111 protein-coding genes and 1 riboswitch (1 of these 112 running past the window's edge) are annotated in these 115,343 nt (G+C 47.1%); of the genes, 104 read left to right on the top strand and 7 right to left on the bottom strand.

The features are described from left to right. The 6 genes in view from dxs to recN are tightly spaced (at most 24 nt apart) and all read left to right on the top strand, a layout consistent with a single transcriptional unit that may run on beyond the window. On the top strand, positions 1-777 hold the 3' end of the coding sequence (gene dxs / locus L7E55_RS03680) for a 1-deoxy-D-xylulose-5-phosphate synthase (protein WP_277442702.1). It extends 1,131 nt beyond the left edge of the window; 777 of the gene's 1,908 nt are visible here — the last part of the coding sequence; its start codon lies beyond the left edge, outside the window; it ends in the stop codon at positions 775-777. Positions 778-798: 21 nt separating this feature from the next. Then, positions 799-1,605 (top strand): TlyA family RNA methyltransferase, encoded by an 807-nt coding sequence (locus L7E55_RS03675; protein ID WP_277442701.1) that lies wholly within the window; start codon positions 799-801, stop codon positions 1,603-1,605. 24 nt (positions 1,606-1,629) lie between these two features. Further along, positions 1,630-2,499, top strand: a complete 870-nt coding sequence (locus L7E55_RS03670; protein WP_277442700.1) for an NAD(+)/NADH kinase — start codon at positions 1,630-1,632, stop codon at positions 2,497-2,499. Further along, on the top strand, positions 2,492-3,100 hold the full coding sequence (gene mnmM, locus L7E55_RS03665; RefSeq protein WP_277442699.1) for a tRNA 5-(aminomethyl)-2-thiouridylate-methyltransferase MnmM: 609 nt from the start codon (positions 2,492-2,494) through the stop codon (positions 3,098-3,100). The genes L7E55_RS03670 and mnmM overlap by 8 nt, the downstream gene beginning before the upstream one ends. Then, a complete protein-coding gene (argR, locus tag L7E55_RS03660) occupies positions 3,069-3,524 on the top strand; it encodes an arginine repressor (protein ID WP_277442698.1) in 456 nt (151 codons plus the stop codon). The genes mnmM and argR overlap by 32 nt, the downstream gene beginning before the upstream one ends. Positions 3,525-3,528: 4 nt before the next feature. After that, positions 3,529-5,241, top strand: coding sequence for a DNA repair protein RecN (recN, locus tag L7E55_RS03655; protein ID WP_277442697.1), 1,713 nt, complete (start codon positions 3,529-3,531; stop codon positions 5,239-5,241). On the opposite strand, the gene L7E55_RS03650 is transcribed toward recN, so the two are convergent. Beyond that, positions 5,222-5,701 (bottom strand): bifunctional nuclease family protein, encoded by a 480-nt coding sequence (locus L7E55_RS03650; protein ID WP_277442696.1) that lies wholly within the window; start codon positions 5,699-5,701, stop codon positions 5,222-5,224. The two genes, recN and L7E55_RS03650, sit on opposite strands and share 20 nt — an antisense overlap. 282 nt (positions 5,702-5,983) lie before the next feature. Between L7E55_RS03650 and L7E55_RS03645 the strand changes: the two genes are divergently transcribed. The 6 genes from L7E55_RS03645 to fabG all read left to right on the top strand — a co-directional run bounded on the left by L7E55_RS03645 (position 5,984) and on the right by fabG (position 14,174). Continuing rightward, positions 5,984-6,946 carry a cation diffusion facilitator family transporter gene (locus tag L7E55_RS03645; RefSeq protein WP_277442695.1) on the top strand — a complete coding sequence of 321 codons (963 nt, stop codon included), beginning with the start codon at positions 5,984-5,986 and terminating at the stop codon, positions 6,944-6,946. A 155-nt stretch (positions 6,947-7,101) separates the two neighbouring features. Then, positions 7,102-9,702 (top strand): single-stranded-DNA-specific exonuclease RecJ, encoded by a 2,601-nt coding sequence (recJ, locus tag L7E55_RS03640; protein WP_277442694.1) that lies wholly within the window; start codon positions 7,102-7,104, stop codon positions 9,700-9,702. 66 nt (positions 9,703-9,768) lie between these two features. Then, positions 9,769-12,078, top strand: coding sequence for a RelA/SpoT family protein (locus L7E55_RS03635; RefSeq protein WP_277442693.1), 2,310 nt, complete (start codon positions 9,769-9,771; stop codon positions 12,076-12,078). A 29-nt stretch (positions 12,079-12,107) separates the two neighbouring features. Continuing rightward, positions 12,108-12,557, top strand: coding sequence for a D-aminoacyl-tRNA deacylase (gene dtd / locus L7E55_RS03630; protein WP_277442692.1), 450 nt, complete (start codon positions 12,108-12,110; stop codon positions 12,555-12,557). A gap of 17 nt (positions 12,558-12,574) precedes the next feature. Then, complete coding sequence (locus L7E55_RS03625; protein WP_277442691.1) at positions 12,575-13,201, top strand: MBL fold metallo-hydrolase; 627 nt, start codon at positions 12,575-12,577, stop codon at positions 13,199-13,201. A 232-nt stretch (positions 13,202-13,433) separates the two neighbouring features. After that, entirely contained in the window at positions 13,434-14,174 is a 741-nt protein-coding gene (fabG, locus tag L7E55_RS03620) for a 3-oxoacyl-ACP reductase FabG (RefSeq protein WP_277442690.1), read from the top strand. Between the two features lie 92 nt (positions 14,175-14,266). Here the strand turns inward: fabG and L7E55_RS03615 are convergent, their stop codons facing one another. Next, positions 14,267-15,673 carry an aspartate aminotransferase family protein gene (locus tag L7E55_RS03615; RefSeq protein WP_277442689.1) on the bottom strand — a complete coding sequence of 469 codons (1,407 nt, stop codon included), beginning with the start codon at positions 15,671-15,673 and terminating at the stop codon, positions 14,267-14,269. A gap of 180 nt (positions 15,674-15,853) precedes the next feature. Here L7E55_RS03615 and ylxM point away from each other — a divergent pair, with 180 nt between their 5' ends. The 12 genes from ylxM (at position 15,854) to L7E55_RS03555 (ending at position 23,255) form a co-directional block, all read left to right on the top strand. Next, the gene (gene ylxM, locus L7E55_RS03610; RefSeq protein ID WP_338091155.1) at positions 15,854-16,213 is read left to right on the top strand and encodes a YlxM family DNA-binding protein; all 360 of its coding nucleotides are present in this window, start codon (positions 15,854-15,856) and stop codon (positions 16,211-16,213) included. Positions 16,214-16,279: 66 nt separating this feature from the next. Continuing rightward, positions 16,280-17,626, top strand: coding sequence for a signal recognition particle protein (gene ffh / locus L7E55_RS03605; RefSeq protein WP_277442688.1), 1,347 nt, complete (start codon positions 16,280-16,282; stop codon positions 17,624-17,626). 30 nt (positions 17,627-17,656) lie between these two features. Then, positions 17,657-17,920 carry a 30S ribosomal protein S16 gene (rpsP, locus tag L7E55_RS03600; protein ID WP_277442687.1) on the top strand — a complete coding sequence of 88 codons (264 nt, stop codon included), beginning with the start codon at positions 17,657-17,659 and terminating at the stop codon, positions 17,918-17,920. Between the two features lie 18 nt (positions 17,921-17,938). Then, complete coding sequence (locus tag L7E55_RS03595; protein ID WP_277442686.1) at positions 17,939-18,166, top strand: KH domain-containing protein; 228 nt, start codon at positions 17,939-17,941, stop codon at positions 18,164-18,166. 28 nt (positions 18,167-18,194) lie between these two features. After that, complete coding sequence (locus tag L7E55_RS03590) at positions 18,195-18,599, top strand: YlqD family protein (protein ID WP_277442685.1); 405 nt, start codon at positions 18,195-18,197, stop codon at positions 18,597-18,599. Between the two features lie 28 nt (positions 18,600-18,627). Then, the gene (rimM, locus tag L7E55_RS03585) at positions 18,628-19,137 is read left to right on the top strand and encodes a ribosome maturation factor RimM (RefSeq protein ID WP_277442684.1); all 510 of its coding nucleotides are present in this window, start codon (positions 18,628-18,630) and stop codon (positions 19,135-19,137) included. 61 nt (positions 19,138-19,198) lie between these two features. Continuing rightward, a complete protein-coding gene (trmD, locus tag L7E55_RS03580) occupies positions 19,199-19,954 on the top strand; it encodes a tRNA (guanosine(37)-N1)-methyltransferase TrmD (RefSeq protein WP_277442683.1) in 756 nt (251 codons plus the stop codon). A gap of 94 nt (positions 19,955-20,048) precedes the next feature. Next, positions 20,049-20,399, top strand: coding sequence for a 50S ribosomal protein L19 (gene rplS / locus L7E55_RS03575; RefSeq protein WP_277442682.1), 351 nt, complete (start codon positions 20,049-20,051; stop codon positions 20,397-20,399). Positions 20,400-20,472: 73 nt separating this feature from the next. Next, positions 20,473-21,027: a signal peptidase I gene (lepB, locus tag L7E55_RS03570; protein WP_277442681.1), complete on the top strand. Its 555-nt coding sequence runs from the start codon at positions 20,473-20,475 to the stop codon at positions 21,025-21,027. A gap of 1 nt (position 21,028) precedes the next feature. Next, positions 21,029-21,898: a ribosome biogenesis GTPase YlqF gene (gene ylqF / locus L7E55_RS03565; protein WP_277442680.1), complete on the top strand. Its 870-nt coding sequence runs from the start codon at positions 21,029-21,031 to the stop codon at positions 21,896-21,898. A gap of 181 nt (positions 21,899-22,079) precedes the next feature. Beyond that, the gene (locus tag L7E55_RS03560; protein ID WP_277442679.1) at positions 22,080-22,868 is read left to right on the top strand and encodes a ribonuclease HII; all 789 of its coding nucleotides are present in this window, start codon (positions 22,080-22,082) and stop codon (positions 22,866-22,868) included. A 24-nt stretch (positions 22,869-22,892) separates the two neighbouring features. Beyond that, positions 22,893-23,255 (top strand): YraN family protein, encoded by a 363-nt coding sequence (locus tag L7E55_RS03555; protein WP_277442678.1) that lies wholly within the window; start codon positions 22,893-22,895, stop codon positions 23,253-23,255. A 15-nt stretch (positions 23,256-23,270) separates the two neighbouring features. On the opposite strand, the gene L7E55_RS03550 is transcribed toward L7E55_RS03555, so the two are convergent. Both L7E55_RS03550 and L7E55_RS03545 read right to left on the bottom strand, forming a co-directional pair. Next, positions 23,271-24,329 carry a DUF3231 family protein gene (locus L7E55_RS03550; RefSeq protein WP_277442677.1) on the bottom strand — a complete coding sequence of 353 codons (1,059 nt, stop codon included), beginning with the start codon at positions 24,327-24,329 and terminating at the stop codon, positions 23,271-23,273. Positions 24,330-24,439: 110 nt separating this feature from the next. Then, positions 24,440-25,999 carry a YifB family Mg chelatase-like AAA ATPase gene (locus L7E55_RS03545; RefSeq protein WP_277442676.1) on the bottom strand — a complete coding sequence of 520 codons (1,560 nt, stop codon included), beginning with the start codon at positions 25,997-25,999 and terminating at the stop codon, positions 24,440-24,442. A gap of 244 nt (positions 26,000-26,243) precedes the next feature. On the opposite strand from L7E55_RS03545, the gene L7E55_RS03540 reads away from it, so the two are divergent. The 34 genes from L7E55_RS03540 (at position 26,244) to L7E55_RS03375 (ending at position 59,366) form a co-directional block, all read left to right on the top strand. After that, the gene (locus L7E55_RS03540) at positions 26,244-26,867 is read left to right on the top strand and encodes an accessory gene regulator ArgB-like protein (protein ID WP_277442675.1); all 624 of its coding nucleotides are present in this window, start codon (positions 26,244-26,246) and stop codon (positions 26,865-26,867) included. Between the two features lie 203 nt (positions 26,868-27,070). Further along, positions 27,071-28,402 carry a 30S ribosomal protein S12 methylthiotransferase RimO gene (gene rimO, locus L7E55_RS03535; RefSeq protein WP_277442674.1) on the top strand — a complete coding sequence of 444 codons (1,332 nt, stop codon included), beginning with the start codon at positions 27,071-27,073 and terminating at the stop codon, positions 28,400-28,402. After that, positions 28,402-28,947, top strand: coding sequence for a CDP-diacylglycerol--glycerol-3-phosphate 3-phosphatidyltransferase (gene pgsA, locus L7E55_RS03530; RefSeq protein WP_277442673.1), 546 nt, complete (start codon positions 28,402-28,404; stop codon positions 28,945-28,947). The genes rimO and pgsA overlap by 1 nt, the downstream gene beginning before the upstream one ends. A gap of 100 nt (positions 28,948-29,047) precedes the next feature. After that, on the top strand, positions 29,048-29,623 hold the full coding sequence (locus tag L7E55_RS03525; RefSeq protein ID WP_277442672.1) for a hypothetical protein: 576 nt from the start codon (positions 29,048-29,050) through the stop codon (positions 29,621-29,623). Continuing rightward, a complete protein-coding gene (locus L7E55_RS03520; protein ID WP_277442671.1) occupies positions 29,607-31,094 on the top strand; it encodes an AAA family ATPase in 1,488 nt (495 codons plus the stop codon). The genes L7E55_RS03525 and L7E55_RS03520 overlap by 17 nt, the downstream gene beginning before the upstream one ends. Positions 31,095-31,254: 160 nt before the next feature. After that, positions 31,255-32,493: a competence/damage-inducible protein A gene (locus tag L7E55_RS03515; RefSeq protein ID WP_277442670.1), complete on the top strand. Its 1,239-nt coding sequence runs from the start codon at positions 31,255-31,257 to the stop codon at positions 32,491-32,493. Between the two features lie 150 nt (positions 32,494-32,643). Further along, positions 32,644-33,660 carry a recombinase RecA gene (gene recA, locus L7E55_RS03510; protein ID WP_420852003.1) on the top strand — a complete coding sequence of 339 codons (1,017 nt, stop codon included), beginning with the start codon at positions 32,644-32,646 and terminating at the stop codon, positions 33,658-33,660. Further along, positions 33,650-34,108 carry a regulatory protein RecX gene (locus L7E55_RS03505; RefSeq protein WP_277442668.1) on the top strand — a complete coding sequence of 153 codons (459 nt, stop codon included), beginning with the start codon at positions 33,650-33,652 and terminating at the stop codon, positions 34,106-34,108. The genes recA and L7E55_RS03505 overlap by 11 nt, the downstream gene beginning before the upstream one ends. Before the next feature lie 326 nt (positions 34,109-34,434). After that, on the top strand, positions 34,435-35,973 hold the full coding sequence (rny, locus tag L7E55_RS03500) for a ribonuclease Y (protein WP_277442667.1): 1,539 nt from the start codon (positions 34,435-34,437) through the stop codon (positions 35,971-35,973). Between the two features lie 166 nt (positions 35,974-36,139). Further along, entirely contained in the window at positions 36,140-36,670 is a 531-nt protein-coding gene (locus L7E55_RS03495; RefSeq protein WP_420852001.1) for a hypothetical protein, read from the top strand. 15 nt (positions 36,671-36,685) lie between these two features. Then, positions 36,686-37,465: a TIGR00282 family metallophosphoesterase gene (locus L7E55_RS03490; protein ID WP_277442665.1), complete on the top strand. Its 780-nt coding sequence runs from the start codon at positions 36,686-36,688 to the stop codon at positions 37,463-37,465. Positions 37,466-37,612: 147 nt separating this feature from the next. Continuing rightward, positions 37,613-37,873, top strand: coding sequence for a stage V sporulation protein S (locus L7E55_RS03485; RefSeq protein WP_134217659.1), 261 nt, complete (start codon positions 37,613-37,615; stop codon positions 37,871-37,873). 97 nt (positions 37,874-37,970) lie between these two features. Beyond that, entirely contained in the window at positions 37,971-38,954 is a 984-nt protein-coding gene (locus L7E55_RS03480) for a dipeptidase (RefSeq protein ID WP_277442664.1), read from the top strand. A 110-nt stretch (positions 38,955-39,064) separates the two neighbouring features. Further along, positions 39,065-39,883 carry a PHP domain-containing protein gene (locus L7E55_RS03475; RefSeq protein ID WP_277442663.1) on the top strand — a complete coding sequence of 273 codons (819 nt, stop codon included), beginning with the start codon at positions 39,065-39,067 and terminating at the stop codon, positions 39,881-39,883. 132 nt (positions 39,884-40,015) lie between these two features. Beyond that, the gene (locus L7E55_RS03470; protein ID WP_420852002.1) at positions 40,016-40,261 is read left to right on the top strand and encodes a translation initiation factor 2; all 246 of its coding nucleotides are present in this window, start codon (positions 40,016-40,018) and stop codon (positions 40,259-40,261) included. A gap of 158 nt (positions 40,262-40,419) precedes the next feature. After that, positions 40,420-40,833 carry a DUF3842 family protein gene (locus L7E55_RS03465; RefSeq protein WP_277442661.1) on the top strand — a complete coding sequence of 138 codons (414 nt, stop codon included), beginning with the start codon at positions 40,420-40,422 and terminating at the stop codon, positions 40,831-40,833. Between the two features lie 80 nt (positions 40,834-40,913). Continuing rightward, a complete protein-coding gene (gene cobU / locus L7E55_RS03460) occupies positions 40,914-41,495 on the top strand; it encodes a bifunctional adenosylcobinamide kinase/adenosylcobinamide-phosphate guanylyltransferase (RefSeq protein ID WP_277442660.1) in 582 nt (193 codons plus the stop codon). Between the two features lie 21 nt (positions 41,496-41,516). After that, on the top strand, positions 41,517-42,263 hold the full coding sequence (gene cobS, locus L7E55_RS03455) for an adenosylcobinamide-GDP ribazoletransferase (RefSeq protein ID WP_277442659.1): 747 nt from the start codon (positions 41,517-41,519) through the stop codon (positions 42,261-42,263). 141 nt (positions 42,264-42,404) lie between these two features. Next, complete coding sequence (gene cobC, locus L7E55_RS03450; protein WP_277442658.1) at positions 42,405-43,037, top strand: alpha-ribazole phosphatase; 633 nt, start codon at positions 42,405-42,407, stop codon at positions 43,035-43,037. A 49-nt stretch (positions 43,038-43,086) separates the two neighbouring features. After that, complete coding sequence (locus tag L7E55_RS03445) at positions 43,087-43,320, top strand: helix-turn-helix domain-containing protein (protein WP_420852000.1); 234 nt, start codon at positions 43,087-43,089, stop codon at positions 43,318-43,320. A 235-nt stretch (positions 43,321-43,555) separates the two neighbouring features. Further along, a complete protein-coding gene (gene infC / locus L7E55_RS03440; RefSeq protein ID WP_277442730.1) occupies positions 43,556-44,071 on the top strand; it encodes a translation initiation factor IF-3 in 516 nt (171 codons plus the stop codon). Positions 44,072-44,087: 16 nt separating this feature from the next. After that, positions 44,088-44,279: a 50S ribosomal protein L35 gene (gene rpmI / locus L7E55_RS03435; RefSeq protein WP_277442657.1), complete on the top strand. Its 192-nt coding sequence runs from the start codon at positions 44,088-44,090 to the stop codon at positions 44,277-44,279. A gap of 42 nt (positions 44,280-44,321) precedes the next feature. Then, positions 44,322-44,675 (top strand): 50S ribosomal protein L20, encoded by a 354-nt coding sequence (gene rplT / locus L7E55_RS03430; RefSeq protein WP_277442656.1) that lies wholly within the window; start codon positions 44,322-44,324, stop codon positions 44,673-44,675. Positions 44,676-44,824: 149 nt separating this feature from the next. After that, the gene (locus L7E55_RS03425) at positions 44,825-45,472 is read left to right on the top strand and encodes a potassium channel family protein (protein WP_277442655.1); all 648 of its coding nucleotides are present in this window, start codon (positions 44,825-44,827) and stop codon (positions 45,470-45,472) included. An 11-nt stretch (positions 45,473-45,483) separates the two neighbouring features. Beyond that, positions 45,484-46,287, top strand: coding sequence for a TrmH family RNA methyltransferase (locus L7E55_RS03420; protein ID WP_277442654.1), 804 nt, complete (start codon positions 45,484-45,486; stop codon positions 46,285-46,287). A gap of 108 nt (positions 46,288-46,395) precedes the next feature. Continuing rightward, entirely contained in the window at positions 46,396-46,488 is a 93-nt protein-coding gene (locus L7E55_RS03415; RefSeq protein ID WP_277442653.1) for a YqzL family protein, read from the top strand. A 339-nt stretch (positions 46,489-46,827) separates the two neighbouring features. Further along, the gene (gene pheS, locus L7E55_RS03410; RefSeq protein WP_277442652.1) at positions 46,828-47,850 is read left to right on the top strand and encodes a phenylalanine--tRNA ligase subunit alpha; all 1,023 of its coding nucleotides are present in this window, start codon (positions 46,828-46,830) and stop codon (positions 47,848-47,850) included. 59 nt (positions 47,851-47,909) lie between these two features. Next, positions 47,910-50,330, top strand: coding sequence for a phenylalanine--tRNA ligase subunit beta (pheT, locus tag L7E55_RS03405; RefSeq protein WP_277442651.1), 2,421 nt, complete (start codon positions 47,910-47,912; stop codon positions 50,328-50,330). A 109-nt stretch (positions 50,331-50,439) separates the two neighbouring features. Then, the gene (locus tag L7E55_RS03400; protein WP_277442650.1) at positions 50,440-50,700 is read left to right on the top strand and encodes a cell division protein ZapA; all 261 of its coding nucleotides are present in this window, start codon (positions 50,440-50,442) and stop codon (positions 50,698-50,700) included. Positions 50,701-50,729: 29 nt separating this feature from the next. Beyond that, positions 50,730-52,487 (top strand): DNA polymerase/3'-5' exonuclease PolX, encoded by a 1,758-nt coding sequence (gene polX, locus L7E55_RS03395; protein WP_277442649.1) that lies wholly within the window; start codon positions 50,730-50,732, stop codon positions 52,485-52,487. A 98-nt stretch (positions 52,488-52,585) separates the two neighbouring features. Beyond that, complete coding sequence (locus L7E55_RS03390; protein ID WP_277442648.1) at positions 52,586-53,188, top strand: DNA-3-methyladenine glycosylase; 603 nt, start codon at positions 52,586-52,588, stop codon at positions 53,186-53,188. A gap of 227 nt (positions 53,189-53,415) precedes the next feature. Further along, positions 53,416-54,372 carry a Nif3-like dinuclear metal center hexameric protein gene (locus tag L7E55_RS03385; protein WP_277442729.1) on the top strand — a complete coding sequence of 319 codons (957 nt, stop codon included), beginning with the start codon at positions 53,416-53,418 and terminating at the stop codon, positions 54,370-54,372. Between the two features lie 6 nt (positions 54,373-54,378). After that, positions 54,379-56,910 carry a U32 family peptidase gene (locus L7E55_RS03380; protein ID WP_277442647.1) on the top strand — a complete coding sequence of 844 codons (2,532 nt, stop codon included), beginning with the start codon at positions 54,379-54,381 and terminating at the stop codon, positions 56,908-56,910. Positions 56,911-57,011: 101 nt separating this feature from the next. Then, the gene (locus L7E55_RS03375; RefSeq protein ID WP_277442646.1) at positions 57,012-59,366 is read left to right on the top strand and encodes an endonuclease MutS2; all 2,355 of its coding nucleotides are present in this window, start codon (positions 57,012-57,014) and stop codon (positions 59,364-59,366) included. Between the two features lie 90 nt (positions 59,367-59,456). Here the strand turns inward: L7E55_RS03375 and L7E55_RS03370 are convergent, their stop codons facing one another. After that, positions 59,457-59,768 (bottom strand): carbohydrate-binding protein, encoded by a 312-nt coding sequence (locus L7E55_RS03370; protein ID WP_277442645.1) that lies wholly within the window; start codon positions 59,766-59,768, stop codon positions 59,457-59,459. Positions 59,769-60,273: 505 nt separating this feature from the next. On the opposite strand from L7E55_RS03370, the gene L7E55_RS03365 reads away from it, so the two are divergent. Together L7E55_RS03365 and L7E55_RS03360 are read left to right on the top strand one after the other, a co-directional pair. Continuing rightward, positions 60,274-61,536, top strand: a complete 1,263-nt coding sequence (locus L7E55_RS03365; protein WP_277442644.1) for a copper amine oxidase N-terminal domain-containing protein — start codon at positions 60,274-60,276, stop codon at positions 61,534-61,536. A gap of 4 nt (positions 61,537-61,540) precedes the next feature. After that, complete coding sequence (locus tag L7E55_RS03360) at positions 61,541-62,809, top strand: hypothetical protein (protein WP_277442643.1); 1,269 nt, start codon at positions 61,541-61,543, stop codon at positions 62,807-62,809. A gap of 46 nt (positions 62,810-62,855) precedes the next feature. Here the strand turns inward: L7E55_RS03360 and L7E55_RS03355 are convergent, their stop codons facing one another. After that, a complete protein-coding gene (locus L7E55_RS03355; protein ID WP_277442642.1) occupies positions 62,856-63,275 on the bottom strand; it encodes a type II toxin-antitoxin system HicB family antitoxin in 420 nt (139 codons plus the stop codon). Positions 63,276-63,302: 27 nt separating this feature from the next. Then, positions 63,303-65,573 (bottom strand): transglycosylase domain-containing protein, encoded by a 2,271-nt coding sequence (locus tag L7E55_RS03350; RefSeq protein ID WP_277442641.1) that lies wholly within the window; start codon positions 65,571-65,573, stop codon positions 63,303-63,305. A 687-nt stretch (positions 65,574-66,260) separates the two neighbouring features. Between L7E55_RS03350 and L7E55_RS03345 the strand changes: the two genes are divergently transcribed. From L7E55_RS03345 to L7E55_RS03130, 44 genes are all read left to right on the top strand, one after another. Further along, positions 66,261-67,853 carry a class I adenylate-forming enzyme family protein gene (locus L7E55_RS03345; protein ID WP_277442640.1) on the top strand — a complete coding sequence of 531 codons (1,593 nt, stop codon included), beginning with the start codon at positions 66,261-66,263 and terminating at the stop codon, positions 67,851-67,853. Positions 67,854-68,089: 236 nt separating this feature from the next. Next, positions 68,090-76,438 carry a glycoside hydrolase family 94 protein gene (locus tag L7E55_RS03340; protein ID WP_277442639.1) on the top strand — a complete coding sequence of 2,783 codons (8,349 nt, stop codon included), beginning with the start codon at positions 68,090-68,092 and terminating at the stop codon, positions 76,436-76,438. A gap of 147 nt (positions 76,439-76,585) precedes the next feature. Then, on the top strand, positions 76,586-77,935 hold the full coding sequence (locus tag L7E55_RS03335; protein ID WP_277442638.1) for an amino acid permease: 1,350 nt from the start codon (positions 76,586-76,588) through the stop codon (positions 77,933-77,935). 110 nt (positions 77,936-78,045) lie between these two features. Then, the gene (locus L7E55_RS03330) at positions 78,046-78,459 is read left to right on the top strand and encodes a hypothetical protein (RefSeq protein ID WP_277442637.1); all 414 of its coding nucleotides are present in this window, start codon (positions 78,046-78,048) and stop codon (positions 78,457-78,459) included. Between the two features lie 9 nt (positions 78,460-78,468). Then, positions 78,469-79,470 carry a thiamine-phosphate kinase gene (gene thiL / locus L7E55_RS03325; RefSeq protein WP_277442636.1) on the top strand — a complete coding sequence of 334 codons (1,002 nt, stop codon included), beginning with the start codon at positions 78,469-78,471 and terminating at the stop codon, positions 79,468-79,470. A gap of 67 nt (positions 79,471-79,537) precedes the next feature. Beyond that, positions 79,538-79,636, top strand: a riboswitch (TPP riboswitch). Between the two features lie 74 nt (positions 79,637-79,710). Beyond that, positions 79,711-79,911: a sulfur carrier protein ThiS gene (gene thiS / locus L7E55_RS03320; protein ID WP_277442635.1), complete on the top strand. Its 201-nt coding sequence runs from the start codon at positions 79,711-79,713 to the stop codon at positions 79,909-79,911. A 4-nt stretch (positions 79,912-79,915) separates the two neighbouring features. Continuing rightward, positions 79,916-80,686 (top strand): thiazole synthase, encoded by a 771-nt coding sequence (locus L7E55_RS03315; RefSeq protein ID WP_277442634.1) that lies wholly within the window; start codon positions 79,916-79,918, stop codon positions 80,684-80,686. Between the two features lie 16 nt (positions 80,687-80,702). Further along, positions 80,703-81,803, top strand: coding sequence for a 2-iminoacetate synthase ThiH (gene thiH, locus L7E55_RS03310; RefSeq protein WP_277442633.1), 1,101 nt, complete (start codon positions 80,703-80,705; stop codon positions 81,801-81,803). A 37-nt stretch (positions 81,804-81,840) separates the two neighbouring features. Beyond that, complete coding sequence (gene thiE / locus L7E55_RS03305; RefSeq protein WP_277442728.1) at positions 81,841-82,497, top strand: thiamine phosphate synthase; 657 nt, start codon at positions 81,841-81,843, stop codon at positions 82,495-82,497. Positions 82,498-82,501: 4 nt separating this feature from the next. After that, positions 82,502-83,794, top strand: coding sequence for a phosphomethylpyrimidine synthase ThiC (gene thiC, locus L7E55_RS03300; RefSeq protein ID WP_277442632.1), 1,293 nt, complete (start codon positions 82,502-82,504; stop codon positions 83,792-83,794). Between the two features lie 104 nt (positions 83,795-83,898). Further along, positions 83,899-84,492, top strand: a complete 594-nt coding sequence (locus tag L7E55_RS03295) for a nucleoside recognition domain-containing protein (RefSeq protein ID WP_277442631.1) — start codon at positions 83,899-83,901, stop codon at positions 84,490-84,492. 4 nt (positions 84,493-84,496) lie between these two features. Then, complete coding sequence (locus L7E55_RS03290) at positions 84,497-85,027, top strand: spore maturation protein (protein ID WP_277442630.1); 531 nt, start codon at positions 84,497-84,499, stop codon at positions 85,025-85,027. Between the two features lie 190 nt (positions 85,028-85,217). Beyond that, positions 85,218-86,645: a VanW family protein gene (locus tag L7E55_RS03285; RefSeq protein WP_277442628.1), complete on the top strand. Its 1,428-nt coding sequence runs from the start codon at positions 85,218-85,220 to the stop codon at positions 86,643-86,645. A gap of 115 nt (positions 86,646-86,760) precedes the next feature. Continuing rightward, positions 86,761-87,507, top strand: coding sequence for a pseudouridine synthase (locus L7E55_RS03280; protein ID WP_277442626.1), 747 nt, complete (start codon positions 86,761-86,763; stop codon positions 87,505-87,507). 119 nt (positions 87,508-87,626) lie between these two features. Continuing rightward, positions 87,627-88,094, top strand: coding sequence for a hypothetical protein (locus L7E55_RS03275; RefSeq protein ID WP_277442625.1), 468 nt, complete (start codon positions 87,627-87,629; stop codon positions 88,092-88,094). A gap of 35 nt (positions 88,095-88,129) precedes the next feature. After that, positions 88,130-88,555, top strand: coding sequence for a HutP family protein (locus L7E55_RS03270; protein WP_277442624.1), 426 nt, complete (start codon positions 88,130-88,132; stop codon positions 88,553-88,555). Positions 88,556-88,612: 57 nt separating this feature from the next. Beyond that, positions 88,613-89,092, top strand: a complete 480-nt coding sequence (locus tag L7E55_RS03265; RefSeq protein ID WP_277442623.1) for a YqaA family protein — start codon at positions 88,613-88,615, stop codon at positions 89,090-89,092. Between the two features lie 237 nt (positions 89,093-89,329). After that, positions 89,330-90,787 (top strand): anthranilate synthase component I, encoded by a 1,458-nt coding sequence (gene trpE, locus L7E55_RS03260; protein WP_277442622.1) that lies wholly within the window; start codon positions 89,330-89,332, stop codon positions 90,785-90,787. Then, positions 90,788-91,357, top strand: a complete 570-nt coding sequence (gene pabA, locus L7E55_RS03255) for an aminodeoxychorismate/anthranilate synthase component II (protein WP_277442621.1) — start codon at positions 90,788-90,790, stop codon at positions 91,355-91,357. 488 nt (positions 91,358-91,845) lie between these two features. Beyond that, on the top strand, positions 91,846-92,643 hold the full coding sequence (trpC, locus tag L7E55_RS03250; RefSeq protein WP_277442619.1) for an indole-3-glycerol phosphate synthase TrpC: 798 nt from the start codon (positions 91,846-91,848) through the stop codon (positions 92,641-92,643). Positions 92,644-92,659: 16 nt separating this feature from the next. Further along, entirely contained in the window at positions 92,660-93,886 is a 1,227-nt protein-coding gene (gene trpB, locus L7E55_RS03245; RefSeq protein WP_277442618.1) for a tryptophan synthase subunit beta, read from the top strand. Next, the gene (trpA, locus tag L7E55_RS03240; protein WP_277442617.1) at positions 93,883-94,698 is read left to right on the top strand and encodes a tryptophan synthase subunit alpha; all 816 of its coding nucleotides are present in this window, start codon (positions 93,883-93,885) and stop codon (positions 94,696-94,698) included. Before trpB ends, trpA begins: the two co-directional genes overlap by 4 nt. A gap of 243 nt (positions 94,699-94,941) precedes the next feature. Further along, a complete protein-coding gene (aroF, locus tag L7E55_RS03235; RefSeq protein WP_277442615.1) occupies positions 94,942-95,958 on the top strand; it encodes a 3-deoxy-7-phosphoheptulonate synthase in 1,017 nt (338 codons plus the stop codon). Next, complete coding sequence (locus tag L7E55_RS03230; RefSeq protein WP_277442614.1) at positions 95,955-97,058, top strand: prephenate dehydrogenase; 1,104 nt, start codon at positions 95,955-95,957, stop codon at positions 97,056-97,058. The genes aroF and L7E55_RS03230 overlap by 4 nt, the downstream gene beginning before the upstream one ends. Before the next feature lie 55 nt (positions 97,059-97,113). Next, on the top strand, positions 97,114-98,403 hold the full coding sequence (gene aroA, locus L7E55_RS03225) for a 3-phosphoshikimate 1-carboxyvinyltransferase (protein ID WP_277442613.1): 1,290 nt from the start codon (positions 97,114-97,116) through the stop codon (positions 98,401-98,403). Between the two features lie 228 nt (positions 98,404-98,631). Further along, positions 98,632-98,952 (top strand): cupin domain-containing protein, encoded by a 321-nt coding sequence (locus tag L7E55_RS03220; RefSeq protein WP_277442612.1) that lies wholly within the window; start codon positions 98,632-98,634, stop codon positions 98,950-98,952. Positions 98,953-99,005: 53 nt separating this feature from the next. Then, positions 99,006-99,284: a TM1266 family iron-only hydrogenase system putative regulator gene (locus L7E55_RS03215; RefSeq protein ID WP_277442611.1), complete on the top strand. Its 279-nt coding sequence runs from the start codon at positions 99,006-99,008 to the stop codon at positions 99,282-99,284. A gap of 191 nt (positions 99,285-99,475) precedes the next feature. Beyond that, positions 99,476-99,658, top strand: a complete 183-nt coding sequence (locus L7E55_RS03210) for an indolepyruvate ferredoxin oxidoreductase subunit alpha (protein ID WP_277442610.1) — start codon at positions 99,476-99,478, stop codon at positions 99,656-99,658. An 84-nt stretch (positions 99,659-99,742) separates the two neighbouring features. Continuing rightward, on the top strand, positions 99,743-100,309 hold the full coding sequence (locus L7E55_RS03205; RefSeq protein WP_277442609.1) for a hemerythrin domain-containing protein: 567 nt from the start codon (positions 99,743-99,745) through the stop codon (positions 100,307-100,309). A 218-nt stretch (positions 100,310-100,527) separates the two neighbouring features. Beyond that, positions 100,528-101,202, top strand: a complete 675-nt coding sequence (gene cmk / locus L7E55_RS03200) for a (d)CMP kinase (RefSeq protein WP_277442607.1) — start codon at positions 100,528-100,530, stop codon at positions 101,200-101,202. A gap of 7 nt (positions 101,203-101,209) precedes the next feature. After that, entirely contained in the window at positions 101,210-101,788 is a 579-nt protein-coding gene (locus tag L7E55_RS03195) for a lysophospholipid acyltransferase family protein (RefSeq protein WP_277442605.1), read from the top strand. Between the two features lie 86 nt (positions 101,789-101,874). Beyond that, complete coding sequence (locus L7E55_RS03190; RefSeq protein ID WP_277442604.1) at positions 101,875-103,878, top strand: bifunctional 4-hydroxy-3-methylbut-2-enyl diphosphate reductase/30S ribosomal protein S1; 2,004 nt, start codon at positions 101,875-101,877, stop codon at positions 103,876-103,878. Positions 103,879-104,133: 255 nt separating this feature from the next. Continuing rightward, complete coding sequence (locus L7E55_RS03185; protein ID WP_277442603.1) at positions 104,134-104,937, top strand: DUF1614 domain-containing protein; 804 nt, start codon at positions 104,134-104,136, stop codon at positions 104,935-104,937. Then, positions 104,921-106,207, top strand: a complete 1,287-nt coding sequence (gene spoIIP, locus L7E55_RS03180) for a stage II sporulation protein P (RefSeq protein ID WP_277442601.1) — start codon at positions 104,921-104,923, stop codon at positions 106,205-106,207. Before L7E55_RS03185 ends, spoIIP begins: the two co-directional genes overlap by 17 nt. 190 nt (positions 106,208-106,397) lie before the next feature. After that, positions 106,398-107,324 carry a YIEGIA family protein gene (locus L7E55_RS03175; RefSeq protein WP_277442599.1) on the top strand — a complete coding sequence of 309 codons (927 nt, stop codon included), beginning with the start codon at positions 106,398-106,400 and terminating at the stop codon, positions 107,322-107,324. A 6-nt stretch (positions 107,325-107,330) separates the two neighbouring features. Next, positions 107,331-107,522 carry a capping complex subunit for YIEGIA gene (locus tag L7E55_RS03170; RefSeq protein WP_277442597.1) on the top strand — a complete coding sequence of 64 codons (192 nt, stop codon included), beginning with the start codon at positions 107,331-107,333 and terminating at the stop codon, positions 107,520-107,522. Positions 107,523-107,536: 14 nt separating this feature from the next. Continuing rightward, complete coding sequence (locus tag L7E55_RS03165; protein WP_277442596.1) at positions 107,537-108,028, top strand: DUF3189 family protein; 492 nt, start codon at positions 107,537-107,539, stop codon at positions 108,026-108,028. Further along, positions 107,997-108,461, top strand: a complete 465-nt coding sequence (locus L7E55_RS03160) for a DUF3189 family protein (protein ID WP_277442594.1) — start codon at positions 107,997-107,999, stop codon at positions 108,459-108,461. Before L7E55_RS03165 ends, L7E55_RS03160 begins: the two co-directional genes overlap by 32 nt. Positions 108,462-108,519: 58 nt before the next feature. After that, a complete protein-coding gene (locus tag L7E55_RS03155; protein ID WP_277442592.1) occupies positions 108,520-109,836 on the top strand; it encodes a DUF512 domain-containing protein in 1,317 nt (438 codons plus the stop codon). 30 nt (positions 109,837-109,866) lie between these two features. Continuing rightward, complete coding sequence (gene der / locus L7E55_RS03150; protein WP_277442591.1) at positions 109,867-111,192, top strand: ribosome biogenesis GTPase Der; 1,326 nt, start codon at positions 109,867-109,869, stop codon at positions 111,190-111,192. Positions 111,193-111,234: 42 nt separating this feature from the next. Next, positions 111,235-111,822 carry a glycerol-3-phosphate 1-O-acyltransferase PlsY gene (gene plsY, locus L7E55_RS03145; RefSeq protein ID WP_277442589.1) on the top strand — a complete coding sequence of 196 codons (588 nt, stop codon included), beginning with the start codon at positions 111,235-111,237 and terminating at the stop codon, positions 111,820-111,822. Positions 111,823-111,866: 44 nt separating this feature from the next. Then, the gene (locus L7E55_RS03140) at positions 111,867-112,913 is read left to right on the top strand and encodes an NAD(P)H-dependent glycerol-3-phosphate dehydrogenase (protein ID WP_277442587.1); all 1,047 of its coding nucleotides are present in this window, start codon (positions 111,867-111,869) and stop codon (positions 112,911-112,913) included. 306 nt (positions 112,914-113,219) lie between these two features. Further along, complete coding sequence (gene spoIVA, locus L7E55_RS03135) at positions 113,220-114,698, top strand: stage IV sporulation protein A (RefSeq protein WP_277442586.1); 1,479 nt, start codon at positions 113,220-113,222, stop codon at positions 114,696-114,698. 97 nt (positions 114,699-114,795) lie between these two features. Further along, the coding region (locus L7E55_RS03130) for an IS91 family transposase (RefSeq protein ID WP_277442585.1) at positions 114,796-115,343 on the top strand (548 nt) is incomplete at its 3' end.

Raw genomic sequence — 115,343 nt, 5'->3', positions numbered from 1 at the left:
GCCGGGGGTTATCACCCCGTTGTGGCAATATATTCAACCTTCCTCCAACGCGCTTTTGATCAGATCTTGCATGATATTTGTCTCCAAAACCTGCCGGTTACTTTTGCTATTGACCGGGCTGGCATTGTTGGGGAGGATGGCCCTACTCATCATGGCCTTTTTGACTTTTCTTATCTCGGAACAATTCCCAATATGATTATCATGGCGCCGGGAAATGAAAATGAGCTGCAGCATATGATTGCCACAGCGGTGAACCACCATGGGCCGGCGGCTGTACGCTACCCGCGGGGTGCTGGAATAGGCTGCAAAATGGACAAGGAATTAAAATTACTGCCTATCGGTAAGGCCCAAGTGCTAAGAGAAGGGGCGGACCTCACTTTGCTTGCGGTGGGGAGTATGGTGAGCAGGGCTGAAAATGCGGCCGGGATTCTGTCCGGAATGGGTATTGAAGCTACTGTAATCAACGCCCGTTTTATTAAACCTCTTGATGAGGAAATAATCCTTAAATATGCCGCAATTACAGGAAAGGTTTTTACAATTGAGGAACACGTATTAAAAAATGGTTTTGGAAGCGCTGTTTTAGAATTATTGTCAGCTAAAGGGAAAAAAGATGTCTTGGTACACCGTTTCGGCATTCCCGACTGCTTTATTGAACATGGCAGCCATGCATTGTTAATGGAAAAGTATGGCCTTAATGTGGAACATATAGTCGATGTTGTCGCTGGTAAATGTGTGCCAAGGAAAGTACCTAATAAGCTAAAGGTGGTTCTCGATTAAGACGGCGCGGAGGTATTCAGCTTGTCCCCGATAAAGCAAAGGTTGGATGTCAGGTTAGTAGAGGGCGGTTTTTTCCCCAGCCGTGAGAAAGCCCGCGCAGCAATCATGGCCGGCCTTGTCTTTGTAGATAACGAACTGGTGGACAAACCCGGCCGGACAATAAAACAGGAAGCTGAAATTGTGGTGCGCGGTGAAGTGACTCCTTATGTTAGCCGCGGCGGGCTTAAACTGGAAAAGGCAATAAAAGCTTTTAGCCTTGATTTGACCGGGAAAGTGGTTCTTGACGTCGGCGCCTCCACGGGCGGTTTTACCGACTGTGCCCTAAAGCATGGAGCCAGACTGGTTTATGCTGTGGATGTCGGCTACGGGCAGCTTGCCTGGTCGTTGAGGAATGATCCGCGAGTGATTGTCCTTGAACGAACCAATATTCGCTACCTTGCAAAAGATATCCTAACTGAGACGCCGGATTTTACAACTATTGATGTTTCATTTATCTCACTTGCTAAAGTGCTGCCGAAAGTTAAAGAATTGATTATCCCGGAAGCAGCCGGTGTAGCGTTAATTAAGCCACAGTTTGAGGCCGGCCGTGAAAAAATCGGTAAAAGAGGGGTTGTCCGCGATCCTCAGGTTCAAATTGAAGTAATTCAAAATATCGCAATGCTTGTCGTAACCTTGGGTTGGTCAGTAATCGGCCTTGATTTTTCACCCGTTACCGGACCGGAAGGAAATATTGAATATTTGATCTACTTTAAAAAAACTGAGAAACAGGAATCAGAAATAAAAGACTGTAAGGTTATAGTTGAACGTGCGCATGCTGAATTGTATTGAAATGTTTTATGGGGAGGTTCCGGATTGAACACAATCGGGCTTGTGATAAATTTAAATAAAAGAGGAGTTGTCAGCCTGGTTGAGAATATTGTCAATTGGCTTGAGGACAGGGGTTGTACAGTATTAATTGCTCAAGAAACTGCCGCTTCCATAGGCTTTGCCAGATTAGGCGTGACGGAGAAACACCTGATTGAGCAAGCTGAATGCGTGATCGTGCTTGGGGGCGACGGTACGCTGCTCAGGACGACCCGCGAATTAGCGGAGTCAGGTAAGCCTATTACCGGCATAAACCTGGGACACCTGGGCTTTCTGACAGAAATAGATATTCCGGAGGTTATCCCTGCCCTGGAAAAATTGCTTGCGGGGCAGTATTACATAGAAGAGCGAATGATGCTTGAAGCGTTGGTATATCGGGAAAATAAGATAGTTGAGCGTGCACTCGGGCTAAATGATGCCGTGATTACAAATGGAGCTTTTGCCAGGCTAATTCACCTGGAAACTTATGTTAATAATGAGTATGTCAACACTTATCCTTCAGATGGCTTGATCATAGCCAGTCCAACCGGTTCCACAGCTTACTCCCTCTCTGCCGGGGGGCCCCTGGTTACTCCTGATTTGAATCTGATGCTGATCACTCCGATTTGCCCGCACACCCTCTGGGCGCGGCCGCTGGTTGTCGCGCCTGAAAGCACGGTTAAAGTAGTGATCCTGTCCGGCCGGGAGGAAGTCATGCTAACCATGGACGGTCAACTGGGCTTTAAGCTGCTTCAGTCTGATCAAGTGATGATCAGGCAAGCTTCTCAAAAGGCCCGGTTCCTGAGACTTAAGGGGAGAGGCTTTTTTGAATTACTGGGGAAGAAACTAAGAGAAGAAGGAGACCGCTCCGGTGATTAACAAGGATTTGGGGAGCGCCGTCCACATAGTCCAAATGATTATTGCCAAAGTGTTAAAAAGTGGCGGGACAGCAGTGGATGCTACAGCGGGAAATGGAAACGACACCCTGTTTCTGGCTCAAACGGTTGGTTCCGAAGGGCGGGTCTATGCTTTTGACATACAAGAAAAGGCTTTAAAAACTACAAGAAAATTACTTGAACGTCATAATGCCGCGAGGCAAGTTACATTGCTAAACACGGGACATGAAGGATTAGACAAGTCGGTGCCTGTACCGGTGGACGCAGTCGTATTTAATCTTGGTTACCTGCCGGGGGGCGACCATGCTCTGGTTACCAGACCTGACACCACCATTGGCGCGTTAAAATCCGCGATTGGATTGCTCCGCCAGGGTGGAAGAATCGGCATGGTTATCTATACCGGCCATCCGGGCGGCGCTGAAGAACTTTATGCCGTGGAACAGTTCACGTCTGGCCTGGAAGGGTCTGAATTTAACGTAATTAAAATAAGTTATTTAAATCGTTCTGCTCAAGCGCCGGTGATAATCGTTATTGAGAAAGCAGGTGCTCCGCATGAAAGCCAGGCGGCAACACAAAATCCTTGAGCTTATCCAGCAAGAAATAATTGAAACGCAGGAAGAGCTTGCCGTAAACTTAAGGAAATGTGGCTTTGAGGTTACCCAGGCAACAGTCTCAAGGGATATCAAAGAACTGGGTTTAATCAAAATACCATGTGAAAACAATCATTTTAAATATGCTTACCCCGGAGAACAGACTACCCAAAGCACGAAAGATCGCTTGAAGCGGTATTTCCGCGACTCTGTTGTCAGCTTGGCCATAAGCGAAAACTTGCTTGTAATTAAAACGCATCCCGGCGAGGCGCAAGGTGTCGCATCAGCAATAGATAAAATTGGCTGGCGGGAGATAATAGGCACTGTGGGCGGAGATGACACTATCCTGGTGGTTGTCAAACCAAAACAGGTCGCAGAAACTGTGATGAGGAGGTTTGAGGACCTGCATAGGGGGTAAAACGATGTTAATTAATCTATATATCAAGAATTTCGGACTTATTGATCTGTTGATAGTGGATCTGCAAAATGGCCTAAATATCATTACCGGGGAAACAGGAGCGGGAAAATCCATTATTATCGAAGCGCTGCAAGTAGCGTTAGGCGGCCGGGCCGCGGCAGGCGAACAAATCCGTGCCGGGTCAGAGAGAATGTGGATACAGGCTACTTTTGATATCAATAATAATAAAAAAGTCATTTTAATGCTTGAGGAGCAAGGGGTAGGAGTTCCTGAAGACAGTATCTTAATATTAACAAGGGAAATTAATCGTTCAGGAAAAAATGTTTGCCGTCTAAACGGGCAAACGGTAACTCTGAGTTGTTACCGGGGAATTGGGAGAAATCTTGTAGACTCGCATGTCCAGCACGAACAGCATTCGTTGCTTGATCAGAACCGGCACAGGGAACTGCTTGACCGGTTTGGCGGCGCTCTGGTTACCGACACGCTAAAAGAGGTAACCAATTTATACTCACTTTGGAAGGAAACCTTTAATACATTCAAAAAACTCAGCCGTAACGATGAAGAAAGAGTTAAACAAGCGGATTTACTGCGCTATGAAATAAATGAAATCGAAAAAATTGATCCAAAACCGGGAGAAGATGAAGAATTAGCGTCAGAGAAGAAAGTGCTGGTTAACGCGGAGAAAATATGCCTTCTCGCCGCTGAATCCTATTCCTTGATTTATGAGGGCACGCACGGGCAGGCGCCGGTAACTGATTTGTTGTCAAAAGCCATGGATCTGCTTAAAAATCTGGCGCTTTTAGACGAACACACGGAACACTTGTATAAATCCCTTGAAAGTGTTTTTTATCAAGTAGAAGATGCCGCCCGGGAGTTGGCCGTTTTAAATAGCAAAGTTGAACACGATCCACAAAGGCTGGAAGCTGTTGAAGAAAGACTGGAGCTGCTTAATAATTTAAAAAATAAATATGCGCCCACGATTCCAGAAATATTTGATTATCTCGCAAAAGCCAGGGATGAACTGGAAAAGCTTGAGAATAAAAAAGAGCTAGCCGCCACTTATGCTGAGGAACTGAAAAAAATCGAGCAGTCTTACATGAAGGCCGCCGAAATCTTGAGCTCCCGCCGCTTGCAGGCAGCTGAAAAACTTGAAGAGGAGGTATCACGCGAACTAGTTGATTTAGAAATGGGGCGGGTGAAATTCCAAGTGGTTTTTACCAGAGTTGACGGCCTGTCGCCAGGGGGGGCGGAACGTGTGGAGTTCTTAATATCGCCAAATCCAGGTGAACCGTTGAAACCCCTGGCTAAGATCGCCTCGGGAGGTGAGCTTTCCCGGATCATGCTGGCCTTGAAAGCGCTGCTGGCGGAAGCTGACGATATTCCAGTGATCATATTCGACGAGGTGGACGCCGGTATTGGCGGTCGATCGCTGCATGCTGTCGCTGAAAAGCTGGCTAAAATTAGTAAACATCATCAGATTATATGTGTCACCCATGCGGCTCAAGTAGCCAGTTTCGCAAGTGTTCACTACCGGGTGAGGAAAGAGTTTGACGGTGAACGCACGGTTACAAAAGTGGATAAACTTGCTCTGCCGGACAGGGTGGATGAACTGGCAAGGATGCTGGGCGGCAAAGAGGTAACCGATATATCCAGACGCCACGCAAGACAAATGTTGAGTTCAGCCTCAAAAAATCTTGCTAGTGAAGGGATTTCTTGAATTCGTTTGCTCTGCCGGGATCCAGGAGTTTTTTTAACTCCTTCTGCTGTTCCTCATTTAATAAATCCTTTAGGGCCAAAAAGCCCTCCGCTACTTTCTCGCTCAGATATATAGGTGTCTTGGTGCGAATAGCTACGGCGATAGCGTCGCTGGGACGCGAGTCGATTACCAATTCCTGGTCATGATGCCACATGTGCAGTTCTGCCATATAAGTTCCTTCAATCACGTCATTGATAATTACCATGCTGAATTTAGCTTCGAGTTTGTCGCAGATACCTATTAACAAGTCATGGGTCAAAGGCCGGTCCAGGCAAATTCCCTGCAGGGCCAATGATATAGAGTGCGCTTCGAACGGGCCGACCCAGATCGGCAGTGCTTTTAATTCGTTCTCATCAATTAACAATACCACCGGATTCATCATAATATCGTAAGCGATTTCCGTTACCTTTACGAGAACCACGACCTCACCTGCTTTTCAAAACTGCTAATAAAATAATATGTTATATTCTAAATGCTTTGTCTTAAAAATGTCAATTTTCTTTTAAAATTATGCCTGGACAACAGTTGCCGGGAAAAAAGGATTATGCTATACTAATTTCAAGTCAGGCCGGTTAAAACCGGTCGGGCCGCAAGGCAGCGGTATTGCCCGTAGGACTACATCTATCCGAATAAGATGAGTTCTGAGGGCTTTTTTCATTTACCGGGGAAATATATTTGCAATTTCTTATAGGGGTAGTGCAATATGAATGATAAGATAAAGGTTGCCCATTTGTCAATAGCTTCAAACGCGGCATTAACGTTAGGAAAACTGGCCATAGGAATTACCATGAATTCCGTTAGCGTAATATCAGAGGCCATTCATTCCGGGCTGGATTTAATTGCCGCTTTAATTGCCTTTTTCTCAGTCAGGGAATCAGCCAAACCGGCCGACGAGCGTCATCACTACGGTCACGGCAAGTTTGAGAATGTCGCCGGCATTACTGAAGCAATATTAATCCTGGGCGCCGCGGTAATCATCATCCACAACGCCTACCCGAAGCTTTTCGGCCGGACGGAAATTCATTCCCTGGACATGGGCGCCGCCGTAATGGGGATATCTGCCGTAGTAAACTTCCTTGTTTCTAGAAAATTGTTTAATGTCGGCAGAAGGACCGATTCGCCGGCCCTGGAAGCTGACGCTTGGCATCTGCTTACCGATGTATACACGTCATTAGGAGTTTTGGCCGGGATTGTCGCCATCAAAATTACCGGCCTCACCATCATCGATCCGCTAATCGCCATCGGAGTGTCCCTGCTGATTTTCAATGCCGCGATAAGACTGATCAGGAACTCCATGCAAAGTATATTAGACGCGCGCCTGCCGGAAGCCGACGAGAGAGTTATCAAAGAAGTTCTCAATAAATATTCCCCTGAATTTGTTGAATTCCATAAACTCAGAACCAGAAAAGCCGGTTCTCAACGTTATGTCGATCTTCATCTGGTGGTGCCCGGACACATGCTTATTAATAAAGCGCACAATATCTGCGACCAAATTGAAGAGGAGATTTCAGACCGGCTCTCCGGCATTCATGTCTTAATTCACGCGGAGCCATGCGCCCTGAATTGCAGTGACTGCCGCCAGACTGCGGCTGGAAAATCTAACAGCGTTTCATGTGAAATATTAGATAAGAATAAATTGCTGGGTGGAAAACCTGGTAATAAATAATTCTACCTTGGTTTCAGGTATATATTTTAAACTGCGATGCGTTGCCAAACCATATCGGGTCGGCTATAATTTTAGTAATCATGGAATATTCTTCGAAGATTAAACAGAAAAAAATTTGGCAGGTTAGAACCCCTTTCCCGGATTTGCAGCAAATATTGGCGCGTGAATTGGGGATATCTTTAATTACGGCTCAGTTGCTGATAAACCGGGGCATATATACAGTTGAACAATGCCGCGCTTTTTTTGACTCCGGGCTGGACAGGCTTTATCCCCCGCTGTTATTGAAGGATATGGATAAAGCTGTCACGATAATTAACCAGGCGATGCGGGCAAGAAAAAAAATATTGGTTTACGGTGATTATGACGCCGATGGGATTACGGCGTCAGTGCTGCTGATCCAGGTAATCCGGCATTTAGGCGGAATGGTTGAGTATTATATTCCAAACCGCTTGGATGATGGTTACGGATTGCATCTTAACGTCCTGCGGCAGTATAAGGAAAAAGGTGTCGGGCTGGTTGTTACTGTCGACTGTGGCATCAGCTCCCTGGAAGAATCGGCCTGGGCATATGCAAACGGATTGGACCTGGTTATTACCGATCACCATGAACCTCCCCCCATCCTGCCTCAGGCGGCGGCGGTGGTTAACCCGAAAAGACCGGACTGCGCCTACCCTTTTAAAGACTTAGCGGGGGTAGGTGTCGCGTTGAAACTTGCGCAGGCGCTTTTGGAAGGCAATGGTTATGAAAAACAAGCCTGGCATGATTATATCGACCTCTGCTGTCTCGGCACAATAGCTGACATTGTTCCTCTGCACGGTGAAAACCGCATTCTTGTTAAGCACGGGTTGTCAATGCTCGCGAATTCCGCTAGACCGGGACTCCAGGCCTTGATCAGGGTAAGCGGAGTTAAAGATATGCTCGGAAGCAGTGAGGTGGGTTTCCGGCTCGCGCCCCGCATAAACGCGGCGGGACGTATCGGCAACCCGGATTTGGCGGCCCGGCTATTGCTTACCGATAACGTCGGAGAGGCGTGGGAATTAGCTAACGAGTTACATGCGGGGAACAAGGTCAGGCAAGAAATAGAAGCGAATGTTTTGCAGGAGTCCCTGGCCATGCTTAGCAGCCGGCCGGGTATAGCGGAGGAAAAAGTTATCGTGCTGGCCTCGGCCGGCTGGCACCAGGGAGTAATCGGCATTGTCGCTTCCCGCTTGGTGGAACGTTTTTCCCGCCCGGTTCTCTTGATCGCTTTGGAAGGAGAAACAGGCAAAGGATCGGCGAGAAGTATTCCGGCTTTTAACATATACGACGCGTTCAATCATTGCCGGGAATGTTTGCTTAATTACGGAGGGCACGCGCTGGCGGCAGGGTTTTCCATCCAGGCGGGAAGGATCGAGGATTTGGCCGGAAAAATAAATCAATATGCCGGCAGTGTGCTTGACGAAAACAAGATGGCTCCCCGTTTATGCCTTGACGGCTTAATTAGTCTAAACCAGGTTTCAGAAATACTGGTAGATGAAATAAAGCTTATGCAGCCTTTTGGCTTTAGTAATCCAACCCCTCTGTTAGGCTGCCGGGAAGCATTGGTAAAGACTTTCCGGGGAGTAGGCAGGGACTCCGCGCACTTGAAGATGCTCTTGCATTCTGAAGGGGCGTCTGTTGACGGTATCGGCTTTGATCTTGGCGCATACGCGGAGGTGCTGGCTGCGAATGAAGCAATTGATCTGGCTTTCGTACCCGGCGTAAATGAATATAACGGGCGCCGCTCACTGCAACTGGAAGTCAAAGACGTGGGGATGCCGGCAATATTGGAGTTTTCAGGGCAGGAGCAAGGCCATCAGGAAAACTGGTATGTAACGAAAAATTTATCTAAAGATAAAGACGAGCTTTTCATACCGGAATTCATCCTCGAAACACTGAATAACGACAACCCGCCGGAAATGCGGCATCATTTATATAAACCCCAAAAACATGACGCAAGGCCTGAATTTATTGACCTCCGCGAATCTATAGACAGACAGGTCAGACTGGGGAATTTGGTTTCTGATGAAATTCCAACGGTGATTATCACCGCGAACGGCTGCCAAACAATAGAGATTGCCTATTACTTACAGATGTCTTATCCGTTTCTGCAAGGTAAAGCCGCCTGCTGCCATAGCCTGCTGCCGGAAAATAAAATATTGGAGAACGCCGCAAAATTTCAGAACGGCGAAATAAAAATACTGGTTGCCACTCCGGCCATGGCAAGTTCTTTAGATATTACAGCCGGCCGCCTGATCATTTACCACCTGCCCTATAGCCGGGAAATATTAAATAGGATCATAAACATATCCAAACCGGAAGGCCAGGTTTATTTATTTTTTGGCGCGGCTGATTTCGACAGCAATAGCTCCCATCTTGCCGCCCTGACGCCGGACCGGGATTGCCTGGCCCGTTTTTATACGGTTATGCGCCGTGAGGCAGACCGGTATGGGCGGTTTATAGCGGAGCCTTACCGGATCGCCCGGTTGTTGACAGAGTCCGGTTGCCCTCATGTGCGCGAATATACTGTGCAAGTATCGATAAAAGTTCTTTCGGAGCTCGGGCTGCTGGAAGCGGAAAGAACCGGCGAAGCGATAGATGTCGTTTTAATGCTGGCGCCCAAGGGAAAACAGGATTTAAACAGTTCCCAAACCTATACGAACCTTCAACTGCTGAGAGAAGAATCAATGGCCTGGATGATTAAACTGCTAAAAGACCCATTAAATAATTTATTTTAGGTTTAGGCAATATGGTAACTTATAGATTATAATACAAATAACGAAGTGCAATTATGATGAAGGAACATGAAGGTTATGGATGGTATTCAGGATACAATTGAGGTTTGTGTTCCCGCAGCCAATAACGCACCCGGCCGGTTGGAGCGTTTAAGCGGAGAAAATGAGACATATTTGGACGGTTTAATTCAGCAATTAGAGAAATATCGCTCTAAAGCTGACTTAACGTCTATCCGTGACGCCTATAAGTATGCCGAAACAGCGCACCGGGAGCAAAAGAGGTTTTCAGGGGAACCTTTTATCGTCCATCCGGTGGAAGTGGCAAAGATCCTGGCGGAACTCGAACTGGACCAAGAAACTTTAATCGCCGGCCTGCTGCACGACGTGGTGGAGGATACCGGAGTGCCTTTGGACGATATTAAAGAGCGTTTTGGGCATGAAGTAGCCCTATTGGTGGACGGAGTGACCAAGCTCAGCCGGATCGAGTATAAATCTAAAGAAGAACAGCAGGCGGAAAATCTTCGTAAAATGTTTCTCGCCATGGCTAAGGACATCAGGGTAATTCTAATCAAGCTGGCCGACCGTTTGCACAATCTGCGCACATTGAAATATCATCCCGCCGCAAAGCAAGTGGAAATAGCCGAGGAAACTTTGGAAATATTCGCTCCATTAGCGCACCGCTTAGGTATTTACCGGATCAAGTGGGAATTGGAAGATTTGGCTTTTAGCTTTAAAGATCCGTTAAAATACTTATCTCTTGTAGATAAGATTGCTAAGACACGTAGCAAGCGTGAGGAATACATCTGCTCGGTGAGTTCAATGTTGAAAGAAAAACTGGCGGCTATGGGGGTTGACGCAGATATCAAGGGCCGCCCCAAGCATTTGTACAGCATTAACGAAAAGATGATTAAACAGCAAAAAGACTTAAATGAGATTTTTGACGTAATGGCTGTGCGTTGCCTCGTGAAAACGGTGCGGGACTGCTATGCCGCGCTGGGTATCATTCACACCCTATGGACTCCTATACCGGGGCGGTTTAAGGATTTTATCGCCATGCCGAAGTCAAATATGTATCAATCCCTTCATACAACAGTAATCGGGCCGAATGGTGAACCTCTGGAAATACAGATACGCACATGGGAAATGCACCGGACCGCTGAATACGGTATTGCCGCCCACTGGCGCTATAAAGAAGGCGGCCGCAGCGATAGTGATTTTGATAAAAAGTTAGCCTGGCTGCGTCAGCTCCTGGAATGGCAGCATGACTTGCGGGACGCCAGGGAATTCATGGAAAGTTTAAAGATAGATATTTTTGCGGACACAGTTTTTGTTTTCTCACCCAAAGGTGATGTGATTGAACTGCCGGCGGGCTCAATGCCGCTGGATTTTGCTTACAGGATTCATACGGCGGTCGGCCACAGGTGCATTGGGGCAAAGGTAAACAGCCGCATCGTGCCGCTTGAATATAAGTTGAAGAACGGCGATATTATTGAAATAATGGCATCCAAAAACAGCGCTCCCAAAAGAGATTGGCTTAATATAACGAAAACCTCCCAGGCAAAGACTAAAATTAGACAATGGTTTAAAAGGGAAAAGCGTGAGGAAAACATCCTGAAAGGAAAAGAAAGCTTTGACCGGGAAGTAAAGAAGCAGGGAATTGAGGCGGAACAGCTAAAAAACGAAAAGCTCCTGGATATCAGCAGGCGTTTTAATATATTGACTATTGAGGATTTATACGCGGCTATCGGTGACGGAGTAATCACCGCTAATAATATTTTGTCAAAAATAAAGATAGAGGAAGCAAAAACTGAAAAGAAAGGTTTGCTGGCTGAAGAAGCCCAAACATTAATCAATGAAACAAGGCCTTCCGGCGGATGGGGCAAGCCCACTCAGGGAATTCGCATCAAAGGTATAGACAACCTGCTGATCAGGTTGTCGCATTGCTGCAACCCGGTGCCGGGCGATTTAATCATCGGTTATATAACCAGGGGAAGGGGGGTATCCATCCACCGTAACGACTGCAGAAACATTGCGTATGCGGTCCAGGAAGAAGCAGAGCGATTGGTGGAAGTCGCCTGGGACAAAGAATTCGGAGAGCCCTTCCAGGTCAAACTTGAGGTAACCGGTATGGACCGGGCCGGACTTTTAAATGACGTGATGTCAGTGCTTTTGGAAATGAAGATCAGCGCCAACTGGGTTACCGCGAGGGGCAAAAAAGACCGGGGCGCCGTGATAGATTTGGTGTTGGAAACAAAAGGGCTGGAGCAACTTGAGTTCATCATGAATAAAATAAGGCGGATCAAGGATATTTACGATATTAGGCGGGTCAGCTTCAGCAGCCGGCCGGTGGGTGGAAACACTTTGGAAACGACTAACTGAAGTTAATTAAAGAAACAGGGAGGTAGAAATTGCGGGCGGTTGTTCAGAGAGTTGTCAGAGGTTCGGTAACGGTCGGCAATAAAATTGCGGGCGAAATCGGACAGGGTGTGGTGGTGCTGCTGGGTGTCGGACGCGGCGACACCGTGGCAGGAGCAGCGTACCTAGCGGATAAAATAGCCAATTTAAGAGTGTTTGAAGACGCCGGCAGCAAAATGAATCTTTCTGTCAAGGATGTCGGAGGAGAAGTTTTATCAGTATCACAGTTTACCATTTATGGTGACTGCCGCAAAGGAAGGCGGCCGAATTTTTTCGAAGCCGCGTCTCCCGAAGAAGCGCGGTGTCTTTATGAAATATTTAACGGAGAGTTGGAAAAACTCGGCTTAAGAGTGGCAAAGGGTTGTTTTCGCGAGCATATGGTTGTGGAAATAATAAATGACGGGCCGGTAACAATACTGCTGGACAGTAATAAGATATTTTAGTTGCGGAGGTTGAATTCATGATCTTGGATGGATTTTCGGTAGGCGCGATAGATTCAAACTGTTACCTCGTCGGATGTGAGGAAACGAAAGAGGCGGTAGTAATAGACCCGGGGGCGGAAGGTAAAAGGATTTTGAAAAGGATCGAATCTTTAGGTCTTAAAGTCCGGTATATTGTTTTAACCCACGGACACATCGACCATATCGGCGGGCTTGATGAAGTACAGCGGGGCACCGGCGCTAAAGTGCTGATCCACGCTGAAGACGCCGACATGCTGACTGATGCGGGTAAAAACCTTTCGGTTTATGTGGGGCCCGCGGCGAAAATGCACACAGCGGACCAACTGTTGAAAGACGGTGATATTATCACCTTTGGTAAGGAAACTATGGAAGTGATTCACACGCCGGGTCACACAAGAGGGGGAATCAGCCTCAAGTGCGGTCCTGACGTGATATTTTCCGGAGACACACTTTTCGCGGGCTCGGTTGGACGCTCGGATTTTCCCGGGGGCAGTCACAGCCAGCTCATTTCTTCAATCAAGAAAAAACTGCTGCAGTTTCCGCCGGAAACAAAGGTATACCCGGGCCACGGTCCCGCGACCACGATCGGGACGGAAAAACGTTATAACCCGTTTTTAATTTATTAAAAAATAAGCGCTGCTTTATGTTATATAATAAGAGAACCCAAAATATCAGAGGGTTCTCTTATTACTTATAAAGGCCGAGCATGAGCCCGTAGCGCCGGGCGCCGTTACCGGTGCTCCCGCAAATCGCTGGCCGGGACAGGTGCAACCACGCGGTTTCCATCTTCTGATGGTGCCGCATTTAGCGGCGTGGGGGTCTGACTACTGAACAGATAGCGAGGGGAGGAAGAAGATTATGGGTGTGTCAAACAAAACCGCCATTGTAACCGGCGCAGGCAGCGGAATAGGCGCCGGTATCGCGGCAAAACTGGCTAAACACGGCGCTAATCTTGTCGTATGCGACCTCAACGGTGACAGCGCCAAATCCGTGGCCGAAAAAATTAATACTGCGGGTGGCAGGGCAATAGCCGTCAGTGCTGATGTCACTAATTGGGAAGAAGTCAGCGCCATGGCGGAAGAAACAGTCCATGTTTTCGGAAGCGTGGATATTCTGGTTAACAACGCCGGTGCTTTAAAGGACAACTCGATACTAAGAATGCCTTTGGAAGACTGGGAGCTGGTAATCAATACCTGTCTTAAAGGAGCGTGGTTATGCTGTAAAGCCGTTTTAGGCCATATGCGGGCGCAGGGATTCGGGCGCGTGGTGAATATAGCCTCCCGCGCCTGGCTGGGAAACCCCGGCCAGTCAAATTATTCGTCAGCCAAGGCCGGAGTGGTGGGGCTGACAAGCTCCCTGGCCCTGGAGTTTGCCAGTCACGGCGTCACGGTAAATAGTGTGGCGCCGGGCTTCATTGAAGCGCCGATGGCTCGCAGGCTGCCGCCTGAAACACAAGAAAAAGTGATTAACGCTCAGCCGATTAAGAGACCGGGCAGGATTGAGGACGTGGCCAACGCGGTGTTATTTTTCTGTGACGAAGAAACCAGTTACGTCACCGGACAAATCTTATATGTGGACGGCGGCCGTCATGTTGCGTGAACCGGTGTGAACGATACGGTTCTGAGTTATCGATTATTATTCTGGATATGTATCCGGCTCCCGGCAAGCTGAAGAGGGTCTGGGTCTATAGCTTATGAAGACTTTTTCGTAAACGACTGGAAAATTGTTTTGGCGCTGGATGCGGCCACGCTGATAAAATCTTTATGCTTTCCCAAAATGCCGTCCAGGGCCTCCAGCAGAGTGTCTATCTGCTCCCTGGTTACCGTCAGGGGCGGCTCCAGGCGGATGACGTTGGGGTTGTTCAAGGTATAAGCGGTGATGATCCGGTACTTATTGAGCAACTCCCCGGCGATCAGGCTGCCCAGGTACTCTTGTGAAATTTTGTTGACCAGTCCCATAGTCGCTTTTACGACAAAGCCTTCCGGCTGATTGAATTCAATCCCGGCCATCAGGCCGCAGCCGCGCACATCTTTGAGCAAAGGGTAATTATCTTTTAACCGGCGCAGCCCGGCCAGCAGGTAGTCGCCGTTTTCCCGGGCCCGTTCAGGCAAATCCTCATCATATATTACTTCCAGCGTCGCTATAGCCGCGGCGGCCGCCCTGGTATTGCCGCCGAAAGTGGAAGTGTGCAGCAGCGCTTTTTCCATGCCTCCGTATGCTCTTTCCCAGATATCGTTTGTGGTAATAAAGGCGCCGACAGGCATAATGCCGCCGCCCAGGGATTTGGCGAGACACATTATGTCGGGCGTGACATTTTCGTGCTGACATGCAAACATCTTTCCGGTACGGCCCAATCCGGTTTGAATTTCATCAAATATAAGCAAGGTGTTATATTTAGTGCCTATCTGCCTGGCGCCGGACAAGTAGCCCGCCGGCGGAAGGATAATGCCGCCTTCGCCCTGAATGGGCTCGACGATAAAGGCCGCCGCGGTTTTTTCTCTTAATTTGCCCTCAAGAGCGGTTAAGTCGCCGAAAGGTATTGAATCAGCGTCCGGTATCAGCGGCTGAAAAGCTTTCTGGTATTTCTCCCTTCCCGTTACCGACAGGGCGCCTATCGTTTTGCCGTGAAAGGAGTCGTTGCAGTAAACCAGCTTCCGCCGCCCGGTCGCCGCCCGCGCCAGCTTCAAGGCGCCTTCCACGGCTTCCGCCCCGCTGTTGCAAAAGAAGGAGCGTTGCAAGTCGCCCGGGGTTATCGCAGCCAAGTTGCGGGCCAGCGCGCCGATGACGGTGCCTAGCGACGCCTGCAGCATGTTGGGCAGCTCTTTTACCTGGTCCAGCGCCGCCAATATGCGCGGGTGATTGTGTCCTAAATTCAAAGCGCCGTAAGCGCCTAAAAAGTCCAGGTACACGTTGCCCTGGCTGTCCCAGACATTAATTCCTTCCGCCTTGACGAACTGTTTGTCAAAATTCAAGAGACTCAACATCATAGCCAAGCCTGAATTAAGATATTTTTTATGATTTTCCGCGACCTGCTCCCGGTTCTGCCTGACGGCTTCCGGCAAGGAGATAAAAGCATCGGGCTTTTTTATATTACTCACCTCGTTAAAAAGATGGATTAATGGTTAAGTTTGATAATATATTATTTTCTCTATCTGGCTAAAAAAACCTTCAGAATACCAAAATATCAAGTTATTTTCTTGACACGGCGGCTAGTATTGAGTATTATATATCTGTAAAGTAGAACACCTTGATACTAAGATTAAGCAGGTGAAGGACCGGTGTTGGAAAAAGTTGCTTGGATAAATCTGCTTTTTGATTTTTACGGACAACTTTTAACAGACCGACAAAAAAATTTTACTGAGCTGTATTACGGTCAGAACCTGTCTCTTGGTGAAATAGCCGGCGAGTTCGACGTTACCCGCCAGGCCGTTCATGACACTCTGAAAAGAGCCGGCCAATTGCTTGAAGAATATGAAGTAAAATTAGGACTGGTAGAAAAATTCCTTGCAGAAAGAGACAAGCTGCTTGAGGCGGTTTCCTTGCTTAATGAATATAAAACCACCGGAGAAGCCGGGAAAGTGCTGCATGCCAGCGAAATATTGAACGAAATCTTGGAACTGTCATTATCCGCTGATTAACAACGGGGATTTAAGCCTCTTTTTCACTGAAGATTAAATTTGCGTGGTTGTTGGGAGGGGTTCCGTGTGTTTACCGGTCTGGCTGAAAGATTACAGGAAACCTTTAAAAAGTTGAGAGGAAAAGGACGGCTTACCGAGGCCGATGTAAACGAGGCGCTGCGAGAGGTGCGTATCGCGCTGCTTGAGGCCGACGTTAATTTCAAGGTTGTTAAGGATTTTGTGGCCCGCATTAGAGAAAGGGCGGTGGGACAGGAATTACACGCCAGTCTGAATCCAACCCAACACGTTATTAAAATAGTGCATGATGAACTTACCGGACTGATGGGCGGCGCCAACAGTAAAATCAAAATCGCGCCAAAACCACCTACCGTAGTAGTTATGGTTGGTTTAAACGGGGCTGGTAAAACTACCACGTCCGCCAAGTTGGCCAACCTGCTGCGCAAGCAGGGCAAGCGGCCCTTGCTGGTTGCGGCGGATGTCTACCGGCCGGCTGCCATCAAGCAGTTGCAGGTGCTGGGCAATCAGTTGAATGTACCTGTGTTTACCATAGGAGAAAAACAGGACCCGGTGGCCATCGGCCAGGCTGCGGTGAAAAACGCGGCGGCCAATGGTCATGACCTGGTCATTATTGATACCGCCGGCCGCCAGGAAGTCAACGATGAGCTGATGAGCGAGCTGGAAAATATGAATCGGGTGCTGGAACCAGATGAAATTCTTCTGGTTATTGACGCCATGACCGGTCAGACGGCCGTGCATGTTGCCGAGCAGTTTAACAAGCGTCTCAACCTGGACGGGGTTGTGCTGACCAAGCTGGACGGAGATTCCAGGGGAGGCGCGGCCCTCTCTGTACGGGCAATTACGGGAAAGCCGATCAAGTTTGCCGGTGTCGGTGAAAAATTGGACGCGCTGGAGCCCTTTCACCCGGACCGGATGTCTGAGCGAATCCTGGGTATGGGCGACATGTTAACCTTAATTGAAAAGGCTCAGGAGAATTATGACGCCGAGCAGATGGCGATTATACAGAAAAGAATCCGGAACATGGAGTTTACGCTGGATGATTTTCTGGAGCAGCTCTCTCAGGTAAAGAAAATGGGTCCCATTGAACAGGTGCTGGGTATGATCCCCGGCCTGGGCGGAGCGAAGAAAATAAAAGACCTGCAAGTCGACGAGAAAGAACTGGCAGGCATTGAGGCGATAATCCAGTCAATGACGCCGCCTGAGCGGCAGGATCCGGAGAAAGTGCTGAACGGCAGCAGGAAAAGGCGGATTGCCAAAGGGAGCGGTACTTCCGTGCAAGAAGTTAACCGTTTGTTAAAACAGTTTGATCAAACCAAAAAAATAATGAAACAGTTCGTCAGTATGGAAAAAACTTTAAAGAAAGGCGGCAAAATGCCGAAAAATCCTTTCTTCTAAGAGATAAACAATAAGACAGAGGTGAAAGACATGGTTAAAATTCGTTTAAAGAGAATGGGCGCAAAGAAAAAACCGTTTTACCGCATTGTGGTCACTGATTCACGCTCTCCGCGGGACGGCCGGTTCATTGAAGAAATCGGGTTTTATGATCCGTTGAAAGATCCGGTGGTAATCAGCATCAATGAGGAAAGGGCCAAGGATTGGCTGAATAAGGGGGTTCAGCTGTCCGAAACAGCAAAGGCTTTGTTTAATAAAGCAGGTGTATTGAAAAATGCTCCGGGAGAGGGTCAGTAGGTTAGGAGGCTTCTGCTTATGAAAGAACTGGTGGAAATTCTGGCCAAAGCCCTCGTTGACCAGCCTGAAAAAGTTAATGTGCATTTGGTGGAGAAAGAAAAATCCATTGTAATAGAACTTAAAGTAGCTCAGGAGGATATAGGGAAAGTAATCGGGAAACAAGGCCGCATTGCCAGAGCCATTCGTACGGTAGTCAAGGCTGCGGCAACCAAGCATAAAAAAAGGGTATTGGTTGAAATTGTTTAAATAGCCGGTTTCGCGGGAGGTTTCCGGGATGGAAAGTCTAACCCTGATCAGACCGGTTCTGGTCAAGGTAAAGGTTACTGATAATTATAAAAAAAACGCTATCGCAGAACTCCAGGATGCTATACGCCGGATCGAAATTGACCTGCAACGTTTGGATTATCAGGAGAAGCGGTTGGTTGTCGAATTGGAAAAGAAAAACCCGCAGGGGATACCCGCGGCAAGGCAGCATCTTGATCAGGAAAGGCAGCGCATGGCGGAGAACCGGCACAAATTGATCGACAGGCTTAAAGAAGTGGGAGAGCTGTCTCTGGGGGCTGAAGTGCTTTATGGAAAAATGGAAAGCCCTGTGGAAATTAAAGTAGGTGATGATTGGCGGCGGGTGCTTGGAGTGGAAGTTGTGTTGCAGGACGGAGTTATTACTGAAATCAGATAAGGATGGTTCCTGTAGAAGGGAAATTTCAATGGGCGAAAAATATATACGCATAGGCAAGATTCTGAACACCCAAGGCAACCGTGGCGCCCTCCGGGTATTGCCGCTGACAGACTACCCCGAGCGCTTCCAAAAGATGGCGCGTGTCCAGGTTTCTATTAATGATCAGTTGCGTGAGCTGAGTATTGAGGATAGTTTTTTTCATAAAAAGTATATCATTATAAAATTTAAAGAAATTCAAGATATGAACGCTGCCGGTGAATTAAAAGGAGGATTTCTGGTTGTCACCCGTGATGAACTGGTGCCTTTGCCGGAAGACAGCTATTATATCTTCGACCTGATAGGGATAGAAGTATTTGACTCGGGCGGTGGGCGTCTGGGTATAATGACCGATATAATCCAGACCGGTTCCAATGATGTTTATGTGGTTGAAACTGAAGCCAAGCCATTGCTCATCCCTGCTTTAAAACAAGTAGTGAAGGAGATTGACCTTGACGGGCGACGGATTGTGGTTCAGATACCGGAAGGACTTGATGATTAAAGCCTGGTATGTGATTACCGCGACGTTAGACCGGCGGCAAGATTTATAATGGTGGCCTTTTATGATTATTGATATTCTGACACTTTTCCCGGAAATGTTTGCCGGGCCATTTAGCTCAAGCATATTGAAAAGGGCGCAAGAGCGTGACTTGATTAAAATCAATCTGGTTAACATCAGGGATTTTTCTACCAACAAGCATCATACTGTTGATGACACCCCTTATGGGGGTGGCGCGGGGATGGTTATTGGTCCCGAACCTGTTTTCGGCGCGATAGAGCATGTTACCGCGCTGCGTGGCTGCAAGCCTCGGCGCGTGGTGTTGATGTGCCCACAGGGCAGGCCTTTAAACCATGATCTGGCCGTCGAACTTGCCGGGGAGAAGCATCTTGTATTAATCTGCGGACATTACGAGGGTGTGGATGAGCGGGTGCGGGAATACCTGGTAACCGATGAGATGTCTATCGGAGATTATGTTCTCACCGGCGGTGAATTGCCGGCGATGGTTATGGTGGATGTAATAGCCCGGTTAATTCCCGGAGTGTTGGGTGAGTCAGCTTCTACTGAGGAAGAATCATTTAGTGATGGCTTATTGGAATATCCCCACTACACCAGGCCAAGAGAATACCGTGGCATGGTTGTTCCTGATGTGCTGATGAGCGGACACCATGAGCAGATCAGACTTTGGCGCAGAAGGCAGTCCTTGCTGCGTACCATGGCCAGTCGCCCCGAAATAATGGAACAAGCGGTATTAAATAATGAAGACAAAGAAATAATAAAAAAAGTGATTAATGATTTGCAAAAGCTTGATTTAAGTTAACATCTATTTATCAGGAAAATTCTTGCCGTATTCTGAAATATTATGATATAATTGCTTTTGTTGAGTGTAGTAATGGAAGGAGGGAACATCAGAGATGAATCTAATAAATATGATTGAACAAGAACAAGTTAAGAAGGATATTGTAAAATTCAGCCCTGGTGACACTGTCCGGGTGCATGTTAAAGTTGTTGAAGGCGGCCGGGAAAGAGTCCAGGTTTTTGAAGGTGTCGTGATTAGACGCAGGGGCGGCGGCCTTAGCGAAACATTTACAGTTAGGCGGGTTTCATACGGGGTGGGAGTAGAAAGAACATTCCCCCTGCACACACCGAAAATTGAACGCATTGATGTCGTTAGAAGAGGCCGGGTTCGCCGGGCCAGACTCTATTACTTGCGCAAGCTGCATGGTAAAGCTGCTCGCATCCAGGATAAGCGCGATAAAAGGTGATGAAAAAGGGACTGGTCATAAGCAGTCCCTGTTTTTTACGCTATCATTTTTTTCATTCTGAGGGGGCAGTAAAGTGCAGTTTGAAAGTAACAATGAGGTATCTTCCCCGCAAAAAGATAACCGGCCTTTTTTTAGAGAAGTTTTGGAGTCCGTGGCAATCGCGGTCCTGCTGGCCGTAATCATCAGGTTGTTTATTTTGGAGCCGTTTTATATTCCTTCCGGCTCCATGGAACCTACATTGAAGGAGAATGACCGGATTATCGTAAGCAAACTAAATTACCACTTTCAGGAACCTAAACGCGGAGATGTGGTAGTATTCAAATATCCGCTTGACACGAAACGAAACTTTGTTAAAAGAATGATCGCAGTGGGCGGGGAAACCGTTGCGATAAAAAATAGTGTTCTTTATATAAACGGTCAGCGTGTGTCGGAAGATTATCTACCTCAAGGACTGCGTTTTGCGGATTATGGACCGGTGGAAGTACCTGCCGGCAGTTATTTTATGATGGGTGACAACCGGAATAACAGCGACGACAGCCGCGTCTGGGGGTTCCTGCCAAAGGAATTGATTGTGGGCAAGGCAGTGGTAATTTACTGGCCGCCGGGCCGGGCCGGTGTGGTACAGTGACATGGATATCCAATGGTACCCCGGCCACATGGCCAAAGCCAAAAGGGAAGTTAAGGAAAACTTAAAGCTGGTTGACGTGGTAATTGAGGTGTTGGACGCCAGGATTCCGGCTAGCAGCCGCAACCCCGACATTAATGAAATAACTGGCCCAAAACCGAAACTTGTGGTTTTAAATAAAAGCGATCTGGCTGATCCGAAATTAACCGGACTTTGGCTGAATAAATTTATAAATTCAGGTACACCCGCGGCGGCGGTCGACTTAATCAGCGGCAGCGGAGTGCGGGCCGTGCCGGTTTTGGTCAAGCAGTTAGCCGCGCCTAAGATGGAGTCGCTAATATCAGCCGGCCGCCGGCCAAGGGCCGCGCGTTGTATTGTGTTGGGCATCCCTAATGTGGGGAAATCATTTCTTATTAATAAACTTGCGGATCGGCGGGCTGCTAGAACCGGGTATAAACCGGGTGTTACCCGGGGGCAACAATGGGTCAGAATGGCCGGCAACCTTGAACTGATGGATACGCCGGGCATTTTGTGGCCAAAGTTCACTGATCCGGAGGCTGCCTTCCGCTTGGCGGTTACCGGCGCCATTAAAGAAGAAGTTTTTAATATTTATGATGTTGCCGGGCAATTGGTCAAGTGGATGGCGGAAAACTATCCGGAAGCTATCAAAAAGCGTTATAAATTACAACGTTTGCCGGTAGAAACAGGGGAAATGCTTGAATTGATTGGCACGAGCAGGGGGTTTATCGGTACGGGCGGTGTAGTGGATTTGCAAAAGTCCGCGCATAATGTTCTTAAAGAGTTTCGCGAAGGAAAATTCGGCAGAATAACGTTAGATTATCCGGAAGACATTAAGCAACTTCAGTCCAACTGAGCAGCGGTTGGATTTTTTATTTGCTTATATCGAAACAACAAATTCGCTTTCGCCGAGCTTTGGGTATGTAACAAGGTGTAAAAAATATATTATTAACAGGGCAGGAATATTTAGACAAGTTATCGAAATAAACAAATCTAGGCATGCAAAATTTATATGTTTTTGGGGGTAAATCAGCACCTTGGATATATCCGGTTTATCTGTAACTGAGATAAAAGAACTTGTAAAAAGTTCGGCGGGAGCTAGCGAAGAATTCATTATTGCTTTGGCGAGAGATCAAAGAGCTGGAGTACGGGAAATTTACCGCAAGTTAAAAAAGGCTGAAAGCGCCGCGATAGCGGAAGCGCAGCGGTTGGCAAAATTATTTGTGTATGAGGACGATCTTAGAGCCAACGGTTATCACCCGGTGGCCGGAGTAGACGAGGCGGGCCGTGGACCGCTGGCTGGTCCAGTGGTAGCCGCTGCGGTGATATTGCCCGACAAAGTTCACCTGCCTGATTTGAATGACTCAAAAAAACTCACACCGCAGAAAAGGGAACTGCTGGCCGGACAGATTAAAGAAACAGCTTTGGCTTGGGCCGTCGGGATCTCGACGGTCGAAGAAATATACCGTCAAAATATTCACCACGCGGGTTTGACCGCCATGCGCAGGGCCGTGCTGGGACTCAAGGTGAAGCCTGCTTACGTTCTGGTGGACGGTTTCCGTATTGAAAAGCTGGTGATTCCGCAGATGCCGATAGTCGGGGGCGATGGCTTAAGCGCTTCCATTGCTGCAGGCTCAATACTGGCCAAGGTGGAGCGGGACCATATAATGGATTCATATCATGAATCCTATCCCGAATATGGTTTTAACCGGCACAAGGGTTACGCGACACCGGAGCACTTGAATGCGCTGGCCCGTTTGGGGCCGTGTCCGATTCACCGGGCGGGTTTCCGCCCGGTGATGGATTCGGTATTAATCAATGGTTAGCAAATTCTCGCCAGGTGAGATTGGATGACGATACAGCGAAAGCTTTTGGGGCGGCAGGGTGAAGAAACCGCGGCAAAATACCTTGAAAAAAACGGCTATAGGATACTATGCAGGAATTATCGCTGCCAGTTGGGTGAAATTGATCTAATAGCCCTTGATGGCGGTGTTCTTGTTTTTGTGGAAGTTCGGGCAAGAAGCGGAGAGCAGTACGGTTCAGCTCAAGAAAGTATTACCAGCCGCAAGCAAAACAAGCTTCGCCAGTTAGCCTGGCACTACCTGAAAGCCTCTGGAAAAACCGGCTCCGCATGCCGGTTTGACGTTGTGGCGATTTTGTTTGACGGCGAAAGCAAGGTCAAAAGATTGGAACATATTGAAAACGCTTTTTGACTATCGCCCTACCGGCTAATGCTTCGGTTTATTTACCAGTTTCCGCCGATCCACGGTCCTGGGCGGTTCTTCATACCAGCCGTTATCAATCATTATATTTATACCATCCTCAGAATAATTAGCCACTTCGTTGAGAGCTTTGGTGTAGTGGACGACTAAATCATGCCGTGGGCTGGTTGCTAAAGATGCCGCGTAGTTTAAAATGCCGGCGGTAGTGATTAGTATGGTATGGTACATCATTAGCTTATCCGAAAAAGGTGGGGTTGTTGAATCCGTAACCATGAAATCCCACTGGACTGGATCAGGTATATCTTCCTGGGTTAGGGAGGAACTGAAAGTTTCTATCAGATTATTGGCCAACTTAATTCCCCGGTCCATATACTTTCTCACTTGATTAGAACGGGCTGTCTGCCTGAATCCCATCAATAGCCTTTTACCGACATTATTTGTCACGATGCCATAGAAAAGCGCCGATATTTCCTGGGCTAGAAGGGTCCTTCGCTCACCTAGGAAACCCCCTAAAAAGTCCTGATTTTTCACATAATCAGCGTTCTTCGAGACGGTTATAAGAGGCGGCCTTACATACAGCCCTTTAGATAATAAAACATTTATTGAATTGTTAAAAAGATGTATAGTTGAATTTATACAGCGGTCATAGAAATCGCGAACATCGGCGCGTCCCGAAGTTACGAAAGACAAGCCACTTATCCCGACGGAAATTTTATTGGCGTTAATCATGTAATAAAGGTAATAAGGGTCCGTGAAGAGTCTAGGTGCTGTTAGATCTACATCGTTATCGGAAAAACCGAATGGTATAGGCAGGCCTTCCTTATTAAAGAGTTCAGTAACCCATTTAACTCTCTTGGCGCATATATCAACAGCATCTTCCATAATAGGGCGTATTTCGTTATCCTCAGCCGTCTGACTGAAGTATTTAAAGATACAGACAAACATCGTATATTGCATATAAGTATTCCAACACGCGCCTATTTCTGTCGCATTTAAAGGTACGTTATCAATGATGTCAACGGCTCTCGATTCCATTTTGCCCGGGTCATAGTAAGTACCCTTCATTTGTAGCCCTCCAATAGTGTCATTATTATCATTAATAAATTTTATCTTTTCCAGCGCTAACGAATGATATTCAACGATTGATGGTTTTTCAATAATGACGGCAACCATTATTAAATTAAGTGACGCCTGTCTAAAGAACGGTATTGAATCGCTTCAGCCACGTGGGATTCTTCGATCAGTTCGGAACCTTCCAGATCAGCGACAGTGCGGGCAACTTTCAAGATCCGGTCGTGGCTGCGGGCGCTTAATGATAATTGCTTGAAGGCTTCTTTGAGCAGGCTGCGGGCGGCTTTGGTCATCTTGCAGTAACGGCGCACTTCTCCGGGACCCATCCGGGCATTGTTTGCCGGTGCTGTATTCTTTGTAAATCCGTCTTGTTCTCCCGCGCCGAACCTCGCTCGCTGACGCGCGCGGGCTGCTTCCACTCTCTTTTTGATCGCTTTTGAACCTTCCGGCTTATTACCTGTGGCTATATCCTCGAAAGATAGTCTAGGCACCTCGATGTGAATGTCCACGCGGTCCAGAAGCGGGCCAGAGAGGCGTGAAATGTAACGCTCAACCTGGTAAGGGGTGCATTTGCATTCTCGCGCGGAATCGCCGTAGTAGCCGCAAGGGCAGGGGTTGCAGGCGGCTACCAGCATTAAACCGGCTGGATAGTTAATACTCGCGCTCACCCGGGATATTGTTACAACGCCGTCTTCCAAGGGCTGGCGCAAGGCTTCCAGGGCGTCCTTGTGAAATTCAGGCATCTCATCAAGGAATAGTACACCATGGTGAGCCAGTGAGACCTCTCCTGGCTTAGGAACCCTGCCTCCGCCGATGATACTGGCCGTGGATGCGGTGTGGTGGGGGGATCTGAAAGGCCGCCTGGTAATCAGCGGCCGGTCTGGTGGCAGCAAACCGGCCAGGCTGTGAATTTTTGTCGCTTCAATAGCTTCAGGAAAAGTCAGATCGGGGAGGATACCTGGCAAGCGTCTTGCCAGCATGGTTTTCCCGGAGCCCGGGCTGCCCAACATGATAATATTGTGGCCTCCGGCCGCCGCAACTTCCAGCGCCCGCCTGGCTGCCTGCTGTCCTCTAACGTCCGCGAAATCAAGCTCATTATCGTTATTCAAGACCATTAATTTATCAAGATCCATTTTATAGGGTTCAATATCGTTTACCCCGCGCAAAAATCCGGCCAGTTCTGAGAGAGAACAAGCAGGGAAAATTTTCATCCCCTCAACCAGCGCTGCTTCCTCCGCGTTTTCCATAGGGACGATTATTTCATTTATAAATGCTTCCCTGGCTGCCAAAATGTTGGGTAGTACGCCGGAAACTCCTCTCAAAGAGCCGTTTAACGACAGCTCACCCAGATACACATAACTGCCGCAACGTGCCGGGTCAAGCTGTTCGGTGGCGGCGAGTATCCCTACCGCAATGGGTAAATCGTACATCGGTCCCTCTTTTTTAATGTCGGCCGGCGCCAGGTTTACTGTAATCCGCCTTACTGGAAATTCGAAGCCGGAATTTTTTATTGCGGAGCGAACGCGGTCTTTGGCCTCCCTGACGGAGGCATCTGGCAGTCCAACCAGGTCAAAGCTGGGCAAACCTTTGGAAACATCTACTTCCACTTCAACTATTTGACCTTCCAGGCCATGCAGGGCAGTGCTTTTTACAATAGTAATCATTGGGAACTCCAGAAATTTATTTTATGGTTTTTTCTATAAATAATTCCTAAATTCCTGCTTTATGTAAAAATTAATTATCAAGTAATATTGTAATAATTGTCGAAATGTGTTGGAATATTGAAGAAATTTAATCAGCTATTTTGCAGGATTTTGAGGTCATTTGAGGAAATAAATTATAATATTGGATATTGTGAAACTACATTTTATAAAACAATACTTATATTTCTAAAGGTGGGTGAAGAATTTGAGTTATCTTGCTTTTAGTAAACGCTGGGCAAATTATTTAACGGTAAGAACAGGACTTTCGCATGAAAAGGAACTGGTTTTAACTTATGTAATTGAAGTATTGACGCTTAACTTGATCAATATTGTGGCCGCGTTAATGCTTGGAATGTTGTTTGGCGTATTGCCCGGTACAGCCACCGGCATTTTTATTGCAACATTGTACAGGCATACAGCGGGAGGAGCCCATTCTAATTCCCCCTGGCGCTGCGGGATAATAACCATTACCATATATCCCCTGATTGCGCTGTCGGCGGTTAAGCTTTCCACATTGGGAAAATCATATGCCGATATACTAACTGCTTCAGCCATTATATTGGGTTTTGTGGCGATGATCCTGCTGGCGCCTGTGGACTCGCCGGCAGCGCCGATAATTTCCCCCTCAAGGCGAAAAAGATTAAAAATATCAGCATTGATAATAATGCTGACATTGTCGGCATTATTGGTTGTCCTTAGTCAAATTACATGGGATTACGCCCGGCAATTACAAATGTGCATTGTTGTATGTATAGTATGGTTGAGTTTGATGCTCACCAAACAAGGTCATAAATTAATTTCATTTGTGGATAATATAAAATTAGGGTGAACAATTTATCTTGGCTTCGATAAAATCTTCAAATATCTCCGATTCGTATGACTTTATTATTTCATATTTGCTTATGCCAAATAAATATATCCTTCCGGCGCCTTGCTCCATTCGACTATATAAAGACCAGATTATTCCATGTTTTGACAAATTACCAAACCAAGATTATACTTAAACTGTGCTCTTAAAGAGGGGTTTGGTAAATGAGTGTAAAAATTGGTCTGGTTAGCTTGGGTTGCCCAAAGAATCTGGTCGATTCTGAAATCATGCTGGGCATTTTAAAAAAAGACGGATTTGCCATAACGAACCGGGAAAAAGAAGCTGACGTTTTGATCATCAATACCTGTTCGTTTATTAACGATGCTAAGGAAGAGTCCATCAAAACAATACTTGAGCTGGCCCGTTTGAAGAAAGAGGGTTCCTGCAAAGCAATTTTAGTTTGCGGGTGTCTGGCCCAGCGCTACCCCAGGGAACTAACGGATGAAATGCCTGAAATTGACGGTTTGCTCGGTACTGGGGCAATAAGGGAAATTGCCGGGGCAGTAAAAAATATATTGGCGGGGAAAAAAGTATCCATGGTTGGCTCGCCCGGCTTTCTACATGATGCCGGTTTGCCGCGATTGACATCTACACCATCATACACCGCGTTTTTGAAAATAGCGGAAGGGTGCGATAATTGCTGTTCTTATTGTGTAATCCCGAGGATTAGGGGGCCATTTAGAAGCAGGCCTGTTGATGATATAGCAAGTGAAGCCGCAAGCCTTGCCGCAGGTGGTGTAAAAGAACTGGTTCTGGTTGCCCAGGATACAACCCGTTACGGAGTTGATCTTTACGGCAAACCCTCTCTGGTGGGTTTGCTTAAACATCTTGCGGCGCTTGACGGGCCGGCCTGGTTGAGGCTTCTTTATACTTACCCGGATCTACTAACGGACGAACTAATAAATTTAATGATATCCGAAAGAAAAGTGTGCCGTTATCTGGACCTGCCGCTCCAGCACGCCAGCAATGATGTGTTGGCCCGGATGAACAGACGTGGAAACCGTGAAGAGATAATACGGTTGGTGGAAAAGTTGCGTACGGCTTTACCCGGCATAACTTTACGCACATCTTTCATTACGGGATTCCCCGGTGAAACCGAAGCTGATTTTTTAGATTTGTTGGATTTTATACGGGAAGTTAAGTTTGATCGAGTCGGCATATTTACTTATTCGCAGGAAGAACATACTGCCGCCGCCAGTATGCCGGACCAGATACCTGAAGAAGTAAAATCGGAACGGCGGGACCGTGCCATGGCTATTCAACAAGAAGTTTCCCTTGAGAGAAATATGAAAAAGATTGGCAGCGTAATTTCTGTCCTGATTGAAGGATTTCATTCTATGGATCCGTTGAAATATTTTGGCCGTAGTGAAGGGGATGCGCCTGACATTGACGGGAAGGTTTATATTATGTCAGGAGTAAAGTTGAGCCCGGGTGATATTGTGCAGGTCCTGGTAGTCAATGCTTCGGAGTATGATCTGACTGGAGAATTAATTTAATGAATTTGCCCAACCGTTTAACTATGGCCCGTATACTCCTCATACCTTTTTTTTTATTAATTGCTTCACTAAAATATCATTACGCTGACTATCTAGCTGTCTTTGTTTTTGTACTGGGCGCAGCTACTGATGGACTCGACGGTTATTTTGCGAGGCGAAACAATCAAGTAACCCTGCTGGGTAAATTTATGGACCCGTTGGCTGATAAAATATTGGTATCAACTGCCCTGATCATCTTGGTCGAGATGGGCCGGTTGTCCGGTTGGATTGCCGTAGTAATCATCAGCAGGGAATTCGCAGTGACCGGTTTACGGGCTGTCGCCGCTGCCGAAGGGGAGATATTATCCGCCAGCAGGCTCGGTAAGATCAAAACTGTTACCCAGATAGTGGCTATTGTTGCCATGTTTGTCGGGGATCATTTAAATGGCTTGTTTCACTTGCCGATTGCCGGCATTACCATGGCTTTCGCAGTTATATTTACTGTTTGGTCCGGTTTCGATTACTTTAACAACACATGGAAAATATTTAAAAAAAGCGGTTATTGATACATGGCTTCATCCAGTTATTCACTAGGGAAACAAAATACCCTTTTATGCTATAATTATTGGCGGTATAGCATTCCAAACATTCGGAAAGGGGATCGCCATGCAATGGCAAGGTTTAAAGATACCGGTAATTATCTTCTCGCTATTGGCAGGGCTTGTTGTTATCTTCAGCGTCCAGTGGGTTTATCAAAAATACAGTTTTCAAAATCCCTTAAATATGGTTTTGTCCAGTAATGAGGCTGTCGAATCTTATCAAATAAGCACCGAGGGCAAACAGGTCAAGATAACGCTGACATTTAAAGACACTGCGGATTTGATGCAGTCATATAATGAACTGCAGAAAGAGCTAACCCAAAAAATGGGCCAGCGGCCTTACTATCTCGTGTTGAAAGACAACAGGGATGACAGTTTGCAACAGGTGTGGTACAACAGTCAGTTTGCCGTTTACCAGGCGATTGCCCAGGGAAGTTACCGGAGTATGGCGGAAGAGATCAAACGGGAGGCCGGTGCGGCAGGAGCTGAGGCGAAAATTAATATTGACGAAAAGAACATTTACATCAGATTAAAAAAAGATGGGCGGACCCTAGACGAGGTGATTGCCAGGGATACAGGGCAGCCTAATGGCAGCATTAAGGCGCCCCTTGCCGGAGGTGGAACAAATGCTCAAGGAAATTAGCATAGGGTTGAGTCTTGCCCTGATAGTTTCCATGATAATCATGGGCTATGATGTAACACCTTTTTTATTTGTTTTGGCTGCCGGCGGCGGACTTTATTATGTTGCCAGGATGAGGGGCATGGTCGGCGCCAAAAATTTTGACAGCCCGGTAGGCGCGGGGCGTTACGAAATTTCCTTCAGTGATATTGGCGGGCAATTCTCAGCAATCCATGAATTGCGCGAGGCTTTAGACTTTATTAAAAACCACCAGAGCATTAGAAGTTTGGGTATTCGCCCGCTTAAGGGTATCCTGCTTACGGGGCCGCCCGGAACCGGCAAGACGCTGATGGCTAAGGCCGCGGCTAGTTATACAGACGCTGTCTTTATAGCTGCTTCCGGATCGGAATTTATTGAAATGTATGCGGGAGTCGGCGCTCAACGAGTAAGAAAATTGTTTCAAACAGCAAGAGATTCAGCACCCCGCCAAAAAAAGAATTATGCCTTGATTTTCATAGATGAAATTGAAATCTTGGGCGGCAAGCGTGGACAAACTACCAGTCATTTGGAGTATGATCAGACTCTAAACCAGCTCCTTGTGGAAATAGACGGTCTGAAAGTTGATGATAACGTGAGGATATTGCTTGTAGCCGCCACTAACCGGTCTGACATGCTTGACCCGGCGCTTATGCGGCCGGGGCGTTTTGACCGGATTGTTAAAGTTGACCTGCCTGACAAAGACGGCAGGCTGGAGATCCTAAAAATTCATACAAGAAACAAACCACTGGCTGAAGATGTGAAATTGAACGTAATTGCCAGGGAAACTTTTGGTTTTTCAGGCGCCCACTTGGAGAGCCTGGCAAACGAAGCGGCTATCCTGGCTATGCGCGAAAAATCATCGGTAATAAAGCAACATCATTTTAACGAGTCAATTGATAAGGTAATGATGGGCGGAAAGCTGGATAAACGTCCGTCAGAGGCTGAAATGAAGCGAATAGCCATTCATGAGATTGGCCATGCTTTGATTAGCGAACATGTCCGGGCAGGTTCTGTTTCCACCCTGACCATTACCCCCCGCGGTGATGCTCTGGGGTATATGCGCCAGACCCCGGAAGATGATACTTACTTGTATACTAAAGATTACCTTGAGAATCAAATTTCTGTTATGCTGGCAGGCGCGGTTGCTGAGGAAACCATCTTGGGTAACCACAGCACTGGTTCCGCCAATGACTTTGAACAAGCAATGCGCACAGCCGAGACAATGTTGCGTTCAGGCATGTCGGATTTGGGCGTAATAAGCTTTGACAATCTTCCCCAGGAATTAAAACACAATACTCTGACCGGCATAATACAGGAGCAGGAGCAACGGGTAAAAAAACAAATTTCGGAAGCGCGACAGGTATTTAAAAAAATTTCAGAAATCCTGTTGGAAAATGAAAAAATCACTGGGGAGCAATTCCGTAAAGTCATCGGGGAATATAATGCGCTGAATTAATTATTTTCAACATATTATCCATAAATATTATCCATTAGGTAAACGGATCGGCCTGAATAATTTTCGAGCTGATCCGTTTCCTCTTAGTATATTGAGCCTACTGTATCGTTTCAGTTTATGCTATAATTTGACTTGAAAGTTAATATCGGGGTGTGATGATTTGAAAGCAGAACTTATTTTTACCGGTTCGGAACTTACCCAGGGCCGTATTGTGAACAGCCATGCCCAGTATTTAGGAAGATGGTTGTCAGAGCTTAATTTTGATGTCGCATTGCATATCACGGTAGGAGATCATTTCGAAAGACTGGAGCAGGTTGTCAGGCAGGCGCTGGAACGGTCTGATTTAATACTAATCACCGGGGGACTTGGTCCGACCACGGACGATCTTACCAAGGATACTGTCGCTCACGTGCTTGGCTTGCCCCTGGTCCTTGATGAAAAATCGCTGGACGGGATTAGGAATTTTTTTGACCGCCGCGGCATGACCATGCCGGAATCAAATATCAGGCAGGCCTATATTCCGCAAGGAGCAACCATTTTACCAAATAAACGGGGAACCGCGCCCGGCATATTAATTGAAAAGGGAAATAAAATTATTGCTCTTTTGCCCGGGCCGCCGCACGAATTGACTGCAATGTTTGAGGATACTCTAATGCCTATTTTGTCCCAAAAAGCCGGTTCCGGGGCGGTTACCCGGTTTAAAGCAATCAAAGTTACCGGTATTTCCGAGTCAGCTGTTCAGGATCTGATTAAAGACCTGGGCGGGCAAGGTAATCCAGGCATCACTTATTTAGCCAGCCCGGGCCAGGTGCAAGTGCGGATAACTGCGCAAGCGGCAAGTGCGGAACAAGCTGAAAAGATGGTGGAAGAACTATCGGAAAAGGTAAGTTGTCGTCTTAAAGATTATATTTTTGGTTATGGTGATGAAAATATAGAGGTTATTGTTGGTAAACAACTGCTTGATAAAGGGATGTCAATAGGTGTGGCAGAATCGTGCACCAGCGGATTAATTGCCGCGAGGTTGACTGACATTCCCGGTAGTTCAGCATACTTTATAGGTGGTGTGGCTGCGTACAGCAATGAGGTGAAAAAAGCGATCCTCGGAGTGGCCCCCGACATAATTGACTCGCACGGGGCCGTCAGTAAAGAGACGGCAGTGGCTATGGCTGAAGGTGTGCGGAACCTGATTCACACAAGCCTGGGTCTTGCCGTAACAGGTATCGCCGGGCCGGATGGCGACACTCCGAACAAACCAATAGGGTTGGTTTATATTGCCCTGGCGTCGGAAAAGGGCGCCTCTTACCGGAAGTTCCACTTTCCCGGTAACCGGCTGGCTGTAAGAATGGGTACAGTTAATGCCGCGTTAAGTATGGTAAGGTCTTTCCTTCAAGAAAAATAATAAGATGATCTGATTATTGTTATTGACACAAACCAAAAAGCGCCATATAATTAATTAATGGACCGAACATGTGTTCATGCCGTAAAAATAACACCCTAAAATGGAGGTAATATTTTGTCGGATAAACAAAAAGCTTTAGAACTGGCGCTTATGCAAATAGAACGGCAATTCGGCAAGGGTTCGATCATGAAGCTGGGGGAAGCCTCCGCTAATTTAAATGTAGAGGTTATTCCAACAGGCACTTTGGCGCTGGATATCGCTCTTGGCATCGGAGGAGTGCCGCGCGGCAGGGTTATAGAGATATTTGGACCGGAGTCTTCCGGGAAAACAACTGTGGCTTTGCACATCATCGCCGAGGCACAGAAGACAGGTGGGGCAGCGGCTTTCATCGATGCCGAGCACGCCCTCGATCCGTCGTATGCAAGGAACCTGGGCGTCGATATTGAGAACCTGCTGGTGTCCCAGCCGGATACCGGCGAACAGGCGCTGGAAATTGCCGAGGCTTTGGTGCGCAGCGGGGCTATAGATGTCATCGTTATTGATTCTGTGGCTGCCCTGGTACCCCGTGCTGAGATTGAGGGGGAGATGGGAGACTCACACGTCGGATTGCAGGCGCGGCTAATGTCTCAGGCGCTGCGGAAGCTCACCGGATCGATCAGTAAGTCGCACACTACAGTGGTCTTTATTAATCAAATCAGGGAAAAAGTTGGCATAATGTACGGCTCGCCTGAAACTACCACCGGGGGGCGCGCCTTGAAATTCTACGCTTCGATTCGCATGGAGGTGCGTAAACAGGAAAATATCAAGCAAGGCGCTGATATTATTGGGAGCCGCACCAGAGTCAAGGTGGTGAAAAATAAAATGGCTCCTCCTTTTAAACAGGCTGATTTCGATATTATGTACGGAACGGGAATATCCAAAGAAGGCAGCATTCTGGATATCGCCGCTGATTTAAACATAATCAACAAAAGCGGGGCATGGTATTCTTATAATGATGAAAGACTCGGCCAAGGACGGGAAAATGTCAAGGAATTCTTGAAAGAGCATCCGGACATAGCTAGAGAAGTTGAACAAAAAGTTCGCATAGCTCAAAATCTTGCAAGTGTTAAAGACACGCCTTTAATTGTAGGGATAGCAGAAGGCAATTTGAGTAATAATGAAAAGTGAATTTGAAAAAGCCAGGTCTTTAGCCTTACGGATGTTGGTTTTTCGCCGGCGTTCCAAGCATGAGTTGGAACAGTGTCTGAAGCGAAAGGGTTTTAGTCCTGAAGTGTCACGACCAGTTTTAGATGTTTTGGGAGAGTACGGCTATATTGATGATATGGAATTTGCCCGCTGTTGGGTAAACCAGAGGCTAGGCAAAAGAGGGCTTAGGGGGTTAAAGCAAGAACTGCGGGGTAAAGGGATCTGTACTAGTATTATTGACGATATTCTGGGTGAACTTGGGTTTGATAAGGAATATCATGCTGCCATGAAACTAGTTGAAAAAGAAATGTTGCGGAGTAGCGGGGCATACAATCTGCCGCGGCTGGTAAGTTTGCTTAACAGGCGTGGTTTTACGTGTGAAGTAATTAATAAGATCCAACATAAAGTCAAAGATGGCGAGAGATATTGAATTTATACTCCTGAGGTCTTAAATGCCTGGTTTTAGCTTGACATTTTTTAAAGAAACCTGTACAATTTAATTTGGGAGAAAATAGAATTAGATACTACTATGTACGGGTTTTATTATAGATAAAATCCAATAATTTATTTCTAAGGTCGAAGTCCGGTTTGGTTTTACTTAAACCGGATTTAGGAAGGTACCTATTTTGAGGTTTTTTTCTTTCCGTGATCTGGACAAGAATAAAAAGTAGTATCAGTTCATTTTCTACCGAGTTATACTCGGTTTTTTTTTGTTGCCATACAAAATTTAATAAAAAAAGGGGGTGAAAAAAAGTATTGGAATTTAATTTAATTATAATTATTATAGGATCTGCATTGGCAGCTTTTGTAATAGGATATTTCCTGAGAAAATACCTGGCTGAAGCTAAAATTACTTCCGCTGAGAACGAGGCAAAGAAAATACTGGAGGAAGCTGAAAAGAATGCTGAAGCGAAAAAGCGGGAAGCAATTCTGGAGTCCAAAGAAGAGGTTCTAAAACTACGTAATGAAGTGGAGAGAGAGAACCGGGAGCGCAGATCGGAACTTCAAAGACTGGAACGCAGGTTAGTTCAGAAGGAAGAAAATCTGGACCGCAAAGCTGACTCAATAGAAAAAAAGGAGGATGTTCTGAGCCGGAAAGAAACAGAAATAGAAGCTGTTAAAAATCAACTTACGGAAGTATATAACAAGCAGCTAGGTGAATTGGAACGGATATCTGGCATGACATCTGAAGAAGCTAGACAGATCCTGCTTACCGATATTGAAAAAGAAATACAGCATGAAGTAGCAATAATGATAAAGGACATGGAAAACAAGGCTAAGGAAGAAGCGGAAAAGCGGGCTCGTGATGTTATTTCCTTAGCTATTCAGAGGTGTGCGGCGGATCATGTCGCTGAGGCTACAGTAGCTGTGATACCTTTACCCAGTGATGAAATGAAAGGGCGTATCATTGGACGCGAAGGTAGAAATATTCGCGCTTTTGAAACGCTCACAGGAATAGATCTTATTATTGATGATACACCGGAAGCTGTGATTTTGTCAGGTTTTGATCCGATCCGGAGAGAAGTGGCAAGGATTGCTCTGGAAAAATTGATCGTTGATGGCAGAATCCATCCGGCACGTATTGAGGAAATGGTTGAAAAAGCCCGAAAAGAGGTCAACAACCAAATTAGGGAGGCTGGAGAACAAGCGACTTTTGAAACAGGTGTGCACGGTATTCATCCGGAATTGGTTATTCTTTTGGGACGGCTGAAATTCCGTACAAGTTACGGCCAGAATGTATTAAAGCATTCAGTTGAAGTTGCCCACTTGGCTGGTCTAATGGCTTCTGAACTGGGTGTTGATATCCAAATGGCAAAAAGAGCCGGTTTATTACACGATATAGGCAAGTCGGTCGACCACGAAGTGGAAGGACCGCACGTGACTATCGGCGTTGACCTGGCTAAGAAATACAAGGAATCGCATGATATTGTTCATGCTATTGCCGCTCACCACGGAGACGAAGACCCGAAGACAACTATTGCTGTTCTTGTTCAGGCCGCCGACGCTATTTCCGCCGCACGACCGGGTGCACGCAGGGAAACGCTGGAAGCATACATCAAGCGCCTCACAAAACTTGAGGAGATTGCCAACTCCTTCGAGGGCGTCGAGAAATCCTACGCAATTCAAGCGGGACGTGAAGTTCGCATTATGGTTAAGCCTGATAAAATTGATGATATCGGCGCAATCAGGCTGGTACGGGATATCGCAAAAAGAATAGAAAACGAGTTGGATTATCCAGGTCAGATCAAAGTCGTGAGTATCCGGGAAACAAGGGTGGTTGAATACGCAAAATAAATAAAAAACGGCTCTACAAAGGGCCGTTTTTTATTCCTTGAAAAAAATATTTTCGTCGCCAAATTGTTCTTTGGAAAATATTTTTTAGACGCTTTGATTGAAAAAAAGCAGGAATCCTTTATAGGAAACAGAATCTATACATGTTTTAGTAGGTATTTTAGGGAAGGTGACTTTTTTGGGAGTTTGCTATAAAGGTAAAAATAACGATGTTAACAGCAGTGTCGGGTTGTTAATTTCAATTTTAGTCTGTTACCCGGAAGTGGCTGCTATAAACTTCGACCCTGAGAAACAGTTGTTAAGATTTACTTTTATGTATTCTAAGGTTTTAATTGATAATGAATTGAATGATTTAAAAGCAAGGCTGCTGAGTAGTATAGAAGTATACAACTTGCTGGAAGGCAAGGATAATAATGTTATTTTATTGAATAGTCAGATCTGTGATAATCTTACTATTATAGAAGTGCAGCGTGATGTAAATACCCTGGTTCAGGAAGAAATAACATTGATCGTGGAATTATTTCGTCAATATTTTAATAATAATCTTGTAACTGAAGGATACGATTATTATATCGAAGAAGAAATCGTTGCTCAGGAAGAAATGATCGGGCATATGCTTGAGAGGATGAAAGGCACCAGTCAAGACAAGTACCTGTTTGCTTTTCGCGAGGAAGGCAAGGTATTGGTGTTCGACAAATAAAGGAGGGTCAAAAACGTGCGTTTGTTGATGATCGGCGATGTTGTCGGGCGCCCTGGCAGAACAGCTGTGCAGGTTAACTTAACCGAATTGAAACATGAACATGAATTGGATATGGTTATTGCGAACGGTGAAAACGCCGCTGGTGGTAACGGCATCTCTAGAGAAACTGCCCAGGAATTATTTTCTGCCGGGGTAGATGTCCTCACAATGGGTAATCATGTCTGGAACAAAAAAGAGGCTTTAGAATACATTAACCATGAAAAACGAATAGTGCGGCCGGCAAATTACCCGCCCGGCACTCCGGGTAACGGCGTTAATATTTATGAAACAAGACGGAAGGTAAAAGTAGCAGTAATAAACCTCTCCGGCAGGGCTTTTATGCAAGCGATTGACTGTCCTTTCCGTAAGGTGGATGAGTTGTTAAAAAACTTGTCGGATAAAGCAAAAGTAATAGTTGTGGATTTTCATGCCGAGGCAACCTCGGAAAAAATTGCTATGGGGTGGTATCTTGCCGGGCGGGTTTCTGCGGTGTGCGGTACTCACACGCATGTACAGACTGCTGACGAACGTATCCTGCCGGGGGGCACTGCTTATATTACTGATTTAGGTATGACCGGTCCTTGTGAATCAGTGATCGGCGCTAAGAAGGAGATTGTAATTAAACGTTTCATAACCCAAATCCCCTTAAAATTTGAGGTCGCGTCCGGTCTTTTCCAGTTTAACGGTGTAATTATTGAAATTGATGAAATTACAGGAGAAGCAGTGTCGATTAGTAGGATTCAAAACTATGAGTAACCTAGCTTTTGTTTTTAATTAAACATTTTTCATTAAGTAAAGAGGTATTTTCCAACTGCTCGCGAATATATTTTTTATACAGGAAGTTCAGGGTGACAAATCATTGCAGCATATTTATATATATATGGTAATGAAGGAGGTAGCTAAATGGATGTCTTAAAAGTTTCAGCAAAATCTAATCCAAATTCTGTTGCCGGTGCCCTGGCTGGTGTGCTTCGGGAGCGGGGTTGTGCCGAAATGCAGGCAATCGGAGCAGGCGCGCTAAACCAGGCAGTTAAAGCTGTAGCGATAGCCAGAGGATTTGTAGCTCCCAGTGGTGTTGACTTAATTTGTATACCTGCGTTTACTGATATCATTATTGACGGGGAAGAGAGAACTGCCATTAAATTAATTGTTGAACCGAGATAAATATTATATTTACATCTGGTTGGTTAGATCCTGTTTATTTATTATCTATAAACAGGGTTTTTTATTGTTAAGCGAATTAGTTCTTGGAGGAAGAATTTTGGAAAAAATAATTAATAAAAAAGCTGAAGCTTTACATAATGAAAGTATCGTGTTGGATACCCATTGCGATGCGCTTACCGCCATGCTTGATGAGGGTAGGCCGCTCGCCGGTTGTTCGGGCCTTGGTCACATTGATCTGCCTCGTCTGAAAGTTGGGAAGGTAAATGTTCAGTTCTTTGCCGCGTTTATTGCTCCGGAATACAAAAATGTGGCAACCAAGCGAGCGTTAGAACTAATTGATTTATTTCATCGGGAGATGGAAAACAATAATGATGTAATCTCACATGTAAAAAGTATTGGTGAAATTGATCAGGCAATAATGTCCGGTAAGATTGCCGCCTTCCTTTCTATTGAGGGAGGCGAGGCCCTGGCAGGGAGTCTTGGAGTTTTACGTGTTTTTTACAGGTTGGGGGTTCGCAGCATTACCCTGACCTGGAATGGGCGTAATGAATTGGGTACCGGTGTTGGAGAAGATTGTCCAGAAGAGGGATTGACAGAGTTTGGAACAGCGGTTGTGGAAGAAATGAATGAACTGGGTTTGCTGGTTGATGTGTCCCACCTGTCTGAACAAGGTTTTTGGGATGTCATAAAAACGTCACGGCAGCCGGTAATTGCTTCTCATTCTAACTGCAGGGCACTTTGCGACCACCCCCGGAATTTAACTGATGAGCAAATCAAAGCTCTCGCAGGGCATGGGGGGGTAATGGGGGTTACTTTCGTTCCTGACTTTCTTGGTGGCGAGAACCCTTCAGTAGATGATGTTCTTGATCATATTGAACATGTTATCGCGGTTGGCGGGCCGGACTGTGTGGGGATCGGCTCGGATTTTGACGGCACGGAGGAATTACCGGCAGGATTAGTTGATTGCTCGTGCTTGCCGGTGATAACAGCGGGTTTATTAGAACGGGGATATAATGAATTTGTTATTAAAAAGGTGCTCGGTGGCAACTTCATCAGGGTAATCCGGCAGGTAATTAAATAGGAGTCAGTAGTCAGTAATCAGGAGTCAGAATAAGAGAATGGTTTATGCTCCCGAAATATGCTGAATTCTGACTTCCGGGTTCTGAATACCTGAAAAGCAGGTGAATAATTGTGCCAGTGGATATGCATGTACATACGAGTGCCTCGGATGGCACGGACAGCCCCGTGGAGGTAGTAGCCCGTGCCAAAGAAATCGGTCTAGAGGCGATTGCGATTACAGATCATGATACGGTGGAAGGTATTAAACCAGCGATGGAAGCTGGTCATGTTTTTGGGATAGAAGTTATCCCCGGCATTGAGTTAAGTACAGAGTCAAATGAGGAAGAAATACACATTCTTGGTTATTTGCTGGACATTACTGATAAGGAATTTCTAAAAACAATTTCGTTGTTTCGCAGCTACAGATTAAAGCGCGTTGAGCAAATGGTTGGAAAGCTGCAGAAACTGGGTTTACCGGTTGTGATGGATAGAGTAATGGCCTTTTCAGGAACTGGTTCGGTTGGACGTCCACATTTAGCTGCGGCAATGGTTGAAGCAGGTGTAGTTAATGATTTGGCGGAGGCGTTTGATAAATTCATCGGCAAAGGATGTCCAGCATATGTTCCACGTTATAAGATAGAGCCGGCTGAAGCTGTTCAACTAATCCGGAAAGCTAATGGCTTACCTGTTTTAGCCCATCCCGGACTTAGTTATTCCAGCAAATCAATACTGGAGCTGGTCCAAAAGGGTTTAATCGGTATAGAAGCATATCACCCTTCGCACTCGAGGGAATTATCTGAATACTATCGAAAGTTGGGTGAAGAATATAATCTGATTATAACGGGCGGGTCAGATTACCACGGTGTAGGTCATAAAGAGGGTCAAGGTCTTGGAATGGTTACAGTATCTTATGCCGTGCTTCAGGAAATGAAAAATAGAAAAGGTACCTAATCCTTTAGAACAGCGCAGCATGGTCATAATGTCTATTTAATACTTCCCATGCATATACTAGCATTGGAATTCTGGTAAGGTGGTGTTGCATTGGAAGATAATGTTGATGTTTGTTACTTGAGGCGAAGGATAATGGAGTTGGAGGAAAAAGTTGAGCAACTCCGGCTTAGCCGGAGAGTGTTAATGAATTTAATCGAAAGAACTGAAAGGGAAAGAACCGGTTTCCTTAACAAATTGGAGAAGGAAAACCACAGGCTTCACCGGGATAATTGCCGCTATGCAAGGCGTTTGCTTGATAAAAATTTACGGATTGTTGAATTGGAGTCAAAATTAGGGAAAATGAGCTCCGGTGAACTTGCAACGGCCATGTTAAAATAGAAATTAATAACATATCCACAATTTTACACACAGTATGTTAATATTTGTTAGTTATCGTATTTTAACATTCATAACGGTAAAAAACTAAGACCCGAAGGGTCTTTATTTTCTGTCTAAATGTGGTATAATTCAATATGATTTTTTATTGGTGGTGGATTATGCGAATTGCGGTTATTGACGGGCAGGGCGGCGGTATAGGTAAACATATAACCGAAAGGCTGCGAAGGGATTTGCCGGAAGAAGTAGATCTCTTGGCGCTGGGAACCAATGCTTTGGCTACTTCAGTAATGTTGCGCGCAGGCGCGAATGAAGGCGCGACCGGTGAAAATGCCGTAGTTTTTAACACTGGAAGAGTTGATCTAATTGTTGGATCAATTAGTATTTTATTCGCCAATTCCATGCAGGGTGAATTAACGCCAAAAATGGCTGAGGCGATTGCCTCCAGCCCTGCCAGAAAGATCTTATTACCGTTAACCAGGGCAGGTGTCGACATAGTGGGGCTAAAGTCAGAACCACTGCCGCATTTGATCGAAGAATTAATAATAAAAGTTAAAGAAATCATTGAGCGCTAGTAAATTTCACGGGATATGCAATCAGATAGTCTTCCCCCGGCCAGGTGGGCACGGGGTTTATTATTACTAATTGGTGAAAAATGATGAAAGGCAAGCTAATCTTGATAATCGGCGGCGCTAGGAGCGGTAAAAGCAAGTTTGCCGAGAAGGTAGCTATTGGTTTAGGCAGCAAGATAACTTATATTGCAACCGCGGCATCGCTTGATGATGAAATGGCCGAACGAATCCGGCTGCATCAGGCCTTTAGGCCTAAAGACTGGATAACTGTTGAGGAACAGAAAAATGTAATTGAGGTAATGTTAAGTGGCTGTAAAGGCGATGTATTTCTGCTGGACTGTCTGACTTTATGGTTAACTAATATTCTACTGGATGACCAATTACCTGAGCCGGGAACAACGAAGTCAAAAAAAGAATTGTTTATCATGGAGCAAGCTGCCGGAATTGCTGATGTTGTTGAGTCAGGAGCACATCTAGTAGTTGTTTCAAATGAAGTAGGGATGGGTGTTGTCCCGGAATCGTCTTTGGGCAGGTCCTTTAGGGATCTGGCAGGCAAAGTCAATCAGGTTTTAGCCAGCAAAGCTGACCGTGTCTATCTTGTAATCGCCGGGCTTCCCCTGGAACTTAAATCTATTGCCCGGAACGATTCTGTGTTTGATATTTGAAAGAGCTTAGGGAGACATAATTTGAAAAGTATCCTGTTTGCTTTTTATCAACTTACCAGATTGCCTTTACCCACCATAAAATTTGATGAAGTCGCTTGTGGTAAGTCAACAGCGTTTTTCCCACTGGTGGGACTTACCCTTGGCGCGCTCATGGCTGTTTTAGACTGGGCGGTAAGGTTGCTTTTCCCTGTTAATGTCGAGGCGGCGCTGCTTGTCGTAGGAATGGTTGTTTTGACTGGCGGAGTGCACCTGGACGGCTTTATGGATAGTATTGACGGTTTATTTAGCGGTCGGTCAAGAGAAAGAAAATTGGATATTATGCATGATAGCAGGGTAGGCGCTTTTGGTGTTGTCGGGGTTGTGTGCCTGTTGCTTTTGAAATACAACTTATGGCTTGGTCTAACCGGCACTGAACTGACAAGGATTTTACTGATTGTACCGTCTTTAAGCCGCTGGGCCATGACATTTGCCATTACATTGTTTCCCTATGCCAGACCGGAAGGTTTGGGGAAAATATATGCGATTTATACAGGAACCAAAGAGTTGTCTGTGTCTACTTTAATAGCGGTTGCAATAACGGGGGTTTTATTTAGAGTACAAGGTTTCTGGCTTATCCTGGTTTGTGTTGTGCTCACCTGCCTGGCCGGCTTGTTGATAACGAAAAAGTTAGGTGGGCTTACAGGGGATATATATGGTTTTATCAATGAAGCAATGGAAGTAACGCTGTTGTTGGCAGTATATCCGGTGCTCAATATAAATAGAGTTTAATAGTATCGTAACTGCAGGAGTCAGAATTCAGGAGTCAGAATAAAAGAAAGGTACAGATATAGACGTTAATTATTTATAGTATATATCTGGAACCTAGCAATAAATCCAGGTTCTTCTGGAATGAATACTGGAGGGAGATTAATGACTTGCCGGATTTATTTTGTGCGGCACGGGGAAACATCATGGAATACCATAATGAAAATACAGGGCCACTCAGATGTCTTGCTATCTGACCGGGGGCGCGAGCAGGCGGGGATGTTGTCTCAACGCCTGGCCAGTGATAAAATCCATTGTTTTTATAGCAGCGATTTAACCAGGGCTTATGAAACAGCAAGGATTATCGCACAACCACATGGTATGGATGTAATTACAACTCCAGCATTAAGAGAGCTGAATTTTGGTGTCTGGGAAGGTATGACCGTGAAGGAAATTGAGGAGGCATATCCCGGACAAATAAAGAGTTGGTGGAACAGACCTCTGGATACACGCATACCTCAAGGGGAAAATCTGTCAGAAATGGCGGAGCGTTGTGTAAACGAAGTGAAAAAGATTATTAAAAAGCATGATGGTGAAAAAGTTCTAGTAGTGGCTCATGGAGGGGCGATTCGCGCTATTATCTGTAGTGTGCTGGGGATTAACCTTAACGAGCAATGGCGTCTATTCTTGGATAATGCCTGTTTGAATCTGATTGATTTCCCGCAATGGGAAAAAGGTATATTGAAGTTATTAAATGATTGCAGCCATTTAACAACGCTAAAATGCTGTAATGGTTGATTTAAACTGACCGATGCTGGGTAGAATACTGAAAAAACGGGGTGAATAAATGGACAACATGGACTTTGTCACAGAAAGCCGTGTCCCCTGGAGCAGTGAGCCCAGTCTTAAAGAAATGACGGGTGAAGTCGGAGTGGACTTTGATCGATTTATTGAAGATCTTAAAGAAGATAAAACAGACGTTGAGATAGCTGCGGAGTTTGACGTCTCTGAAAAAATGATATATCACCTGCGGGAGCATTTTTACTCCCACGGCCTGGGATCGATTGAAGGTCAAGATTAACGTCTGTAAGCTTTTATTGACTTGGTAAATGTGATATGTTATAATACAGCCATTAAATGACAAATATTTAAAAGTAGAAGCCATCCGCTTCTCACCTTATGACGCGTTTTAGAAAACGCTGTCCATTAGGTTTCTTGAGAAATGATTAGCTTTTAGCGGGTGGGATTACGCCCGCTTTTTTATTTAAAATAGTCTTAGTTATCGTTTTTTATTTTTATTGGGAGGTGAACACGCTATCACAAAAGATTTCCGTGTCAATGAGGAGATCAGGGCTAAGGAAGTTAGGGTGATTGACAGCGAAGGCACCCAACTCGGTATTATGTCTGCCAGAGAGGCTCAACGCTTGGCCGAAGAAAGGCAACTTGATCTTGTGGAAGTGGCTCCTGCTGCGAAACCGCCGGTTTGCCGGATCATGGACATTGGCAAGTATAAGTACGAGCAGAGCAAACGGGAGAAGGAAGCCAGGAAAAAGCAGAAGATTGTCAGTATTAAAGAAGTTAAACTCCGGCCCAATATCGAAGATCATGATTTTGATGTAAAAGCCAAAAATGCTATCCGGTTTTTAAAAGATGGCGATAAAGTCAAGGCAACCATTATCTTCCGTGGACGTGAGATTGTCCATACTCAATTGGGTCAGAAATTACTTACTCGTCTGGCGGAGTACTTGGGAGAATTTTCAACGGTTGAAAGGCAGCCAAAATTAGAAGGAAAAAATATGATTATGATTCTAGCACCAAAACAGGATAACTAGGAAGGAGTGTATCGAATTGCCTAAAATAAAAACACACCGTGGGGCGGCAAAAAGATTTAAAAAAACGGCTACCGGGGAGTTTAAAGGTTCCCATTCTTTTCATAGCCATATCCTTGGCAAAAAGAGCGCCAAAAGAAAACGCAACCTACGCAAGGCAATTGTTGTCAGCGCTGTCGACGCCGGTCGCCTGAAAAGGCTGATTCCCTAACAATACCTGTATCGATTCGGTCATATAAAGGAGGAATTTCACATGCCACGGGCTAAAAGCAGTGTGGTTTCACATAGAAGACATAAGAAAGTATTAAAATTAGCCAAAGGTTACCGGGGTTCAAAAAGCAAACTTTACAGGGTTGCCAACCAGCAAGTGATGAAGTCGCTGGTTTATGCCTATCGCGACCGGAAAGCAAGAAAGCGTGATTTTAGAAAGCTTTGGATAGCAAGGATCAACGCGGCCGCCAGGATGAACGGAATCTCATACAGCCGCCTGATGAACGGTCTCAAACTGGCGGGTATTGAAATCAACAGAAAGTTACTGGCGGAAATGGCAATTAACGACTCACAATCCTTTGGCCGTCTGGTTGAGATGGCCAAAGCCAAACTCTAAGGATATTATAATTTAATAATGACAAAAAACATGATAACTATTATCATGTTTTTTTAAAAAAATAAAGTGCTTTGGAATATGCTCAGGTTTAAAAAAGGGCAGTGGAAGCTTGTGATATTTTTATATGTAGAGGGAAGAAGGAAGGAAATATGAAACAGTTGGCAGTGATTGGACTGGGGCGATTCGGCAGAAGTGTCGCGCTGACTCTGGCCAAAATGGGTTATGATGTCCTGGCGGTTGATACTAACGAAGAAAAAGTAAATGATATTAAAGATAGCGTAACCCATGCCGTCCAAGTAGACGCAATGGATGAACAGGCTTTAAAGGCGTTAGGTATACGCAACTTTGATGTGGTGATTGTGGCGATTGGACAGGATATTCAGTCAAACATACTGGTAACGGTGATGCTTAAAGACATGGGTGTAAAAAGAGTTGTGGCAAAAGCGGTTACAGAACTGCACGGAAAAGTTCTGGAAAGAATCGGAGCCGATAATGTGGTCTTCCCTGAGCGTGATATGGGGGTCAGGGTGGCTCACGCTTTGGTTTCCAAGAATATTCTTGACCAGATAAATCTTTCTTCGGATTATAGCATCGTTGAACTGATAACGCCGGAAGAATTTGCCGGAAAAACTCTGGAAGAGGCAGATGTCAGGATGAAACACGGGGTTACTGTGCTGGCAATCAGGCGCGGTAATGAAGTAATTATCTCCCCCGGAGCCAAACAGGTGATCAAATCTGGAGATGTCCTAGTAGTGGTGGGCCGGGCGGCAAAACTCAGGGATTTGGAGGAGAGGTAGGTTACCATAGGTTGATAAGCAGACAAAATCCCCGCATAAAATACTTGCGCCGCCTTGCAACTCGCCGCTTCAGGGATTTAGAAGGAAAGTTTCTGGTCGAAGGTACGCGTTTTGTGGAAGAAGCTTTGGAATCATCCTTTTCCGTGGAAATGCTAGTTTATTGCGAGAAGGCAATGTGTAATGCCCGTGGACAGGCATTGCTGGAAGCTGCGTCGGTTAGAGGCATATCTGTCTTGGAGGTGGAAGAGTCACTTTTTGAAGAGTTAGCTGATACTGTCACCCCACAGGGCATTTTGGCTGTTGTAAAGTGGCGGTGGTATAAGCTGAATGACCTGCATGCGGGAGTGAGACCCTGGCTGCTGGTGCTGGTTGACGGGGTTGCGGATCCGGGAAATCTGGGTACCATTGTGCGTTCGGCTGACGCGGCAGGCGCGGATGGCGTTATTCTTCTGAAAGGAACTGCCGATATATTCAACCCGAAAGCGTTGCGGGCAACCATGGGCTCAATTTTTCATATTCCGGTTATTCGTAACAGTGCGTTTGATGAAGTGGAAACATTTTTTAATCGTCATGGCATCAAACTTGTTGCCGGTATGCCACACGGCGGCAAGGTTATATTTGAAAGTAATTTGACTGAATCTTGCGCCTTGGTTGTCGGCAGTGAACCCAGGGGTCCCGGGGGAAATGTTATGTCCGCTGTGTTTGAACGCGTTCATATCCCGATGCCGGGCCGCGCTGAATCTTTAAATGTTGCGATATCGACAGCCATACTGCTGTACGAAGCTGTGCGCCAACGCAACTCAGTAAATAGTTAATAAATAATTCAGACATTTTTGATTGCAAACTTTCTTGTCATCAATTTTGGCGTATGGTATAATGACTAAAGAAAGGTCCCCAAAAAATTGAGGAAAGGTTGTGGTTAAATGCTTTTAACCGCCGAATTTTTTTGGAGGCTGTTCGAGGCAACAGGTTCAGTCAGGGCTTACATGCTTTACAGGAGGCTGGCAATACATTAGTTTTATAAATTAAACAAAAAATGGTGATGAAGGGGATAAGTAGATGTGCTATGTTCTTCAGGGAGGGTGGGTCAGTAGACTGAAAGCCCGCCTAGAATAATGTTCATTGAAATTCACCCCGGAACTGCAACTGAACGTGTCAATCAGTAGGTGCCGCCGGAACTTCCACCGTTATATGGAAGATAGTATCGGGTTTTATTCTGCCCCGTACCTGATAGGGTGGTTATCTCGGAAAACGGTCCGTCCCTGGAGGACGGTTTTTTTATTATTGAGAGTCGCTATAGGCGATTTTTTATTTTTATGCAATTATTGTATAATGCGCTAAAGGAGGTTGATTTGATGGAAGAGAAGCTACGGCGGATTGGCGCGGACGCTCTCCAGGACCTGTCGAGTGCCTGCACTCTTGAAGATTTGAATGATCTAAGGGTGAAATATTTAGGTAAAAAGGGTGAGCTAACCCAGGTAATGCGGGGTATGGGAGCGCTGAGCGCGGCGGAAAGGCCGCTTATCGGCCAGATTGCCAACGAAGTAAGGGCTTCCATAGAAAAAGAATTGGCTACGAGGACCTCTGCCCTGAAAAAACTGGCCAAGGAGCTACGTTTGAAAGATGAGGGGATTGATGTAACACTCCCCGGCTCGCCGGTACTGCGTGGCGGCAAGCACCCCCTTTCCATCGTGACGGAAGAGATCCAGAAGTTTTTTTTGGGGTTGGGATATAACATCGCTGAAGGGCCGGAAATAGAAACTGATTATTATAACTTTGAGGCGCTTAATTTGCCCAAAGATCACCCGGCGCGGGACATGCAGGATACTTTCTTTATCAGCAGCGACACATTATTACGCACTCAGACCTCGTCAGTACAAGTGCGCACCATGGAAAAAACAGCGCCAAATTTGCCGGTGAAAGTCATATCTCCCGGCAAGGTCTACCGGCGTGACGATGACGCTACTCATTCACCCATGTTTAGCCAAGTGGAAGGTCTGGCTATTGACCGCAGGATTACCTTCAGTGATCTTAAGGGGACGCTAGACCTTTTTATGAGGGAAATCTTTGGGCCAAAAACCAAAACACGTTTCCGACCCAGTTATTTTCCTTTTACCGAACCCAGCGCGGAAGTTGATATTTCCTGCGTTATGTGCGGCGGTAAGGGGTGCCGGGTTTGTTCGCACACAGGCTGGCTGGAGATCCTGGGCAGCGGTATGGTGCATCCGCGGGTGTTGGAAGTTTCCGGCTACAATTCGGAAGAGGTCACCGGCTTCGCCTTTGGACTTGGTGTGGAGCGAATTACCATGCTCAAATATGGCATTGATGACTTACGGATTTTATTCGAAAACGACTTGCGGTTTTTACGGCAGTTTTAATTAACTCTATATACGTAGTAATTAAGTTTTTATAAAGACCGATTCAGGAGGTATACACCGTGTACATATCTTATAATTGGTTGCAGGATTTTGTCGATCTTGATCTGCCGCCGCAAGAACTTGCCGAGCGTCTAACTCTCGCGGGTATTGCTGTGGAAAGTGTAACCGAATTGGGCAAGGATATTTCCGGGGTGGTAACAGGTCGAATTGAAACAATCAGCCCTCATCCCAATGCTGATAAGCTGGTTATCACCACTGTGAATACTGGTGAAGAAAAACTGCAAATAATTACAGCGGCTACAAATGTCAAGGAAGGCGATGTCATACCGGTAGCCCTGGAAGGGGCCAAATTGGCGGGGGGATTTGTGATTAAGCGGGCTAAACTCAGAGGAGTGGAGTCCCGTGGGATGATGTGCTCAGGCCAGGAGTTGGGAATTGACGCCAAAACAATGCCGGCTGATCAGGCCCATGGAATCATGATCTTGCCGCCGGGAACTCCACTTGGCCGTGACGCAAAAGAAATATTGGGTCTGAATGATTTCATCCTGGAGCTTGACCTGACGCCAAACCGCGGTGACTGCCTGTCAGTTATCGGAGTGGCGCGTGAAGTGGCTGCGTTGCTTGGACGTCCGTTCCGGCCGGTTGAACCGTCTTTCCCGGAGGCAGGGGAAAATATCGGCGGACAGGTCCGGGTAGATATAGACGAACCCGATTTATGCCGGCGTTACGTTGCGCGTTTAATTAAAAATGTCCGTGTGGGCCGTTCACCGTTGTGGATGCAGTCGCGCTTGCGCGCCGCCGGAATGAGGCCGATTAGTAACATTGTTGACGTTACCAACTATGTCATGCTGGAAATGGGCCAGCCCTTGCATGCTTTTGATTACGATAAACTTGTCGACCATCATATAATCGTCCGCAGGGCCAGAGAGGACGAGGAGATGGTTTCTCTGGACGATGTTTTGCGGAAATTAAATAAGGATATGCTGGTTATCACCGACCCGTCCGGGCCGGTCGCGGTCGCGGGAGTTATGGGCGGATTGTCCACAGAAGTGACAGATCAAACAACTTCGATATTGCTTGAGTCGGCTTATTTCAATCCGGTAAGCATCAGGCGGACTTCAAAAGCGCTTGGCTTGCGCTCCGAGGCATCCCTGCGTTTTGAAAAAGGAATCGATCTCGGCGGTTGTCTAATGGCGATTAACCGGGCCGCACAGCTTATTTATGATATGGACGCGGGCGAAGTTGTGACCGGTGTCGTTGACAACTATATCTCACCGGCAAACGAAAAAACGGTTATGTTCAGGCCAAAACGCGCAGCATATGTTCTTGGACTGGATATACCAAAGGAAAAGGCGTCTGATATCCTGTCCAGGCTTCATTTTAATGTACAGGATGCGGGCGAGGACCTGCTGGTTACCGTACCGACTTACCGGGTTGATGTGAGCATAGAGGAAGACCTTATTGAAGAAGTAGCCAGGATTCACGGTTATCACCAGATACCCGCCACCTTGCCGTTCGGATCTTCCAGCCATGGGGCTAAAACACGGGAACAGTCTTTCAAGACGTTGATTGCCGATGCCCTGGCCGGCGCCGGTTTTTATGAGGTGGTCACATATAGTTTTACCAACCCGCGGGTTTTTGATCTGATGAACCTGCCTGCGGACAGCCCGTTCAGGAATACTGTAAAAATACAGAACCCACTCAGTGAAGAACATTCAGTAATGCGTACGATGATGCTCCCCGGGTTGCTGGAGGTGCTATCTAGAAATTTCAACCGCAGGGTGCAAGATGGCGCTATTTTTGAACTTGGCACGGTATTTTTGCCTGGGGGTGACAACCATCCCCCGGAAGAACGGCCTGCCCTTGCGGCTGTGGCCATGGGAAAAGCGCCCGGGAATTGGAAGATGCAGTCACAGGAGTATGACTTCTATTTCTTGAAAGGTGTGCTGGAAAGTATTTTTAGTGATTTTGGAACAGAGGTTGTCAATTTCTATCCGGAAAACAACAATCCAAGTTTCCACCCCGGCAGGACGGCGGCATTGGATGCGGGTGGGCGCAAAATTGGCGTTATCGGTGAACTGCACCCGGATGTGCTGGAGAAATATGAGTTGCCTGAGAGAGTCGTGGCCTTTGAAATTGATTTTGAAAAATTATATGCTGTTTCAGGACAGCCGAAAGTATACAAACCGCTGCCGAAATTCCCCGGTGTCGAACGGGATTTGGCGATTGTGCTGAAAAGAGAAAACCGTACCGGTGATATCCTGGAAACAATCCGAAAAACCGGTGGAGAACTGCTTATATCTGTTTCGTTGTTTGATATTTACCAGGGTGAGCAAGTTCCCCAGGGTTATCAGAGCATGGCCTTCTCGCTGAAATTTCAGGCTGCGGACCGTACCCTCACTGACGCGGAAGTTAGTGAAGCAACTGATGCCATTGCCACAGAGTTATCCAACCGTTTTGGAGCGCAGCTAAGAGGTTGAAAAGCGGCATAATCTGCAAAAATCAGAAAAATTTTTTATGGTGAAGGAAAATGTAGCAACATGACGAAATAACTATTATTTAAATTCGAGAAACACCTGGGGGAGTTTTATGTCGGAGGAGCGGGAGTTCCGGGTTGAAGTTGAAATCTTCGGTGAGTATTATACACTCAAAGGCGATAGTTCCCCGGCACAGATGTTGAAGGTTGCCCAGTATGTCAACCATAAAATGAAGCAGTTGACTGAACGCAACCCAAAATTGAGCAAGTCGCAAGTAGCTATGCTTGCCGCCTTAAACATGGCGGATGAATTAATTAAACTCCGGGAAGAATATGAAAATATGGTTCGAATGCTTGAACCGGAATCAAAGTAGAACGCACTTGAACTCATGAAGTTTACTTCATGAGTTTTATCTTATACCGAAACGGGGCGGTTAGTTTGCGAAATGCTGAAATAGCCCGGATATTTTATGAATTGGCTGAGCTTCATGAATTTAGAGGGGATGATTTTTTCAAGATCCGCGCCTACCGTAACGCGGCAAAAGTACTGGCTGGTCTTAATGAACCTGTTGAAGAAATCAAAAAAAAAGTTGATTTGAAAAAAATACCCGGGATAGGCAAAAATATCGCAAAAAAGATAGAGGAAATTCTACTAACGGGGCGTCTGCAGAAGCACGAGGAGTTGTTGCGGGAAGTCCCTCAAGGTGTAATAGAAATTATGTCGTTGCCTGGGATCGGGCCAAAGCGGGCCAGCATGCTCCTGGAAAAACTGAACATATCCAACCCCGAAGAACTTGCTGAGGCAGCCCTGGCCAAGCGTGTGCGCGGCCTGCCGGGGATGGGTGTTAAACTGGAAATGGATATAATCAGGAATGTGGAAATGATCAAAAGACGGTCCGGCAACGTTTTGCTGGCTACGGCGAGAGAACTGGCCGCGGAACTGACGGAATACCTAAATATTATCTCCAGCGTTACTAGAGTTGAAGTTGGGGGCAGCATTCGCAGGTGGAGAGAAACAGTGGGAGATATTGACCTGGTGGTTGAGGCTGAAGACGCAAGCATGGTTTTTGATGCAGTTAAAAGCCATCCACGCATAAAAGAGGCGGCGAAAATAGTTGAAAACCGTGCCAGATTTCATACCTGGTGGGGTATTGACGTCGAATTGGAAATTGTGCCGGAGGAGATGTTCTTTCTGGCGCTGCATAAAAGCACCGGAAGTAAAAAGCATCTGTCTCGATTGCAAGAAATATTAGGCGCAAAAGGTGTGGATTTTGCTCATTCAGTGATAGAGCGAACCGATGCGGTCCATGATGAAGGGGATATATACGCTGCCCTGGGCATGTCCTATATACCTCCTGAAATCCGGGAAGACCGGGGCGAAATTGAATCCGCTATTAATGACAGACTTCCGCAGTTAGTGGAACAGAGTGATATAATAGGCGACTTGCATATTCATACTACTTGGAGCGACGGCGTCGCTACCATTGAGCAAGTTGTGAAAAGGGCCAAAGAAAAAGGCTATAAGTATTTGGCTATTACCGACCACTCGCAGTCTCTTAAAATCGCAAAAGGGCTTTCTCTGGAAAAGCTAAAAAAACAGCACCGAGAGATAAGAATGATGAATGAGAAATTTAGTGAAAATAATGAGGATTTTAGAATTCTTACGGGTATGGAAGTGGATATCCTTCCCAAGGGGGATTTGGATTGTCCCGATGAAATACTTGAAGAAACCGACATAGTAGTGGCGTCGGTCCATAGCGCTTTTAGACAGGACCGCGAAACGATGACCGGCAGGATTATTTCGGCGATAAATAATAAAAATGTCGACATCATCGGTCATGTGACCGGACGTTTGCTGGGGAGGCGGGATGAATACGCTCTTAATCTTGAAAGAGTATTGGATGCCGCCGCCGCTTGTGGTACGATATTAGAGATTAACTCATCTCCGGACCGTCTGGATTTGAATGATATAAACGCCCGCTTAGCCAAAGATAAAGGTATTAAAATAGCCGTAAACACAGATGCTCATGACCTGAAAAGGATGGACGAAATGCCTTATGGAGTGGCGGTGGCGCGCCGGGCTTGGCTGGAAGCCGGCGATATTGTCAACACGATGCCGTTGGAAAAACTGCTCCTGTACCTGGATGAAAAAAATAAGTAGCTGATTAAAGACTCAGGAGTCAGAATTCAGGAGTCAGAATAACAGATTTTTTATCGGCCTTGAAATGTTTTAATGAAACAAAAATTTGGTGCCTAAAAATGTTAGATACTTCTGAGACAGTCGCAAAAAAAGAGAGCCTTCCCCGCGCTTTTTACGACCGTGATACTGTTACAGTAGCCAGAGAACTGCTAGGTAGCCTGCTTGTTCATATGTCCCCGGAAGGAATCACCGCCGGCAAAATTGTTGAAACAGAGGCTTATCTTCAAGGTGATCCTGCCTGTCACGCCTCACGCGGCATTACTCGCCGCAACCGGGTGATGTTCGGGGCGCCGGGTTATGCTTATGTATATTTTATTTACGGTATGTATTACTGTTTTAATGTGGTTTCGGCACCGGAAGGTGTAGGGGAGGCTGTTTTGATCCGGGCGCTGGAGCCGGTCGAAGGGCTGCAGTTGATGCGTTTAAGAAGAAAGCGGGAGAGGCTGGAGGAACTATGCGGAGGCCCGGCAAAACTAGTGCAGGCCATGGGGATAACACGCAGCCATAACGGCATGGATCTGACCGGAGGAACGCTTTTTATTCATAAAGCTCAAGAGACAAACGAGCCAATCGTTATGACAACCCGTGTCGGTATTCGCGAAGGAGCAGACATGCCGCTGAGATTTTACCTGAAAGGCAACCGGTTTGTATCAAAAAAATAGAAGACAGTAGTCAGTATTCAGTATTCAGTAGAAAGAAGTCGGGAGCAACAAGACAGGTGCAAGAAGTCAGTATGCGGGAGTAAGGGGATAGTAGCTAGTGGTAAGTAGTTTAAGGTCAGGATTAAGAATTCAGCGGTAGAATGAATGGTTTATTGTTTTGAAATATACTGACTACTGAATACTGACTACTGACTACTACTGTAATTTTGGGACAGGGGGAAGGTAAGCTGAAAATCAAAGAAATTTATGAATTGGCCGTGCAAAAAGGTATTGAAAACGACCCGCGGTCAAAGGAAGTAGTACTAAAGTTGCTGGAAAAGGAAAAGAAAAATTTTAATGATTTGAAAGAAGATGAAAAGAAAGAATACGATCAGGACCGGTTGTTTAACCCGTACGGTGACACCAGAGTTCTTTTCGGGGAACCGGAACAAGAGGTTAAGTGTGTGCTGACCGGTATCGACATGGAGGCAACCGAGGTGCTTCTAGCCGACCGGCTTGCCGCCCGGGGGCAACCGGTGGATCTGGTTATCGCCCACCACCCGGAAGGAAAAGCGATGGCGGCTCTATACCAGGTGATGAAATTGCAGGAAGACGTGCTCGCCAGTTTCGGGGTGCCAATCAATGTGGCTGAGGGTATTATGGCCTCGCGTATTAATGAAGTTAAACGCGGGTTGTTGCCTTTGAACCACAACAGGGCGGTTGATGCCGCAAGGCTATTGGATATTCCTTTGATATGCGTACATACCGCCGCCGACAATCTGGTGCAGAATTATTTGCAAAATATGATAAATGAAGAAAAACCGGAAACTCTAGACGAACTGGTCAAGGTCATTAAAAATATCCCTGAATATGCCGAGGCTGTAAAGTATAACGCAGGTCCGGTTATTGTTGTCGGCAGCAAAGAAAAAAGGGCCGGCAGGGTTATGGTGGATATGACCGGAGGCACCAGCGGTTCTGAGGATGCATACGCCAAGCTGGCCGTGGCCGGCGTCGGCACCTTGGTTGTGATGCATATCGGTGAAAAACACCGCAAGGAAGCGGAAAAAAACCATATCAATGTAATCATAGCAGGACACATGGCCAGCGACTCGCTCGGCATGAACCTTTTTCTGGATGAATTAACGCAGCGGGGTGTTGAAGTCATCCCCTGTTCCGGACTTTTAAGATTTGAGCGGAAGGAGTAACTGTTAATGCCGGTTAAACCGGAACTGCTTGCTCCCGCCGGCGCCTGGGAAGCATTGGTGGCGGCGGTGCAGAACGGGGCGGACGCCGTTTACCTGGGTGGTAAATTATATAACGCCAGAGAATCAGCCGGTAACTTCGATGATCATGAGTTAATTAAAGCGGTGGAATTTGCTCATGTGCGCGGGGTCAAAGTATATGTTACGGTTAATACTCTTCTGGCGGATCATGAATTAACCGGCGCGGTGAAGTTTTTGCACTTTTTGCAGCGTGCCGGCGCCGACGCGGCAATTGTGCAGGACGCGGGCTTAATCGGGCTTGCCCGGCAGGTTATTCCTGAATTGCCCCTGCATGCCAGCACGCAAATGACTGTTCATAACCTGCCGGCAGCGCAGTTATTGAAAGAAAAAGGTATCGGAAGAATCGTGCTGGCCCGGGAGCTTTCACTGGAAGCCATTAAGGAAATAACCGGGTGGGGCGGGGTTGAGGTGGAATCATTTGTACACGGCGCTTTATGTATTTGCTACTCCGGCCAGTGCTTGCTGTCAAGTCTAATCGGCGGGCGGAGCGGCAACCGGGGCCGCTGTGCCCAGCCTTGCCGCCTTCAATATGTGCTGGTTGACGAAAAAAACCGCCCGGTGGGTGAGCCGGGAGTGGTTGGTGAGCACCTTTTGAGTCCGCGCGACCTCAACATGAGCCAACACCTGCCCGATTTAATAAAAGCCGGGATAACTTCTTTAAAAATCGAAGGCAGGATGAAGAGACCGGAATATGTTGCGACTGTAGTAAGGATTTACCGTAATTTGCTGGACCGGGCGGCTGATGGCGGGGATTATGAGGTCACTCCAGAAGAGGCTGGAGACCTGGCCCAGATATTTAACCGTGATTTTACTACCGGTTACTTTTACGGTCGTCCCGGCCGGGAGTTGATGAGCTACAAGCGTCCGAACAACCGCGGGGTCCGGTTGGGAAGAGTAAAAGGTTTCGACAGGAACAGAAAGATGGCCGAATTGTCATTGGAGAGACCGCTGCGGGTGGGCGATGGTATTGAAGTATGGGTTACTGAAGGAGGACGCGCGGCCGGGGAAGTACACCGGATTATCAGGGACGGAGTAAATGTTGAGCGGGCAGCCGCCGGAGATATTGTATATCTGGATATACCGGGCCGGGTTTTCCCCGGCGACCGTGTCTTTAAGACGCATGACGCGGATCTTATTGAACGTGCGAGAGTGACATTTACCTCTTCCAAAGAAAACAAGAAAATACCGCTGTCATTTGAAGTCTTTGCCCGTCATAACGAGCCTTTGCTAATCAGAGTGACTGATCCGGGCGGGCTGACCGGGGAGGCGGAAACAAAGTCTCCGTGTCAGAAAGCCCTGAAGCGTCCTCTAACCTATGAATACTTATTAAACCAGCTTGAGAGGTTGGGGAATACCCCGTTTGCCATGAGGGACTTGCGTTGCGAACTGGCCGGACCGTTGATTGTGCCGGTTGCTGAAATCAATGAGGCGCGGCGCGGGGCGCTTGCCGTACTGGAAAAGCGCCGTTTGGCCGCTGCCAGGCATAGCCCTATATCTGATGAAGATTTCCGTGGCCGTTTGTCAGCCGTTTTTTCTTATGAGAAAGAGATTAAGCCGGAAAATGCCGGGACACCGGAACTGGCAGTTGCTGTTACCGATTTGGATTCCCTGATGACAGCGGTAGAGTCGGGAGCGGAAATAGTATATTTCGGGGGCGAACAGTACCGTTCCAAAGAACCTGTTACTCCGCAGATTATTCTATCCGCCGGAGAAATATGCAGGAAAGCCGGCGTTCGTTTCATATTATCGTCGCCGCGCATTATGCATGATAAAGAGCTTGGCTGGTTTTGCCGGCTTTTGGAAAAATTAGACCAAAATTTTCTGGATGGGGTTCAGGCAGGCAACCTTGGCTTAATTAGAAAGATAAGGGAGATTACCGGCAAACCGGTATACACTGATTTTTCCCTGAATGTGTTCAACCGCCAAACGGCTATTTTTTTAATGGAAGCAGGAGCAGCGCAGGTTACCCTTTCACCGGAGTTAACCATGGAGCAGGTCCGCCGCCTGGCGGCTTCCTTACCAGTTCCTGCTGAAGTGATTGTGCACGGGGCGGTGCCCCTGATGATCTCTGAACATTGCGCCGCGGGAAGTCTTCTTGGCTGCGGCAATAATTGCGCCGGACCATGTGCAGGCCGGCACTGGGGGCTAAGGGACCGCAAGGGGGTTGTATTTCCATTTGAACTGGATCAGTTCTGCCGGATGCAACTATTCAATTCCAGGGACCTGTGCATTATAGAAGATGTCAGGTTACTGGCCGGGACAGGCGTGGCGGCGCTACGTATCGAAGCAAAACGCGAAGGAGCCGACTATGTGCGCGACGTTGTACAGGTTTATCGTTTAGCATTGAACAAGTTGCCTGAAGCGCTGGAAGATGAAAAAATATCGCGTGCAAAAGAAGCTTTAGCAAGATATAGCCCCGGTGGATTTACCAGGGGGCATTATTACCGGGGTGTTCTGTAGTTCAGCATTTGGATAATACACGCAAGGCTAACCGCCGTCCCGTGCCACAAAAATTATATGTTATAATTTATTTAATATTAATAAGCAGGAAGGCCGGGCTTATGGATATTAAAACGTTGTCAAGACTTGAATATAATAAGATCAAAGAACAACTGGCTGTTTACGCTGGATCGCCACTTGGAAAAGAACGGGTATGGGAATTGGAACCTGTTGACGACCTGGACGCTATTCTCAGGTGGCAGGCTGAAACAAGCGAGGGACGCGAACTGCTCAGGCTGGACCCAACAGCTGAGCTTAACGGTTGGCGCGATATAAGGCCACAACTGCAAAGAGCCGGCCGGGGAGCATTGCTTGAGCCGGAGGAGCTTATAGCTATAGCCGACACACTCGCGGCCGGCCGGTTGATTAAAAAATTTCTAGAGGAAAAACAGGAGCGTTATCCCATTCTCAGTGAACTGGGTATTGCTTTGGTTTCTCTGCCGGATCTTGAAAAAAAAATAAAACAAGCCATCTTGCCTGGCGGTGAGGTTGCAGACCGTGCTTCCTCCGCGTTGGCGCAAGTGCGCCGTAAACTATTAAACGCTCAAGTACAGATTAAGGAACATCTGGAGCATGTAATCCGGTCGCCGGAATACCAGAAGTATTTGCAGGACCCGATTGTCACCGTCAGAGAAGGCCGTTATGTGGTGCCCGTTAAAATCGAACACCGCGGGCAGGTGCCCGGGATCGTGCATGATCAGTCCGCCAGTGGCGCCACTTTGTTTGTCGAACCAATGGCGGTGGTCGATAAGAATAACGAGATCAGGCGTTTGACGGTATTGGAAAAACAAGAAGTGTTAAAAATCCTTACCGGGCTGTCGGCGGAAGTGGCCGGAAACGCCGACGACATGCTCATTTCCCTGGACGCCTTAGGGAAGCTTGATTTTATTATGGCCAAAGCGAGGTATAGTGAGAAGTTGAACGCCTGGGCTCCGGTTTTTGAAGGCAAGGCGTGCATGAATATCCGGCAAGGCAGGCATCCACTTTTGCAAAAGGCGGCAGTGCCGGTAAACCTGCGGCTCGGTGAAGAATTTGATACGCTGGTTGTGACCGGACCCAACACTGGCGGTAAGACTGTCGCTTTAAAAACCGCCGGTATTATGGTATTAATGGCTCAATCAGGACTGCACCTGCCCGCTGATGAAGGTTCAAAAATCGGGATGTTCCGGCAGGTCTTCACGGATATCGGTGACGAGCAAAGCATAGAGCAGTCTCTTAGCACATTCTCCTCTCACATGGTTAACATTGTCGAGATCATCGGTAAGGCCGGCCGTGAAAGTCTGGTCCTTCTTGATGAATTAGGGGCCGGAACGGATCCGACGGAAGGGGCGGCTCTGGCCCAGTCAATTTTAGAGAAATTGCACTCTGTTGGAGCTAAAACCATTGCAACCACCCACTATAGCGAGTTAAAGAATTTTGCCTATACCAGAGAGCGGGTGGAAAATGCCAGCGTAGAATTTGACGCTGTCACTTTAAGGCCCACTTACCGTCTTTTAATAGGGCGGCCGGGCCGCAGCAACGCTTTTGAAACCGCATCAAAGCTGGGGTTGCCGGAGGAATTGGTGTTGCGGGCGAGGGAATTCTTAACTGTAGAACAAATAAATGTTGAAGAATTAATGCATAATTTAGAGAAGGCACAACAGGAAGCTGATGCCAATCGCGCTGAGGCTGTTGAATTGGCTGAAGATGCCCGGCTGTTGAAAGAAAAATATGAGAAAATGGAATTTGAGCTTGCCCAGAAACGGGAGTCCATTCTGGCTAAAGCGGGTGATGAAGCAAGAGTGCTGGTTAAGACAGCCAGATTGGAAGCTGAGTCAACAATAAAAGAACTTAGGGTAAAACTGGCTAAAGAAGCGGCTCAAGTTAGAGAAAACGCTATACAAGAGGCCAGGGAAAAGTTAACGACACTACAAAAAAAAGTTAACAAAGCCGTTCCCGAAAAAGCTATCGCCGGCAAAGTTCCAGGTATTTTACGCAGCGGGGAAGAAGTATATTTACCAAAGTTCAACCAGCACGGCGTTGTTTTGGCGCCGTCTGGTCCTGAAGGCGAAGTCCAGGTGCAAGTCGGTATTATTAAAATAAACGTCCCATTAAAAGAATTGCGCCGGGTTGAAAAAACCAGGCCAGGCGGGCAGAGCGAAACGGCTAAAGTGGCGCTGAATAAAGCGCAGGAGATTTCATTTGAACTTGATTTGCGAGGACTCTATGCTGAAGACGCCCTGCTTGAGGTGGAAAAGTACTTGGACGACGCTTTTTTAGCCGGGCTTGCCAAAGTACGACTGATTCACGGTAAGGGTACCGGTGCGTTACGAATGGCTGTCCATAAGCATCTAAGCGGGCACCGCCGGGTGAAATCATTCCGTCTGGGCGAACAGGGCGAGGGAGGGTTTGGTGTAACTGTAGTAGATTTGGCGTAATTAAAATATTGTGCAATAACAGAGTATTTAATGGCATAGTTTAATTTCCACCATAGAGACAAAAGAAACCGGGTTAACCCCGGTTTCTTTTTAACCGATATTATAGGACCAGTTATAGCCATTATTGTTGTCCCAGTTATTTGCGCTATCGCGGAAGCAGAAAGTAAGCTGCCTGTCCTCCATGTTAAGCGTTTTCTTCCAGCCTTCCGCTGTACGCTGCATCCGGTAATCGTCAACGATTCTCCAATGCATCGGATCACCAAAACCCGCGTGTAGATAAACTTCACTAGCCCCACTTTTATTTAGAAGCCCGTTGTAGATAATTGTAACATCGCTACCGTCCGGTGTAAGCGATTTAACATGAACGCCGCGTGAAACGTCTGACCAGTCGTGGTAATGCAATATCCACACCTCCTTTATTTAGATTTACGTTCAACAATTATTTTTAGCAAAATGCATATTACTATGAGTGCCTAAAATTGGCTGTAAGTTTATATAAACAATGGTGTCTGAAAGTTTACGCAAATCACCTGATCGGGTGATTTACGTTTATATATCTGAGTGTTATGTTATCAAGATGATGAGATATTCCAAAGGAGGATAGTTTTTCATTGCATTCTGATTACAATGCGGGGAGGTTGGAAAAATGTTTAAGGGCGTTGCTGTTAGAAAAAGAACATTACTACTGGGAATTGTTTTAACGGCTTTCATTATTTTAACTGGCAATGTTAATCCAGTTATGGCTGAAACAGTCCTGTTCCAGGATAGCTTTCAGAGGGAAGACTCACCATCACCCGGACCTCAATGGCAAGAATATACCGTGCAGGGGGTTCAACAGGGAGGCGCGCTTCCCCGGGCTGGAGACACACAATGGTGTATCAGGGGTAATACTCTTTATTTCGAAGCCATGGGACACAACAGTTACATTGAAGACTTTATACAGACCACCGAAGAATTTCCGGTAAACAACACGAAAGTTGAATTTGAAATTCGTGCGAGAGCAAATACCAACAAAGGGTACGTAGGACCTACGGCGTTCTGGGCGCCGGACGCAGGTAACCGTGTAGGTGCAACGGGTGTTATTAACGGCCCTGGTTTAATTGGGGCACAGGCATGTTACCGTTGGGAAAATTCAGGCACTAGTGGACTTGTGTTATACCTGGGAGGCAATAATCAGGACTATCCAGATGCGGTTTTCTCGGGGTTGAACCAGCGGGAATTTGCCAGGCATGTGATAACAGTTAAAGATGGTAAAGTATTTTATGATTCTCCGGATTGTGGTGTCTTGACAGGCAATTTGGCACAGGCCTTTGAGCCAGGTGGCAAGAGACATTTTAGTTTCGGTGCCCGCCTGTACGACGATGGTGTGCCCCAGGTCATTGAAATTCGCAATCTTAAAATAACGTCCATGGAAAACGTTTCTGATACAACTGAAAATCTTGAACCTTATCAGAACAACAATATCCAAAATATAAACAACGGAAATATAGAACAGCCGAATACAAATAATTTTATTAGTGTTGTGGTGAACGGGAAAAAGTTAACCTTTGATGTACAGCCGGTAATTGAAAACGACCGGACCCTTGTACCGGTGCGAGTCATCTTTGAAGCGCTTGATGCCCGTGTCGACTGGGATGAAGTTACCCAAACCGTGACTGCGGTGAAACCCGGCACAGAAATTAAGCTTGTTATCGGCGGAGGTGCTTATAAAAATGGCACACCTGTTGTTTTGGATGTGCCTGCTAAACTTATAAACAACCGGACAATGGTTCCACTGCGTTTTATTAGTGAATCTTTTGGCGGGCAAGTTTTATGGGATGACCAGACTCAGACAGCTATAGTTATTTCACCGGTGAACAACAGCAGTAATGTCGATGAGTATTTTCAAAAATCATATATCTTTTTGCAAAGTCTTATCAGTGGTGATTTCAGCAAAGCGCTTGAAATGACAACTGATGATTTCAAGAACAATACCGGTATAACAGAACTTACAGAATTTCGTGGTTTTATTACTATTAATGGAGAAGGCCAAATTGTATCCAAAGCTCGCGTCGATAAAGGGGGGGGAATTGTAGAAACAATTGGTGTTCTAAAATTTACTAATGGTAGAGCTATTGCTGTTCACTTAATTTTTAAAAATGGCAAAATTGATAATCTGGTGGGGAGGTAAAGATATGAAGAAGCTTACACTTATATTTATAATAATAAGCAGTTTTTTCATGAGCGTTATTTTAGCTTTTTCTTTAAATGCCGGTTATGCGGCTGCTGTCGCGCCGGATGTTGGCATACCTGGAGCGAAGGTAACTTTTGACGGTTTTGTTGAGTTGCCCGATCCTGACCCTGCCGAAAATGCGAATCCTATTTACAAGGAGCTGACAAGTGAAGAGTCTGCTTACGTACGTCAACTTATTTCGGATCTTAAGAATAAAGCTGAAAAATTGAACACGCTTAATACTTTGTATCCTAATAAAGGGTTTGACAGGTTCGCGTCTCAGCTTCTTGGGGAGGTTAACGCCCTGGAAAATAAAAAATTTATGAATTATTGTCCCGAGAACGATCCTCTTAGCAGCATAACTGGCGCGGATAGCGCTTCAGCCTCCGTAGGACTATTGGACAATGACACAATCAACCTCCACCCGGATTTCTGGAAAATGACCCGTTCGTCAAGTCAGGCAGATTATCAGGCAGAGCAGGAATTAGTTTTACTGCACGAATTTGCGCACACCAACCAGAATGTTTTAAGGAAGGTGTGGTTTTTTGACAATAGCTATATAAATGGCGAAAACTCAGGTGAAGGTCTGGCATATAAAAAAGAATATATGTGGGCGACTATTTTAGGCATAAATAAGGGTTACGAATTAGATAAAGTGTTAGATCAGTTGTCTACTCGCGGTATTGTAACATTTAAGGGGTATACCAACCCCTATCAGACGGATAGTTTAGATGAAGCTTTAGGTTTGAAACAAATGAAAGAGATCCTTAAAAACGGTATTGACGTGGCCATACAGCAAGCGCAGCAACAGAAACCGCAAGAGAAGCCTGCTGATTCCCAGGTTGATTTTAACCTGCCTGAAATACCCAAAACCGGGGATACTATAACGGAAGCCGACAAACAAAACATTATCAAGTGGAAAGATGACTGTATCGCTCTCCTCAACAAAGAGATGGAAGAAGATCCGGAGCGTTTAAAGAACAGGGACGAGTGTCTCGCTATTCCAAGGGAAGATAGAGTTATGACTTGTTCGAATTGTGGCAATACGGTAATGCACTGGTGGATTGAAAATTCCTGGTGTTGCCCGGTCTGCGAAAAGTGGACTTACCCGATCCAGCTAAAGAGAGCGGACGGAAAAACATACGAGGAATTTGCCAGCGAAAGGAAAAAGATATACGAGGACAAGATAAATGAGATAGAAAAAATCGCTCAAGACTTATTGAGCCGTTAATGGAGAACAACATTAGTCCATGATTTTGTAGCAAAAAGCAGTCCGTTTAGGGCTGCTTTTTATAATCACTAATACCGAAATGATTTTTTAACGCGGATTGAAGAAGATGAGATAAATTAATTTTTTCATTTTCAGCCATGTCGTTTAGCCATTTAGGTAGTATTACGGTTTTCTTTACTGCTTTATTGTCAATATCTTCACGGTAAGCAGGCATCCAAACCTCAACAGGCACTGCCATTTGGTTTGGCTCCAAGTTTAAATTGTTTATGACCGTTGGCTCGGGAATTCGCTCACCGTCATTTTCCATATCCAATAAGTAGAGGCCAAGAGCTTCTTTTGCATTTCTAAATGCTTCTTCGTTTGTTTCAGCACTAAGTAAACAGCCAGGCAGATCCGGAAATTCAATCGATATACTGTCATCTTTGTAGCTAAAAATAGCGGGGTAAATGTAACGGTCTGGAAACATATTAGTGCTCCTTTCATAACGATAAGGTCAATTATTACCACGATCGGGACGTGCAGTCTGGCTGTTTTGTTTTCCCGGTTGTGATTTTACTTCACCGGGTATTGCCGGGTTTAATGGTTTACTACCACCGCTTGTACTGGCAGAGGCGCCAGGTTCATGCACGGTACAAGGCTGTGTAGGTACACGTAAGTTATAATCTTCAACAGAGGAGGGGACAGAATACGGGAGCTTAATTAAAGGTTTAATAACCCGGTCTGGACATCTTTCTGTTGGAAGCTGCCCGCTGGTTGCACATACTTCAACAAATACGTGAATGTTATCGCTCTCTGACGGGACTGTCCCTTCCGTAAAAAGATCAGTGACAAGGCTGTCACCAGGGGTATTCGGACCTGGCAGAAGTCCCGATTTGCCATCCACAGTGGCTGTAACCAGCCCGGTTGGACGGGGGAATTCTTTCACAGTGACGTTGCTTAGGGCTTTGCTCATAATTTCCCGCCAGATCCCTGCCGGATAGGTGCTGCCAAAAGCCTGCGGCATGGCAGTCGGGTTGTCGTAACCGATCCATACTGCCGCTACAAGCTCAGGGGTATATCCAACAAACCAAATATCTTTGCCGTCGTCAGTTGTACCGGTTTTCCCAGCTGCCGGCCGCCCTATCTGGGCGCCTGTTCCGGTTCCGTTTTGTACCACGGATTTAAGCATATCGGTAATAAGGTAAGCTGTGGTGGCCTTCATGGCCTGGCGCTGCTTAGGAACACTTTGTTCCAGGATGACGCCGTCTGCTTTTTCAACCCTGGTAATGGCAGTCGGCTCAATGTAAATTCCTTGATTTGCAAATGCCCCGTATGCGCTTGCCATTTGCAGGGGGGTTACCCCGTTGTATAAACCCCCTAACGCCATGCTGGCGCCGTGTTTTTGGGGGTCTAGCTGTATTCCCAATCCGGAAGCGAATTTGATCGCGTCGCTAATACCAACTTTATCCATCAGTAATTTTACCGCGACGACATTAACAGAGTGTGTCAGCGCTGTGCGTAAAGTTATCAGACCACGGTATCTACCGTCAACATTTCGTGGTTCGTACGAACCGTAATTGACAGGAATATCGTCAACCACCGATGCCGGTCCCATACCTTCATATTCAATTGCCGGCCCGTAAGCGGCGATAGGTTTGAAAGCGGAACCTGGTTGCCGGGTGGTTTGGCTGACCCTGTTCCACTGCCTCATTTGGGTGTGCTCGCGTCCTCCCACCATCGCTTTTATCTGGCCTGTATGGGGATCCAGCAGCACTACCGCGCCCTGGGGTTGCAGCACATTATTCGCGTCGGTCCTGGAAGACGGGAAATTGCTGTTTCTTGACATTGCCGCTTCGGCAATTTGCTGGATATTTTGATCCAGAGAAGTGTAGACTCTAAGACCTCCTTTGAATACTTCGGTCTCCCCGTATTTTTCAATCAGTTTGTCCGTAATATAGTCAAGAAAATAAGGATAAGGGTATTGTCTTTCAGCCGGTTCCTTGGTTTCAATTTTCAGCTCTTTTGCCTTGGCTTTTTCAGCTTCGCTTTCACTAATGTAGTTATTCTTGGCCATTGCGTCCAGCACAGTATTCCGCCTGGACAGCGCAGCCTGGGGATCCAGGTAGGGAGAGTAGGCGCTGGGAGCTTGGGGCAGGCCGCCAAGTAAGGCTGCCTCTTCCAGGTTTAAACCGTGTTTTATGTCTTTGCCAAAGTAAGTTTGAGCCGCCGCTTGAATTCCGTAAGCGCCTTCGCCTAGGTAAATATTATTTAGGTACATCTCTAGTATTTCATCTTTTGTATATTGCCGTTCAACCTGCAAAGCTAAAATAAGCTCTTGGATCTTTCTTTTAAAAGTTCTTTCGTTGCTCAGGAATGATACTTTAACAAGTTGCTGGGTAATTGTGCTGCCACCTTCACGAATTGAGCCGGAGCTTATGTCGGACCAAGCAGCACGTGCAATTCCGCGCAAGTCGACCCCGTGGTGCTGGTAAAACCGCGGGTCTTCAACAGCTAAAAAAGCGTTCTTAACGTTGTCTGGGACATCTTTTAACTCTATGGGAACACTGTTTTTTATTCCAATCTGAGTAATCAGCTTCCCGTCTTCATCGTAAACCATGGTGGATGCCGCTGATTCCAGAGATGACGGACTTAGCTTCGGCACGTCCCTGATACTTGAATATACCAACCCGCATCCAACGCAACCCACGCATAATATGGCGAGACAAATTACGAGGAGAAAAAAGCGGCGGCGATTTAGTTTTCTTCTAGCTCTTCTTTTGGCCAAAATACCCAAGCCTCCTTGCCGTCCGATATTTAGGGGGGGCATGTATGCTTTGGTTCCTTAAAATATTGTTCAGAATAACCTCTTAAATATGGAATTATTACATGCTTTCTTTTTTTTGTCAACTCGTTTTACTAAAATAAATTTAACCATAAGGTCAAAGTGATAAAATCCTTGCTCTATGGGCTAAATGGTTAGTGTAATTAGTTAAAAAAGTCTTGCGTTTGGAAATGAAAGGTGCTATATTACATTTAAGTATGTATTGTAAAAGTCAATGAAGGAGAAAAGTAAGCTGGTTAAGTTCCTTCAGGGAGAGAGTGTCGTTGACTGAAAGCGCTCTTAGGAAAAGGCCCGCCGAAGTTCTCTCTGGAGACGCCGGCTGAAACCGTTTCGCACGGCCAGTAGGTTAGGACGTAATCCCAACGTTACAAGGGAGGGGGTATCGGATTAATTCCCGTACTCTTGATTAAGGGTACTATGTTGTTTGTAGGCCAACCAGGGTGGTACACGAAAGTATTAAGCTTCTCGTCCCTATAGGGCGAGGGGCTTTTTTATTTTCAAATAGCTAATTGACTAATTTGCTGTTAATTATGACCATAAATCAAATGAACGGGGTGGAAATGGCAAATTAAGCATTGCGGGCAATTAATTAACATCATGAACATATATCAAAATAACCGGGGTGGAAAAATGAACTTTGCATATTTCGGCATGATTAATGCCAAAAAATATCCTGGCCAGGATTTTCTTATTGAACGTAATCCAGAGCGAAGCGAGAGGAGAGTCCTCACCTGGAAGGAATTTAACGAACAAACAAATAAAGTGGCCAATTATCTGAAGCATAATTTAGGCGTAAAAAAAGGTGATTTCGTTCTTCACCTGCAAATGAACAGCATAGAGTGGTATGTCACGTTTCACGCTATTTTGAGAGTAGGCGCCACTGCTGTTCCCCTTAGTTTTCGCTTTGCCAGTCAGGATATCATGCATGCGGCCAAGGCTTGTGGACCGGTTGCTTTTATTCTGAGCGACGGTTTTCTATCGAAGGTTCAACCGATACAGGAAGAAATGAAAACCATAAAACATTATATCTGTATTGGCGAGCAAATTCCCGGCGGTATGATCGCATACGAAAGTATTATTCAAAACGCCAGTGTTGAGGATATTCTTGTTGATGTAGATGACGATGACCCGGCGGAGTTGATGTTTACCTCTGGAACGACCGGACCGCCAAAACCTGTTTGCCAGTCTCACAAAACTTTGTACGAAATAGGTGTCGGCAATGCCCTAACTTATGATGAAGGCAAAGAAACAGTATATCTGGCGCCCCAGCCTTTTTATCATAGCGGCAGTTTCTTTCTTTCCTTTCCATGCTACCTCGCTGGCGGTAAAATTGTTATTTTGAATGGATTGCAACCGAAATGGCTGCTCGATTGTATAGTGGAAGAAAAGGTTAATAACAGTTGGATCACGGTACCAACCATGTCAGACGCGGTAAATGCGATAAAAAAAGGTGAAATCAATATTAAAGAGTACGATTTTTCGCACTTTACCGGTTCTTTGGTAATTGGCGCGCAACCGGTTCCTCCTTCTTTGCTGCAGGATATAAAAAGGATATTCCCATTCAAAACAGGCAATATTTATGGCATTACTGAAGGCGGTGGAGGCGGGAGCATTAATTTATACGACGAAGACGTTTTGAGAAAACCGGGCTCGATTGGAAAACCCACTTTTTATATGGAAGCCCGCGCGGTTGACGATAATGGAAATGATGTTCCAGCCGGCGGAGTAGGAGAGCTAATCTTAAAAGGGTCCAGAATAATGAAGGAGTATTACTCCAACCCCGAGATGACTGCAAAAACTATTAAAGACGGTTGGCTCTATACCGGCGATTTGGTAAAGATTGATGAGGAAGGCTATTTTTACATTGTCGACAGGAAGAAAGACCTTATCATCAGGGGTGGCGAGAATATTTTTCCGGTAGAAATTGAAGCGGTGTTGTTTAGTCACCCAAAAATTCAGGATGTGGCGATTATTGGTTACCCGCATGAACGGTTGGTGGAAATCGCTATGGCTATCGTAACCCTAAAAGATGGAGAAACCATGACCGAGGGAGAGGTTATAGAACATTGCAAGAACGCTGGCTTGGCTAAATTTAAGTGGCCTGAAAGAATTGTCTTTGATGTGGTTTTGCGAAACCCGACAGGGAAAATTGACAAGCCGAAACTTCGTGAGAAATATATTGGAAAGAGGGAAGTAACAATAAACGGTAAAATAAAACTTTAGAACTTACTAAGTAGAATGCTCCAGAAGCGGTAATGATTCTTGCTTCTGGAGTATTTATTTATCCCTGGTTGTTATTCAAGGAGCCAACGGCGTTTTTGGGGGGCTCTTTTTTTTATACACAAAATTAATAATTTGAACCCAAAAGGGGAATATTTTAACTGTTCCCGATTCTGTTATGCAGCATTGTAAATCATCCTGAATCACGTTCCCAACTTCTGATTATTTCAGGAGGTCTAATGATAATAAACACTGAACAGATCCAGCAGAAAGCTCATGAACTGGCGCTAGCGCACGATCCTTACATGAGACGCAGACCATCAAAGCGATTGTGGCGGGAGTTTTATGCAGACGTTAATAATTTGCGCGCGTTCATACAGTCTCTTAAGGACGGTTGTGTGAGTTGTTCCCAACCCGCTGAAGAATGGCTGCTTGATCACGCGGAATTTATCGAAGAACAAGTGCTGGTCATCCGGCATCAGCTTTCCAAAAAGCTTTTACGGGATTTGCCGCATTTGCGCAAGACCTGCAAGACAAGGGTGTTTTCTGTCTGTTCCGATTATCTTGAGCAGGTTGATGGGAATCTGGACGAAAACTCGCTTGTTTCATATATCAATTATTACCAGGAAGTATCGGTTTTGACCATCGCTGAGGTATGGGCGTTGCCGCTTATCCTGCGCATTGCTATAATCAGGCGTCTTGCCGAGGTCATGGAAATGGTTCGTGAACGGCGAGAGGTGTGCACGCTAGTCGAAAAGTTGTTGGAACGAATAGAATCGTCAAAGTTGAATCCGGAAGTTCTGCAAACTGCCCTTGAAGAGGCGGGTCAGGACATACCATTATCCGGACCGCTGATTGTCCACTTGGTCAGGCACTTGCGCGAGAGGGCGGACGATTTGGCGACAGTGCGTGAATGGCTGATGTGCAAGCTGGAAAACGGACCCGATAGCCTCGATCGTATTGTTTCTTACGAATACCAATTGCAGGCCGCCTATCAATTGACTGCAGGCAACCTCATCAGCGGTTTGCGTAATATATCGCGCTGGGACTGGCGCGACTCGTTCGAACGAATTTCCATTGTTGAAAAAGACCTTCGCGAAGAAAGTACGGGAGTCTATCCGCTACTTGATTTTTCAAGTCGTGATGTTTTGCGGGATCGTGTTGAAAAATTAGCCCGCCGCTTGCGTTTGCCGGAAAGTCTGGTAGCGAAACAGGCTGTTGAGCTTGCGGCAAAGGAATACGGGCAGGTGCACACGGAAAAAGCGAAGGTGGAAAAAGATGCTGTCAGTCCGGCAGACTTAGAGAAAATGCCACGCAAAGCATTTGTCGCATACTACCTGCTCGAACCGGACGGTATCAAGGAATTGCGCCGTGCGTTAAAAATGTGCAGCACACCCCGCTATATACCGGAAATAGGTATTTTGCGCCGTGCGACTGGAGTGTATTTCAGCGTTCTTGCAGGTTTGTACGCGGTTGCCCTGTTTGGATTCGCCATGTGGATAAAAGGCAGCGCCAGCTTAACATTTGCCCAGTGGGCGGCGATTTTGCTTGCGTTGATCTTGCCAGCCAGCGAGTGGGTAGTCACTGCGGCGCACTGGCTTATTGAATGCGCCAGGCGGCCGCAGCCGCTTTTGAGATATGATTTTTCGCGCGGTGTTCCGCCTGAAGCGGCTACTATGGTCGTCATCCCGGTAATCTGGTCCAGCGTCAAAGAAGTCCGGGAATTGGCGGAGCGGCTGGAGTTGCATTACTTGGCTAATCGCGACTCGAATATTCACTTTGCGCTCCTGGGGGATTTTGTTGACACGGGCGCGGAAAAAGTGCCGGCGGACGCCGACATCCTGGCAGCCGCGCGCACAAGCATTGAGGAATTGAATCACATGTATTCCCAGCCGGGCGGGAGTACATTTCACCTTTTTCAGCGCCGCAGGCTGTGGAACCCGTCAGAAGGGGTATGGATGGGTTGGGAGCGCAAGCGGGGCAAATTGGTTGAGTTCGTAGAATTGCTTAAAGGAAGTACTGATACGACTTACGACTGTGTCGACGGTGACATGTCTATCCTGAAGCGGATTCGATATATCATCACGCTCGACGCGGATACGCAACTGCCGGTGGGGAGCGCGCAGCGGATGATTGGCACCTTGCATCTTCCTTATAACCGGCCACGTTTAAATTATGAGCAGACCCGTGTTATTGAAGGATACGGCGTATTGCAGCCGCGTATCGGCATCAGCCACAGAGCGGCTTTACGTTCGCGATTCGCTTATCTGTGGTCCTCCAATCCGGGGATTGATCCATACTCCTTTGCCGCCTCGGACCCTTACCAGGATGGATTGGGACAAGGTATTTTTACGGGGAAGGGGATTTTCGACGTTGATACATTTGCGAAAGTATTGTGTGAACGCATACCAGAAAACCGGGTGCTCAGCCACGATTTATTGGAAGGTGGATTTTTGCGGGCCGGCCTGTTGTCGGACATCGAATTAATAGATGAACATCCGTCTACTTTTAGCGCTTATCAGAAGAGAATGCACCGTTGGGTGCGCGGCGACTGGCAATTGCTCATATGGCTGTTCCACCGTGTCCGCGACCGGCGGGGAAAATATTTGCCGGTTGGCTTATCTCTCCTCACTCGCTGGCAGATCATCGACAATATGCGCCGCAGTTTGCTGACGCCGGCGCTGTATGCGACATTGCTGCTCGGCCTGACCGTTTTACCCGGCTCTCACGGGCGCTGGCTTGCTTTTGTGCTGGCGACATTGTTTTTGCCGTTGTTCCGTCAATTGACGGCGCTCAGGTGGACTTTCTGGCGTCCAAAAAGCTTGTTGGCCACAGCCGGACAAATACTTGTAACTGTTATTACATTGCCGTTCCAAAGTGTGCTTTTGCTTGACGCAATTATCAGAACTTTATACCGCCTGTCAGTGTCAAAACGCCATTTGCTGGAATGGGTCAGCGCGGCTGAAATTGAGCGCCGCGACAAGGGCGGCCGCCGCCATGCGCTCCCGGGTATTTACGGGGGCTACGCGCTGATATTGCTCTTTGCGCTGGCATTGGGGAGCAGTTCCATTCCGGCTCTGTGGCGGACAGGTTTGGTTTTTTGCGGTATGTGGGCGCTTGCTCCGCTCGTGGTCCGCTGGTTGGACCGTCCCATGCGATTGCGTGAGCACCGGTTTTCGGGGTCTGAAGAGGCGGAATTGCGCAAGTTGGCGGAACAGATTTGGATGTTTTTTGAAGATTACGTTACTAAGGAAGATAACTGGCTGCCGCCTGATAATATTCAAATCGACCCGCCCACCGGGGCTGTCCACCGCACGTCGCCTACCAACACCGGTCTATATCTTGCCAGCGTGCTGGCGGCGAGGGATTTCGGGTTCATTGACACACCCGGGTTAATCGAGCGATTGGAACGCACGATCAGTACAGTTGAGCGAATGGAAAGATGGAACGGCCATCTTTATAACTGGTACGACACAGTCACACTCGAACCACTGCCTCCTCTGTATGTGTCAACAGTGGATTCCGGCAATTTCGTGGGCTGTTTGATGACGGTTAAAGAAGGACTGGCGGAGTGGCTCAAGTCGATTACCGAAGGGGATGAACAGCCGGGTTCCGGACAGGTGCGCGGAAAGACAAGGGAGATAATGAATGTAGCTTTCGTCGAGGAGTTAACACCTATACTGGATGGTGAAAATGCAGTTCATCGCATAACATCACCTAAAATTGTCCGGGAGAAATGGCTGGCTCGCGGGTGGAACCTGATTGCACGCCTGGAGGCGCTGATTAATAAGACGGATTTTCACTCACTTTACGATCATAAGAATAAATTATTCAACATAGGATACCAAACCGCGCTGGGTGAACCAGATCAGGTCTTGTATGACTTGATGGCGTCTGAAGCGAGATTATCAAGTTTTATTGCCATTGCCCTCGGTCAAGTGTCCGTGTCTCACTGGCATGCGCTCGGGCGGACAATGACCAGGATCGGGCGGCGGATCGCGCTGCTGTCATGGTCCGGAACAATGTTTGAATATTTAATGCCGTGGATCTTTATGCGCACGTACTGGAACACCGTCTGGGACAGCACTTACCGGGCGGTCGTTAAACGGCAAATTGAGTACGCGCACCGGCGGGGAGTTCCTTTTGGCATTTCCGAATCCGGCTACTACGCTTTTGATTATAAAATGAACTACCAATACAGGGCGTTTGGTGTTCCCGGTCTTGGCTTTAAGCGCGGCCTCGAACAAGATTTGGTTGTGGCGCCTTACGCCACAATCCTGGCTTTACCTTTTGCCAGGCGTCAGGGGTTGGCGGACCTGCGTAAAATGAAGAAAATGGGCGCCTGTGGAAAATACGGTTTTTACGAAGCTATTGATTTTACGTCCGAGCGCCTGCCGAAGGATCATAGCAACATAATCATCCGGAGTTTTATGGCCCACCACCAGGGAATGAGCCTGCTAGCTCTCGCCAACTTGCTGGCGCCGAAAAAAATAAATGAGCGTTTTCACCGTGACAAGCGTGTGCGGTCAACAGAACTGTTATTGCAGGAACGAATTCCCGCACGCCCTAAGATCATCAAACATCCCGCGTTCGCGCGCGCGCGTGTGCCTCACGCCAAGCCGTCGGTGATGACAGGTGCGCTGCGCGAATACCTTAACGCGAACACACCTGCTCCGGAGGTGTGCATACTTTCCAACGGGAGTTTTATGACCATAGTCACTAACAGCGGCAGCGGACTCTGCAGGTGCGAAGGCCTGGCTGTCTCCCGTTGGCGTGAAGATCCGGTGCTGGACGATTGGGGGAGCTACATCTATATCCGTGATGTAAACAAAGATGTGGTTTGGTCGCCGTCGTTTCAGCCTTGTCGTATCCCTTCTTCCGAACAACGGGTGCAATTTTCCCTTGACCGGGCCACCTTTATGCGCGTTGACGGAGACGTGCGTACGAGCCTGGAAATATGCGTGTCTCCGGAATGGAACGCGGAAGTCCGCAGGTTGACGATTACCAATGCCGGGATTGAAGCGCGGATTATGGAAGTAACAACGTTTCTTGAATTGGCTCTGGCTCCTCCCATGGCTGACGACGCGCACCCTGTTTTCAGCAAACTGTTCATTAAAACAGAATATGCGGAGGATGCTCACTGCCTGCTGGCCTGGCGCAGGCCTCGCCAGGAAGGTGAAAAATCGCTGTGGGCGGCGCACGCGCTGATGGCCGAATGCCAGACCATCGGACCTGTGGAATATGAGACCGACCGGTCTTGCTTTATCGGCCGCGGACATACACTTTCCCAACCGCAGGGAATACGTTCACGCCTGCGTGGCACATTGGGTTCTATAACTGACCCCGCGTTTATCATGCGGAGGTGTTTAAACGTCAATCCTGGTGAAAAGGTACAATTGTTCGCTGTCACTGCCGTGGCTGGAACGAGGGAAGAGGCGATCGACATCATCGGCCGTTTCTCGGGTGACTTGGTGGTGGAACGGACATTTCAAATGGCATGGAATCGCAGTCAAATCGAACTTCGACATCTGCACTTGACTATGCCCAAGGCGACGACCATCCAAACTTTAGCGGGCCGGGTGCTGTATAATCCGCCGTTGCGGCAAGAACGGCAGCAGAGCATTGCCGCCATGGTAAAAGGGCAGTCCGGTCTATGGGCGTATGGTCTTTCTGGAGATGTGCCTGTAATTCTCGTACGGATCGAGAACCGGGTTAGTATTCCGTTTATCATTGAACTCCTCAACGGGCATGAATATTTACACCGCCTGGGATTGCTTTTTGATTTGGTTATTCTTAACGAGTCAGGCGGAGGATATCAAGAGGATTTGCAGGATGCGCTGAGGAGGGCGGTGGAACAAGTCATTCACCGGCAAGGTGGTGGTATTGGCAGCGTTTTCATAATCAATGCCAATCGGCTGCCTGATGTGGACAGGATAATGCTGTTAGCCGTAGCCAGGGTGGTGCTGCGGGCAAACGGCCCCAGTATTAGAGCGCAAATTAAACCGCCCCGGCGGGATACTGTCTTCTCGCCTCCAACGCCGGTAACGCCTTTAAAAATATTTTCTAATCCTCCGGTGGATGACGGTCGACAATTAATGTTCTTCAACGGTTGGGGAGGATTCTCAAAGGATGGCCGGGAGTATCGGATTATCCTTAAAAACGGCAATAATCTACCGGCGCCATGGATTAATGTTATCGCTAATCCACTGTTCGGCTGCATTGTCTCCGAACTTGGCACGGGTTATACTTGGTGGCGCAACAGCCGTGAATGCAAGCTAACTCCGTGGTCAAACGATCCCGTACTTGACCCGCCAGGCGAAGTGTGTTATCTGCGGGACGAAGAGAGCGGCGAACTTTGGTATGCCGCATGGTCCGCCGCGCAAGCAAATCAGAGTTGTACCGTTACCCACGGTCGCGGGTTTACATGTTTTCAACAGGAGAAAAACGGTATCATGCAGGAAATGACCGTTTTTGTCCCGCTCAATGATCCAATCAAAGTGGTCAAATTGCATTTACAGAACAAGGGCGCAGCGCGGCGATGCCTGTCCGTCACTTATTACGCTGAATGGGTGCTGGGTGTACAGCGGCAAGTGAACGCTCCCTATATCATCACGGAATGGGATAAGTCGGCGCGGATCATGTTAGCCCGTAACGCGTATCAGGAAGTTTTCCGCGATGCCACAGCCTTTTTGGGTATGTATACGCAACCGGATTCATCTGTAGTGGCGACTCCGGACGCGCTGGAATCAGCAGCGCAGTGTAATTCCGCCGCAGCGGAAAATCTATCCTGGACAGCGGACCGCGAAGAATTTCTTGGCCGCAACGGTACATTGGAAAGCCCCGCTGCCTTTGCCAAAGAGAGCCTTTCCGGTAAGACAGGACCTCTTTATAACCCTTGCGGCGCGGTACGGACAAAGCTTATTTTAGAGCCTGGCGCTGAACGGACAGTCTATATCCTCCTCGGATGTGAACATTCCCGTGACGATGCCAGAAAGTTGGCGCAGAAATACAGCCGGACCCATGCCTGCGACCAGGCTTTGGCGCAAGTACGGGAATTTTGGGATGGTGTTTTGAATCAGGTTTCGGTTTCTACACCCTGCCCGGAAATGGATGTCCTTTTGAACGGTTGGTTGATTTACCAGACTCTTAGCTGCAGGATGTGGGCAAGAGCTGCTTTTTACCAAGCGGGAGGCGCGTATGGTTTTCGCGATCAACTGCAGGATTCGCTTGCCCTCTTGCACACCCGCCCCGATCTTACACGGGCGCAGATTTTGATGCACGCGGCGCGTCAATATGAGGAAGGCGATGTTCAGCACTGGTGGCATGAGGAGACGCGGAGCGGCATCCGCACAAATTTCTCCGACGATTTGCTGTGGCTGCCCTATGCCGCCGGACGCTATGCGGAGCATACGGGGGACAACAGTTTGTTTGACGAGATGGTGCCGTTTCTTCATGGTGAACCTTTGCGGGAAGGTGAACATGAGCGATACGAGCCAGCCCAAATTTCTAACCGTAACGGCAGCATTTTCGAACATTGTCTGTGTGCCATCGACAGGGTTTTGCGGCGCCTTGGCGAGCACGGGCTGCCGCTGATTGGAACCGGTGACTGGAATGACAGTCTGAACCGTGTAGGCGCTGAAGGCCGCGGGGAGAGCGTGTGGTTAGGCTGGTTTCTTTGTGAAGTACTGGATATGTTTACGGATTTGTGCCGGCAGCGCGGTGATGCTGAGCAGGCGGAACACTATAAAAAGGTACGTGAACAACTTGCTTTGTCACTTAATGAGCACGCTTGGGACGGGCAGTGGTACCGGCGGGCTTTCACAGATGCCGGGCAGTGGTTAGGTTCAATTTACAATGAGGAATGCCGGATCGATGCCATCGCCCAGTCGTGGTCGGTCATCTCAGGAGCAGCGCCACATGATCGGGAACTGCAGGCCATGTGCTCATTCGACCGCGAGCTCGTGGACAGGGATAGTTCAGTCGCGCGTCTCTTAACCCCGCCGTTTGACCGGACGGATCCCAACCCCGGCTACATACAGGGCTATCCGCCCGGAATTAGGGAGAATGGGGCTCAATATAACCACGCCATCATCTGGAGCGTCATTGCCTGGTGCAAACTCGGCAGAGGAGACAAAGCTATCGAATTGTTTCAGATGTTAAATCCATTGAATCACACAAGTACGCCTAATGAAGCGCGGCATTATGCCGGCGAACCGTATGTTATGGCGGCGGACGTTTACACGGCGGATCCGCTTAAGAGACGCGCCGGCTGGACATGGTACACCGGCGCCGCCGGTTGGATGTATCAAGCCGGAATTGAGTGGATTCTGGGTCTTCGCCGCCGTGGCAAACGGTTATACATTTGCCCGTGCATACCGGAAGAGTGGCCGGGGTTTTCCGTCGAATACCGTTTTGGTAGCGCAAACTACTTTATTACCGTCGAAAATCCTTCGCGCAAGTCGGTCGGAGCAACAACTCTGACCATAAATGGACGGGAAGTTCCTCTCGCCGGGCAAGCTGTGAAGGAGGGTCCTTCATTAGAATTGAACGATGACGGACAGGTCCATCATGTCGTTCTGGTGTTATAGGCTGTACGGCATTGAACAGGGACGTATATTGTCCAAAAGTGGCGTTCTAGTTCAGTGTTTCATAATATAAGAAAACTACATTTATATCACTCTTGCTAACTAGGTTATAATACCGGGATCGTGAAATAAAACTTTGCGGAGATATTTATGCACAGAGTTATTTATTTGTTAAATGTCAATAAAAACGAACTAAGTTTGGTAAACGTTATTATGATCGCCTTAGGAGGTGTCATTGGCGCAGGGATTTTCGTAGCCAGCGGAATCCCCATTAATATAGCCGGTCCCGGAGCAGTTCTGGCGTATATCGCCGGTGCTTTGGTAGTAATCCCGATCATGTTATATACTTCTGAGATGGCTGCCGCGAAACCCTCCAGCGGTGGCTTTAGCGTTTACGCTCATGAATACCTGGGTCCTATGATGGGATTTGTTACCGGGTGGATGTACTGGTCCTCTGGAATATTAAGCATGGCTACCGAAGTAACGGCGGCCGCCCTGGTCACTCACTGGTGGTTTCCCTCCTGGCCTTTATGGATTTTTAGCCTAATTTATTCCTTGTTAATAACAATCCTCAATTTCATGGACATACGAGGTTTTAGCAAGGTAGAAGGTTTGCTTGCCCAAATCAAAGTAATTGCGTTGCTCCTGTTCATTGTTCTGGGGTTGTTATTTATAAAGGGGTGGTGGCCCGGAGTTCTTGCAACCGGTACAGTCAACTATTTTCAATGGGGCGGTTTTTTACCCGGGGGCTGGATTGGAGTCTATTCTTCCATGCTGCTGGTGATATTTTCCTACGCGGGGATGGCTGTTATCGGTATGATTTCCACCCAGGTCCGTAATCCCGGCAAAACTTTATGGCGGGCGGTAATGGCAAGCGGGCTGACCGCCATGATTTTATATGCCGGAACCATTCTGGTGATAACCGGAATCATGCCATGGCAAACGGTACCCACCGACTCCAGTCCGGTGGTGGCGGTATTGCAAAAACTGGGGGTCACTTTTGCCGGCAGCTTGTTAAATGCTATTGTCCTTATCGCCGTCCTGTCCTGCATGAACACATCCATGTTCGGAGTGTCCAGAATGCTGCAATCTTTAGCCGCACGTAATGAAGCGCCCCATTTTCTATTAAAAATTGACAATAAAGGCAGGTCTATTCCTGCTATAACCATAACCAGTTCATTCTTAGGGTTAGCGATTTTACTGGCTTATGTTTTGCCTCATAAAGTGTTCATTTACGTAGCGAGCGCAAGCGGGTTTATTGCCTTGTTCAACTGGACGATTACCACTTTAACCTATCTGCGCTTTAAGAGACATTCCCCTAAAATCAAACAGCCGTTTGTATTATGGGGTTACCCTTTTCTCCCTTATTTATCATTGTTCTTATTGTTTCTCACTGTGGCGTCTATTCCTTTGGTGACACAGCAATTGCCAAGCATGATCACCGGCATTGTATTGGTATTTCTTTATAGCGGAATCTACATGGTTTTCATTAAAAAATAAACGGTACTGTTTAAAGACAAGAAGATGTACTAAAATAATAAATAACATGGGTAAGCACTTGTACCAGGGTAGGGGCCATGTTAGTATTAGCTCTCCGGAGGTTTAATATAATGCGGGATGTCTACCGGGTGATAGACGCTAATTTAAACCGGCTCAGAGAAGGCTTACGAGTTCTGGAGGAGATAGCCCGCTTCATCCTTGAAGATGCGGAAATGACGGCTAAAATAAAGGACACACGTCATAGGGTTACTGCCGTTATTGGAGAATTGCCCGGGGGAATGCTTGAGTTGATTCAGGCGAGGGACGCGGCGGGCGATGTTGGAGCAATTTCCTGGACGCCTGGTGAAAATACCAGGGGTGATTTAATATCTCTTACCGCGGCGAATTTTAAACGCGCTCAAGAGGCTGCGCGCGTGCTTGAGGAATTTTGCAAACTCATCGCGACGCAAGCGGCAAGAGAATTCAAGAAAATACGTTTTGAAATTTACGAAATCGAACTGGACATGCTTAAAAAAATGTCTTGAGGGATCCGCATGAGTATATCTGATTTGGGTGAATTCGGATTAATTGATATATTAACTCGCGGTTTCACTTATGGAACGGGAGTTATCAAAGGAGTGGGCGACGACACCGCCGTGCTTGCAGTGAACGGGGATAAATGGCTCCTGTTTACTACAGATATGATGGTGGAAGGAATACATTTTTCTTTGGATTACTGTACACCAGGACAAGTAGGCGGGAAGTTGCTGGCGGTGAATGTCAGCGATATCGCCGCTATGGGGGGCCGCCCAACTCATGCGCTGATATCTGCGGCTATACCTCCCCAATTGAATACGTCAGTAATGAATGAACTATACCAGGGTCTAAAGGAGGCTGCCCAGGAATACGGGGTCAACCTCGTTGGGGGAGATACGGTGAGCAACCGTGAGCGCCTGGTGCTTAATTTAGCCTTGCTTGGCGAAGTTGAGGTGGGAAAGGCGGTGTATCGCGACGGCGCGCGTCCTGGGGATTCTATCTATGTTACCGGCACACTGGGTGCCTCCGCGGCAGGCCTTTACCTGTATCAAAACCCTGATTCGCAGTGTTCGCCGCGATCAGTTGATTATTGTCGGCTGGCGCACGCCGTTCCCAAGCCCAGGTTGGACGCGGGCAGTTTTCTGGCCTCTTATGGTGTCACTGCGATGAACGACATCAGTGACGGTCTTGCCAGTGAAATGCATGAAATATGTAAATCCAGTGGTGTTGGTTGTTTAATCAGGGAAACTTGCCTGCCGGTTGACCCACGTGTTAGGGAAGTAGCCGCTTGCGCAGGGCTTGACCCGGTTAATTGGGCTCTTTTCGGCGGTGAAGATTTTGAGCTGGTTTTTACAATTAGCCCGGATGCTCAGGAGAAAATGAAAAGTGCTGCAAGTGCGGCGGGAATTGAAGTATACCATGTAGGTGTAATAACCAGATTATCTGAAGTCGTTCTGGAAAAAGACGACGGTGCGGTTGTTCCACTGCGGCGTGGCGGTTATGATCATTTTTCTAAATAACACCTGCTTTTCATTGGTTGACAAAAGTAATTCTTTAATCTATAATTTGCTAAATCCTAAAATTAAATATAGCTGCTAGGGGTGCCGCAAGGCTGAGAGAGAGTATTCTCAACCCTTTGAACCTGATGCGGGTAATGCCGTCGTAGGGAAGCGTAAGCTGTGTATGTATTCGATTAGCACAGTAATAAACTACTTACCTGCGGAGTAAGTAGTTTTATTGTTATATGGGGGTGTTAAGTTGTGAAGATAATTTTGAACGGGAAAGAAGATATTTTACCTGAGGGTATTACCGTGGCAGGATTGATTTCTCTTAAAAAAATTAACCCGGACACCATTATTGTGGAATACAATTATGAATTGGTGAAAAGTGAATTATGGCCGGATATCTTTTTAAAAGAAAATGACCGGTTGGAAATTTTGAGATTAGTGGGGGGAGGTTGACATAGTGGAAGACGTTTTAAGGATCGGAGGACAGGAATTAACCAGCCGGTTATTTCTAGGAACCGGCAAGTTTTCTCCAAATAGCTTGATCCCCGAGGCCGTACGTTCATCAGGCGCGCAAGTGATCACCGTGGCGCTCAGGCGGGTCGATCAAGGTAGTGAAGAGGAAAACATCGCCTCGTTTGTTCCCGGCGACTGTATCATGATGCCTAACACATCCGGAGCGAGAAATGCCGGAGAAGCGGTGCGTATCGCCAGGCTGGCCCGGGCGGCGGGGTACGGCAACTGGGTAAAGATTGAAGTGATCACTGACAACAGGTATTTGCTGCCGGACAACTTCGAAACGATAAAGGCGACAGAAATCCTGGCAGCCGAAGGGTTTGTGGTTCTTCCATACATGAGCCCGGATCTGGTTGCGGCAAAGAAATTGGTTGAAGCCGGCGCGGCGGCGGTCATGCCTCTGGGCGCTCCCATCGGCAGCAATCGCGGTTTAAAAACAAGAGAACTGGTGCGGATCCTAATTGAAGAGATACAGTTGCCCGTTATTGTTGACGCGGGGATTGGCCGCCCGTCGGAAGCGTCGGAAGCTATGGAGATGGGGGCGGCTGCGGTGCTGGTTAACACGGCTGTTGCCACGGCAGGCGACCCGGTGGCAATGGCCCGCGCTTTTGGCCTGGCTGTTGAAGCTGGGCGTACGGCATACCTGGCCGGGCTTGGCGCAACGCGGCAGTACGCCAGTGCTTCTTCGCCCCTTACCGGCTTTTTGAGTGATTAAGAAGAGAGATGATTTTATGAGTTTTTATATCGCGCGCAAGAATTATGAAGAGTTTGATTTTAATGGATTTTTCAAGTGTGTCAGTGATGAGGACGTGGAAAGAGTACTAGAGAAGAACCGTCTGACTGAAATAGATTACCTTACATTGTTATCCCCCAGGGCTGAGGGTCATTTGGAAAAAATGGCCCAAAAGGCCCACAGACTAACAGTGCAGCATTTCGGGAAGGTGATGCTGCTCTATACTCCGCTATACCTGGCCAACTATTGTGTCAACCATTGTATTTACTGTGGTTTCCGGGTGCACAGCGGGCTGGAAAGAAAAAAGCTCTCCCTCGACGAAGTAGAGGCGGAAGCTGAAATGATTGCCGCGACCGGACTGAAGCACATCCTCATCCTCACCGGTGAATCGAGGAAAAAGTCGCCGGTTAAGTATATCCGGGAATGCATTGAAGTCCTGAAGAAATACTTTACCTCTATCAGCATAGAAATATATCCGCTGGAGGAACAAGAATATGCTGAGCTGATTTCCGCCGGGGTGGATGGGCTAACCATTTACCAGGAAGCATATAATGAGAAAGTTTACGCGGAAATCCACCCGGCCGGGCCAAAACGGAACTACCGCTACAGGCTGGAAGCTCCTGAGCGGGCCTGCCGGGCCGGGATCAGAACGGTTAATGTCGGGGCGCTTTTAGGGCTGCACGAATGGCGTTCGGAGGCTTTTTTTGCCGGCCTGCACGCCAACTATTTGCAAAGACTGTATCCTGCCGTGGAAGTAAGCATCTCGCCGCCGCGCATCAGGCCATACCCTGGTGAGTTCCAGACTTTCGTCACGGTAAACGACAAAAACTTGGTCCAGTATGTGCTGGCTTACAGATTATTTATGCCTAGAGGCGGAGTTACCATATCCACAAGAGAACGCGCGGAATTGCGCGAACATCTGGTCAAACTGGGCGCCACGAAAATGTCCGCCGGTTCCTGTACGGCGGTGGGCGGCCGTTCCAACACCCAATCCACCGGTCAGTTTGAAATATCGGACAGGCGCAGTGTCGCCGAGATGGCAGGCATGTTGTATGCTCAAGGCTATCAGCCGGTGTACAAAGACTGGCAGGTGGTTTAACGTGGCGGTGAATAAATCCCTGAAAGAGGCGAAAGAGATGATTGTCAAGCGCGGCTTGGACAACCTTTTGGAAGCGGATATTTACGGGATAACGGCTGAGGAATATTCCCTGGGCAGGAGCAATATCCAGGTAGCCGGCTTGATGATTGAGTCCGGGATTAAAGTAATCCAGTACCGGGAGAAAGAAAAGACCATGCGTCAGAAATACGAGGAGTGCCTGGCTATCAGAAAGATGACTGAAGATGCCGGGGTAACCTTTATTGTAAACGATCATGTTGATCTGGCCATGATGGTGGGTGCGGACGGCGTGCATTTGGGGCAAGATGATTTACCTCCTGATAAAGTTCATGAACTGACTGGCGGGAGAATAATCATCGGACTGTCCACCCATTCGCCGGCCCAGGCCGAGGCCGCGGTAAATTCACGGGTTGACTATATCGGTGTGGGCCCGATTTACGCCACCAGAACTAAAAAGGATGTCTGTGCGCCGGTAGGCTTGGCATACCTGGATTACGTGGTAAAGAACGTCAAGCTGCCTTTTGTAGCCATCGGCGGGATAAAGGAGCATAACGCGGCTGAAGTGAACCACCGGGGCGCTAAATGTATCGCTATGGTTACAGAGATCGTGGGAGCTGAAAATATATCCGAAAAAGTACGCGCTCTCAGGGCAGTCCTCAAACAGAAGGAGGTTTAAATCGATGGATTATGCAACTCAAATGGATGCCGCCCGGAAAGGAATCATTACAAATGAAATGGCGGCGGTTGCCCACAAAGAGCACGTGGAGGTTTCAACCTTGCGCGATCTGGTTGCCGCGGGCAAAGTAGTCATACCGGCCAATAAAAACCATGCTTCCCTTGACCCGTGCGGTATCGGCCAGGGCCTTAAGACCAAGATTAACGTGAATCTCGGCGTATCAAATGATTGCTGCGATATGGAAGCCGAACTGGAAAAAGTGAGGCGGGCAATAGAACTACGCGCCGATGCTATTATGGACCTTAGCTGCTATGGAAAAACGGCGGAATTCAGGCGCAGGCTTATTGATGTTTCGCCGGCCGCCGTCGGTACGGTGCCGGTATACGACGCTGTAAATTTATTTGACAAAGAATTGGAAGAGATCTCTGCCGAAGAATTCCTGGCCGTGGTTGAACAGCACGCCAAAGACGGCGTGGATTTTATGACCATCCACGCCGGGCTAAACATGGAAGCCGCCGCGAGATTCGAGAAAAACAAAAGACTAACCAATATTGTCTCCCGGGGGGGCTCGCTTCTCTACGCCTGGATGAAATTGAACAATCGTGAAAACCCCTTTTATGAGTATTACGATGGCTTGCTGGATATATGCCGGAGTTATGATGTGACGCTCAGTCTGGGCGACGCTTGCCGGCCGGGCAGTCTGATGGACGCGACCGACGCTGCCCAGGTTCAGGAATTAATTGTGCTTGGTGAACTGACCAAAGCGGCCTGGGAAAAAGATGTCCAGGTAATGATCGAAGGTCCGGGGCATATGGCGTTAAACGAAATTCTGCCGAATATGCTTCTGGAAAAGAAATTGTGCCACGGCGCGCCGTTTTATGTGCTGGGGCCGCTGGTAACAGACATAGCTCCAGGCTACGACCACATTACCAGCGCCATTGGCGGGGCCATCGCCGCCGCCGCCGGCGCGGACTTCCTTTGTTATGTGACCCCGGCGGAGCACCTGCGACTGCCCACACTTGATGATATGAAGGAAGGTATAATCGCCTCCCGGATTGCCGCTCATGCAGCCGATATAGCCAAAGGAATTCCAGGGGCGCGAATGTGGGATGACGCTATGAGCACGGCCAGGCGCAACCTTGACTGGGAGCGGATGTTTGAACTTGCCATTGACCCTGAAAAGGCCAGGCTTTACCGGGTTGAATCGCAGCCGGAGGAAAAGGACACTTGCACCATGTGCGGCAAGATGTGCGCCGTTAAAAACATGAACAAAATAATTAACGGTATAATTATTTAGGGCTGGTTACTGCATGTGATATTCCGGCTTCCATTATTTGTACTATTTGTCCACTCCGTGTCATAAAGTAACTGTAGATATCATTTTCGCGCGGAGGTGGCGGCGTGGTAAATCTTGTCTGGCTTGGTATGATAATCTTGGGGATTTTAGTGGCCGGAATAAATGGCAATATTGAAATAGTAACCAAGGCCGCCTTGGACAGCGCCAACGATGCTGTTAAAATATCGATCAGTCTTATCGCTATAATGACATTTTGGCTGGGGATTATGAAGCTGGCCGAAGAGGCCGGGCTAATCCGTATGCTGGCCCGGCTGGTACGGCCGGTAATGCGGTTTCTATTTCCCAGCGTGCCGAAAGACCATCCGGCCATGGGCGCCATCGTCATGAATCTGAGCGCCAATATCCTTGGTCTTGGCAATGCGGCGACACCTATGGGTTTAATTGCCATGCGGGAGCTTCAAAAACTAAACCGCGGCCGGGAAGACACCGCTTCCGAAGCGATGTGCACTTTTCTGGCCCTGAATACTTCCTGTGTCACGCTCATTCCCACCACAATCATTGGCATTCGTCTTTTGTATGGTTCGGCGGACCCGACAGATATTGTCGGGCCGACAATTATGGCAACGGCATTCAGTATGGTAGTGGCGGTTTTTGTTGACCGTCTGCTGCGGTTCATTTACACGGACAGAAGGGGATAGTGGGATGTTGGATATTATTTCCGAGTTGTCCCGCTGGGCCATACCCGTGGTCTTGCTGGTAGTGCCCCTGGTTGCCGCCTTGCGCCGGGTTAAAGTGTACGAAACTTTCGTGGACGGAGCGGAAGCAGGTTTTACCACAGCGATCAAAACAATTCCCTATCTCGTGGCAATGCTTGTGGCGATAGGCATTTTTCGCGCGTCGGGAGCGATGGAGGTGCTGGTTAAGACGCTGTCCCCCGTGCTTAACATTGTCGGTTTGCCGACTGAGGTTCTGCCACATGCCATAATGCGCCCTCTTTCGGGTGGAGCGGCGCTTGGTATCGCATCGGATATTATTAAGACATACGGTCCCGACAGTTTCCTGGGAAGACTGGTATCTACCATGCAGGGCAGCTGTGACACAACTTTTTATGTGCTAACACTATATTTCGGATCAGTCGGTGTGAGAAAGTACCGGTATTCGGTTATTCTGGGCTTGATTTCCGACCTGACTACACTAGTTGCTTCAGTGTTTATCGTGCGTACATTTTTTTAATAATCCTCTTTTTTCCTGTAATAAGTAACGCCATATATTAATAATTTAAAAAGCCGGTAGAAAAAATTAATTTACAGTATTTACCATTTGTTATATAATCTGTTTTGGCCATTAAATGTAGCTTTGAAACATGTCATTAATATAGTGGCGGGACCAATGTTCTCTAGGACGCAAAAAGGGGATTATGTTGATGAAAAGATGTGGCCTAATTATTTTAATGTGCCTTTCATTGCTGTTTATTTCAATAGGTATGGCATCCGCCGCGCCAAAAAACCAAGCTGTTTTTGTGGCTAACAGTCAGGGTTATATGTTAAACGGGTCTGTTTTTCAGATGGATGCGGCGCCGTTTACTGTGCAGGATAGAGTTTTAGTACCTTTGCGTTACCTTGCATATGCCTTGGAGTTGGACGAAAAAAACGTTATTTGGGATCCTTACGGTAAAAGTGTTGAACTGCGCACAGCTGACAAAAAGATTAAACTTGTTGTGAATAGCTATACTCTTCTTGTCAATGAAAAAAGCTATAAGATGGATGTCGCCCCGGTCCTTAAAGACAACCAGGTCTTTCTCCCCGCCAAGTGGGTGGCGGAAGAATTAGGCTATTCGATTGGCTGGGACGAAAGAATGCAAGCATTGCTGATTGGCGCGCCGGAGAATTTACCTGATCCAAAATCAATCCCGTTAAAGATCATTCCTTTAAATATTAGACCCTGCGAGCTTTCTGAATCTGATTTATGCTTAAACCAAAAGATATCTTTCAGTTCGATATTGTTTTATGGTGAGTATGCAAATGTCTATAATGCCGGTGTGGCGGCAAATTATGTCAACGGTTATGTGTTGAATCCTGAACAAGAATTTTCATTTAACGAAGTTGTCGGAGAAAGGACAACACAAAAAGGTTTTATCACCGGTTACGATATTCTAGATAATTTAACAGTTGGCGGCGGTGTTTGCCGTACTTCCACAGTTCTTTACCAGGTGGCAACAGATGCCGGCCTTACGATACTTGAAAGACACCCGCACTACCTTCCCGTGCACTACACTCCTTTGGGTACCGACGCCAGCGTGAGTTATGGCACGATGGATTTAAGGTTTGTCAATAATCTTCCAAATCCAATAATCATATATTCCGGTTTAAACGAAGAGGAGAATGGCCGCCGGCTTTGGGCCGAACTTTGTGAAAGAAAAATATTGAAAAAGATCGACGTGGCAGTATTAATCAAAGAACCAGGCTCATGTTGGAAGAGTAATATTGAAAAAACACATTTGGTTGCATTAGAAAAAGATGGTACTTCTTTTATTTCAATGGAACAAATAGGTGATTTGCTACACCTCTCCCCTGAAATAAAGTTGGTGCAGGGGGGAACAAGCACTGCCACAGTTGAGATAAATAATCAGTTAATTAGTTTTACAGAAGGGAATAAAACGGTTATGATAAATAATACCGAATGCCAATTAAATGAGGCTCCCTTTTGTTTGTCGAACTGCAACTGTAATTTCTGGCTGCCATTTAAGGACTGGGTAAACCTTACCGGTGGGGAAGTCATATGTATAGACAGCATGCCTTCTTCTATTTTGTTGAATCTAAGCGGTACCAGCTTAGTTGGAAAAAATCTGTGAAACCGGGTTATATAATCGGAGATTTAATCATTTGACAAAATTTAGTTTATTATATAAACTTTTTTAAGGACATCTAAGGTGTTCTTATTTTTTTGCCGCCGGGACGGTGAATCTATTGGAGCGTCTTCAAAAAGTTATGGCGCGGGCCGGGGTCGCATCCCGCAGAAGTTGCGAAGGAATGATCGCCGCCGGCATGGTTAAAGTAAACGGAAAAGTTGTCACCGAACTGGGTACCAGGATAGACCCAGCAAAAGACAGGATTGAAGTTTCCGGCGAGAAACTATTACTTGCAGAAAAAAAATACTATTTAGCGTTGTATAAACCCAGGGGATATGTCAGCACTGTAGATGACGAAAAAGGCAGAAAAAAAGTGACCGATTTGCTTGATGGCTTTAATGGGCGTGTTTATCCGGTCGGAAGACTGGATTATAATAGTGAAGGTTTGCTCTTGCTTACGAATGACGGCGACTTGACCTACGCTTTGACTCACCCCAAGCACCATGTGCAAAAAACTTACTTAGTCCGTGTGGATGGTGTACCCCCCCAAAAAAAGTTGGAACAAATGGCCAAGGGACTTTTCCTTGAAGACGGGCTTACAGCGCCGGCACGGGTTAACCTGGCTGGAGTTAAGGACGAAAAAGCGCTTCTGGAAATAACCCTCTTCGAAGGCCGCAATCGCCAGGTCAGGCGGATGTGTGAACACATCGGCCATCCTGTCTTAAGGCTTCTGCGCACACGCGTGGGCAATGTCAAACTGGATGGCCTGCACCCGGGACAATACCGCAACCTGAGTGATAAAGAATTGGAATTACTAAAAAAATTGGCTGGACTTGACAAAGAGAATCTGGATGTTCATATATAGATATGGCTGCCGCAAATGGATTATAGTTACAAAGATTGCCTTTGTTAAGAAGGATTTTAGTTATTGGAGTAGAATTACCTAATCCATGCGCGCACCCAAAGAAACAGGAGGAGATTTCCTTGTCAAAAGTCCAAAGCGGGGATGGCATCGTTGATAGAAATGGAATTCTTGTCAAGGTTCGCCTTGATTTTAAAGGCACAGGAAAAACCGGACGCTTTTTATTCGGAGGAAAAGCCACGGATAAAGCGGCGGAGGAGTCCAGGGAGCAGCAGCTTGCCGTTTTTCGCAACGTGCCTATGCAAGGAATTCAAATTATTGATATTGATGTTAGTACGGAGGTTTACACAGTTTATGATGATATTGCCAACGCGGAAATAGCTTACGCCCCTCTGGTGCTGACAATAAAAGCTGATAGTTTGGAAAATATCATTCGTTTTATCGCCAGGGAAGATTTTAGAAAAATTGAAGTTCTCGATCCTGCTTCGTTGTCACTGAGTCACAATGATATTGAAAGAATTCTCTATAGGATTTATGAGGAAATGAAGGAATTCCGTTTGTGGATGGAAAGGAAATATAACTTAAAATAACGATAGGTATTTTTTAAGAACAGGAGGTACCTGCCATGACCCTTCACGGAAGCCGGAAAATAGCGCGAATAGCTATTGAAATGGCAATGACCGAGAGCAGGGAACAGGAAAAGGAGTATAAGGCACGCTTTTCAAACGAAGGGATTAAAACAGCGGCTGTTGATTGCGGGGGGGATTTTGTTTTATCTGTTAACAAAATGATTGAACGGGCCGTGGTAGCTTCAAAACGTGAGGGTTTGATCAAAGAGCTGCATGCTGACGAGGGAGCGGTGGCAGGCGCGGCCAGGGAAGCGCTGTCGCAGCTGATACCCAAGGCAATGGGGCTAAATGTCGGCGGAAAAATCGGAATTGCACGAAAAGATGATCATATTAGTGTGGCGGTGTTTTTCGGGGTAGGTTTGCTGCACCTGGACGAGGTGGCTATCGGACTTGGGCACAGGGCCGTTCCGAGTGTTAAGTGAGAAAAGCATTTGGGGCGTGTATATGGTGATAACGTAATATGCATAAAGGTGAATTTTGTGGGTATTTTGGAATGGCTGCAAAACCATGACCAGGGTTTATTTCTGTTTGTACTTTCTTTTGGTAACGCAATCATATTGCCTGTTGGGCCGGAGATTGCTTTTGTCCCAATATTGCTTGTAAGTCATAACAAATTATTGCCGTATGCGTCCTATTGCGTATTGGGTAGTGTTCTTGGTCTGGGAGTGACATATTATGTGTCATATTATTTGGGGCAGGCAGTGATTGAAAAATATGTGCCTCGAAATAATATAGTTAAGGGAATGGATATTTTCTCTAAATATGGGCCACTAGCTCTCGTGGTAGCTTCAATGTTTCCAGTTTTCCCTTACAGAATATTGGTGATTGTTTCCGGCTTTTTGCGGCAAAAGCCAGCAAAGGTTTTCTCTTACTTGACTATTGGTAAAACCTTGAGATTTTTTGGATATGGTTTTCTTATCGCCAAGCTGGGTGAATCGATTGTCAAGTATCTTGAGTAAGTTAGGCATTTATATTATGAACTACTTGGCTCATGCACCAAAATCAAACCCTAAATAACGGTTGTAAAAAAATGCTTGACACAAGGTTTCCGCTGTGCTAATTTTACTTATAGTTAAGTTTAGATGAGTTGAGAATAAGACAAGTTGAGCTGAGATGAGTCGCGGGTATTTAATTTGAAAAGTTAACCGGTGCTCATTTGAGTGCCGGTTTTTGCTTTTTCCAAGGGGGTAGATAATTTGAACATCCCGAACAGGCATGAATACTTGTTATTGAGCCAAAATTATGACCTGATTCCGGTTTGTTATGAAATAAATGCTGATATGGACACACCAATCAGCATTTTCAAGAAAATATCACCGAAAGGCCCGGCTTATTTGCTGGAAAGCGTGGAAGGCGGTGAAAACCTGGCCCGATACTCATTTATCGGTATCGATCCTTTCATCAGCTTTACCTCCAGTGGAGACGAGTCACGGATAACCAGTGGTTGCGACGTTAAAAAGGTAACTGGATCGCCCCTGACAAGCCTGGAACAGCTTGTTTCCAGCTATCGCGTCTATAAAGGGGGAGGTCTGCCGCGTTTTTTCGGCGGCGCGGTGGGGTACCTGGGCTACGGAATAGTCCGGCATTTTGAAAAGATAAATATCACCCGGGAAAACATCCCCGATCTTCCGGAGAGCAGCTTTATCTTTGCCAGTACAGTGTTAATTTTCGATCATGTCAAGCATACCTTGAAAATCATCGTAAACAGCATACCGGGAGAAAAACCCGATAAAACATATGATAATGTTGAATACCAACTGCAGAGCGTGATCAATGCGGTTAAAAGCAACGTTTCGATTGAGAACAAACAAATCAAAAACATTACTACATCTTCGTTTGAAAAAAATATGACCCGGGAAAAATTTATTGAACGAGTGGCGCGGGCGAAGGAATACATCAAGGCGGGGGATATCATTCAGGTGGTTTTGTCACAGCGTTTCCGGATCCCTTTTCAAGGGGAGCCGTTTGATGTTTACCGGAAATTAAGGGCGCTTAACCCCTCGCCATATCTTTATTATCTTGACTTCGGCGCATACCAGGTGATTGGTTCTTCACCCGAAATGCTGGTTAGAGTGGAAGACGGTATTGTCGAAACATGCCCTATCGCCGGAACCCGGCCCCGCGGCAAAGATAAGGACACTGACGGGGCGCTTGCGGCGGAATTGCTGGGCGATGAGAAGGAGAAAGCCGAGCACCTGATGCTGGTAGACCTCGGACGCAACGATTTGGGCAAGGTATGCAAGCCGGGCAGCATAGAATTGCCGCGTTTTATGGAAATCGAAAAATTCTCTCATGTCATGCACATAGTATCAAATGTGAAAGGGCGGATGTCATCCGGCAATAATTGTTATGACGCATTGCGGGCTTGTTTTCCGGCGGGCACGGTAACAGGGGCGCCCAAGGTGCGGGCTATGGAGATAATTGATGAGTTGGAGCCCGACGGTAGGGGAATTTACGCCGGCGCGGTAGGATATCTGGGATTCACCGGGAACCTGGACGCGGCAATCGCTATCAGGACTATGGTCATCCATGACGGCTGCGCTTATGTCCAGGCCGGCGCCGGGATAGTAGCTGATTCAGACCCGGAAAAAGAATACGAGGAAACAATAAACAAGGCCGGCGCGCTGTTAAATACCCTCAGGGAGGTTGGGTAAATGGTTTTAATGATTGATAATTATGATTCGTTCACTTATAATCTTGTGCAGTATTTGGGTGAACTTGGTGAAGACGTCCGGGTTTACCGCAACGACCAGATCACCTGTGATGAAATTGTGAAAATGGACCCGGAACACATTATTATCTCTCCCGGTCCCTGTTCCCCTGACGAAGCCGGTATATCACTAGCAGTCATTGAACGCTTCGCCGGCGTTATCCCAATTTTAGGAGTTTGTCTCGGGCACCAGGCTATCGGGCAGGCTTTCGGCGGTAAAGTGGTGCGGGCGAGCCGGCTGATGCATGGAAAGACATCGCCTATTCACCATCATGACGGCGGTTCGCTTTTTCACGAAATACCTTCACCTTTTACCGCAACCAGGTACCATTCTCTAATCGTTGAAAGGGAAAGCTTGCCTGAATGCTTTGAAATTACCGCGTGGACCGAGGAAGGCGAGGTTATGGGTATTCGCCACCGCAAGTACGCTGTGGAAGGTGTCCAGTTTCACCCGGAATCAATTTTAACTGAGCATGGCCATAAAATTTTGCAGAACTTTTTAACTCGCAACTGAAGCGATATTATCAGGAGTCAGGAGTCAGGAGTCAGGAGTCAAATACACATGAGGCTTCGCTTCATCATTAGATAGGTGAAAATGGTGAGTTATTGCTTTATCGTTTCATAATTTTTTGAATTCTGGGAACTATTCAGTAAACTTGGCTGAGGCATGGTGTTATCGTTAGCGAACGACTTGCGGAGCGCCGGTAACAGTACCCGGCGAAGCGAGGGTAACCGAACTGCGGCGCGAAACCAGCGGGCTACCAGCGTTACGAATCTGAGCACAACTAGTTTAGTGGATAACAGGCTTCTCCCATAACCAGCCTATCGCCGCCTTTGCAGCGCCGCTAGTTCGGTCCGAAGCGAGCCGTGGTGCTGTCGGCGCGGAGCATTGGAGTAAGCGGTGATAACACCATGCCTTAATACCGGTTTCACTGAATATATACGAATTCTGACTACTGACTCCTGGATTCTGAATACCTGAATTATAAAGGTGGACTTTCAGTGATCTTATCAAAAATTATTGCCAGCAAGGAACTGGAACTGGCTGCGCTTAAAGAAAAAACACCAATAGAAGCATTACAAACGGTAATTCCGACGTTGCCTGCGCCGCGCCCTTTTGGCCCCGCCTTGCGACTGCCCGGGCAGGTGGCGATAATCGCCGAAGCCAAAAAAGCTTCACCATCAAAGGGCATTATCCGGCATCAGTACGAACCCGAACAGTTGGCGCGGTCGTATGAACGCGAGGGTGCGTCCGCTATATCTGTGTTAACCGAGGAAAAATTTTTCCTCGGTCACCCGTCTCATTTAACTTTGGTTAAAAAGGTAACGAGCATACCGGTTTTGCGAAAAGATTTTATCATTGACCCCTTTCAGATTTATGAATCACGTGTTCTTGGCGCTGACGCCATACTTTTGATTGCTGCGGCGCTCAAACAGGATCAATTGGAAGAGTTTCAGGAAATAGCCGCCGGACTGGGACTATCTTGCCTGGTGGAGGTGCATACGGAACTAGAACTGATTAATGTCTTGTCGACCGGCGCATCTATTATCGGCATCAACAACCGCAATCTTAAGACCTTTGAAACCGACCTCAGTGTGACTTTTAAACTGAGAAGCCTGATAACGAATAACCAGATCACAGTTGTTTCTGAAAGCGGCATTAAAAGTTATCAGGACATCCTAAAACTGCGGGAAAAAGGGGTGCACGCCGCGCTGGTAGGCGAGGCCCTGGTGCGCAGCCCGGATCCCGGCGCCGGCTTAAATCAACTGAAAGGCGGGCGAGTCCGGGAGGGTTTGTAATTAAGGAGGCGTCAGAATGATGAAGAATTCGTCTGACTTAGCAGACAATTGCATTACTTTACCGGATACACGTGGATACTTCGGCGCTTACGGCGGCCGTTTTATTCCCGAGGTATTGATGCCGGCTCTGGAAGAGCTGGAAAAAGCTTATGCGGATGCCATTGAGGACCCTCAGTTTCATAAGGAACTGGAGGGATACCTGAAACATTATGTGGGCCGGCCTTCCCCCCTCTATTTTGCGGAAGGACTGACCAGACACTGTGGCGGCGCGAGAATATACCTCAAGAGAGAAGACCTGAACCATACCGGCGCGCACAAGATCAATAACGCGATCGGTCAAATTCTCCTGGCCCGCCGGATGCGCAAGAACAGGATAATCGCGGAAACGGGCGCCGGCCAGCACGGAGTGGCTACAGCTACGGCTGCCGCCCTGTTTGGTTTAAAGTGTGCTATTTATATGGGAGAGGAAGATATCAGGCGGCAAAGTCCCAATGTTTTCCGGATGCGCCTGCTTGGCGCGGAGGTTGTTCCGGTGACAAGCGGCAGCAGGACTCTGAAGGATGCGATGAATGAAACCATCAGGGACTGGGTTACCAATGTTAGGGATACTTACTACCTGATTGGCTCGGTCGCCGGCCCGCATCCATATCCGCAAATGGTCAGGGATTTCCAGTCAGTAATAGGGGAGGAGACCAGGCGGCAGGTGCTGGAAACTGCCGGCCGGCTGCCTGATTATGTCCTGGCCTGTGTCGGCGGTGGCAGCAACGCTATGGGTATTTTTTACTCTTTCCTTGCTGATCAAGAAGTTAAACTGATCGGGATTGAAGCCGCGGGGCACGGGCTGGCCACTGCAGAGCACTCCGCCACGCTCAACCGGGGATGCCCCGGAGTGCTGCACGGCTCATACAGTTACATTTTACAAAATGATGACGGTCAAATAACAATACCTCATTCTATCGCCGCCGGGCTTGATTACCCGGGTGTCGGGCCGGAGCACGCTTATCTGAAAGATACCGGGCGGGTGAATTACACGACGGCCACCGACACGGAAGCGCTGGCGGCTTTTCAATTGCTTTGCCGCACTGACGGGATCATCCCGGCGCTTGAAAGCTCGCACGCGATAGCCGAGGCCGTCAAACTGGCTCCGTCACTTCCACCTGAAAAGATTATAGTGATAAACCTCTCCGGGCGTGGAGACAAGGATATACCCGCCGTAGCGGGGGAACCGGGGGTGAACATATGAACAGCAACAGCATCATTGAAGTATGTCTTGACAAGCTGCGGTTAGAAGGAAAAAAAGGCTTGATTACTTTTATCACAGCCGGTGACCCTGACCTGTCCAGTACGGTAGATTTGGCGCTGCGCATGGATGCGGCGGGAGCGGATATTATTGAACTGGGAGTGCCGTTTTCCGATCCTTTGGCTGATGGTCCGGTGATCCAGCAGGCATCCAGCCGGGCTCTGGCCGCCGGGACAACGTTAGCTAAAATCCTGGATACGGTAAAAAAGATTAAGAGTAATTGCCGGGCTCCTCTAGTATTAATGGGCTACTGCAACCCCTTTTACAGATTTGGGTTGGATAGGTTCATAGCTGAAGCCGCTTCCGCGGGTGTAAGCGGCTTAATAGTGCCTGATTTGCCGCTGGAAGAGTCGGGTCCGTTGATGGAACTGGCGATAAAGGAAGGATTAGACCTTATTCCTCTTGTTTCGCCTGTCACTACTGATCGCAGATTAAGCCGGATAGCTTCAAAGGCGATGGGATTTGTTTATTGTGTCTCGGTAACCGGAGTAACCGGCGCCAGGAAGGAAATCGGGACTGACATAGAAAGCTTTACCGGCAGGGTGCGCAGCCATACCTCATTGCCCCTGGCCATAGGATTCGGTATCGCGGACCCGGAACAAGGGGCGCGGATGTCCAGGTATTGCGACGCTGTCGTGGTGGGAAGCGCCATTGTTAAATTAATAGCCGATAGCGGCAGTTCTCAAGCCGCCGGAACGGCGGTGGAGAACCTGACAAGGGAATTTAAAACCGCGTTGCTTGACAGCGCTTCATAAATAGATTCAGAAAATCCAGTTGCAATAATTGGGTTCTGTGTGCTAGTATTATAAAAATATTTATTTTGTAGAATGGTTGTCACGGCAGGTATATTTCGCCTGGAGGAACGCTCGCAGGCGCTCAAAAAACAAAGAAGCACGGTAGTACGGCGGGGAGGCGATAAGTGATGTTCTTATGGTCTGGTTAAGCATTCCTCCGTGGAATGCTTTTATATTTTTAAAAGTTTGAGGAGGTTGTTTATTTTGATTATCGTTATGGATCATCGCGCCGGTGATGATAAAATAGAAGCGGTAATAACCAGGCTGGAAAAGGCGGGGTTTCAGATTCATCTTTCCCAGGGTGTGGAACGAACTATTATTGGCGCAATCGGGGATAAGACCCATCTTGGAGACGTTGGCTTGGAGGCTATGTCCGGTGTGGAAAAGGTTGTACCCATTTTACAACCGTATAAACTGGCCAGCAGGACTTTTCACGAAGAAGGAACTGTCATCAGGGTAGGCGGTCTGGAAATCGGCGGTGATACTGTTCATGTGGCAGCCGGTCCTTGCGCCGTGGAAAGCCGTGAACAAGTCCTGGAAACGGCGGAAATTGTGAAAAAGGCTGGCGCCACCATACTCAGAGGGGGCGCTTATAAGCCCCGTTCATCTCCTTATTCCTTTCAAGGGCTGGAGGAGGAAGGGCTGAAATTCCTGGCCGAGGCCCGGGAACTCACCGGTCTCCTGATTGTGACGGAAGTGATGGATGTGCGCACCGTGCCGATGATCGCTGATTACGCTGATATCTTGCAAATAGGCGCCCGCAATATGCAGAATTTTTCACTGTTGCGGGAAGTGGCTAAAGTAGATAAACCTGTGTTGCTGAAAAGGGGCCCGTCAGCTACCATCGAGGAGTGGCTGATGGCCGCTGAATATATAATGTCCGGCGGCAATTACAATATTATCCTGTGTGAGCGAGGCATCAAGAGCTTTGAGAATTATACCAGGAATACGCTGGACCTGACCGCCATCCCAGTTGTAAAACATCTTTCTCACTTGCCGGTAATTGTAGATCCCAGCCATGCCATCGGCAAATGGCGCTTCGTCCCGTCAATGGCCAAAGCGGCTATTGCCGCCGGTGCCGACGGGTTGCTGGTAGAGGTACATCCGAACCCGCCCGAGGCTTTATGCGACGGACCCCAGTCACTTACCCCGGTGAATTTTAACAAAATGATGTCAGAGTTAAACCAAGTTGTAGCGGCAGTTGGGAGGAAGATGCCTTGAACCCCGACTTTAACCGGGTTGCGATCATTGGTGTCGGCCTGATCGGCGGCTCCCTGGGTATGGCGCTGTGCGCGCGGGGACTGGCTGGAGAAGTGGTTGGCTCAGGATCGTCCGCCGAAAATCTGTACCTGGCCCGTGAACTCGGCGCCATTCACCGTTATACCGATTCAATTACAAATAGTGTGCATGGAGCTGACCTGATCATTATCGCCACTCCAGTGAGTGTGACGATAAAGGTGTTGAAAGAAATTATTCCATACCTTTCCCCGGCTGCGGTAGTAACTGATGTCGGGAGCACCAAGGCTGCCATTGTGCGGGACGCCGCGCAGCTTTTACCGTCCGGCGCATGCTTTGTCGGCGGTCATCCGATGGCAGGCACCGAACGGGCGGGAGTGCGGGAAGCCGACCCGTATCTGTTTGAAAACGCGGTATACATTCTTACTCCAACTTCTGAAACACCTCCGGCCGCTGTAACCAAAGTTGGTAAGCTGGTTGCCGGGGTAGGAGCTAAATTAATCGAGATGGACCCGGAACAACATGACCAGGCAGTAGCGGCGGTCAGTCACTTGCCCTATATAATTGCTTCGTCGCTGGTTAATACCGTTGCCCGGATGCCCGGCGGCGAGAGTATTTTGCCCCTTGCCGCAGGCGGATTCAGGGACACCACCAGGATTGCTTCAAGTAATACGACGATGTGGCGGGACATTTTGCTGGCCAACCGTGAGCAAGTTATTAACATGATCCGGAGTTTCCAGGTAGAACTTAACAAATACGAAAAGATCATCGAAACTGGTGAAGGGGCGGAAATACTGAAAAAGCTTATTAGCGCCAGAGATGTCCGATCCGGCCTGCCGGCAAAGACAAGCAGGTATCTATCGAACCTTTATGAAATTGTAGTCACTGTACCCGATCAGCCTGGCGCTATCGTTGCATTTGCCGCGCCCCTGGCCAATGCGGATATAAATATTAGTGATATTGAAATTTTGCGGGTGCGTGAGGGTGAAGGCGGAACAATCAGAGTGGGTTTCGCTACTCAGGAAGAGCAGGATAATGCCTTCAATGTGCTTAAGGAAAAAGGATATACTGTCAGAAAGAAATAGATGCTGGCCTTGATAGTTTGAATTAATAATATTTTTTTGGGGAAGGTGAATTTAAATGGACCTGCGTATCGAACCGGCAGGTGCTTTAAAGGGAAAATATTCGGTGCCGGGAGACAAGTCGATCTCACACAGGGCGGTAATGCTCGGAGCAATAGCTGAAGGTGACACGTTGATCGAGAATTTTCTTCCGGGAGAAGATTGTTTGTCAACGATTGACTGCATGAGAAAGCTGGGCATTGAAATAGAAGGTCCGGATAACGCTGTGGTAAAGGTACACGGCCGGGGTCTGGATGGTCTTGCTGAACCGGAAGATATCCTGGACGCCGGCAATTCAGGCACAACTATGCGGTTACTCCTGGGGATTCTGGCGGGTCAGCCGTTTTTCAGCGTAATTACCGGTGACGCTTCCCTGCGGCGCCGTCCGATGGCCCGGGTCACCGAACCGCTGGGTCAGATGGGCGCGCAAATTGAGGGAAGACAGGGCTCGAACCTGGCTCCCCTGGCAGTAAGAGGCGGTAATCTAACCCCCTTTTTTTTGAATAGCGCCGTGGCCAGTGCCCAGGTCAAGTCAGCAGTGCTTCTGGCCGGCCTGTATGCGAAGGGAGCGACGACAGTGACTGAGCCGTACCGCTCCAGGGATCATACGGAGAGAATGCTGGAATACTTTGGCGCCGATGTTGAGGTTAACGGCAATCATGTTTGGTTAAGCGGCCGCCCTTGTCTCAAAGGACAAAAGGTAGTTGTTCCAGGAGATATTTCTTCAGCAGCCTTTCTCATTGTTGCAGCTTCTGTGGTTCCCGGATCGGACATCATCCTGCCGGGGGTTGGGGTAAACCCTACCAGGAGCGGAATACTGGATGTACTGTGGGAGATGGGCGCCGACATTGAGTTGCTTGACCGGCGGGATGAAGGCGGAGAGCCGGTTGCGGACATCAGGGCACGCTATACAGGAAAGTTATCCGGTGTGACTGTCGGAGGTGAAACCATTCCCCGCCTGATTGATGAAGTGCCTGTTTTGGCGGTAGCCGCGGCGCTGGCCGGGGGAGTTACCATAATTAAGGACGCTGCTGAGTTAAAAGTTAAGGAAAGCGACCGGATTGCCACCGTCGCGGCAATGCTGGGCATGTTTGGGGCCGATGTGGAACAACTGCCGGACGGCCTCTTAGTTCGAGGCGGACGTCAGCTTAAAGGCGCAGTATGTGAGAGTCATGGCGATCACCGCATCGCTATGGCTGCGGCTGTAACCGGACTGGCGGCGGAAGGGGAAACCGTGGTGCGCGGAGCGGAATGTATTGATGTGTCATTCCCAGGGTTTGAAACAATTATAAAAAGTATCCTTAAATGATTATTGAACTGTATTATAATAATAATTTCGTGACTTAATTAAAAAGCTTCGATTTGGAGAGCGTCACTAGTCTATCTTGCTAAGAATTTATGGTGTTTGTTATAATCTAATATATACGTTATCAAATACCATTTATTAAAAGTATTGAGACTTGGACAATTATGATTAATAATTATTAATACCGTAACAATGACAAAATTATCTATCGTTAAGAGGGGGTGGGTTTCCATGAAACTGGTTAGATTGGAAAATATCGCCACATTCATAACACCAAAAGGTATCACAGCTAAAAAAATTTTAGAGAATAAATCATTTGTCATTATGAACATTCTTCTTAAATCAGGTGAAGTCCTGGAAAAACACGAAGCCTCTGTCGATATTTTCTTTTATGTGATGAAGGGTAAAGGCATTATCCAAATTGGGAATGAAGAAGAATATATTGGAGCGACAGATATAGTTTTTAGCCCAAAAGGTACGCCACATGGCCTTAAAACGTTGCCAGGCGAAGAGCTTCAAGTACTGGTAGTTAAGAACCCTATTTCAGGCTAGTTAACACCAATGGTCATATTAAATAAAAAGGAAATCTAATTGGAGGGAAAATAATGGAAAAACATGTTTGTATTATTGGTATTTTAGTTAATCAGAAATCAGAAAATGCACCCAAAGTACAGCAAATATTAACGAAATATGGTTCATTAATTTTACTTCGCAGTGGAATTCCTTATTCTAAATGTGATCGTGGTATTATAAACTTAACGGTCGAAGCTACTCCTGATGAATTGGATTGTATGACTAAAGAACTTAGTAGTATCACGGACATTATATCTAAATCAATGATATTAGCTAATGATGCTAATCAATTACAAATATGTAGTTTATAAAGGACATTAACTTATTCTCCGCTTTAAGTATTTCCTAAGGTGAGCTTGCTTAGTTGTAAAGTGTTTAAAGAAGCGTGATAGCAATTAACAGAATATTCACAACCATTTACATGATAAACAATTAATTCTGTGTTATAAGACAAAATTCTTTGATTTCAAAATAACTGTATTTCATTGGAGGTCAAACAATAATGCATCCAATAGTAAACAGCGAAACGTGTATTGCTTGCGCCACCTGTTATGAGGTATGTCCGGCAGATCCAAAGGTATTTGAAGTAAACGACTTTTCCACAGTTGTTCACCCGGAAGCCTGTCTCGGATGTGGAGCTTGTGAAGATAGTTGCCCAACTAGTTCAATTACATTAACAGAGTAATTAAATAACAAAGAACGAAAAATAGACATAACAGATCACGCGGTTAATGCTTAATTTATTGAGAAATTAATGGAGGACTTTCAAATGCTTTGGTTAGATAAGTTTCACGAAGAACACATGGCAATAATAAGGATATTACCAAAATTGGAAGGAAACTTAAAGGATATAGAGTACGGTGGAGCAGGCCAAAATGTTATCTGGGAGTTAATAGAGTTTGCCACGGTGATAAAAAATGTTTTAATACCTCATTTTAAAGAAGAAGATTTGATTGTTTACCCAAAGGCCGCTAGTGTTGATGAGAACGGTAAAATATTTATTAGCGGTATGTACGATGAGCATAAAATTCTTTACGAAGCCTTTGATGGCTTCATTAAATCAATAGGAGATATGCCTGACAAGGAAAAAAATTTAAAACACATTACGGCACAAATTATTTCTACTTCAAAGAATATTAATATCGAAGAGACCCCGAAGAATTTTAATAGATCATGGCCGGTTCAACCACTGGAGGGGAATATTGATAAAGAAGCGATCCTGAAGTATGGTTATCAAATCGTACAAATGCTCGGCGAACATATTAAGAAAGAGGAGACTGTAGTAGCTGAATTGATAAAAAGAGCGACAGATATAAAGCGACAAAGCACACAGTAAAAAAGCGTCTTCTTTTACAGGTATTAAAAATTATACATGTAGAATAATATATTCTGGGAATAATTTACCTAAGATACTATTTGATGTAATAACGGGTAACAACTAATTATTCTTTTAAACCAAGGTAACGGCGTGTCTATTTTTTTAAAAAAAAGGGGAAAACTCAAATATGTCGAAGTAACTATGTTGTAAAATTAAGTATGTTTCCTGGAGGGGCTATGGATCCAAAGCCTAATATCGCTATAGACGGACCCGCCGGGGCCGGCAAAAGTACAGTAGCTAAAATGGTCGCAAAAGAACTTGGATATTTATATATAGATACGGGCGCAATGTACCGGGCAGTCACGTTAAAGGCTCTTCGAGAAGGACTGGACCTGAATGAGCCGGTTTCCGTCGGTGAAATGGCGGCAGCCGTCTCCGTCGAACTCATAGCCGGGGATGATCATAACTTGAAAGTATTGCTGGACGGTGAGGATGTTACTGAACAAATTAGGAGTCCGCACATTTCTAGGAATGTTTCTTTAACTGCCAGTATTCCCGCAGTGAGAAAGCATTTGGTAAAGCTGCAAAAGGAAATGGCCAAACAAGGCGGTGTGGTTATGGAAGGGCGGGATATAGGAACGGTGGTTCTCCCGGACGCCCGGATCAAGATTTATCTTACCGCGTCTACTGAAGAAAGAGCGAGAAGACGCAGGGAGGAGCTTTTCGCAAAAGGCTACCATGTTGATCAGGAGCAGATGGAGGCGGAAATACTAGAAAGAGATAGAATAGACACTTCCAGGGAGGCTGATCCCTTGACTCCGGCTCCAGACGCAGAGATTATTGACTGTTCTTCCTTTACTGCCGAGAAGGTTGTTAAGATGATTAAAGATCGGGTTTTAACGGAAAGGTAAAGAATATATGGTCTATATTTTGGCCCGGTTTGTTTGCCGGATTGTTCTAGCAGTGTTAAGACGCTGGGAAATCCACGGGTTGTCCAACCTTCCGGCGGAAGGCGGACTGGTGCTGGTTTCAAACCATACTAGCTACTGGGATCCGGTTATAGTTGGTTGCGCCATCAACCGGAGAATTAATTACATGGCCAAATCAGAGTTGTTTGATATCCCTTTGCTTAGCACGTTCATCCGTGCTGTAGGCACTTTTCCGGTTAGACGGGATCAGTTAGACCGGACAGCAATCCGTACGGCGATGAAACTGTTGGAGGAAGGTCAAATTGTAGGCGTTTTCCCTGAAGGTACAAGAAGTCGCACCGGCGAATTGTTAAAGCCGCATCCAGGTGCGGCTATGTTGGCTTTGAAAGCAGGTGTGCCATTTTTGCCGGTTGCCATTAAAGGTTCAAGGGGGTTTTTTGGCAAAGTAAGGGTAAATATCGGCAAACCGGTGTTTTATAAAACAGACGCAAAAACTTCACGAGCGGATATGGAAAAGGTCAGTAATAGTATAATGGACCAAATAGCTGAACTATTAGATAAACTTTAATAAAAATTACTTAAAAATTGTAAAAATAGTTTGAAGGAAATTTAAGGTTGCGTAGCGAATGTTCTTGTGATAAAAGCGGTGTTAGTATGGAAGTGCGTATAGCCGGAAAAGCCGGGTTTTGTTTCGGTGTGAATAGAGCTATTGAAATGGCGCGAGCAACAGTGTTTGAGAGAGCCGGCCCGGTTTATTCCCTGGGTCCTTTAATTCACAATCCGCAAGTACAGGCTCGACTGGCTGAAATGGGTATTAAAGAAATCTCGGATCCGGTGGAAGCAGATACCGGTACGCTTATAATCAGGTCTCATGGTGTCGAGCCTGCCGTTTTGCAAACAGCTAGAGCCCGGGGTTTGAATATTGTGGATGCCACTTGCCCCTTTGTGCACAGAGCACATGTTCTTGCACGTGACCTCACCGCGAAAGGTTATCAAGTGGTGGTAGTTGGAGACAAAAACCACCCGGAAGTACGCGGCATAATAGGTTGGACCGGTGAGCAGGGCTTGGTTATAGAGAACGCCGACGAATCAAGTCTTTTGTCATTGACCGGCAAGATAGGAATAATCGCTCAAACCACGCAATCTCTGGATAATTTTAAATCAACCGTTGAGGCTATTAGTAAGACAGCAGCTGAAATAAAAGTATTCAATACAATTTGCAGTGCTACAGCAGAGCGGCAACAAGCTGCCCTGGAACTAGCCCGTCAAGTTGACGTGATGGTTGTAGCCGGAGGAATAAACAGCGCAAATACCAGGAAACTGGTTGATATCTGCCGGAAATCGGGTAAAACAACATATCATGTCGAAACAGCGGCTGATCTGAAGCAGTCTTGGTTTCGGGGAGCGAAAGTTGCGGGGTTAACAGCGGGTGCATCCACGCCTGACTGGATTATAGAGGAGGTTAAAAGACGAATGAGTGACAATGAAGAGATGGTCAGTGCTGAAGAAGGCATGAAGGATGCTGTAGAGGTAAAGGCGCTACGGCATGGCGAAATTGTCAAAGGAGTAGTGGTTCACGTTGGACAGGATGAAGTAATGGTCGACGTGGGCGCGAAATCGGAAGGAGTTATTCCCATCAGGGAACTGTCCTGCTGTGAAGTTACTTCCCCCCAAGACGTTGTCAAGGTAGGGGATGAAATAGAGGTATGCGTTTTGAAGGCAGAGGACAACGAAGGGAAGCTAATTCTATCCAAAGAGAAAGCTGATGCTGAAAAAGCTTGGGCTAAACTGGAAGAAGCGTTAAACACCCAAGAACCTATAAATGGAACAGTCCGTGAAGTAGTTAAAGGCGGTCTGTTGGTGGATGTTGGAGCGAGGGCGTTTTTACCCGCTTCCCTGGTTGAACGTGGTTATGTTGAAGACCTTTCTAAATACCTGGGGCAGGAAATTACTGCCCGTGTGATAGAAATAAACCGTGGCAGGAAAAAAGTAATTTTATCGCGTAAAGCAGTGCTTGAGGAAGATTATGCCCGCATTCGTCAGGAAATGCTTGAAAACTTGCAAGAAGGGCAAATTGTCAAAGGTACTGTGCGCCGCTTGACTCAATTTGGAGCTTTTGTTGATATCGGCGGTGTAGACGGCCTCCTGCACATTTCCGAAATGTCCTGGTACCGGATTAACCATCCTTCCGAAGTAGTAAAAGTCGGCGATGAACTGGAAGTGATGGTTCTAAAAGTCGACCGGGAAAATGAGAAAATATCATTAGGCTTAAAGCAAGTGCTGCCAAATCCATGGGACAGTGTAGATGAGAAATATCCCGTCGGTAGTATCATTATAGCAAAAGTTGTACGTCTTGCACCTTTTGGCGCATTTGTTCAGCTTGAACCTGGTGTGGAAGGACTCGTACACATATCTCACCTGGCTGACCGGCACGTGGCCAAACCTGAAGAAGTAGTAACCGAAGGTGAAGAGGTAAACGTCAAAGTATTAAGTGTAGATAAGGCTGATAAGCGTATACGCTTATCAATCAGAGAAGTCACCAAGGAAAAACAGGAGCGGGAATCACGTGATTATTCCAGTGCCATGGGACAAGAAACCGACAATGAAGTTATTACCATAGGTGACATGGTCGGCAACGTGTTTGAGAAAAAAGATTAGTTCTTTTTAAGTAAGAAATTAAGATAAATAGAATACTGAAATTAAGAAGAAAACCTGTGATATGTGCAAGACTATCACAGGTTTTTTTTAGCTGCGAACAGTTTTATATGGAGCCGAACATGAGCCGCGTTACGCGTTATATGCCAAAGGTCATCAAAAGCAAATTTATTCCTTGATAACGATTCAATTTGAATATTTTTAAATTGAATGGACAGTATAACAATGTTATTCCTAAATATGAGGAGGCTGATTACTTTGGAGCGATTCCCGGTAGGTATCACCCTTTTGCTGATTGGATCGATAGTTATTTATCTTGGGTTGGCCCAACGCGCTCTTGACCGGATGAGACTGTCCGATCGTGGCGCGCTGCTCGTCATTGCCGCAATCATTATCGGCAGTTATATTAATATTCCCATACCTTTTGCTCCTTTTAACACTTCAATTAACGTTGGGGGCGCGCTGGTGCCGATAGGGTTGGCAATATACCTTTTGGCTAAGGCTGGCACCGCAAAGGAATGGAGCAGGGCTGTCATCGGCGCGGTAGTAACGGCGATAGCCGTATACATAATCGGCTCGCTGGTAAATTCCGGTTCCACCGTTGAGCCGGCTGGACGTTATGCAATATTGGATGCGATTTATCTCTACCCGCTGGTAGGCGGGATTGTCGCTTACATTTTCGGCAGATCCCGGCGGGCGGCATTTATCTCCGCAACTCTGGGCGTACTATTAGTTGATATATTTCACTATGTCTGGCTATTAAGAAATGGCGCGCCGGGTAATTATAATGTTGCCATAGGTGGCGGCGGCGCTTTCGACACAATTATTCTAGCCGGTATTGTGGCGATTCTTTTGGCTGAAGTTATTGGTGAATCGTTTGAAAGATTGTCCGGTGGACCGAGTGCCGAAGGAAGACCGCACGGACTGGTGCAAGGACTGCAAAAACCGGAACTCGGCGTTTCGGATGAAAGCAGCCAAAACATGCACAGGGAAGCTGAAAGTAGCGCTTTTAGCGATAAAAAGAGAAAGGAGGATGTCGATAAACATGAAGGAAAAGAATAAAATCATCATTGGGCTAGGCGTCATGGTGCTGCTGGCCGGCGCTTTATTATATTATCACTTTAATAGTCTTTTACTAAGGCCGGCTTTTACAGCCGCAGGTTTTTTTAATAAAGAAACACCGGATCATCTAATCGGCCGATATACCACTATCGTTGATGAAGAGGGAACCACTATCAGCGAAATGGCCAGAATAGCTTCAACGGGAGATGAATTATACACATCGGAGGGCAAGCATTACCGGGTGGAACGTGTCCAAGGGGACAAGGCTGAAGCGAAATTCCTGGGCATGGATTCACAAATATTAGCTTATAATGAATTTTACGCCGGTCTAAGTGCGGCGGTAGTTAAAAACCTGGCAGAGAAGAACAAGGGCACTTTTGCGGTATACCACTCTCATACGGATGAATCTTATGTCCCTTCGGACGGTACTGAGGCGATTCCCTTTAAAGGTGGCATATATCAGGTTGGCAAAACGATGGTAGATAAGCTTCAAGGGGAAGGATTTCAAGTCAACTATGATCAGACGCCCCATGATCCGCATGATAACAACGCCTATACACGTTCCCGCAGGACGGCCACTAATTTATTGAAGACAAACCCGTCGGCTATATTTGACGTGCACCGGGACGGGGTTCCTGACCCAAATTACTACCGGTCAAAAATAGATGGCAAAAATGTTGCTAAGCTTCGTCTGGTGCTTGGCCGGGAAAACCCGAGAATGTCCGCTAATATGGATTTTGCAAAACAGATGATGGCTTCTGCCAACGAACTGCACCCTAAGGTAGTAAAGGAGATTTTTGTCGGAAAAGGCGACTATAATCAGGATCTAACGCCGACAGCGCTGTTGATCGAAGCCGGTACACACACAAATACCAAAGAAGAAGCAGAAGCGGGCATGTCGATGTTTGCTGAAGCTATTCCCGTGGTGCTCGGTGTTTCACCAACCGCACCCACACCAGGCGCGCCTGGAGCGCCTATCACAAATAGGCCGTCCGGGACGACGGCCGGAGCATGGAAGGCGTTGGGGTGGATCCTTGGCTTGACGATAGTTGGAGGGTTGGCATTCTTATTAATCAGTTCCGGCGGCATGGAAAACGCAAAAAAAAGACTGACAGGCTTCGGCAGGGAATTTAACAGCTTCCTGGGTCCGCGCGTGGCTGCGCGTAAAATTGGCAAGCAAAACCCAAAAGCAAAAATTAATGATTCGAGTAACGATTCCACTGTGAACGAAGTATTGAGAGAACGGAAAGATGACCTGACAAAGGACTAATGTTGTCTGCCTACCATGTTTACTAACGCGCCGATATCAGAACCACTCGAAAAATGAGACCGGACTAGCGGCGCGCCGCAGTCCGGTCTCAGAGCTCAAACAATTATGGCGCCGAACATGAGCCGCGTTGTATACCCAAAGGGCGCCAACGGCGTAATTGTTCGGCCGTTCGCCATGGAGTGGAGATTATTTGCAGGGGGTGACGGGACTGTCACATTATTATCCTGATTACCTGGCTGTGATATTGATCGGTGTCCTAGCCGGCACTGCGTCCCGAATCATTTTGCTGCGGATTGACTACCGTCAATATCCCGGGTACCCGCACGGCTATCTGACCCATACGGCACTTGGCTTAATTGCTTCCGCTTTGGGGGCGGTCGCTGTTCCCGCTCTATTGAAACCCGATTTTGTGGCAGTGACTTTTTTATCATTGGCCGCGCAGCAATTCCGGGAAATTCGCAATGTGGAGCGGCAAACATTGGAAAGCCTGGAGAAAACAGAATTGGTAAAAAGAGGTCTGGACTACATCGAAGGAATAGCGAGGACTTTTGAAGCAAGGAACTATCTGGTGATGGGGACATCCCTCATTACCGCTTTTGCCGCCCAGTTTGGCGGCATCCCGGCCGCGGTATTCGCAGCCTTCCTCATGCTCTACGCCAGCTATTATTTTATGTCGGGCGAGTTAATCGGTGATATATGTGATGTTGTACCTGCAAGATTGAGCTTTGAGGAGGGCATCTTAAAAGTTGACGAGATTGGCTTGGTTAATATTGGCCTAAAGTCAATGCGGGATAAAATATTGCGAGACGGATTAGCTGTGAGGATCAAACCCAGAGATAGCAACGCGCGTGCCACTATTCACGATATCGGACAGCGGACGGCGATTGCCTTTACCGCGGCGGTTTTCTTGGGAACAAAGAAAGATGTGGACTTGCCTGAATTTACCCCTCTAGCCAGGAAGAACCCGGATACCGGTGATGTTGGGCTTTATATTGTACCTGTACATAAGGACATCGAAAAGTTAATTGCCGCTATAAAACTCACGCCGGTGCTGGAGAGCGCCAGGAGCAAGCCGCTAAATGCGAACCAAGCGTCAAGTCAGTTGAGAAGAAGGTGAGATGAATTGCTTAACGCGCCTTCGGGAACAATCTTAGCTGTAATCACCCTTAATATGGAGGAAGTCGGCGGGGGCGCCCCCATTTTTTTTGCCAGAGACGAAGAAAAACAAGAAAAGATAGCCCTTTATTTGTCAAGAATGCTGGACGCGACGGTGCATGATTTGGAGAACGGAACCCTTATAATTATCCGGCATTAGAGGAGCATAAATCGATGAAAATAATCTACCATTGTTACGGCGGCGCGCATTCCTCGGTCACAGCCGCTTCAATCCATTTGGGTTTATTACCCGTGGACCGTGTGCCTGTCCTAAAAGAATTCTGGGAAATACCATTTTATGACCGGCAGGAAAACGATGAGCACGGGCATATTTTTTTTATGGGTCTGGATGAATCCGGGAATGAGATATATTTTTCAGCGTGTCGCGGCAGGCCGCTTGTGTTTCAAAGCGTTTTCAAAGGTTTGGCCGGCATTTTTGATATACCGCAGGAAGAATATTTACTGGTTGACGTAATGAAAAATGTGAATTGGACAATGAAATTAGGCGGTTATCTTTCCAGACGGTGCGGTTATACAAAGATCGGGCGTCCGATAGTCACCCTGGGCACCCAGGCGGCTTATTTACAGGTTATTAATTTGGTCCGGAAAGTTAAAAAAACAATCGGTGGTAACGTTGAAAAAAATACTATACTTCAGCAGCAGTAAATTCCCTATCGCCGGTTTGGCCGGCGCGATTCATTCAGGCATGCTGCCGGAGGGGAAAGAGTCTGCAGTAAGCGTATTGTGGAATCTTCCTTTCATGAATTCAAACCAAAATAGTGAAGGCGTTATAATATCCCTGGGAGAAGACAAACAAGGAAATAAGATATTTGCCCTCTCCGTTAAAGGTGATCGTGAATTGATCAACCGTTTGATCGAAAGTATTATTAGTATTTTTAAACGAGCGCCGGATGAGCTATATCTAGTGAATATTAAATTCAAGGAGAACAGCTTTGTTCGAACAGGCTGGCGTTTATGCCATTCCGCCTTGTTAGCCCCGCTGGGAAGAGCAATTATTATTGCCTGTTTCAAAAAGATATATGTTTCTCTAAGCCAATTAGTAAGTGATCAAAAAGAAGTGACAGGAAAACTCACTTGACTATATTATGGAATTTATAGATAATGGTTTGAGAACAGCGGCTGGGAGGGGTTGCCCCATGAGGCAACTGGGGTTGGAAGTATTCAGGGTGGAACCGGGCAGTATTGCCGGTGAACTTGGGCTGGAACCGGGTGACCGGATAGTACGGATAAACGGTGAACAAGTGCGGGATTTAATAGACCTCCGTTTTTTAGAAACTGACGAAAGTTTGGATATCATTATAGCGAAGCGAGACGGCACCCGTTGGGATCTGGATGTTGAAAAAGATTATGACGAGCCTCTGGGCATTGATTTCGGCCCGGGTAACTTCGGACCCACAGTCCAATGCGCTAATAGATGCCTTTTTTGTTTTGTTGACCAAATGCCTCCCAACATGCGGAGGACGCTTTATTTAAAGGATGACGACTACCGGCTTTCTTTTTTAAGCGGTAATTTTATTACTCTTACCAACCTGCGGGATGATCAATTGCGAAGGATTGCCAGACAAAGGCTAAGTCCTTTGTACATATCGGTTCATACGACTAACCCGGAATTAAGAGAGCGGATGCTTGGAAACAAAAAAGCCGGGTTGATTTTAGAACAGCTTAAATACCTGGCCGGGGCAGGAATAGAAATGCATACCCAGGTAGTGCTTTGTCCCGGAATAAATGATAAAAAAGAGCTTGAAAGGACTTTAGACGACCTGGTTAGCCTATGGCCGGCAGTCAGTTCCATGGCTTTGGTGCCGGTTGGACTGACCAGGTTCAGACAGGGTTGTTTTCCACTGCGGGTTTTCAATATCGATGAAGCGGCGCGATTGGTACAATGGGTTACCCGTAAGCAGGACGATTGTATTGAACGGCTGAAAAACCCGTTCGTTTTCGCTTCGGATGAATTTTACCTGTTGTCCGGTGAACAAATTCCCAACGCGGAAAGATATGCCGGATTTCCCCAGGTGGAAAACGGGGTTGGTTTAACCCGTCTTTTTCAGGATGAGTGGGAGGTTATTAAAACAAGATTGCCCCAAAGAGCACCCCAACTCAAGGCTACTTTAGCTACCGGCATTCTCGGTGAAAAGGCGCTTAAGCCAGTGGCGGACGTGCTTAATGACATCAAAGGACTGGATGTTTCAATCTCAGTTATCAATAATCATTTTTTTGGCAAGCAAATTACTGTAGCCGGTTTGATTACCGGTCAGGATTTGAGCACCCAGCTTGATCCCGGCAAGATCGGGGATCTCCTTGTGCTTCCGGCGGTAATGTTTAAAAAAGATGAAGAAGTATTCTTAGATGGAATGACTTTGCCGGAGCTTTCCCGGCGCTTGAAAAAACCGATTGCAGTGGCTGACGGTCCACGGCAATTGATTGAAGTCTTGCTGCCATACGCCAACCTGTGAATGGCCAAGTTATTTGGGAGGTGAAGGCCGGTGCCCAAACCGGTAGTAGCAATAGTGGGGCGGCCCAATGTGGGCAAGTCAACCCTTTTTAACCGCATTGTCGGCAGCCGGGTGGCTATAGTTGAAGATGAGCCTGGAGTAACCAGAGACCGTCTTTATCTGGATGCCGAATGGGCAGGCCGCAGTTTTACCCTGGTGGATACAGGAGGGCTGGATTTTCAGGAAAACGGGGAAATCAACCGGGGGGTCCGTCGACAGATTGAGCTCGCCATACAGGAGGCCAATGTAATACTGTTTGTTGTTGACGCCAGGGCAGGGTTGAATCCTGATGATGAAGAAGCGGCCACGCTCATTCGCCGTTCGGAAAAGCAGGCTATACTTGTTGCTAACAAGATTGAAAATTTTAATTCCCAAACCCAGCTATATGAGTTCTATCGTCTGGGTCTGGGGGAGCCGGTTCCAGTGTCGGCGGCGGAAGGTCTCAACACTGGTGACTTGCTGGACAGGCTGGTTGAACTGCTTCCTCCGGAAGGTGAGGATGAGTACCCGGCAGACACAATCAAGATCGCGGTGATCGGCCGCCCCAATGTGGGCAAGTCTTCTTTAGTCAATACCATTTTAGGCGAGGAGCGGGTAATTGTCAGCAAAATATCCGGTACTACCCGCGACGCTATCGATACTCCTTTTGAGCGGGACGGCAGGCTTTATGTCATCATCGACACAGCTGGCATGCGGCGTAAAAACAAGGTCGGCGGACTTGCGGAAAAATACAGCGCGATTAGAGCGTTAAGAGCTGTTGACCGGAGCGATGTCGTATTAATTGTGCTGGATGCCGTTGAAGGTGTTACAGACCAGGACAAGCGCATCGCCGGATATGCCCATGAAGCGGGAAAAGCATTGGTAATAGTGGTAAATAAATGGGATCTGATTAAAAAAGATGACCGCACGATGAACCGCTTTACTAAAAAAATACGTGATGAGTTAAGTTTTATGCAATATGCCCCGGTCGTTTTTACCTCAGCGCTAACCGGACAGCGCGTGCCCAGAGTATTGGAACAGGTTGATTTTGTCGCAGGGCAGCACTCCATGAGGTTAAGCACTCCTAACATCAACAGCCTGATCAAGGAAGCTGTCATGCAAAATCCCCCGCCGGGAGACAAGACCAGGCGGTTGAAAATTATGTATGCCACACAGGGCGGGGTTAAACCGCCTAAGTTCATCTTGTTTGTCAATGACCCGGAGTTGATGCATTTTTCCTACCGCCGTTACCTGGAAAACCAGTTTAGAAACGCTTATGGATTTGAAGGAACACCGATTTGGTTCGGCTTGCGCAGGCGCTCTAAAGAAGAACAGTAGAGAATGATAACCGGTTTGCTAAATTGAAAGGAAGTTAATATCGTGCAATATTTCTGGGTTGTATTGGCTAGCTACTTAATTGGCTCTATTCCCGCCAGTTATCTGACAGCCCGTTACTGGAAAGGGATTGATATACGTAACCTGGGAAGCGGCAATGTCGGCACTACCAATGTGTGGCGCAACGCCGGTCCGGTGGCTGGGGTCGTAGCCCTGGCGGGGGACCTCGGTAAAGGGGTGCTGGCGGTCATTTTGGCTAAGCACTTTGGCGGACCTGTACTCGTGGCCCTTTCAGCCATGGCGGTGCTGACCGGACACAGTTGGCCTATTTTCCTGGGCTTTAAAGGTGGTAAGCTGGTTGCCACCGGGGTGGGCGTGATTGCCGCCATCTCCCTTCCTGTCGGCGCTATAGCCGCGGCAATCTGGGTTTTTACCGTGGTTGTCACTAGATATGTATCGGTAGGCTCTGTTCTCGCAGTGTCTTCAATACCCTTCCTTATGCTTGCTTTTCACCTGGAGCGGCCTTATCTGGCTTTGGGTGTTTTTATTGCCATTATCGCGGTGTATAAACATATTCCAAACATGAAGCGGTTGCTTGCAGGGACAGAGTCCAGAGTGAGGAAGTTATTTTAAAATACTGACATATTATTAGATTGAAGCAACAGGAGGTAAAACGGGTGAAGGAACATGTCGGAGTTATCGGCGCCGGGAGTTGGGCTACAGCCTTGGCGGCGCTTCTTGCCAAGAAGGGGCGCCGGGTTATAATGTATGCCCGCCGGCCGGAGTTGGCTGAAGAAATAAACATAACCAGGGAAAACAGTCGTTATCTGCCCGGCGTGGCGATTCATCCGAATATTGAAGTTACTGTTGATCTGGAGCGAGCATTCCGGAAAGCCAGGGTAGTTGTTTTTGGTGTGCCGTCACATGCTTTTCGCGAGGTCGTACGCCAAAGCCGTCCTTTTCTTAAAAATGACACGATATATGTTAATACTGCTAAAGGCATTGAAGAAACGAGCCTTAGCAGTATGTCGGCAGTTTTTGCTCAGGAAGCCGGTACGGAACTACTGCAAAAATATGCTGGCCTGTCCGGCCCCAGCCATGCTGAAGAAGTCGGCCGGGAGCTTCCAACAGCGGTAGTGGCGGCGTCATACCGGTTGGAAACCGCCGAGTATGTACAGGAATTATTTATGAGTGATAGATTTAGAGTTTATACCAATCCAGATGTGCTCGGAGTGGAGCTGGGCGGCGCGCTGAAAAATATTATCGCTTTGGGTACGGGCATTGCTGAAGGCTTAAGCTTTGGCGACAATACTAAAGCAGCTTTGATGACACGTGGTTTGGCGGAAATCACCCGTCTAGGCGTAATCATGGGCGCCAACCCGCTTACTTTTGCCGGCTTGGCCGGCGTGGGCGACTTGATTGTTACTTGCACCAGCATGCACAGCCGCAACCGGCGGGCAGGTATTGCCATCGGTAAAGGAAGTTCGGTTGAAGAAGCTTTAGAGTTGGTTGATATGGTAGTAGAAGGTGTCCGCACAACTCGTGCCGCCCACCAGCTTTCCGCGCGGTATGCTGTTGAAATGCCTATAACTGATCAAATCTACAAGGTACTCTTCGAGGGACTTGCCCCAGGTACCGCTGTTAACAACCTGATGAGCAGGGGACGTACCAGGGAAATGGAAGAAGTGGCCAAGATGACTGTCAAACTGCTGAATAATAATTAGATCAAAAACGGAAGGAACCCCCGTCGGCCCAATAAAGCCAAAACGGGGGTTTTTTATCGGATTATCATAGGATAAAAATGGAAAAATATTTTCGGTTTTTTCATTTACCAGGTTATATTCACTTAGAACACTCCATATATATATATTGTTATTGTATGCCACTGGAAAAAAATAACCGTGGACTAGGTTTCACGAATGAGTTTAATATTATGACTTTTTCTCTTGTGGAGGAGGGATGCGTGCGCTTCATACGGATTCACCTTTTGAGAAAATCTTTATTAAATCTTTCCGGGAGGGAGTGTGAACATGGAAAAAACCGATATTTTCCGCGATATTGCGGAACGCACCGGGGGGGATCTTTATCTCGGTGTGGTTGGAGGCGTCCGCACCGGCAAATCCACATTTATTAAGAGATTTATGGAATTGATGGTTTTACCCAACATGAAAAATATTTATGACCGGGAGCGGGCCAAGGATGAACTGCCCCAAAGCGGGGCCGGACGAACAGTGATGACCACTGAGCCGAAGTTTATTCCAAATGAGGCGGTGGAAATCCAAATTACTCCTAATTTGAATATCAAGATGAGAATGGTTGATTGTGTAGGCTACCGTGTCGAGGGCGCACTTGGTTATGAAGAGGAAAACGAGCCGCGGATGGTGTCGACACCTTGGTTTGAAGAGCCGATCCCCTTTCAGGAAGCCGCTGAAGTGGGTACCAGAAAAGTAATTTCCGAGCATTCGACAATGGGGCTGGTTGTTACCACTGACGGGTCAATCACTGATATTCCCAGGGAAAGCTATATCGAAGCCGAAGAAAAAGTAATTGAGGAAATGAAGGATATAAACCGCCCTTTCCTTATTCTCTTTAATTCCACAACGCCGGATGCGGATGAAACCAGGCAAATGGCCGCGGAATTAAGTGAAAAATACGATGTGCCGGTTATTCCCATCGACTGTTCCCAAATGTCCCAGGCGGATATATTATATGTACTGGAAAAGCTCTTATATGAATTTCCGGTCAACGAAGTTAATATCAGCCTGCCTCCCTGGGTTGAAGTATTGGATTTCAAACACTGGCTTCGCCAGAAGTTTGAGGAATCGGTACGGGAGACTGTCAAAAACATCCGCAGGTTGAGGGATATCAACGGGGCGGTGGAATTTCTGGCAGATTATGACTTCGTCGATCAAGCCACCCTGCGCAGTTTGGACATGGGCACCGGCTCTGCTTCAATTAACGTCACATCAGCAGCGGAACTGTTCTATCAGGTGCTGAGCGAGCAGTCCGGGTTTAACGTTGAAGGGGAGAAAGACCTGTTCCGCCTGGTCACGGACCTGAGTGTGGCGAAGCGGGAGTATGATAAGGTGGCGAGCGCCCTGAGTGAAGTCAGAGGCGCGGGATACGGCGTGGTAACACCGACCCTGGATGAGCTCATCCTGGATGAACCGGAACTAATCCGCCAGGGCAACCGCTTCGGGGTGAGATTAAAGGCAAGCGCCCCGTCTTTGCACATGATCAAGGCAGACATCACTACTGAAATCACCCCAATCATCGGCACGGAGAAACAATGCGAGGAATTAGTCAGGTATATGTTGAATGAATTTGAGGAAAACCCGCAGAAAATTTGGAAGTCGGAAATCTTCGGCAAATCCGTGCATGACCTGGTAAGGGAAGGGATTCAGAACAAGATTCAGCGCATGCCGGAAAATGCCCAGCTAAAGCTGCAGGAAACACTCCAGCGCATTGTCAACGACGGCTCGGGCGGACTGATTTGTATAATAATTTAGGAAAATTAACCGGTCACCAGGCCGGTTTTATTTTTGTTTAGGAAAGTATACATTTTTGAGGGTACCCGGTGAGACCATAATATGGTAACATTTAAACATGAGATATTCGTCGAAAATAAAAGAAATACTTAAAATAAATTGGCCAGAGTTTGAAGAGAAGTATTCAACGGCAATCCGTGAATGTGAGAGAGAAGCTGTCACTAAAGTCCTCGGATGTGGAGACCCCAAAAACGGGTTTGCAGAATATTGGTGTTTAGATTGCGGAGGCAAAGAAAAGAAAATCGTTCCATTCACTTGCAAGAGCCGTTTTTGCCCCTCATGCGGCAAGGTATACACTGATAAATGGGTAGAGAAGATGTCAAAAGAGATGGTCGATGTTCCCCACCGGCATGTTGTTATGACAATTGCCGAAGAACTACGGCCATATTTTTATTGGCATAGAGAGATGCTGCCGATATTAATAGAAAGTGCAGCTCAAGTTATGAAAAGCATCATAAGCGAGAAAAAGAAGAATAAAGACTTAACCCCTGGAATAGTAATCGTAGTCCATACCTTTGGGAGAAATTTAAAATTCAATCCGCATATACATGCCTTAATGACTGAGGGTGGTCTTGATAAAAACGATGAATGGAGACCCATAAGCTT

The organism is Pelotomaculum isophthalicicum JI (genome assembly GCF_029478095.1).
GTDB lineage: Bacteria > Bacillota > Desulfotomaculia > Desulfotomaculales > Pelotomaculaceae > Pelotomaculum_D > Pelotomaculum_D isophthalicicum.
Note: the sequence above shows the minus strand (reverse complement) of the source record. Positions and strands in the feature narration are given on the sequence as shown.

Coding starts and splice junctions, on each gene's coding strand:
- thiH (WP_277442633.1), top strand. CDS start 80,703: ATGAGTTTTTATATCGCGCGCAAGAATTATGAAGAGTTTGATTTTAAT.
- L7E55_RS03165 (WP_277442596.1), top strand. CDS start 107,537: ATGAAAATAATCTACCATTGTTACGGCGGCGCGCATTCCTCGGTCACA.
- L7E55_RS03360 (WP_277442643.1), top strand. CDS start 61,541: ATGAAGAAGCTTACACTTATATTTATAATAATAAGCAGTTTTTTCATG.
- L7E55_RS03340 (WP_277442639.1), top strand. CDS start 68,090: ATGATAATAAACACTGAACAGATCCAGCAGAAAGCTCATGAACTGGCG.
- pgsA (WP_277442673.1), top strand. CDS start 28,402: ATGAATTTGCCCAACCGTTTAACTATGGCCCGTATACTCCTCATACCT.
- ylqF (WP_277442680.1), top strand. CDS start 21,029: ATGGATATCCAATGGTACCCCGGCCACATGGCCAAAGCCAAAAGGGAA.
- L7E55_RS03400 (WP_277442650.1), top strand. CDS start 50,440: ATGTCGGAGGAGCGGGAGTTCCGGGTTGAAGTTGAAATCTTCGGTGAG.
- L7E55_RS03425 (WP_277442655.1), top strand. CDS start 44,825: ATGAAACAGTTGGCAGTGATTGGACTGGGGCGATTCGGCAGAAGTGTC.
- thiL (WP_277442636.1), top strand. CDS start 78,469: ATGAGTATATCTGATTTGGGTGAATTCGGATTAATTGATATATTAACT.
- L7E55_RS03290 (WP_277442630.1), top strand. CDS start 84,497: ATGTTGGATATTATTTCCGAGTTGTCCCGCTGGGCCATACCCGTGGTC.
- recA (WP_420852003.1), top strand. CDS start 32,644: ATGCAAATAGAACGGCAATTCGGCAAGGGTTCGATCATGAAGCTGGGG.
- L7E55_RS03390 (WP_277442648.1), top strand. CDS start 52,586: ATGTTAGATACTTCTGAGACAGTCGCAAAAAAAGAGAGCCTTCCCCGC.
- L7E55_RS03190 (WP_277442604.1), top strand. CDS start 101,875: ATGGAAGTGCGTATAGCCGGAAAAGCCGGGTTTTGTTTCGGTGTGAAT.
- rplT (WP_277442656.1), top strand. CDS start 44,322: ATGCCACGGGCTAAAAGCAGTGTGGTTTCACATAGAAGACATAAGAAA.
- rplS (WP_277442682.1), top strand. CDS start 20,049: ATGAATCTAATAAATATGATTGAACAAGAACAAGTTAAGAAGGATATT.
- L7E55_RS03380 (WP_277442647.1), top strand. CDS start 54,379: ATGCCGGTTAAACCGGAACTGCTTGCTCCCGCCGGCGCCTGGGAAGCA.
- spoIIP (WP_277442601.1), top strand. CDS start 104,921: ATGAAGGAAAAGAATAAAATCATCATTGGGCTAGGCGTCATGGTGCTG.
- L7E55_RS03210 (WP_277442610.1), top strand. CDS start 99,476: ATGCATCCAATAGTAAACAGCGAAACGTGTATTGCTTGCGCCACCTGT.
- L7E55_RS03330 (WP_277442637.1), top strand. CDS start 78,046: ATGCGGGATGTCTACCGGGTGATAGACGCTAATTTAAACCGGCTCAGA.
- L7E55_RS03375 (WP_277442646.1), top strand. CDS start 57,012: ATGGATATTAAAACGTTGTCAAGACTTGAATATAATAAGATCAAAGAA.
- spoIVA (WP_277442586.1), top strand. CDS start 113,220: ATGGAAAAAACCGATATTTTCCGCGATATTGCGGAACGCACCGGGGGG.
- polX (WP_277442649.1), top strand. CDS start 50,730: ATGAGTTTTATCTTATACCGAAACGGGGCGGTTAGTTTGCGAAATGCT.
- L7E55_RS03545 (WP_277442676.1), bottom strand. CDS start 25,999: ATGATTACTATTGTAAAAAGCACTGCCCTGCATGGCCTGGAAGGTCAA.
- L7E55_RS03345 (WP_277442640.1), top strand. CDS start 66,261: ATGAACTTTGCATATTTCGGCATGATTAATGCCAAAAAATATCCTGGC.
- pheS (WP_277442652.1), top strand. CDS start 46,828: ATGGAAGAGAAGCTACGGCGGATTGGCGCGGACGCTCTCCAGGACCTG.
- L7E55_RS03445 (WP_420852000.1), top strand. CDS start 43,087: ATGGACAACATGGACTTTGTCACAGAAAGCCGTGTCCCCTGGAGCAGT.
- thiE (WP_277442728.1), top strand. CDS start 81,841: ATGATTGTCAAGCGCGGCTTGGACAACCTTTTGGAAGCGGATATTTAC.
- L7E55_RS03285 (WP_277442628.1), top strand. CDS start 85,218: ATGAAAAGATGTGGCCTAATTATTTTAATGTGCCTTTCATTGCTGTTT.
- L7E55_RS03270 (WP_277442624.1), top strand. CDS start 88,130: ATGACCCTTCACGGAAGCCGGAAAATAGCGCGAATAGCTATTGAAATG.
- L7E55_RS03645 (WP_277442695.1), top strand. CDS start 5,984: ATGAATGATAAGATAAAGGTTGCCCATTTGTCAATAGCTTCAAACGCG.
- L7E55_RS03215 (WP_277442611.1), top strand. CDS start 99,006: ATGGAAAAACATGTTTGTATTATTGGTATTTTAGTTAATCAGAAATCA.
- L7E55_RS03485 (WP_134217659.1), top strand. CDS start 37,613: ATGGATGTCTTAAAAGTTTCAGCAAAATCTAATCCAAATTCTGTTGCC.
- L7E55_RS03590 (WP_277442685.1), top strand. CDS start 18,195: ATGGAAAGTCTAACCCTGATCAGACCGGTTCTGGTCAAGGTAAAGGTT.
- aroA (WP_277442613.1), top strand. CDS start 97,114: ATGGACCTGCGTATCGAACCGGCAGGTGCTTTAAAGGGAAAATATTCG.
- L7E55_RS03195 (WP_277442605.1), top strand. CDS start 101,210: ATGGTCTATATTTTGGCCCGGTTTGTTTGCCGGATTGTTCTAGCAGTG.
- L7E55_RS03205 (WP_277442609.1), top strand. CDS start 99,743: ATGCTTTGGTTAGATAAGTTTCACGAAGAACACATGGCAATAATAAGG.
- L7E55_RS03465 (WP_277442661.1), top strand. CDS start 40,420: ATGCGAATTGCGGTTATTGACGGGCAGGGCGGCGGTATAGGTAAACAT.
- rimM (WP_277442684.1), top strand. CDS start 18,628: ATGGGCGAAAAATATATACGCATAGGCAAGATTCTGAACACCCAAGGC.
- recN (WP_277442697.1), top strand. CDS start 3,529: ATGTTAATTAATCTATATATCAAGAATTTCGGACTTATTGATCTGTTG.
- fabG (WP_277442690.1), top strand. CDS start 13,434: ATGGGTGTGTCAAACAAAACCGCCATTGTAACCGGCGCAGGCAGCGGA.
- L7E55_RS03155 (WP_277442592.1), top strand. CDS start 108,520: ATGAGGCAACTGGGGTTGGAAGTATTCAGGGTGGAACCGGGCAGTATT.
- L7E55_RS03555 (WP_277442678.1), top strand. CDS start 22,893: ATGACGATACAGCGAAAGCTTTTGGGGCGGCAGGGTGAAGAAACCGCG.
- L7E55_RS03550 (WP_277442677.1), bottom strand. CDS start 24,329: ATGAAGGGTACTTACTATGACCCGGGCAAAATGGAATCGAGAGCCGTT.
- L7E55_RS03355 (WP_277442642.1), bottom strand. CDS start 63,275: ATGTTTCCAGACCGTTACATTTACCCCGCTATTTTTAGCTACAAAGAT.
- L7E55_RS03335 (WP_277442638.1), top strand. CDS start 76,586: ATGCACAGAGTTATTTATTTGTTAAATGTCAATAAAAACGAACTAAGT.
- L7E55_RS03625 (WP_277442691.1), top strand. CDS start 12,575: ATGATCTTGGATGGATTTTCGGTAGGCGCGATAGATTCAAACTGTTAC.
- rimO (WP_277442674.1), top strand. CDS start 27,071: ATGAGTGTAAAAATTGGTCTGGTTAGCTTGGGTTGCCCAAAGAATCTG.
- L7E55_RS03505 (WP_277442668.1), top strand. CDS start 33,650: ATGAAAAGTGAATTTGAAAAAGCCAGGTCTTTAGCCTTACGGATGTTG.
- cobU (WP_277442660.1), top strand. CDS start 40,914: ATGATGAAAGGCAAGCTAATCTTGATAATCGGCGGCGCTAGGAGCGGT.
- L7E55_RS03520 (WP_277442671.1), top strand. CDS start 29,607: ATGCTCAAGGAAATTAGCATAGGGTTGAGTCTTGCCCTGATAGTTTCC.
- pabA (WP_277442621.1), top strand. CDS start 90,788: ATGGTTTTAATGATTGATAATTATGATTCGTTCACTTATAATCTTGTG.
- argR (WP_277442698.1), top strand. CDS start 3,069: ATGAAAGCCAGGCGGCAACACAAAATCCTTGAGCTTATCCAGCAAGAA.
- L7E55_RS03365 (WP_277442644.1), top strand. CDS start 60,274: ATGGGACACAACAGTTACATTGAAGACTTTATACAGACCACCGAAGAA.
- L7E55_RS03525 (WP_277442672.1), top strand. CDS start 29,048: ATGCAATGGCAAGGTTTAAAGATACCGGTAATTATCTTCTCGCTATTG.
- cobC (WP_277442658.1), top strand. CDS start 42,405: ATGACTTGCCGGATTTATTTTGTGCGGCACGGGGAAACATCATGGAAT.
- L7E55_RS03220 (WP_277442612.1), top strand. CDS start 98,632: ATGAAACTGGTTAGATTGGAAAATATCGCCACATTCATAACACCAAAA.
- L7E55_RS03415 (WP_277442653.1), top strand. CDS start 46,396: ATGCTTTTAACCGCCGAATTTTTTTGGAGGCTGTTCGAGGCAACAGGT.
- cmk (WP_277442607.1), top strand. CDS start 100,528: ATGGATCCAAAGCCTAATATCGCTATAGACGGACCCGCCGGGGCCGGC.
- trpA (WP_277442617.1), top strand. CDS start 93,883: ATGAACAGCAACAGCATCATTGAAGTATGTCTTGACAAGCTGCGGTTA.
- L7E55_RS03470 (WP_420852002.1), top strand. CDS start 40,016: ATGGAGTTGGAGGAAAAAGTTGAGCAACTCCGGCTTAGCCGGAGAGTG.
- L7E55_RS03595 (WP_277442686.1), top strand. CDS start 17,939: ATGAAAGAACTGGTGGAAATTCTGGCCAAAGCCCTCGTTGACCAGCCT.
- trmD (WP_277442683.1), top strand. CDS start 19,199: ATGATTATTGATATTCTGACACTTTTCCCGGAAATGTTTGCCGGGCCA.
- trpB (WP_277442618.1), top strand. CDS start 92,660: ATGATGAAGAATTCGTCTGACTTAGCAGACAATTGCATTACTTTACCG.
- thiC (WP_277442632.1), top strand. CDS start 82,502: ATGGATTATGCAACTCAAATGGATGCCGCCCGGAAAGGAATCATTACA.
- L7E55_RS03635 (WP_277442693.1), top strand. CDS start 9,769: ATGAAGGTTATGGATGGTATTCAGGATACAATTGAGGTTTGTGTTCCC.
- rpsP (WP_277442687.1), top strand. CDS start 17,657: ATGGTTAAAATTCGTTTAAAGAGAATGGGCGCAAAGAAAAAACCGTTT.